Annotated in this window: 99 protein-coding genes and 1 tRNA gene (2 of these 100 cut by a window edge); 45 read left to right on the forward strand and 55 right to left on the reverse strand. The window is 66.3% G+C overall.

All coding sequences use genetic code 11. The features are described 5' to 3' along the window. The 3 genes in view from ACSQ8Y_RS06145 to ACSQ8Y_RS06155 are tightly spaced (at most 13 nt apart) and all read right to left on the reverse strand, a layout consistent with a single transcriptional unit that may run on beyond the window. On the reverse strand, nt 1-177 hold the start of the coding sequence (locus ACSQ8Y_RS06145; protein ID WP_436265570.1) for a LytR/AlgR family response regulator transcription factor. The gene continues 561 nt to the left of window position 1, outside the view; 177 of the gene's 738 nt are visible here — the first part of the coding sequence; it begins with the start codon at nt 175-177; its stop codon lies off the left edge, out of view. After that, the gene (locus ACSQ8Y_RS06150) at nt 165-1,316 is read right to left on the reverse strand and encodes a sensor histidine kinase (protein ID WP_436265571.1); all 1,152 of its coding nucleotides are present in this window, start codon (nt 1,314-1,316) and stop codon (nt 165-167) included. The genes ACSQ8Y_RS06145 and ACSQ8Y_RS06150 overlap by 13 nt, the downstream gene beginning before the upstream one ends. 13 nt (nt 1,317-1,329) lie before the next feature. Beyond that, a complete protein-coding gene (locus ACSQ8Y_RS06155) occupies nt 1,330-2,961 on the reverse strand; it encodes a Na+/H+ antiporter (RefSeq protein ID WP_436265572.1) in 1,632 nt (543 codons plus the stop codon). A 112-nt stretch (nt 2,962-3,073) separates the two neighbouring features. On the opposite strand from ACSQ8Y_RS06155, the gene ACSQ8Y_RS06160 reads away from it, so the two are divergent. The 3 genes from ACSQ8Y_RS06160 to ACSQ8Y_RS06170 all read left to right on the forward strand — a co-directional run bounded on the left by ACSQ8Y_RS06160 (nt 3,074) and on the right by ACSQ8Y_RS06170 (nt 4,918). Continuing rightward, a tRNA-Gly gene (locus tag ACSQ8Y_RS06160) sits at nt 3,074-3,149 on the forward strand. Between the two features lie 160 nt (nt 3,150-3,309). Continuing rightward, nucleotides 3,310-4,266 carry a chemotaxis protein gene (locus ACSQ8Y_RS06165; RefSeq protein WP_436265573.1) on the forward strand — a complete coding sequence of 319 codons (957 nt, stop codon included), beginning with the start codon at nt 3,310-3,312 and terminating at the stop codon, nt 4,264-4,266. A 70-nt stretch (nt 4,267-4,336) separates the two neighbouring features. Beyond that, nucleotides 4,337-4,918, forward strand: coding sequence for a DJ-1/PfpI family protein (locus ACSQ8Y_RS06170; protein ID WP_436265574.1), 582 nt, complete (start codon nt 4,337-4,339; stop codon nt 4,916-4,918). Here the strand turns inward: ACSQ8Y_RS06170 and fghA are convergent. Beyond that, complete coding sequence (gene fghA, locus ACSQ8Y_RS06175) at nt 4,908-5,750, reverse strand: S-formylglutathione hydrolase (protein WP_436265575.1); 843 nt, start codon at nt 5,748-5,750, stop codon at nt 4,908-4,910. The genes ACSQ8Y_RS06170 and fghA overlap by 11 nt on opposite strands. 115 nt (nt 5,751-5,865) lie before the next feature. Here fghA and ACSQ8Y_RS06180 point away from each other — a divergent pair, with 115 nt between their 5' ends. Both ACSQ8Y_RS06180 and ACSQ8Y_RS06185 read left to right on the forward strand, forming a co-directional pair. Continuing rightward, complete coding sequence (locus ACSQ8Y_RS06180; protein WP_436265576.1) at nt 5,866-7,050, forward strand: cation:proton antiporter; 1,185 nt, start codon at nt 5,866-5,868, stop codon at nt 7,048-7,050. A 1-nt stretch (nt 7,051) separates the two neighbouring features. Continuing rightward, a complete protein-coding gene (locus tag ACSQ8Y_RS06185) occupies nt 7,052-8,188 on the forward strand; it encodes a YbdK family carboxylate-amine ligase (RefSeq protein WP_436265577.1) in 1,137 nt (378 codons plus the stop codon). Nucleotides 8,189-8,221: 33 nt separating this feature from the next. Here ACSQ8Y_RS06185 and ACSQ8Y_RS06190 read toward each other — a convergent pair whose 3' ends face one another. The 11 genes from ACSQ8Y_RS06190 to ACSQ8Y_RS06240 all read right to left on the reverse strand — a co-directional run bounded on the left by ACSQ8Y_RS06190 (nt 8,222) and on the right by ACSQ8Y_RS06240 (nt 18,690). Beyond that, complete coding sequence (locus ACSQ8Y_RS06190; protein ID WP_436265578.1) at nt 8,222-9,166, reverse strand: gamma-glutamyl-gamma-aminobutyrate hydrolase family protein; 945 nt, start codon at nt 9,164-9,166, stop codon at nt 8,222-8,224. Between the two features lie 220 nt (nt 9,167-9,386). Further along, nucleotides 9,387-10,088 carry an ABC transporter ATP-binding protein gene (locus ACSQ8Y_RS06195; RefSeq protein WP_436265579.1) on the reverse strand — a complete coding sequence of 234 codons (702 nt, stop codon included), beginning with the start codon at nt 10,086-10,088 and terminating at the stop codon, nt 9,387-9,389. After that, the gene (locus ACSQ8Y_RS06200; RefSeq protein ID WP_436265580.1) at nt 10,081-10,794 is read right to left on the reverse strand and encodes an ABC transporter ATP-binding protein; all 714 of its coding nucleotides are present in this window, start codon (nt 10,792-10,794) and stop codon (nt 10,081-10,083) included. Before ACSQ8Y_RS06200 ends, ACSQ8Y_RS06195 begins: the two co-directional genes overlap by 8 nt. Further along, the gene (locus tag ACSQ8Y_RS06205) at nt 10,787-11,737 is read right to left on the reverse strand and encodes a branched-chain amino acid ABC transporter permease (RefSeq protein ID WP_436265581.1); all 951 of its coding nucleotides are present in this window, start codon (nt 11,735-11,737) and stop codon (nt 10,787-10,789) included. The genes ACSQ8Y_RS06200 and ACSQ8Y_RS06205 overlap by 8 nt, the downstream gene beginning before the upstream one ends. After that, nucleotides 11,734-12,606 (reverse strand): branched-chain amino acid ABC transporter permease, encoded by an 873-nt coding sequence (locus ACSQ8Y_RS06210; RefSeq protein ID WP_436265582.1) that lies wholly within the window; start codon nt 12,604-12,606, stop codon nt 11,734-11,736. The genes ACSQ8Y_RS06205 and ACSQ8Y_RS06210 overlap by 4 nt, the downstream gene beginning before the upstream one ends. An 83-nt stretch (nt 12,607-12,689) precedes the next feature. Further along, nucleotides 12,690-13,853, reverse strand: a complete 1,164-nt coding sequence (locus ACSQ8Y_RS06215; protein ID WP_436265583.1) for an ABC transporter substrate-binding protein — start codon at nt 13,851-13,853, stop codon at nt 12,690-12,692. Further along, nucleotides 13,850-15,598: a class I adenylate-forming enzyme family protein gene (locus ACSQ8Y_RS06220; RefSeq protein ID WP_436265584.1), complete on the reverse strand. Its 1,749-nt coding sequence runs from the start codon at nt 15,596-15,598 to the stop codon at nt 13,850-13,852. The genes ACSQ8Y_RS06215 and ACSQ8Y_RS06220 overlap by 4 nt, the downstream gene beginning before the upstream one ends. Beyond that, complete coding sequence (locus tag ACSQ8Y_RS06225; protein ID WP_436265585.1) at nt 15,598-16,752, reverse strand: acyl-CoA dehydrogenase family protein; 1,155 nt, start codon at nt 16,750-16,752, stop codon at nt 15,598-15,600. Before ACSQ8Y_RS06225 ends, ACSQ8Y_RS06220 begins: the two co-directional genes overlap by 1 nt. 18 nt (nt 16,753-16,770) lie before the next feature. Then, nucleotides 16,771-17,571, reverse strand: a complete 801-nt coding sequence (locus ACSQ8Y_RS06230; protein ID WP_436265586.1) for an IclR family transcriptional regulator — start codon at nt 17,569-17,571, stop codon at nt 16,771-16,773. Between the two features lie 64 nt (nt 17,572-17,635). Next, nucleotides 17,636-18,307 carry a phosphoribosyltransferase gene (locus tag ACSQ8Y_RS06235; RefSeq protein WP_436265587.1) on the reverse strand — a complete coding sequence of 224 codons (672 nt, stop codon included), beginning with the start codon at nt 18,305-18,307 and terminating at the stop codon, nt 17,636-17,638. Between the two features lie 56 nt (nt 18,308-18,363). After that, nucleotides 18,364-18,690, reverse strand: a complete 327-nt coding sequence (locus ACSQ8Y_RS06240) for a flagellar basal body protein (RefSeq protein ID WP_436265588.1) — start codon at nt 18,688-18,690, stop codon at nt 18,364-18,366. 255 nt (nt 18,691-18,945) lie between these two features. Here ACSQ8Y_RS06240 and ACSQ8Y_RS06245 point away from each other — a divergent pair, with 255 nt between their 5' ends. From ACSQ8Y_RS06245 to ACSQ8Y_RS06260, 4 genes are all read left to right on the forward strand, one after another. Further along, nucleotides 18,946-20,034: a dienelactone hydrolase family protein gene (locus ACSQ8Y_RS06245; protein WP_436265589.1), complete on the forward strand. Its 1,089-nt coding sequence runs from the start codon at nt 18,946-18,948 to the stop codon at nt 20,032-20,034. 128 nt (nt 20,035-20,162) lie between these two features. Then, entirely contained in the window at nt 20,163-21,173 is a 1,011-nt protein-coding gene (locus ACSQ8Y_RS06250) for an alpha/beta fold hydrolase (protein ID WP_436265590.1), read from the forward strand. 23 nt (nt 21,174-21,196) lie between these two features. Beyond that, nucleotides 21,197-21,868, forward strand: a complete 672-nt coding sequence (locus tag ACSQ8Y_RS06255; protein ID WP_436265591.1) for an SOS response-associated peptidase — start codon at nt 21,197-21,199, stop codon at nt 21,866-21,868. An 18-nt stretch (nt 21,869-21,886) separates the two neighbouring features. Continuing rightward, nucleotides 21,887-22,243 carry a translation initiation factor Sui1 gene (locus ACSQ8Y_RS06260; RefSeq protein WP_436269765.1) on the forward strand — a complete coding sequence of 119 codons (357 nt, stop codon included), beginning with the start codon at nt 21,887-21,889 and terminating at the stop codon, nt 22,241-22,243. 28 nt (nt 22,244-22,271) lie between these two features. Here the strand turns inward: ACSQ8Y_RS06260 and ACSQ8Y_RS06265 are convergent, their stop codons facing one another. Further along, nucleotides 22,272-22,613 carry a zinc ribbon domain-containing protein YjdM gene (locus ACSQ8Y_RS06265; RefSeq protein WP_436265592.1) on the reverse strand — a complete coding sequence of 114 codons (342 nt, stop codon included), beginning with the start codon at nt 22,611-22,613 and terminating at the stop codon, nt 22,272-22,274. A 307-nt stretch (nt 22,614-22,920) separates the two neighbouring features. On the opposite strand from ACSQ8Y_RS06265, the gene ACSQ8Y_RS06270 reads away from it, so the two are divergent. The 3 genes from ACSQ8Y_RS06270 to trxC all read left to right on the forward strand — a co-directional run bounded on the left by ACSQ8Y_RS06270 (nt 22,921) and on the right by trxC (nt 24,363). Further along, nucleotides 22,921-23,496 carry a phasin family protein gene (locus ACSQ8Y_RS06270; protein ID WP_436265593.1) on the forward strand — a complete coding sequence of 192 codons (576 nt, stop codon included), beginning with the start codon at nt 22,921-22,923 and terminating at the stop codon, nt 23,494-23,496. Nucleotides 23,497-23,576: 80 nt separating this feature from the next. Next, nucleotides 23,577-23,825, forward strand: coding sequence for a hypothetical protein (locus ACSQ8Y_RS06275; RefSeq protein ID WP_436265594.1), 249 nt, complete (start codon nt 23,577-23,579; stop codon nt 23,823-23,825). An 85-nt stretch (nt 23,826-23,910) separates the two neighbouring features. Further along, entirely contained in the window at nt 23,911-24,363 is a 453-nt protein-coding gene (trxC, locus tag ACSQ8Y_RS06280; protein WP_436265595.1) for a thioredoxin TrxC, read from the forward strand. A 5-nt stretch (nt 24,364-24,368) separates the two neighbouring features. Here trxC and ACSQ8Y_RS06285 read toward each other — a convergent pair whose 3' ends face one another. From ACSQ8Y_RS06285 to ACSQ8Y_RS06330, 10 genes are all read right to left on the reverse strand, one after another. Next, a complete protein-coding gene (locus ACSQ8Y_RS06285) occupies nt 24,369-25,361 on the reverse strand; it encodes an ACP S-malonyltransferase (RefSeq protein WP_436265596.1) in 993 nt (330 codons plus the stop codon). Continuing rightward, nucleotides 25,358-26,290, reverse strand: a complete 933-nt coding sequence (locus tag ACSQ8Y_RS06290; protein ID WP_436265597.1) for a triphosphoribosyl-dephospho-CoA synthase — start codon at nt 26,288-26,290, stop codon at nt 25,358-25,360. The genes ACSQ8Y_RS06285 and ACSQ8Y_RS06290 overlap by 4 nt, the downstream gene beginning before the upstream one ends. After that, on the reverse strand, nt 26,287-26,940 hold the full coding sequence (gene mdcG / locus ACSQ8Y_RS06295; RefSeq protein ID WP_436265598.1) for a malonate decarboxylase holo-[acyl-carrier-protein] synthase: 654 nt from the start codon (nt 26,938-26,940) through the stop codon (nt 26,287-26,289). The genes ACSQ8Y_RS06290 and mdcG overlap by 4 nt, the downstream gene beginning before the upstream one ends. Beyond that, a complete protein-coding gene (mdcE, locus tag ACSQ8Y_RS06300) occupies nt 26,924-27,700 on the reverse strand; it encodes a biotin-independent malonate decarboxylase subunit gamma (RefSeq protein ID WP_436269766.1) in 777 nt (258 codons plus the stop codon). Before mdcE ends, mdcG begins: the two co-directional genes overlap by 17 nt. Then, a complete protein-coding gene (locus tag ACSQ8Y_RS06305; protein WP_436265599.1) occupies nt 27,700-28,593 on the reverse strand; it encodes a biotin-independent malonate decarboxylase subunit beta in 894 nt (297 codons plus the stop codon). The genes mdcE and ACSQ8Y_RS06305 overlap by 1 nt, the downstream gene beginning before the upstream one ends. Further along, nucleotides 28,590-28,904 (reverse strand): malonate decarboxylase acyl carrier protein, encoded by a 315-nt coding sequence (mdcC, locus tag ACSQ8Y_RS06310; RefSeq protein WP_436265600.1) that lies wholly within the window; start codon nt 28,902-28,904, stop codon nt 28,590-28,592. Before mdcC ends, ACSQ8Y_RS06305 begins: the two co-directional genes overlap by 4 nt. Before the next feature lie 114 nt (nt 28,905-29,018). Continuing rightward, on the reverse strand, nt 29,019-30,686 hold the full coding sequence (gene mdcA / locus ACSQ8Y_RS06315) for a malonate decarboxylase subunit alpha (RefSeq protein WP_436265601.1): 1,668 nt from the start codon (nt 30,684-30,686) through the stop codon (nt 29,019-29,021). After that, nucleotides 30,683-32,032: a TRAP transporter large permease gene (locus ACSQ8Y_RS06320; RefSeq protein ID WP_436265602.1), complete on the reverse strand. Its 1,350-nt coding sequence runs from the start codon at nt 32,030-32,032 to the stop codon at nt 30,683-30,685. Before ACSQ8Y_RS06320 ends, mdcA begins: the two co-directional genes overlap by 4 nt. After that, nucleotides 32,029-32,595 carry a TRAP transporter small permease gene (locus ACSQ8Y_RS06325; protein ID WP_436265603.1) on the reverse strand — a complete coding sequence of 189 codons (567 nt, stop codon included), beginning with the start codon at nt 32,593-32,595 and terminating at the stop codon, nt 32,029-32,031. Before ACSQ8Y_RS06325 ends, ACSQ8Y_RS06320 begins: the two co-directional genes overlap by 4 nt. After that, nucleotides 32,592-33,608: a TRAP transporter substrate-binding protein gene (locus ACSQ8Y_RS06330; protein WP_436265604.1), complete on the reverse strand. Its 1,017-nt coding sequence runs from the start codon at nt 33,606-33,608 to the stop codon at nt 32,592-32,594. The genes ACSQ8Y_RS06325 and ACSQ8Y_RS06330 overlap by 4 nt, the downstream gene beginning before the upstream one ends. Nucleotides 33,609-33,740: 132 nt before the next feature. Here ACSQ8Y_RS06330 and ACSQ8Y_RS06335 point away from each other — a divergent pair, with 132 nt between their 5' ends. The 7 genes from ACSQ8Y_RS06335 (at nt 33,741) to ACSQ8Y_RS06365 (ending at nt 41,180) form a co-directional block, all read left to right on the forward strand. After that, nucleotides 33,741-34,400 (forward strand): GntR family transcriptional regulator, encoded by a 660-nt coding sequence (locus tag ACSQ8Y_RS06335; RefSeq protein ID WP_436265605.1) that lies wholly within the window; start codon nt 33,741-33,743, stop codon nt 34,398-34,400. A 108-nt stretch (nt 34,401-34,508) separates the two neighbouring features. Further along, on the forward strand, nt 34,509-36,560 hold the full coding sequence (locus ACSQ8Y_RS06340; protein ID WP_436265606.1) for a TonB-dependent receptor plug domain-containing protein: 2,052 nt from the start codon (nt 34,509-34,511) through the stop codon (nt 36,558-36,560). Nucleotides 36,561-36,562: 2 nt separating this feature from the next. Continuing rightward, nucleotides 36,563-37,066: a YfiR family protein gene (locus ACSQ8Y_RS06345; protein ID WP_436265607.1), complete on the forward strand. Its 504-nt coding sequence runs from the start codon at nt 36,563-36,565 to the stop codon at nt 37,064-37,066. Then, nucleotides 37,060-38,931 carry a putative bifunctional diguanylate cyclase/phosphodiesterase gene (locus ACSQ8Y_RS06350; protein WP_436265608.1) on the forward strand — a complete coding sequence of 624 codons (1,872 nt, stop codon included), beginning with the start codon at nt 37,060-37,062 and terminating at the stop codon, nt 38,929-38,931. Before ACSQ8Y_RS06345 ends, ACSQ8Y_RS06350 begins: the two co-directional genes overlap by 7 nt. A gap of 82 nt (nt 38,932-39,013) precedes the next feature. Further along, nucleotides 39,014-40,216: an MFS transporter gene (locus ACSQ8Y_RS06355; protein ID WP_436265609.1), complete on the forward strand. Its 1,203-nt coding sequence runs from the start codon at nt 39,014-39,016 to the stop codon at nt 40,214-40,216. A gap of 32 nt (nt 40,217-40,248) precedes the next feature. Next, a complete protein-coding gene (locus tag ACSQ8Y_RS06360) occupies nt 40,249-40,872 on the forward strand; it encodes a helix-turn-helix transcriptional regulator (RefSeq protein WP_436265610.1) in 624 nt (207 codons plus the stop codon). Nucleotides 40,873-40,928: 56 nt separating this feature from the next. Further along, a complete protein-coding gene (locus tag ACSQ8Y_RS06365) occupies nt 40,929-41,180 on the forward strand; it encodes a hypothetical protein (RefSeq protein WP_436265611.1) in 252 nt (83 codons plus the stop codon). A gap of 7 nt (nt 41,181-41,187) precedes the next feature. Here the strand turns inward: ACSQ8Y_RS06365 and ACSQ8Y_RS06370 are convergent, their stop codons facing one another. Continuing rightward, nucleotides 41,188-42,375, reverse strand: coding sequence for a multidrug effflux MFS transporter (locus ACSQ8Y_RS06370; protein ID WP_436265612.1), 1,188 nt, complete (start codon nt 42,373-42,375; stop codon nt 41,188-41,190). A 158-nt stretch (nt 42,376-42,533) separates the two neighbouring features. On the opposite strand from ACSQ8Y_RS06370, the gene epsC reads away from it, so the two are divergent. Beyond that, entirely contained in the window at nt 42,534-43,463 is a 930-nt protein-coding gene (gene epsC / locus ACSQ8Y_RS06375) for a serine O-acetyltransferase EpsC (RefSeq protein ID WP_436265613.1), read from the forward strand. Between the two features lie 76 nt (nt 43,464-43,539). On the opposite strand, the gene ACSQ8Y_RS06380 is transcribed toward epsC, so the two are convergent. Further along, on the reverse strand, nt 43,540-43,926 hold the full coding sequence (locus ACSQ8Y_RS06380; protein WP_436265614.1) for a hypothetical protein: 387 nt from the start codon (nt 43,924-43,926) through the stop codon (nt 43,540-43,542). Nucleotides 43,927-44,079: 153 nt separating this feature from the next. On the opposite strand from ACSQ8Y_RS06380, the gene ssuE reads away from it, so the two are divergent. The 8 genes from ssuE (at nt 44,080) to ACSQ8Y_RS06420 (ending at nt 51,754) form a co-directional block, all read left to right on the forward strand. Continuing rightward, nucleotides 44,080-44,706 carry an NADPH-dependent FMN reductase gene (gene ssuE, locus ACSQ8Y_RS06385; RefSeq protein WP_436265615.1) on the forward strand — a complete coding sequence of 209 codons (627 nt, stop codon included), beginning with the start codon at nt 44,080-44,082 and terminating at the stop codon, nt 44,704-44,706. Nucleotides 44,707-44,713: 7 nt separating this feature from the next. Further along, nucleotides 44,714-45,694 (forward strand): sulfonate ABC transporter substrate-binding protein, encoded by a 981-nt coding sequence (locus ACSQ8Y_RS06390; protein WP_436265617.1) that lies wholly within the window; start codon nt 44,714-44,716, stop codon nt 45,692-45,694. Nucleotides 45,695-45,705: 11 nt separating this feature from the next. Next, nucleotides 45,706-46,854, forward strand: coding sequence for an FMNH2-dependent alkanesulfonate monooxygenase (gene ssuD, locus ACSQ8Y_RS06395; RefSeq protein WP_436265618.1), 1,149 nt, complete (start codon nt 45,706-45,708; stop codon nt 46,852-46,854). Nucleotide 46,855: 1 nt separating this feature from the next. Then, a complete protein-coding gene (gene ssuC, locus ACSQ8Y_RS06400; RefSeq protein WP_436265619.1) occupies nt 46,856-47,665 on the forward strand; it encodes an aliphatic sulfonate ABC transporter permease SsuC in 810 nt (269 codons plus the stop codon). A 10-nt stretch (nt 47,666-47,675) separates the two neighbouring features. Further along, entirely contained in the window at nt 47,676-48,497 is an 822-nt protein-coding gene (locus ACSQ8Y_RS06405; RefSeq protein WP_436265620.1) for an ATP-binding cassette domain-containing protein, read from the forward strand. A gap of 420 nt (nt 48,498-48,917) precedes the next feature. Next, nucleotides 48,918-49,484 carry a YceI family protein gene (locus ACSQ8Y_RS06410; protein WP_436265621.1) on the forward strand — a complete coding sequence of 189 codons (567 nt, stop codon included), beginning with the start codon at nt 48,918-48,920 and terminating at the stop codon, nt 49,482-49,484. Nucleotides 49,485-49,568: 84 nt separating this feature from the next. Beyond that, the gene (locus tag ACSQ8Y_RS06415) at nt 49,569-51,353 is read left to right on the forward strand and encodes an amidohydrolase (protein WP_436265622.1); all 1,785 of its coding nucleotides are present in this window, start codon (nt 49,569-49,571) and stop codon (nt 51,351-51,353) included. 2 nt (nt 51,354-51,355) lie between these two features. Next, complete coding sequence (locus ACSQ8Y_RS06420) at nt 51,356-51,754, forward strand: DoxX family protein (RefSeq protein ID WP_436265624.1); 399 nt, start codon at nt 51,356-51,358, stop codon at nt 51,752-51,754. Nucleotides 51,755-51,810: 56 nt separating this feature from the next. On the opposite strand, the gene ACSQ8Y_RS06425 is transcribed toward ACSQ8Y_RS06420, so the two are convergent. From ACSQ8Y_RS06425 to ACSQ8Y_RS06450, 6 genes are all read right to left on the reverse strand, one after another. Beyond that, a complete protein-coding gene (locus tag ACSQ8Y_RS06425) occupies nt 51,811-52,395 on the reverse strand; it encodes a chromate transporter (RefSeq protein ID WP_436265625.1) in 585 nt (194 codons plus the stop codon). Next, nucleotides 52,392-53,033 carry a chromate transporter gene (locus ACSQ8Y_RS06430; RefSeq protein WP_436265626.1) on the reverse strand — a complete coding sequence of 214 codons (642 nt, stop codon included), beginning with the start codon at nt 53,031-53,033 and terminating at the stop codon, nt 52,392-52,394. Before ACSQ8Y_RS06430 ends, ACSQ8Y_RS06425 begins: the two co-directional genes overlap by 4 nt. Before the next feature lie 7 nt (nt 53,034-53,040). Next, nucleotides 53,041-53,442: a hypothetical protein gene (locus ACSQ8Y_RS06435; protein ID WP_436265627.1), complete on the reverse strand. Its 402-nt coding sequence runs from the start codon at nt 53,440-53,442 to the stop codon at nt 53,041-53,043. A 178-nt stretch (nt 53,443-53,620) separates the two neighbouring features. Further along, complete coding sequence (locus ACSQ8Y_RS06440; protein WP_436265628.1) at nt 53,621-54,289, reverse strand: PAS domain-containing protein; 669 nt, start codon at nt 54,287-54,289, stop codon at nt 53,621-53,623. An 86-nt stretch (nt 54,290-54,375) separates the two neighbouring features. Further along, nucleotides 54,376-54,594, reverse strand: a complete 219-nt coding sequence (locus tag ACSQ8Y_RS06445) for a hypothetical protein (RefSeq protein WP_436265629.1) — start codon at nt 54,592-54,594, stop codon at nt 54,376-54,378. 108 nt (nt 54,595-54,702) lie between these two features. Continuing rightward, the gene (locus ACSQ8Y_RS06450; protein WP_436265630.1) at nt 54,703-55,338 is read right to left on the reverse strand and encodes a phosphohydrolase; all 636 of its coding nucleotides are present in this window, start codon (nt 55,336-55,338) and stop codon (nt 54,703-54,705) included. A 153-nt stretch (nt 55,339-55,491) separates the two neighbouring features. Between ACSQ8Y_RS06450 and ACSQ8Y_RS06455 the strand changes: the two genes are divergently transcribed. Beyond that, on the forward strand, nt 55,492-58,608 hold the full coding sequence (locus ACSQ8Y_RS06455; protein ID WP_436265631.1) for an NAD(P)-binding protein: 3,117 nt from the start codon (nt 55,492-55,494) through the stop codon (nt 58,606-58,608). 210 nt (nt 58,609-58,818) lie between these two features. Here the strand turns inward: ACSQ8Y_RS06455 and ACSQ8Y_RS06460 are convergent, their stop codons facing one another. Together ACSQ8Y_RS06460 and ACSQ8Y_RS06465 are read right to left on the reverse strand one after the other, a co-directional pair. Next, the gene (locus tag ACSQ8Y_RS06460) at nt 58,819-59,814 is read right to left on the reverse strand and encodes an alpha/beta hydrolase family esterase (protein ID WP_436269767.1); all 996 of its coding nucleotides are present in this window, start codon (nt 59,812-59,814) and stop codon (nt 58,819-58,821) included. A gap of 2 nt (nt 59,815-59,816) precedes the next feature. Continuing rightward, complete coding sequence (locus ACSQ8Y_RS06465; RefSeq protein ID WP_436265632.1) at nt 59,817-63,098, reverse strand: 7TM diverse intracellular signaling domain-containing protein; 3,282 nt, start codon at nt 63,096-63,098, stop codon at nt 59,817-59,819. 130 nt (nt 63,099-63,228) lie between these two features. On the opposite strand from ACSQ8Y_RS06465, the gene ACSQ8Y_RS06470 reads away from it, so the two are divergent. Beyond that, a complete protein-coding gene (locus ACSQ8Y_RS06470; protein ID WP_436269768.1) occupies nt 63,229-63,813 on the forward strand; it encodes a LysE family translocator in 585 nt (194 codons plus the stop codon). On the opposite strand, the gene ACSQ8Y_RS06475 is transcribed toward ACSQ8Y_RS06470, so the two are convergent. Further along, nucleotides 63,797-64,699 (reverse strand): YceI family protein, encoded by a 903-nt coding sequence (locus ACSQ8Y_RS06475; protein WP_436265633.1) that lies wholly within the window; start codon nt 64,697-64,699, stop codon nt 63,797-63,799. The two genes, ACSQ8Y_RS06470 and ACSQ8Y_RS06475, sit on opposite strands and share 17 nt — an antisense overlap. A 489-nt stretch (nt 64,700-65,188) precedes the next feature. Here ACSQ8Y_RS06475 and ACSQ8Y_RS06480 point away from each other — a divergent pair, with 489 nt between their 5' ends. Beyond that, complete coding sequence (locus tag ACSQ8Y_RS06480) at nt 65,189-65,896, forward strand: glutathione S-transferase family protein (protein ID WP_436265634.1); 708 nt, start codon at nt 65,189-65,191, stop codon at nt 65,894-65,896. Beyond that, nucleotides 65,896-66,516, forward strand: a complete 621-nt coding sequence (locus ACSQ8Y_RS06485; RefSeq protein ID WP_436265635.1) for a glutathione S-transferase family protein — start codon at nt 65,896-65,898, stop codon at nt 66,514-66,516. Before ACSQ8Y_RS06480 ends, ACSQ8Y_RS06485 begins: the two co-directional genes overlap by 1 nt. Before the next feature lie 6 nt (nt 66,517-66,522). Here the strand turns inward: ACSQ8Y_RS06485 and ACSQ8Y_RS06490 are convergent, their stop codons facing one another. The 3 genes from ACSQ8Y_RS06490 to ACSQ8Y_RS06500 form a co-directional block, all read right to left on the reverse strand. Next, nucleotides 66,523-69,216: a M1 family metallopeptidase gene (locus ACSQ8Y_RS06490; protein WP_436265636.1), complete on the reverse strand. Its 2,694-nt coding sequence runs from the start codon at nt 69,214-69,216 to the stop codon at nt 66,523-66,525. Nucleotides 69,217-69,283: 67 nt separating this feature from the next. Next, on the reverse strand, nt 69,284-70,132 hold the full coding sequence (locus ACSQ8Y_RS06495) for a CheR family methyltransferase (protein ID WP_436265637.1): 849 nt from the start codon (nt 70,130-70,132) through the stop codon (nt 69,284-69,286). A gap of 49 nt (nt 70,133-70,181) precedes the next feature. Next, entirely contained in the window at nt 70,182-75,071 is a 4,890-nt protein-coding gene (locus ACSQ8Y_RS06500) for a HAMP domain-containing protein (RefSeq protein WP_436265638.1), read from the reverse strand. Nucleotides 75,072-75,547: 476 nt separating this feature from the next. Between ACSQ8Y_RS06500 and ACSQ8Y_RS06505 the strand changes: the two genes are divergently transcribed. Beyond that, a complete protein-coding gene (locus ACSQ8Y_RS06505; RefSeq protein ID WP_436265639.1) occupies nt 75,548-76,327 on the forward strand; it encodes a substrate-binding periplasmic protein in 780 nt (259 codons plus the stop codon). A gap of 26 nt (nt 76,328-76,353) precedes the next feature. Here ACSQ8Y_RS06505 and ACSQ8Y_RS06510 read toward each other — a convergent pair whose 3' ends face one another. The 4 genes from ACSQ8Y_RS06510 to ACSQ8Y_RS06525 all read right to left on the reverse strand — a co-directional run bounded on the left by ACSQ8Y_RS06510 (nt 76,354) and on the right by ACSQ8Y_RS06525 (nt 81,789). Then, nucleotides 76,354-78,411 (reverse strand): prolyl oligopeptidase family serine peptidase, encoded by a 2,058-nt coding sequence (locus ACSQ8Y_RS06510; protein WP_436265640.1) that lies wholly within the window; start codon nt 78,409-78,411, stop codon nt 76,354-76,356. Nucleotides 78,412-78,468: 57 nt separating this feature from the next. Next, nucleotides 78,469-79,143, reverse strand: a complete 675-nt coding sequence (locus ACSQ8Y_RS06515; protein ID WP_436265641.1) for a dienelactone hydrolase family protein — start codon at nt 79,141-79,143, stop codon at nt 78,469-78,471. After that, on the reverse strand, nt 79,124-79,861 hold the full coding sequence (locus ACSQ8Y_RS06520) for a phosphoribosyltransferase (RefSeq protein WP_436265642.1): 738 nt from the start codon (nt 79,859-79,861) through the stop codon (nt 79,124-79,126). Before ACSQ8Y_RS06520 ends, ACSQ8Y_RS06515 begins: the two co-directional genes overlap by 20 nt. Nucleotides 79,862-80,049: 188 nt before the next feature. After that, on the reverse strand, nt 80,050-81,789 hold the full coding sequence (locus tag ACSQ8Y_RS06525; protein WP_436265643.1) for a CehA/McbA family metallohydrolase: 1,740 nt from the start codon (nt 81,787-81,789) through the stop codon (nt 80,050-80,052). A gap of 156 nt (nt 81,790-81,945) precedes the next feature. Between ACSQ8Y_RS06525 and ACSQ8Y_RS06530 the strand changes: the two genes are divergently transcribed. The 4 genes from ACSQ8Y_RS06530 to recD all read left to right on the forward strand — a co-directional run bounded on the left by ACSQ8Y_RS06530 (nt 81,946) and on the right by recD (nt 94,588). Next, a complete protein-coding gene (locus ACSQ8Y_RS06530) occupies nt 81,946-85,071 on the forward strand; it encodes a CHASE domain-containing protein (RefSeq protein WP_436265644.1) in 3,126 nt (1,041 codons plus the stop codon). Between the two features lie 103 nt (nt 85,072-85,174). Beyond that, entirely contained in the window at nt 85,175-88,657 is a 3,483-nt protein-coding gene (recC, locus tag ACSQ8Y_RS06535) for an exodeoxyribonuclease V subunit gamma (protein ID WP_436265645.1), read from the forward strand. After that, nucleotides 88,654-92,559: an exodeoxyribonuclease V subunit beta gene (recB, locus tag ACSQ8Y_RS06540; RefSeq protein ID WP_436265646.1), complete on the forward strand. Its 3,906-nt coding sequence runs from the start codon at nt 88,654-88,656 to the stop codon at nt 92,557-92,559. The genes recC and recB overlap by 4 nt, the downstream gene beginning before the upstream one ends. Continuing rightward, nucleotides 92,552-94,588: an exodeoxyribonuclease V subunit alpha gene (gene recD / locus ACSQ8Y_RS06545; protein WP_436269769.1), complete on the forward strand. Its 2,037-nt coding sequence runs from the start codon at nt 92,552-92,554 to the stop codon at nt 94,586-94,588. Before recB ends, recD begins: the two co-directional genes overlap by 8 nt. A 45-nt stretch (nt 94,589-94,633) precedes the next feature. On the opposite strand, the gene ACSQ8Y_RS06550 is transcribed toward recD, so the two are convergent. Further along, entirely contained in the window at nt 94,634-95,509 is an 876-nt protein-coding gene (locus tag ACSQ8Y_RS06550) for a serine hydrolase (protein WP_436265648.1), read from the reverse strand. A 218-nt stretch (nt 95,510-95,727) separates the two neighbouring features. Continuing rightward, nucleotides 95,728-96,768, reverse strand: a complete 1,041-nt coding sequence (locus ACSQ8Y_RS06555) for a sulfate ABC transporter substrate-binding protein (protein WP_436265649.1) — start codon at nt 96,766-96,768, stop codon at nt 95,728-95,730. Nucleotides 96,769-96,955: 187 nt separating this feature from the next. Between ACSQ8Y_RS06555 and ACSQ8Y_RS06560 the strand changes: the two genes are divergently transcribed. The 8 genes from ACSQ8Y_RS06560 (at nt 96,956) to ACSQ8Y_RS06595 (ending at nt 104,462) form a co-directional block, all read left to right on the forward strand. Next, nucleotides 96,956-97,483, forward strand: a complete 528-nt coding sequence (locus tag ACSQ8Y_RS06560) for a GNAT family N-acetyltransferase (RefSeq protein WP_436265650.1) — start codon at nt 96,956-96,958, stop codon at nt 97,481-97,483. Continuing rightward, nucleotides 97,462-98,079 carry a putative 2OG-Fe(II) oxygenase gene (locus ACSQ8Y_RS06565; RefSeq protein ID WP_436265651.1) on the forward strand — a complete coding sequence of 206 codons (618 nt, stop codon included), beginning with the start codon at nt 97,462-97,464 and terminating at the stop codon, nt 98,077-98,079. Before ACSQ8Y_RS06560 ends, ACSQ8Y_RS06565 begins: the two co-directional genes overlap by 22 nt. Before the next feature lie 248 nt (nt 98,080-98,327). Continuing rightward, a complete protein-coding gene (locus ACSQ8Y_RS06570; RefSeq protein ID WP_436265652.1) occupies nt 98,328-99,227 on the forward strand; it encodes an EAL domain-containing protein in 900 nt (299 codons plus the stop codon). A gap of 93 nt (nt 99,228-99,320) precedes the next feature. Further along, nucleotides 99,321-100,061: a DUF882 domain-containing protein gene (locus ACSQ8Y_RS06575; protein WP_436265653.1), complete on the forward strand. Its 741-nt coding sequence runs from the start codon at nt 99,321-99,323 to the stop codon at nt 100,059-100,061. Nucleotides 100,062-100,119: 58 nt separating this feature from the next. Then, nucleotides 100,120-100,560, forward strand: coding sequence for a hypothetical protein (locus tag ACSQ8Y_RS06580; protein ID WP_436265654.1), 441 nt, complete (start codon nt 100,120-100,122; stop codon nt 100,558-100,560). A 13-nt stretch (nt 100,561-100,573) separates the two neighbouring features. Further along, entirely contained in the window at nt 100,574-101,374 is an 801-nt protein-coding gene (locus ACSQ8Y_RS06585) for a transporter substrate-binding domain-containing protein (RefSeq protein ID WP_436265655.1), read from the forward strand. A gap of 4 nt (nt 101,375-101,378) precedes the next feature. Continuing rightward, a complete protein-coding gene (locus ACSQ8Y_RS06590; RefSeq protein ID WP_436265656.1) occupies nt 101,379-102,038 on the forward strand; it encodes an amino acid ABC transporter permease in 660 nt (219 codons plus the stop codon). Between the two features lie 180 nt (nt 102,039-102,218). Further along, on the forward strand, nt 102,219-104,462 hold the full coding sequence (locus tag ACSQ8Y_RS06595) for a putative bifunctional diguanylate cyclase/phosphodiesterase (protein ID WP_436265657.1): 2,244 nt from the start codon (nt 102,219-102,221) through the stop codon (nt 104,460-104,462). A 43-nt stretch (nt 104,463-104,505) separates the two neighbouring features. On the opposite strand, the gene ACSQ8Y_RS06600 is transcribed toward ACSQ8Y_RS06595, so the two are convergent. From ACSQ8Y_RS06600 to ACSQ8Y_RS06640, 9 genes are all read right to left on the reverse strand, one after another. Beyond that, the gene (locus ACSQ8Y_RS06600; protein ID WP_436265658.1) at nt 104,506-105,534 is read right to left on the reverse strand and encodes a hypothetical protein; all 1,029 of its coding nucleotides are present in this window, start codon (nt 105,532-105,534) and stop codon (nt 104,506-104,508) included. Between the two features lie 7 nt (nt 105,535-105,541). Then, nucleotides 105,542-106,456 carry a flagellar hook-associated protein FlgL gene (gene flgL, locus ACSQ8Y_RS06605; protein WP_436265659.1) on the reverse strand — a complete coding sequence of 305 codons (915 nt, stop codon included), beginning with the start codon at nt 106,454-106,456 and terminating at the stop codon, nt 105,542-105,544. Nucleotides 106,457-106,466: 10 nt separating this feature from the next. After that, nucleotides 106,467-107,837, reverse strand: a complete 1,371-nt coding sequence (flgK, locus tag ACSQ8Y_RS06610; RefSeq protein WP_436265660.1) for a flagellar hook-associated protein FlgK — start codon at nt 107,835-107,837, stop codon at nt 106,467-106,469. Between the two features lie 97 nt (nt 107,838-107,934). Beyond that, nucleotides 107,935-108,363 carry a rod-binding protein gene (locus tag ACSQ8Y_RS06615; protein ID WP_436265661.1) on the reverse strand — a complete coding sequence of 143 codons (429 nt, stop codon included), beginning with the start codon at nt 108,361-108,363 and terminating at the stop codon, nt 107,935-107,937. A 29-nt stretch (nt 108,364-108,392) separates the two neighbouring features. Beyond that, nucleotides 108,393-109,514 (reverse strand): flagellar basal body P-ring protein FlgI, encoded by a 1,122-nt coding sequence (locus tag ACSQ8Y_RS06620; RefSeq protein WP_436265662.1) that lies wholly within the window; start codon nt 109,512-109,514, stop codon nt 108,393-108,395. Nucleotides 109,515-109,536: 22 nt separating this feature from the next. Continuing rightward, nucleotides 109,537-110,196 carry a flagellar basal body L-ring protein FlgH gene (gene flgH, locus ACSQ8Y_RS06625; protein ID WP_436265663.1) on the reverse strand — a complete coding sequence of 220 codons (660 nt, stop codon included), beginning with the start codon at nt 110,194-110,196 and terminating at the stop codon, nt 109,537-109,539. Beyond that, entirely contained in the window at nt 110,196-110,987 is a 792-nt protein-coding gene (gene flgG, locus ACSQ8Y_RS06630) for a flagellar basal-body rod protein FlgG (protein WP_436265664.1), read from the reverse strand. The genes flgH and flgG overlap by 1 nt, the downstream gene beginning before the upstream one ends. 22 nt (nt 110,988-111,009) lie before the next feature. Beyond that, nucleotides 111,010-111,735, reverse strand: a complete 726-nt coding sequence (locus ACSQ8Y_RS06635; protein WP_436265665.1) for a flagellar basal body rod protein FlgF — start codon at nt 111,733-111,735, stop codon at nt 111,010-111,012. 16 nt (nt 111,736-111,751) lie between these two features. Beyond that, nucleotides 111,752-112,145, reverse strand: the 3' portion of a protein-coding gene (locus ACSQ8Y_RS06640) for a flagellar hook protein FlgE (RefSeq protein ID WP_436265666.1). 851 nt of this gene lie beyond the right edge of the window; only the last 394 of its 1,245 coding nucleotides appear in the window; its start codon lies off the right edge, out of view; its stop codon occupies nt 111,752-111,754.

Below are 112,145 nucleotides of genomic sequence, written 5' to 3' on the forward strand. Positions count from 1 at the left end.
GACCTCGGGCATCTGGATATCGAGGAAGATGGCGTCCGGCGCGAAGGCTGCCGCGCGCTCGAGCGCTTCGACTCCGTCGCGTGCTTCTTCGATGGCGGCGATGTCTGTTTCCTGCGCCAGCAGGCGGCGCAGTTTGTCGCGCGCCGGGCGTTCGTCGTCGACGATCAGCACGCGCATGGCAGCCTCACTTCCGCGCGCACGCCAGCTGGTTCGAGCTGCTCCAGCCGTAGCGACGCCGATCCGCCGTGCAGCACGGCCAGCCGCTCGCGCAGATTGCGCAGACCGATGCCGCCGCCACCGTCGCCACCGCTGCCGTTCCCGTTGTCGCCGCCGCCGCAGCCGCCCCTGCCGTTCCCGCCGCCAATGCTGTTACCGCTGTCTTGGCCGTCGTGCCTTGCCGCCGGCAGCCGTCCACCGTCGTCATCAACGCGCATCACAAGCTGGGCGCCGTCGCGATAGGCACGGATGTCGATGCCTGTTGGCTGGCGGCGCTGTTCCACCGTGTGCTTGAACACGTTCTCAAGCAGCGGCTGCATGCTCATCAATGGCACCAGGCATCCCAGCAGCGACTCGTCGATGTGCCACGCGATGCTCACCCGGTCCACATATCGCTCGCTCATCAGCTGCGCATAGCCGCGCAACAGGCGCAGTTCGGTGGCGAGCGGCGCCTGCTGTTGGCCGCTGTGTTCCAGCGTTGCGCGCAGCACGTCGGCCAACTGCATCAGCGTCGCATCGGCCCGTTCGACATCGGTATGCATCAGCGATGAAATGGTGTTCAGCGCATTGAACAGGAAATGCGGTTGCATCTGCTGGGTGAGCTGTTGCAATTGTGCCTGGCGCAGCAGCGCATTGGCCTGCTCTGCGCGCAGGCGCTCGTCCATCAGCGCGCGGTAGGAGAGCAGGCCAAACTGGATCAGCACGAAGAGGCCGAAGAACACGGAGATCTTCACGTCCTCGTAAAGGAAGACCTGCGGCCAGGCCTCGTGCCCGTACCTGGCACCCATCAGTGCGTAGACGCCGTGGCGGATGCCGAACGTCAGCGGCACGAAGGCGATCCAGTACACCGGCGCCCACCGCAGCTGCATGCCGAACCAGCGCAGCGGCGACGCCAGCAGATGGTCATGCCGCCGCGTGCGCAGGCGCTGCGCGAGCATCAGCAAGGTGGCGATCAACGCCGACGACAACTCCCACAGCATCGGCTTCCACACTGCCTGCTCGCCGTCGCGCAGCGCGTCCTGCACCGCTGTGACGACCATCAGGGTCCAGAACAGCAGCCATGCTGCGGACAGGGCGTAGGCGGCGCGGCGGCTTTTCACGGCGTTCTCGAGATTAACGGAAGCGTGCTTCGCTCAGGTCGATCTCGCGTACCAGTTTGCGCGAGATGTCGTCCGAGATGTGGCCGTGCCGCGCCAGGTTGAAGATGGCTTTGCGCTCGGCCTGCAGCGCGGACATGCGCAGCGCCTTCTCGGCCATGTCCATCTTGCGGAACTGGCGCCCTTCGTCCATTTCGGTGTGCTCCACCAGCCTGTGCTTGTACAAGGCGATGACGCGGCTGGCCGCCTGCGGATAGAGGTCGGCGTCCATGCTGGTGGACATCAGCTCGATCTGCGCTTTCTCGATGCCGGCGATGGCGGCGTTGGCCGCCACTTCGCGTGCGCGGTCTTCCTCCTGGCTTTCGCTGGACTCCTCCGGGAAGTCGACCCCGGACAGCACGCGCGGCAGGCCGATGCTGGCGGCCAGCAGCGAGATCAGGATCACGGAGCTGGCCAGGAAGATGGTGAGATCGCGCGCCGGGAAGTCCTTGCCGTCGGCCATGACGAGCGGCAGCGTCATCACGCCGGCCAGCGTAATGGCGCCGCGCGCACCGGCCAGCGAGGTGGCCAGCAGCAGGCGCCAATGCGGCGGTGCGGCGCGTTCGCCCATTTTGCTTTTCTTGTACAAGGTGAGCCTGAGCGTGGTCCATACCCAGATGAAGCGCAGCACCATCAAACCCAGGCTGATGCCGAAGGCGTATAACACCAGCCACCACGGGTTGACGTGGCCAACGTCTTCCAGCGAGGCGCGCGCGCCTTTCAGGATCTTGGGCAGCTGCTCGCCCAGCAGGACGAACATCACGCCGTTGAGGGAGAACTGCACCGTGTCCCATACGGCGGAACGCTGGATGCGGGTCGCCGCCAGCGCGTGGCCGCCCAGTTCCACATAGCTCATGGTGACGCCGGCCGCCACCGCCGCCAGGATGCCCGACGCGTGCAGGTGCTCGGCCGCGAGGTAGGCGCCGAAGGGCATCAGCAGGTTGACCAGGATGGGCGAACCGGCCGGCTCGCCGAAGTGGCGCGTGAGCCAGCGCTGCACCCAGGTGATGAGCAGCGTGACGCCGACACCCATGACGATGCCGCCGGCCACCAGCCACGCGAAGGTGAGGGTGGCGGAGGTGAGCGAGAAAGTGCCGGTCAGCGCGGCGGCCACGGCGAAGCGGAAGCACACCAGGCCGCTGGCGTCGTTCAGCAGCGATTCGCCTTCGAGTATGTGCATCAGCCGTTTCGGGATGGGGGTGCGCGAGGTGATGGCGGAGACAGCCACGGGATCGGTGGGCGAGATGATGGCGGCCAGCGCGAACGCCACCGGCAGTGGCATGGCCGGTATCATCCAATGGATCAGCATGCCCATGCCCAGCACGGTGAACACCACCAGGCCGAGCGCCAGTTCGAGGATGACGGCGCGGTCGCGCAGCAGGCCGCTTTTCGGAATGCGCCATCCGTCCAGGAACAGCAGCGGCGGCAGGAACAGCAGGAAGAACAGCTCGGGATCGAGCGCGATGCCGTGCCGCGAGAAGGCTGCAATCAGAAAGCCCAGCCCGATCTGCATCAGCGGCAGCGGCACGACCACCGGCAGCAGCCGCACGAAATAGGCACTGCCGACCACGGCCAACAACATTGCCAACACTGTTTCAATTGCATCCATGCATGTCCTTCAATCAACGTTGGTGCGATTATATAGGTGGGTGGCCGAAACATAGCCGGGCGGCAAGCGGCTCTGGTCAAGATGCCTCCTTTCTGTCATAATCTTGCCTTCTGCGGGAGTAGCTCAGTTGGTAGAGCGCAACCTTGCCAAGGTTGAGGTCGAGAGTTCGAGACTCTTCTCCCGCTCCAGAATATTAAAAGAGGAAACCCCTGGGTTTCCTCTTTTTGCTTTTACGTTTGCGTTTGCCAAGGTCTACCGCACGCACGCAACATCGTCGGCAGAAATGTTTCGTCCCGTAGGGCAATATCGTTATACTTGACGACTGGCCTTGCGACGGAGACTTGCCCCATGAATTCGGTTCAACAAGAAATTGACGAACGCAGTAACTTAACCAATTCCAATAAATTCGAGCTGCTGTTGTTCCGCCTCGGCGCCGACGCCAATGGCGAGCACTCCGAACTGTACGGCATCAATGTGTTCAAGATCCGCGAAATCGTGGCCATGCCTGAAGTGACGGCGGTGGCCGGTTCCGCGCCGAATATGCTGGGCGTGGTCAATCTGCGCGGCCAGATCATCTCGGTGCTGGACTTGCCCGGCATCGTGGGCGTGACGCCGAAGACCGGCCTGAACATCATGCTGGTGACCGAATTCGCGCGCACCACCCAGGCGTTCGCCGTGGAGTCTGTGGACGAAATCGTGCGCCTGGACTGGGGCCAGGTGCTGTCCGCCGAAGGCAGCACGGCAGGCGGCATGGTCACCAGCATCGCCCGGCTCGATGGCGATGTCAACAACACCCGCCTGGCGCAGGTGCTGGACGTGGAAACCATCTTGCGCAAGATGGTGCCGACTGAGGGCAAGGACGTCGATCCTGAAACGATAGGAGCGAAACTGCTGCTCAAGCCGGGCACCATCATCCTCGCGGCGGACGACTCGGTGGTGGCGCGCAGCCTGATCGAACAGGGCCTGACCGCCATGGGTGCGCCATTCGTGATGACCAAGTCCGGCAAGGAAGCCTGGGACCGCTTTCTGCACATCGCCGACGGCTGCAAGGCCGAGGGCATCCCGGTCGAGGACCGCGTTTCGCTCATCCTGACCGACCTGGAAATGCCGGAAATGGACGGCTTCACGCTGACCCGCCTGGTCAAGCAGGATGCGCGCTTCAGCAAGATTCCTGTGGTGATCCATTCTTCGCTGTCCGGCAAGACCAACGAGGACCACGTGAAGGGTGTGGGCGCGGACGCCTATGTCGCCAAGTTCGTGGCGGAAGACCTGGCGGAAACAATCCGCAAGGTGTTGGCGAAGTAATTGAAAAGGCAGCATTGTCCTTCAAATAACGCTATCATGGTCCGGTCCCAACCTGAAACAGGAGATGACCGTGGCTGCCAAGAAGATATTGTTATTGACGGGTGATTTTGCCGAGGATTACGAGACGATGGTGCCGTTCCAGGCACTGCAAATGGTCGGCCACACCGTGCACGCGGTGTGTCCCGGCAAGCAAAGCGGCGACAAGATCAAAACCGCTATCCACGACTTCGAGGGCGACCAGACCTATACGGAAAAGCCCGGTCACCAGTTCGCCCTGAACGCCAGTTTCGACGATGTGCATGTGTCCGCCTACGACGCGCTCGTGATCGCTGGCGGCCGGGCGCCGGAATACCTGCGGCTGAATCCGCGTGTGATCGAGATCATCCAGCAGTTCGCCCAGGCGTCCAAGCCGATCGCGGCGGTATGCCATGGCGCGCAGCTGCTGGCGGCGGCCGATGTGATCAAGGGCAAGAAGATTTCCGCCTATCCGGCCTGCGCGCCGGAAGTGAAGCTGGCTGGCGCCGAGTTTGCCGACATCCCGGTCGACAGCGCCGTCACGGACGGCATCTTCGTCACCGCTCCCGCCTGGCCGGCCCATCCGCAATGGCTGGGCCAGTTCCTTGCGCGCCTGGGCACCGAAATCAGGCTGTGAGATTGCCTGCGTGGAAACGCAGGTGGTCTTCGATGAAGCTTGAGATGAAGTAGTAGCCGTGGTCGTAGCCCGCGTGCCGCCGCAGCTGCAGCGGCTGCGCGGCCTTGCGGCAGGCTTCCTCGAACGCTTCCGGATAGAGCTGCGCGGCCAGGAACTTGTCCCCCAAACCCTGGTCTATCAATATGCCGCGGGGGAAGGGCGTGCTTGCCGCAGCCATGAGTTCGCTTGCGTCATGCTGACGCCATTGCTCTTCATCCGTTCCCAGGTAGCCGCTAAACGCCTTCTTCCCCCATGGGCAGCGCGCCGGCGCGGCGATGGGCGCGAACGCCGAGACGGAACGGAACAGGTCCGGACGGCGCAGCGCCAGCGTCAGCGCGCCATGTCCGCCCATCGAATGGCCAAATATGCCCAAACGGGCGGCATCGACGGGCAACTCCCGTGCCGCCAGTTCGCGCAGCTCGTGGATGTAGCTGTACATGCGGTAGTGTTTGCTCCACGGCGCCTCGGTGGCATCCACGTAGAAGCCGGCGCCGGCGCCGAAATCCCATGCGTCCGTTTCGCCCGGCACGTTGGCGCCGCGCGGGCTGGTGTCGGGCGCGATCAGGATCAGGCCCAGTTCGGCGGCGGTGCGCTGGGCGCCGGCCTTGATGGGGAAGGTTTCCTCGTTACAGGTCAGGCCCGCCAGGTAGATCAGGGCGGGAAGCCGGGCGCCTTCGGCGTGCGCCGGCAGGAAGGCCGAAAAACGCATCGGCAAGCCGATCTCAGCGCTATCGTGCCGGTAAAAGCGCTGAACGCCGCCGAAGCAAGCGTGTTCACTGATCAGTTCAAGCATGGGCATACCCTCTCGTGCAGTGTGTGTCAGGCCGCGATTCTACTCCCATGGGTGCGACACGGTTTGGTCTCATGCAATAAAGTGACAACTGATTTTGCATTGGAGGAAACATTTTATGCCAGATTTACTGGTTATGACGGCCGAGCTGGCCTGGCCTTTCGCGATCACGCTGGCCTGGCTTGCCGGGGAAATCATGCACCGCTGGTCGGGCGTGCCGCGCATCAGCGTCTACGGCCTGGTGGGCTTTGCCGTGGCGCAGGCATTTCCGGAGCTGTACACGAGCGACAGCTCCAGCCCGGTCACGATACTGGCCAACGTCGCCTTCGGCCTGATCCTGTTTGAATTCGGCTACCGCATCAACCTCAACTGGCTACGCCTGAACCCCTGGATCGCCGTCAGCGGGCTGGCGGAATCGTTCGCCACCTTCGGCGTTGTCTATTTGATCGGCAACATTTCCGGCATGCCGCCGCTGACCTCCTTGCTGCTCGCTTCGCTGGCCATGTCCACCTCGCCGGCTGGCGTGTTGCGCGTGATCAACGAGCAGCAGAGCGCGGGGCAGGTGACGGAGCGGGTGCTGCACCTGGTCGCCATCAACTGCGTGCTGGCGGTGTTCGTCTTCAAAGTGGTGGTGGGTGTGTGGGTGTTCCAGACCTCGGGCAGCCTGCCGCAGGCGATTTCGCACAGCGCCGTCGAACTGCTGGCTTCGGCCGTGCTGGGCGCCGTGTTCGGCGTGGTGGTGCCGGCTCTGCTGCGCCAGCTCGGCCAGGTCACGCGCGACGGCACGGTGGCCTTCGCGCTGGCCGTGGTGCTCCTGGTGGCGATTACGCATGCGGCCGACCTGTCGCCGGTGCTGGCCACCTTGACCTTCGGCCTGATGGCGCGCCACCGGCGCATCGCCTTCAGCCGCACCGAGCGCAATTTCGGCGCCATCGGCGAGCTGCTGACGGTGCTGCTGTTCGTGTTCGCCGTCACTACGCTGGACCTGGACCGCGTGGTGGCAGGCGCGGGGCTGGCCATCGTGCTGCTGGTGGCGCGCTTCGTCGTCAAGATCGTCGCGGTGGCGGTGTTCGCCCACGCGGGCGGGGTGACCTGGCGCAAGGGAGCGCTGACCGGCGTGGCGCTGGCGCCGATGTCGGTGTTCGTCATCCTGCTGCTGGAGCAGACCAAGAATATGGGCATCGTGCTGGTCGACGAGCTGGCGGCGCTGGCCGCGATGACGCTGTTAATGGAAGTACTCGGCCCCATCTTCACGCAGTACGCGCTGTTGTGGGCCAATGAAACGCCGAAAGAGGAGGACTGACATGGCGCTCGAACCGTTCAAGAATTCCCAGCCGCTGACCATGGGCGTGGAGCTGGAGCTGCAACTGATCAGCCACGCCGACTACGATCTCACCGCGTCCAGCCCGGACCTGCTGCATCTGCTGAACCGCAAGCCCTTCCCGGGCAATGTGACGCCCGAGATCACCGAGAGCATGATCGAGATCAACACCGACGTGCACACCAACCACGCCGAGATGGTGGCGCAGCTGCAGCTGATCCGCGACACGCTGGTGCAGGCCTGCGAGAAGCTCAACATCGGCATCTGCGGCGGCGGCACGCACCCGTTCCAGAAATGGTCCGAGCGGCGCATCTTCTCCAAGCCGCGCTTCAAGGAAGTGTCGGCGCTGTATGGCTACCTGGCCAAGCAGTTCACCATCTTCGGGCAGCACGTCCACATCGGCTGCGCCAGCGGCGACGACGCCTTGTTCCTGCTGCATTCCCTGAGCCGCTACGTGCCGCACTTCATCGCGCTGTCCGCCTCGTCGCCTTTTGTGCAAGGCGGCGACACGCTGTTCAACTCCGCGCGCCTGAACTCCGTGTTCGCTTTCCCGATGAGCGGCCGCGCGCCGTTCACCCTGAGCTGGCACGACTTCGAGCACGGCTACTTCGCCAAGATGGAGCACACCGGCGTGATCAAGAGCATGAAGGACTTCTACTGGGACATCCGGCCGAAGCCAGAATTCGGCACCATCGAGCTGCGCGTGTGCGACACGCCGCTGACGGTGGAGCGGGCGGCGGCGCTGGCCGTCTATCTGCAGGCGCTGTGCCGCTATCTGCTGGAGCGGCACGAAGCCGCGCCGGAGGAGGACGACTACCTGGTCTACAACTACAACCGCTTCCAGGCCTGCCGCTTTGGGCTGGACGGCACCATCGTGCATCCGAAGACGTACGAAAGCCTGTCGCTGCGCGAGGACATCATGACCACGCTGCGCAAGATGGAGCCGCACGCAGAGGCGCTGGGCGGGTCGGCCGGCCTGGCGCACCTGATGCAGGTGACGCACACCGGCAGCGACGCGCAGTATCTGCGCGACGAGTTCACGGAAAGCGGCAGCGTGGAAGGCGTGGTGGACGCGGCGGTGAGGCGGTTCCGGGGCGAGCGGCGTGTTAATAGAGCTTAGAGCTTGACATGAGGGCTTGGAATACAGCTTGAGTCAGAACCGCGTCTCGCGCGCCACGCGCAGGAAGTTGTCCAGGATGGGCGTGCAGTCCAGCAGTTCCACGCCGCCGGCGCGGTGGAATTCGGGGTGCCACTGCAGGCCCATGACGAAGGGAGCCTTGTTGTAGCGGATGGCCTCCACCATATTGTCCGGATAGGAACGGGCTTCGACGGTCATGTCGCGGCCCAGGTCCTTGACGGCCTGGTGGTGGATGGAGTTCACCAAAGCCTGGCCCGTGCGCATCTTGAGCATGCGCGCCAGCGATGAACCCTCGGGGAAGGCGATCTGGTGGCGGTGGCGGTCATAATCGTCGTGCACGTGGGCCATCGCGTCCGGCACATCGTGCGCGATATCCTGGAACAGCGAGCCGCCGAAGGCCACGTTGATGAGCTGGCAGCCGCGGCAAATGCCCAGTACCGGCTTGCCCGCCTCGACGAATTCGTGCAGCAGTTCCAGCTCATACATGTCGCGCGCGCGGTCGCCGCTCCACTCGGGGCGGGTCGGGGTTTCGGCGTAGCTCTGCGGGGACACGTCGGCGCCGCCCTGCAGGACCAGGCCGTCCAGGTGGCGCGCATAGTCGCGCAAGCGGATATTGGACGGATGCAGCAAGCCTTCCGTGTTCACGGTCGGTATCATGAACACCAGCACATCGCGCGACATCACCCACTGCGCGATGGACTCCTCGAGGTACTGCAGGTTCTTGCTGCGCAAGCCGGTGGAGCCGGCCTCCGGATGGAAAATGCGGGCCGAGATCCCGATGTGCAGCGGGCGCTGGATGATGTGCCGCGTCGCCGCCGCCGCGATACGCCGGTAGCGCGCCATGATGATGCGGCCCCAGAGGCTAAAGACCGTATCGCCCGGATCGAGGTAGCGCGGCGTCCCGACTTTGTCGCCGTGCCGGCGGTCGTGCTTGCGCTGATCATGATCTCCCGTACTCATGCCCACTCCCAATACGCATATAGCCCTGTTTTACCATACCCAGCCAATCCCGGTCGCCCGCCTCACCTGGGGCCAGCACCTGGGGTCAGGCCTGCAAACGTGTAATTTTTGCGCGAAGCTTGGTCCCATCCGTACCGGGACTGCACGAATGCAGGCCTGACCCCAGGGGTGGGGTCAGGCCTGCATTCGTGCATTGCGTTCGGGTATGTAATGATGCTACTTAGTGGTTGAAGTAGAGGTCGTGGAGCCGGGCGAGGGTGACGCTGGCGGCGGCCTCGGACAGGACGACTTTGCCGCCTTGTAGCAGGTAGACGTGGTCGGCGATCGCCAGCGCGCGCTCGGTGTTTTGCTCGACCAGGATGATGGTGCGGCCCTCCGCCTTCAGCTTCGCCAGGATCTCGAACAGCTCGTTGACCACCAGCGGGGCAAGACCCAGCGATGGCTCGTCTATGATCAGCAGCTTGGGGTCGGACATCAGCCCGCGCGCCATCGCCAGCATCTGCGCCTCGCCGCCGGACAGGGAACCCGCCAGCTGCGCGCGCCGTTCGCGCAGGCGCGGGAACATGTCGTAGGACGCCTCCAGCCGCGTCTTGACGTGCGCGCGCTGCGCCTTGTTGAAGCCGCCGATGATGAGGTTTTCTTCCACGCTCATGTCGCGGAAAATCATGCGCCCCTCGGGTATCATCGCCACGCCGGCGTCGGCCATGTCCCAGGTGGGCTTGCCGTTCAGGCGCTCGCCGCGCAGCTTGATGTCGCCCTGGCTGAGCGGAACCAGTCCCATGATGGCGCGCAGCAGCGTGGTCTTGCCCGCGCCGTTGGGGCCGATGATGGTGGTCAGCCGGCCCTGCTCCATCGCCATCGACACGTCCCACAGCACGTTGATGGCGCCATAGCCGGCGCGTACATTGTTCAGCTCAAGCATGGCCGGCCCCCGTATAGCTCTTGATGACGGCCGGATCGCGGAACACCTCGTCCGGCGTGCCGTCGGCGATCAGCTCCCCGAAGTTGAGCACCGCCACGCGCGGACACAGGCTGCTGATGGTCTCGATGTCGTGCTCGATGATGACGATGCCGACGCCGAAGCGCTGGTGCATCTCCTTGAGCATGCCCATGAAGCGCCGCTTGCCGCTGGTCTCCAGCCCGGCCAGCACTTCGTCGAGCAAGAGCAGCTTGGGATTGGTGGCCAGCGCCTTGGCCACCTCCAGCGCCTTCAGTTCGGTCAGCGCCAGGGACGTGGCGGCGTCGCGCTTTGCCTTGCCCGCCAGGCTGGTGAAGTCGAGGATTTCGTCGATGCGCGCGTGGTCGACCTTGCCGGTGCCGAAGCGCTGCGCCACCACCAGGTTCTCGCGCACCGTCAGTTCGTGCATGGGCTGCGGGATCTGGAAGGTGCGGCCGATGCCGAGCCGCGCGCGCTGGTACATCGGGGCGCGCATCACGTCGTGGCCGTCGAAACGGATCTTGCCTGCGGTCGGTTTGACCAGGCCGGAGATGGCGTTGAACAGCGTGGTCTTGCCGGCGCCGTTGGGACCGACCAGGCCCACCACGTCGCTGCTGCCGATGTTCAGCGTGACCGCGTTGACGGCGGTGAGGCCGCCGAAGCGTACTGAGAGCTGGTCCATTTCAAGCATTTTTACGCTTCCTTCCGAAGCTTTGCAGCAGCGGCATCAAGCCGTTGGGGCTCAGCACGATCATCGTCACCAGCAGCACGCCGAGCACCAGCTGGTGGCCGGTGGGCAGCAGTTCCTTGAACAGCAGCTGGTCGGCCAGGGACACGAACACGGCACCGGCGACCGGCCCGGCAATGGTGCGGTAGCCGCCGAAGATGGCGGCCACGATGGGCAGCGTCACCCACAGGCCGTGGAAGGCGTAGTCCGGTTCGAGGAAGTTGATGTAGTGCGAGTTGAACGCGCCCACCATGCCGGCCATGAAGGCCGACACCACCAGCATGGCGGCCTTCAGCAATGTACTGTTGACGCCCACCACGCGCGTCGCGTCCTCGCTGTCGTGCATGGCACGCAGCGCCAGGCCGTAGTGGCTGGCCCGTATCGCGGCGTAGATGCAGGCGAAGGCCGCCACCACCGTCAGGATGACGAGGTAGGCGCCGGTCTTGCCGCTGAAGTCATAGCCGAGCAAAGTCGGCAGCACCGGGATGTTGGCCAGCCCGCCGGCGCCGCGCGTGACCGAGGTCCACTCGGTGGCGATGATGCGGAAGATGTGGGCGTAGGCGAGGATGGCGAGGGCGAAGTAGGGGCCGCGCAGGCGCAGCACCGGCAGCATGGCGACCGAGGCGACCGCCGCGCCCACGCCGCCCAGCAGCATGGCCGGCAGCACCGGCACGCCGAGGCGCATGCTGCACAGCGCCGACACATAGGCGCCGACGCCGAAGAAGGCGGAGTGGCCGAAACTGACCATGCCGCCCAGGTTGCCGAGCAGGGCCCAGGACAGCGCGACGCCGCCTATGACCAGCGCGGAGACGATGGTGCTCATGACGTAGCTGTTGCCGCCCAGCGTGAGCGGCACCACGAGGTAGGCCAGGATCAGCGCCGACAGGACGCCGCTGTTGATCTTCATCCCCGCCTCCTTGCCGCGCCGAACAGGCCGTTGGGCATCACGAACAGCACCAGCAGGAACAAGGACATGCCGGCCAGTTCCTGCAGCGCGGAGCTGGCCAGCGTGACGGTGAGCGCCTCGCACACGCCGAGCAGCACGGCCCCCAGCAACACGCCGGGAATCGAACCTATGCCGGCCAGCACGGTGATGATGAAGGCCTTGACGGTGAGCGCGCTGCCGTAAGCGGGCTGGATGACGCCATAGCTGAACAGCGCCACGCCCGCGAAGGCGGCCAGCACGCCGGCCACGAGGAAGGACGCCAGTTCCACCTTGCCGGGGTTGATGCCCATCAGTTTCGCCGCGTCGCGGTTGCTGGAGACGGCGCGCAGCGCGCGGCCGTACCAGCTGCGCGAAAGCCACCACCACAGCCCCACCATCAGCAGCAGGCTGACGCCGAAAAAGATCAATTCGCTGCGCATGCTGTACAACGGGCCGACCACGAAGGCTTCCTGCAGCCAGCTGGAATTGGTGGTGCGGATGTCCGCCTTCCAGATCAGCAAAATGGCGTTGGTGAGGATGACGCCTATGCCGTAGGTGAGGATCAGCGAATTGATCTCGCGGTCCTTCTTGATGCGGTTGACGATCCAGTACACGCAAACCGAGGCGAGGCAGACCAGCACCAGCGCCACCGGGATGGCGAACACGGGGCCCAGGCCGGCTTTCGATTCGACCGTGTAGGCGATGTAGGCGGCCAGCAGCACCAGCTCGCCGTGCGCGAGGTTGATGACCTTCATGGTGCCGAAGACCAGCGCCAGGCCGAGCGCGATGAGGGCGTAGGAGCCGCCCTGGAGCAGGCCGGAGTACAGGGCTTGCAGGATCAGTTCAGTCATGCGGAATATCCTGGCTGGGCTGTGCATGGATCCCCGCGTCCGCGAGGATGACCGTGTCCATACTGCGCTGGCATGCCATGGTCTTACCAGGGCACGGCGGGATAGGCGATCTTGCCGGTGGCGCTGGCTTTCGGCCACACGATCACGATCTTCTTGTCCTGGTGCTGGCCCATGCGGTGCACGAAGTTGGGGTTGTCGCCGTTGGCGCCGAACTGCACCTGGCCGATCAGCGTTTCGCGGTCGGTCTTGCGCATTTCCTCGGCGATGCCGCCTTTCTTCACGGTGCCCTTGTCGGCCGCGCGCGCGATGGCTTCGAACAGCAGCATCGATTGCACATAGCCGAACTGCCCCAGGTAATCCGGCTCCTTCTTGTACAGCTGCTTGTAGGTGTCGGCGAAGGCCTTGCCGTCCGCCGTTTCGAACGTGGCCGGGAACGGCAGCAGCGCGGTGCCGAACACATTGGGCATCAGGTCGGGGAATTCCGCGGCCATCTTGGGCGTGGCCAGCGACCACACGCCGACCATGGCCTTGACATTGGGCTTGAGCACGCGCGCGGCGCGCAGGATGCCGACGTAGTCGTTCTCGTAGCCGGACATCAGCACCAGTTCCGATTTGTCCTGCAGCTTGACCTTGTTGATGATGGGCTTGAAGTCGGTGATGGCCGGGTCGAAGGAATGCGCTTCGGCCTTGATGCCTTTCGAGACCAGCACTTTCTGGATAGCCAGCGCCAAATCGGACGTCGCTTCCTTGGTCGAGTAGATGATGGAGACCGATTTCGCGCCGACGTCGGCGATCAGCCCCAGTACGGCTTTCTCGTAGCCCGCGGTGTTATTGATGCGGAAAAAATTCTTGCGCCCGCTCGACACCAGGCTGTCGTCCACGCCGCCGGAGGTGATGTAGACGAGGTTGAGTTTGTTGGCCGCGTCGGACGCGGGAGCGATGTTGTTTGAACCGTAGCCGCCGGTGATGGCGACCACGCCCTGGCTGGCCAGCTTTTCGACGGCGGCCAGCGCCTTGGCGGGCGCGGATTCGTCGTCCACGGTGATGATCTTGATTTTGTGTTTGCCGTTGGTCTTGTTGAACACTTCGGCGGCCACCATCACGCCTTCCTGCATGCCGGCGCCGACGCGGGCCAGGGAGCCGGTGAGTGGCAGCTCGGCGCCGACCAGGAATTCCTCGGCCAGTGCCGAACCGAATGCTGCCGACATCATGGCCGCGAGGGCGATTTTCTTGTACAGGCTATTCATTTTTTGGTCTCCGTGTTTTGCGCCAGTTGCCGCAACTGGCCTTTCAGTATCTTACCGGTGGCGGCTGCCGGCAAGGATTGCATGGGGATGATCTCGGTGGGGCATTTGTAGGGGGACAGCGCCGCAGCCAGGTGGGCGTGCAGTTCGGCCAGCAACTCGTCGAGCCGGACGGCCTGCGTTCCGGTGTGGCGCGGATCGAGTTCGACGTAGGCGATCACTTCTTCGTTGCCGCCGGCGGTGGCGCGGCCGACGACGGCCGATTGCGTCACCGCCGGGTGCGCGTTCAGCACGGTTTCCACTTCGAGCGGGTAGACGTTGAAGCCGGAGCGGATGATCAGTTCCTTGGTGCGGCCAACGATGAACAATGCGCCGTCCGGATCCTGGCGGGCGACGTCGCCGGTATTCAGCCAGCCGTCCTCATCGATGGCGGCGGCGGTCAGCCCGGCTTCCTTGTAGTAGCCGAGCATGACGTTGGGGCCGCGCACCCATAGTTCGCCGGTGGCGCTGGCGGGTGTTCGGCTGGCGCCGTTGCCGTCGTTGCGCGCGCTACTTCCGCTGCCGTTTGCTGCATCCGTGGCTGCAGCGACGATGCGCGTCTCCACGCCGGGGATCGGGTAGCCGACCGACGTGTCCCCGCGCGGCGCCTCGAGGCGGGTCTGGCTGACAGTCGGCGAACTCTCGGTCATGCCGTAGCCGTTGTGCAGCGGCTGGCCCAGCAGGGCTTCGACCTGGCGCTTCAGTTCCGGATCAAGCGGCGATCCGCCCGCGTAAATGAAGCGCAGGCTGGCGCCCAGCGGGCGCGCATCGGCCGCTATGTTCGCGGCCGCGACCGGGCGGCGAACTGCGCTGGTTCCGGGGGGCGCGCCACCGTCGGCGTTGGCATGCGCGTCCGTACCCGTGCTGCCCGCATCGGCCGCCGCACGCTGGCCGACCGCTTCGAGCAGCCGCGCGTACATTGCCGGCACGCCTTGCAGGATGGTCAACTGATCGGTGCGCAGCGCGTCCAGCAGGGCGCCGACCGCGAAGCGCGGCTGCAGGTGCAGGCAGGCGCCGGCGTACAAGGTGCCGAGCATGACGGAAGCGAGTCCGTAGACGTGCGAGATCGGCAGCACGCCGTACGCACGGTCGCCTGGCGCGAGGCCGCGCAGGGTGCTCGATACGGCGGCGATGAACAGCAGGTTGCGGTGCGAGAGCATCACGCCCTTGGACTGGCCGGTGGTGCCCGTCGTGTAGATGATCGCCGCCGGCTGCTCTGCGCCTGAGGCGGCTACAGCTTCTGGCGCGGCGGACGGCGTGCCGTTCAGCGGGCCTATCATCCAGCCGCCGGACAGGCCGGAGTCCTCCGGCTGGGCGCCATGGCGCTCGCCGTGCGCCGCCGCCTCCCGCGACACCGCGCTGCAGTAGATGACGCGGCGCGCGCCGGAATGCTCGCGGAACAGGTCGATCTCGCGCGCGGACAGGCGGCTGTTGACGTTGACGATCCAGGCGTCGATGCTGGCGGCGGCGAAGGTCAGCGCGACCTGCGCCACGCAATTCTCGCTTACCACCATGAGCCGGTCGCCGGGGCCCACGCCCAGCCCGCGCAGCCGCGCGGCAGTGGCATCGATGGCCGCAGCCAACTCGCCGTAGGACCAGACGCGCGCTCCCTCCTTCAGTGCGGGCGCGTGCGGCGCGAGCGCGGCCCGGCGGCGCGGTATGTCGCTGATGCGCGCGGGCAGGCTGGCGAGGAGGGCGGCCGTATCCATCAGCGTTGCGCCGCCTTGATCATATTGCGCGCGATGACGATCTGCTGGATCTGCGAGGTGCCTTCATAGATGCGGAACAGCCGGACGTCGCGGTAGAAGCGTTCGGCCGCGTATTCGGCGATGTAGCCCGCGCCGCCATGGATCTGCACCGAGCGGTCCGCCACGCGCCCGCACATTTCCGAGGCGAACAGCTTGCAGCACGACGCTTCGGTGGAGACGTCCTCCTTGTTGTCGCGGCGGCGCGCGGCGTCGAGCACCATGCTCCTGGCGGCGTAGATTTCGGCCTTGCTGTCGGCCAGCATGGCCTGGATCAGCTGGAAGTCGGCGATGGCGTGGCCGAACTGCTCGCGCTCCATGGCGTAGCGCAGGGCGTCCTCCAGCATGCGCTCGGCCGCGCCGACGCAGACGGCGGCGATGTGCAGCCGCCCCTTGTCGAGCACCTTCATGGCCGTCTTGAACCCCACGCCTTCCTTGCCGCCGATGAGGTTCGCGGCCGGCACGCGGCAGTTCTCGAAGATCACGTCGCAGGTGTGCGCGCCGCGCTGGCCCATTTTCTTGTCGACCTTGCCCAGCGTGAGGCCCGGCGTGTCCTTCTCGACGATAAAGGCCGAGATGGCGCCTGCGCCCTTGCGCGCCGGGTCGGTGCGCGCCATCACGGTATAGATGCTCGCCTCCGGCGCATTGGTGATGTAGCGCTTGGTGCCGTTGATGATGTAGTGCTCGCCGTCGCGCACGGCGCTGGTGCGCAGCGAGGCCGCGTCCGATCCCGCGCCTGGCTCGGTCAGCGCGAAGGAGCCGATGATGTCGCCCGCCGCCAGCTTGGGCAGGTAGTGCTTCTTCTGCGCTTCGGTGCCGTCGATGACGATGCCCTGCGAACCGATGCCGTTGTTGGTGCCGATCAGCGAGCGGAAAGCCGGCGAGGTGTAGGCGATCTCGAAGGCGACGCGCACTTCCTCTTCCATGGTCAGCTGCAAGCCGCCGTAGGCCTCCGGGATCGACAGCCCGAACAGCCCCAGTTCGCGCATCTGCGCCACCACGGCCGGGGGGATTTCGTCGCTCTCGGACACTTCGTGCTCGTGCGGCACCAGCACTTCGCGCACGAAGCGGCGCACGCTGTCGAGCAGCAGATTCAGGGTTTCCTCGTCGCGTATCATTGCATCCTCATGGTTAGTTCAACCTCGTCCGAGGTCGGTGTCGATGCGGCGCACCAGCTGCACCAGCCTAGGCCCCAAATCCTCCTCCAGCCGCTCGCGCGACAGCAGGAAAGCGGGGCCGCCGCAGTTGAAGGCCATCACCTGCTCGCCGTCCACGCCCAGCACCGGCACGCCGACCGCGTGCACGTCGCCCTGCCATTCGCCGGCGGACACGCAGAAACCCCGGTCCTGGTAGTCCTTGAAGCCTTGCTCGACGCCGGCTTTGACCAGCGGCCAATTCCGTTCGTCGCGCTGGCGCACGTGGTCCAGCAGATAGTTGCGTTCGGCCTCGGGCAACACGCACAGCAGCGCCTTGCCCATGGCGGTGGTGGCCAGCGGTATGCGCGCGCCGACGTCGAGGCGCAAGGTGACGTTGGCGCTGCTGCGGCAGGTTTCCACGTAGACCATGCTGAGGCGGTCGCGCGCGCCCAGCGAGACGGAGGCCTGCGCATGCTCGGCCAGCTCCTCCATCATCGGCCGCGCCATTTTGCGCAGGTCCAGCGTGGACAGCATGCGGTAGCCGAGCGCCAGCACGCCCGCGCCCAGCTGGTACTTGGCCAGCGATTCGGAGTAATTGAGGTAACCGAGCTTGGTGAGCGTGTGCGTCAGGCGCGACACGGTGGGCTTGGGCAGCGAGCTGCGCTTCGCCAGTTCGGCGTTGGTGAGCCAGGCTTCGCCGGGGCCGAAGCAGCGCAGCAGCTCCAGGCCGCGCGCCAGCGCATTGACGAATTGCCTGTCCTTGCTGTCGTCGTCGCTGAACACTTCGATCTCGTCGTGCATGCCTGGCCTCGCAAAGCGCCCGTCATGAGCGATGAGGCAAGTTTGCCGATACGGCCGCGCGATGTCAACCGTTTTGTGGAACGACGGTTTGCACAGCGAAACAGTGGTGCAGCAATTTGACGACTTCCTCCTCCTCCACCTGGGGAAAGCGCTTGTAGTATTGGCCGACGGCGGCGAAGCCGGGCGGGGCATGCAGGCAGACCACGCGGTCGGCCAGCGGGGCGATCAGCTTCAATGACGATGGCGCGGCCACCGGGACGGCGACGATCAGCTCGAGCGGCAGTTCGATGCGCACCGCGCGCAGCGCGGCAGCCATGGTGGCGCCGGTGGCGAGGCCGTCGTCGACGATGACGACGTGGCGCCCGCAGGGATCGGCCGGGGGGCGGCCGCCGCCATAATCCGCGCGGCGCTGGCGCAGCTTGGCCAGTTGCTCGGCGGCTTCCATTTCCAGCCAGACGCGGCTGGCATCGGTCAGCTCGAACGTGGTGGAGAGCAGGCGGTTGCCGCGTTCGTCGATGGCGCCGATGGCGTATTCACGGTCGAACGGGGAGGCCAGCTTGCGCACCAGTACCACGTCCAGCTCGCCTTGCAGCTGATCGGCAATGATGGCGCCTATGGGCACGGCGCCGCGCGGAATGGCCAGCACCAGCGGGTGGTGCAGGCGCAAGGGGAGCAGGCGCTGGGCCAGCTGGCGCGCGGCATCCTTGCGGTCTTTGAACAGGTAGGTGGAAGGCATGCGGCCCCGCTATGCGTTGTCCCTTTAAGACAGCATAGCGCGGCGAAAGTGCGGTGTCAGGCTTTGATGTTGATCAGTGTGCCGATGCGTTCGTCTGCCGCCTGGATGACTTTGGCGTTCAGCTCGAAGCTGGTTTTGTAGACCAGGGAATTGGTAATGTCGCCCGCCAGTGCGGAACCGGACAAGCCTTCGGACGCGGCCAGGCCCCGGCCCTGCGCCGACAGCGTCACCCCGGAGCCCGCCGGGCCCGCTTCGCTGAACGTGGCCTGCCGGGCCTGATAGCCCTGGGTGTTCGCGTTGGCAATGTTGTTGGCCGCGACACCGAGCGCCTGCTGGTTCGCGTTGAGGCCGGATTGTCCGGCGCTGAGGGCGGATACACTCATGGTCTTTCCCTTCGGCAAGAGAAACCAGTGTACACAGTTCGCCACTGTGGCGCAATCGCGCGCTGCTGTGATGTTGCGCACCGTTGCCACAAAAAAAGGCAGCGGTTTTATTCTTCTGGTATTGCCTTCGAAAAACTTGGCCTGCAGAATCGGGTTATTGCCCAGTTCGACCTTCGGAGTCTTATCATCAAAACAGCGATCTTCCTGGCCCTGTGTTTCACGCTGGCGCCGTCGTACAGCGCCGTGCGGGCGCAGATGCCAACGCCACTGCCGGTTTCGCAACTGAATGAACAGGTCGTGATGGTGCCGGCCGGTCCCGGCCAGTCCGTATCGCTGGAAACCACGGTGTTCAAACCGGACGGCGACGGTCCGTTCCCGCTGCTGGTGATCAACCACGGCAAGGCGCCGGGCGATCCCAAGCTGCAGCCGCGCGACCGCTTCATCCACATGGCCAGCGCCTTCGTGCGGCGCGGCTACGCCGTGATGGTGCCGATGCGCACCGGCTTCGCGCATTCGACCGGGCGCTATATCGACCACGGCTGCAATATGGCCGCCAACGGCTACACCCAGGCCAGCGACGTGCGCGACGTGATCGGCTACGCGCGCGGCCTGCGTTGGGTGGACGGGGAACACATCGTCGTCGCGGGCCAGTCCTACGGCGGCCTGGCGACGATGGCGCTGGCCACGCAGGAGATTCCCGGCGTGCGCGGCGTGATGAATTTTGCCGGCGGCCTGCGCGTGCACGGCGGCCCGTGCGACTGGCAAGGTGCGCTGGTGCGCGCTTTCGGCGACTACGGCAAGCGCAGCAAGGTGGACAGCCTGTGGATGTACGGCGCCAACGATTCCTACTTCGGCCCCGAGCTGGTGGGCCGCATGCATCAAGCCTATGTGAAGGCGGGCGGCAACGCGCAGCTGGTGGCTTTCGGCGACTTCAAGCGCGACGCGCACACCATGCTGGCCAGCCGCGACGGCGAAACAATCTGGCTGCCGGAGGCCGAGCGCTTCCTGCGGCGCATCGGCATGCCGAGCCGGGAAAAGTACGCGGTGGCTGGTGACGCGTCGGCGCCGGTGAAAAACGACTACGCGGCGGTGGATGACGTGTCCGCGATTCCCTATCTCGCCGGCCATGGCCGCGAGGAATACCGCGCCTTCCTGCAACGCCAGTTGCCGCGCGCCTTCGCCGTGTCGCCCACGGGCGCCTGGGGCTGGGCCGAGGAGGGCGAAGACCCGCGCCGCAGTGCCTTGGCCGCCTGCCAGACCAAAAGCCAGCAGCCTTGCCAGTTGTATTCGGTGGACGACTATGTGGTTTGGCCGGGCACTTCCGCTGCAGGCGGAACGAACTAGGGATTGTATTCGTTTGTATCCGGCGCGCATGGGCTACATTGCAATACAAGAAGCAGGGCGCTTGTACACATGGCCGATACATTGCGGCATCAATATCGATCCTGTACCCCACCAGCCAGGAGATATCGATGCCAGAACAAACCAACCAGCAGCGCCGTCGTGTTTTGGGCGCCGGCGCCTTCGCTCTGGCTGCCGCCCAGTTCGGCATGATGGGCTCGGCGCGCGCGCAGTCCGGGCCCGCATCGTTTGGCAAGCTGAAACAGATCGACGCCGGCCTGCTCAACGTCGGTTACGCCGAAGCCGGGCCGGCCGACGGCAAGCCTGTCATCCTGCTGCACGGCTGGCCCTACGACATCCACGCCTTCGCCGACGCCGCGCCCATCCTTGCCGCAGCTGGTTACCGTGTGATCATTCCCCATCTGCGCGGCCACGGCAGCACCCGCTTTCTCTCCGCGGCGACCTTCCGCAACGCCCAGCAATCAGCGGTTGCGCTCGACATTATCGCCTTGATGGACGCGCTCAAGATCCCGCAAGCCATCGTTGCCGGTTTCGACTGGGGCGCGCGCACCGCCTGCATCATCGCCGCGCTGTGGCCGGAGCGCTGCAAGGCGCTGGTGTCGGTGAGCGGCTACCTGATGACCAATGTTGAAACGAGCAAGCTGCCCCTGCCGCCGAAGGCCGAGCACGACTGGTGGTATCAGTTCTACTTTGCCACCGAGCGCGGCGTGGCGGGCTACACCAGGCACACCCGCGACTTCGCCAAATTCATCTGGGAGACCGCATCGCCGCAATGGAAGTTCGATGCCGCCACGCTGGACCGCAGCGCCGCTTCCTTCGATAATCCCGACCACGTGGCCATCGTGGTCCATAACTACCGCTGGCGCCAGGGCATCGCACCCGGCGAAGCGCAGTACGACGCGCTGGAAAAGCGGCTCTCCGCCGCGCCCGTGATTGCGGTGCCGACCATCACGCTGGAGGGCGACGCCAACGGCGCGCCGTTCCCGCCGCCGCCGGCTTACCGCAAGAAATTCTCGGGCAAGTATGAGCACCGCACCGTCAGCGGCGGCATCGGCCACAACCTGCCGCAGGAAGCGCCGCAGGCCTTCGCCCAGGCGGTGCTCGACGTGGACCGCTTCTGAGGCGGTGCTGGTATCATGCCCGCATGTGCGGACGATTCGATCAAAATGACACCATGCAGCGCTATCTCAGCGCTTTCGGCTGGGCCGATGCCGTTTATCGCGGCGAGGCCGGCTCCACCCACAACGCCGCGCCCGGGACTTACCGGCCCATCCTGCACATGCAGGACGGCACGCCGCAGGCAGACGATCTGTACTGGGGCTACCGCGCGGCGTGGGCGGCGCAGAAGCTGCCGGTGTCGGTCAATGCGCGGCTGGAAAAAATCACCAATAACTACTGGGCGCGCCTGCTCGAGACCGGCCGCGCGCTGGTGCCCGCCAACGGCTGGTACGAGTGGACCGGCGAGAAGGGCCAGCGCCAGCCCTGGCATATCCACCGCAAGGACCGCGAACCCATCTTCATGCTGGCGCTGGCCAACTTCGGGCCGTACAAGGAGCACAAGGCCGAGTCGGGCTTCGTGCTCATCACGGCCGACACGTCCGGCGGCATGGTCGACATCCACGACCGCCGACCGGTCTGCCTGAACGCGGCCGACGCCGCGACCTGGCTGGACCCGGCCTTGAGCACCGGGCAGGCGGAACTGCTGGCGCGTTCGATGGCGCTGGGGCCGGAAGAGTTCGAATGGTTCCGGGTCAGCCCCGACCTGAACCGCGCCGGCAACCAAGGCGACTACCTGATCGTGCCGCTGGCCGACTGAACCTGGAAAAAATCTATGATGAAAAGCAGTTCCAAAGGCGGTCTCGTGTACTCCACCGAGACCGGCCGCATGTGTCCCGACTGTGGGCGGCCGGTCGCCGCCTGCGCCTGCAAGGCGAACGCGAAGGCGGCGCCGGTGGGCGACGGCGTGGTGCGCGTGTCGCGCCAGACCAAGGGGCGGGGCGGCAAGTGCGTGACGGTGGTCAAGGGGTTGGCGCTGGACGGCGACGCGCTGGCCGCGCTCGGCAAGCGGCTGCGCACCGCCTGCGGCTCCGGCGGCACGGTCAAGGACGGCGTGATCGAAGTCCAAGGCGACCATTGCGAGCTGATCATGGAGGCGCTGAAGCAGCACGGGCACAGCCCCAAGCGCCAATAACGCACCGCCTTGCATCGCGTTTCAGGCATTACACCTTCTTCACAAACTCCGTCTTCAAGCTCATGTTGCCGAAGCCTTCGATTTTGCAGTCGATGTCGTGGTCGCTGTCGACCAGGCGGATGTTCTTGACCTTGGTGCCCATCTTGACCGTGCCGCCGCCACCCTTGAGCTTCAGATCCTTGATCACCGTGACGGTGTCGCCGTCTTGCAAGATGGTGCCGCTGGCGTCGCGGTAGACGCGCGGGCCGTCTTCGGCGTCGGCCACGGCCCCGGCCGTCCATTCATGGGCGCATTCGGGGCAGACGTACTGCGTGCCGTCCTCGTACGTCAGTTCGGAGCCGCATTGCGGGCAGGGTGGTAGTGCGCTCATCGTAGTCCTTGAAGTGTGCAGGCGCGGCCTGCAAAAGGACGCAGTATAACAGCGCGCGCCTCCGGCCAGCTAGCTGCGGGCTCTTGCCTGGTGCGCTTGCCATCTCTTCTCCGGCCGGCGCGATATTCAAGTTCAATAGGCGCACGTTTGATATAGATCATGGGGTGCGGCCGGGGCTCACGTAGCCTAGGGAATTCGCGCAACCGCAACTCCGGTGTCGCGACCCTAAACACAACCCCATTTTTTTTTCAGAGGTAACCCAATGTTTTCTTTCAATCAGTCTGTCACTCCCGCCGCTAAACACCATATGGAAGCTCAAATTTCCTATCTGAACGACATGTCGCGCTCCTTGTTCCGTACCGTTCAGCAGTACAGCGATCTGAACATCCAGCTGGCGCAGACCATCATCGAGGAAGCCACGCTGACCGGCCACGAACTGATCACCAGCGACAAGCCGACGGATGCGCTCAACGTCACCCTGTCGCACGCCCAGCCGACCGCAGACAAGCTGCGCGCCTACCAGCAGCACCTGTCGCGCATTGCCGCCAACACCCAAGTGGACCTGGCCAAGGTGGCCGAGGAGCACGTCACCGAAACCAGCCGCACGGCCAAGGAGCTGGCCGAGGAAGTGACGCGCCTGGCGACCGAGGAAACGGAGAAGACCGTCCGCAGCCAGCAGGACGCGATGCGCCGCATGGCTGCGACGTTTGACCAGTTCGCCGACGGCCAGCGCGGCCCGCAAGGCGAGATGGGCAGCCGCGCCGGCCAGAATGGCCATGGCGCGCAGGCGGGCGACGGTGACGGCAGCCGCGTCGCCGGCGCGCCGGTTCACCAGACCGCCGCTGGCAAGCAGCAACAGCAGCCGGGCCGCAAGGAAACCTGACGCGCCTTGGCCAGCGGCGCTCCGCGTCCCGGTGCTTCCGGCTAGACTCTGCCCTGCATGGTTCCAGGGAGGAGCGCAGCATGTCGGAGTGGCTGGAATTGCTGGAGTGGCCGGCCATGGCCGCGTCGTTGCTGGCGGCCTGGCTGGTTGCGTCGACGTCGGCGCGCCGCCGGCTGGCGGGTTTCTGGGTTTTCCTTGTCAGCAATGCGCTGTGGATAGCGTGGGGCTGGCAGGATAGCGCTTGGGCACTGATCGTGCTCAACGCCTGCCTGGCCGCAATGAATGTGCGCGGCATAGTCAAGAACGAAGGCGGGGACGGGGCCTCCTAAGCGGCGCTCGTCACCTGGCACCCGGCACCCACGATTTCGCCATTTCTGCTACATTGGCGCCATCCGTACGACAGGAAGGCATGCCATGAATACCGCTACCCAAACCGATACGCTGCACATCGTCTGTCCGCATTGCGACGCGGTCAACCGCGTCCCCGCCACGCGCCTGGGGCAGGAACCCACGTGCGGTAAATGCCAGAAAGCACTGTTCAGCGGCAAGCCGGTGGATTTGTCCAGTGCACGTTTCCTCAAACAAATCGAACGCAGCGAGTTGCCGGTGCTGGTGGATTTCTGGGCGCCGTGGTGCGGTCCCTGCCGTTCCATGGCGCCGGCCTACGAGCAAGCCGCGCGGCGGCTGGAGCCGGATTTCCGCGTGGTCAAGGTGAACACCGAGGAGGCGCAGGATATGGCTGCGCGCTACGCCATCCGCAGCATTCCTACGCTGGCGCTGTTCCGCAATGGACGTGAAGTGGCGCGCCAGCCGGGCGCCATGGACGCCAACAGCATCGTGGCGTGGGCGCAGCAGCATAACCGGTAAACGGTCTAGTCCGTCTGCCTGCGCAGCCAGGCGCGAATGCCGTCCAGGCTGCGGAAATCGGCCACCGAGCGGCAGGCGATGCCGGGATGGCGCGCTTGCAGCATGCGCGAGAGCGCCGCGCCGGGACCCAGTTCGAGGGCGGCCGTGATGCCTGCTTCCGCGCAGGCGTCCATGCACTCATCCCATACGATTTTTTCGCCGAGCTGGCGCGACAAGTGCTCGACGGCCTGGTCTGGTCTGTCCAGCCGGGCTGCGCTAATGCCGGATAGCACGGGGCTGACGGGCGGCTGCAGGCGCGCGGCCCTCAGCGCGCCTGCGAACGGGACGACGGCGTCGGCCATATAAGGGGTGTGGGAAGCGATTTCGACCGGTAGTCGCGTCACGCGCGCGCCCGCTGCGGTGAGCGCGGCTTCGATATCTCCGGTCCGCGCGGCAAGGCCGCCGAGGATGCAACTGTCCTCGCCGATGGCGATGGCGACGTGGAAGCCGGCGCGCGCTGCGTGCGCGGCCGACAGCGGCTGCGGCAGTCCCATCACGGCCAGTAGCGCTTGGCCGGGATGCCGCGCCAGGCATGCATCCATCAGGGTGGCGCGCGTGTTCGCCAGTTCAATGGCGTCGAGTGGCGCGATGGCGCCGGCGACGCTCCAGGCGGCCAGCTCGCCGATGCTGTACCCGGCCACCAGCGCGGGCGCGGGTGTGGCGTCGCGCAGTGCTTGCCACATGGCCAGCGTGGCCGCGACGATCAGTGGCTGGGCGCTGCGGTTCGCGAACAGGGCGGCGGGCGGCTCGGAAAAAGGCGGCTTATCCAATCTGGCCCGCGCTACGGCCGCCGGCCCGCCGGCGTCTCCTTCGCAAGCCGGATGCGCGCGCGCGACATGCGTGCCTGAGCCGCCATGCTCGAGTAGCGCGGCGGCCGCAGGATCGCTGCGCGCGAGGTCGAACATGCCCGCATGCTGGCCGCCCTGGCCGGGACAGAGCAGCAGGAGCCGGGCGCTCATGGCCACGCGTGCGTCGCGAAGGCGTGCACCAGGCAAGTGGCCGAGAGCAGATCCGCAGCGCCGCCTGGCGACAGTTTTTGCGTGACGAACAAGCGATGGCACTCCAGCGCATGTTCCCGCCACGCGGGATGGCGAGTGCCGCCCAATGCGACGAAGCGCTGGGCGTGCTCGCGCACCATCTGCGCGCCAGCCGCGCCGCCGCGATGCAGGACGTTGGTGTCGCTGACGTGGGCCATCAGCGCGAACAGGGCATCGATGCGGGCGTCGGCCATGCTGCCGCCGCGCGACAGCGTCCCCTGCAGCGCGGGCAGGCCGACATCGAATACCGATGGCAAGCCGAGCGCGCCTTCCTCACGCGCGCCGGTGGCGGCGTGCAGGGCTGCGGCGCGCCGGCCGTGCGAAGCACAGGCGCCGGCAGCTGCCGCGGCGGCACGCGCATGCGCCGCCAGCGCGCTGCCCCAGTTCTCGGTAAGCGCCTTGCGCAAGGACCGCGGATCGATCTTGGCCGGCAGATGGCCCGGCAACCCGCCCGCACCGGCGAACGACCTGATAGCCGGCATGGCGCCTCTGCGTGCGTACGCAGCACTGGCGCGCCCCGAGAAATGCCGTCCCAGGGCCGCGCACAACAGTCCCAAACTGAAGATTGCGCCACGATGGGTGTTGATGCCCTGGGTCGCTGCCATCATGCGGGCTTCGGCGGCGACGCCGAGCTGTTTCAGGCGCGCGAACGGCGCCTCCTCCAGGCCGGCCTTGCAGATGTCGGCAAAATAGTGCCGCAGCGAGAACAGGCTGCGCATGAAGGTGGCCGCGTCCATATCGTCGTGGCTGCCCGTGTCGACCAGCGAAACCAGGCCGGGCTTGGGGTAAAGCGTCAGCTCCGCGTACAGCGCGCGGACGGCCAGCTGCGCCGCTACCCGGCAGATGCTCATGCCGGCCTCAGCGTGGCAAGCAGCTTGTCGGTGGCGGCCAGGCGCACGCCTTCCATGTCCTTGACCAGCACGCGCGCACCCGCCGCCCCGGCTGACAACCATTCTTTCCAGGACACGGCCTGGCCGGACGGGAACATCACTTCGCCGTCCAGCGGGAGGCCGTGCCTGGCCTCGTCCAGCAGCGCCAGACCGGCATGCAGCTGCTGGCTGCTGACGGGGCGGAACAGGATATCGATGTCGGACGTGGCCGTGATGGCCGGCAGGCCGGTGACAGCTTGCCAGGCCAGCGAGCCGTAGACGCGCAGGTCCAGTCCTGTCGACAGTTCCTGCAGGCGTGTGTAGCCGCGACGCCAGTGTTCGGGCAGCGCCGCGCGGGCCGCTTTCAGCGTCAGCGGCGCGCTGCATTTTTCAACGTGTTCCAGCGGCACCCGCAAGGCGATGCGGCGCTTGACGCCCTCGGCATCCGGCGGCAGGGCGATGCCGACGCAAACCTCGTGCGCCGGATCGCTGTCCGTGTCGCCGCGCCGGACGACGGTGGGCCATTCCTCGCTGCGCCAGAAATTCAGCACGCTTTCGTGCTCGGGATGCGCTCCCAGCGCGGCTTGCCAGCCGTCGCGGGTGAGCCAGACCAGGTCATGGCGCTTGTACACGATGTCCACCAAGGATAGCTTGAATGACGGGATGGGCGAGCTTGCGGCCGCCGCGTTCGAGGCCAAGGGCGGCGCGCCGGTCCGGCAGCACCGCCGCGCCGGCGTCCGGGGACGCCTTCCGCATTGCCTCCGGTTCCTCGCCCGGGGCAGTGCCGGTGCGCAGCGCCTCGGCCAGCCGCGCGGCGAGGTCGCCGTCCCAGATCGCCTGCAGGCCGCCCATGCGCAGGTAGTTTTCCGGCCCGGGCGCAAACACGGGATTGCTGCGCGCCAGTTCGGCCAGCGTCTCCTCCGGTACTTTGGTGATGCGCGCCATGGCCGCCAGGCCCATCACGCGGATGGTGGCGGCGGGCAGGGCGTAGCAGGCGTCGGCCATCAGGCCGCTGGTGATGAAACCGCCCGACAAGGCCTGGTCGTATACCAGTGCCACGACCTTGTGCCCGCGGCGGCGCGCCAGGTCGATGCACTTTCCAAGGTGAGCCATATAGCTGTTAATGCCCAGCATTTCGTCGCGGTGGCGCAGGCGCTGGCCCTGGGTATCGACCAGCAGGACGATGGGGCGGCCAGGATGGTCGCGCACCGTCGCCAGCACGGACTGCGCTTGCGCCAGCGCGATCTCGATGCCGATGGGAGCGTGGTCCGTGGTGCCGATGACGGTCACCGTCCGGCCTTCCACCTGCGCTTCGCCGGCCAGGAACTGGTCCCGTTCGGCGATGCCGTGGCCTTGCGGGAAAAGGGCGTCTGCCAGTGTCTTGCTATCCATCATAACCCTCCTGCGCGGTGGCCTGCGGCGGCCGCGATGAACGGGCCGACATCCAGCATTGCTATATTGGCCGGGTCGGGCATGCCCAGTTCGCGCCAGATGTCGGCCGGGTCTTGCAGGGCGCCGTAGCGCGCGATACGGTCGGCCAGCATGGCTTGCTCCCGCTCCAGCGATTCCAGCGTCAGCTCCGCGCTGCCGGCTATTGCGGCGATGGCCTCGATGGCGGCCTCGCGGAAGGCGGCGATGGTGTCCGGCACGATCGCCTGGCAGTCGCCCATCAGGTAGCGGTGTTTGCCGCCGGTGGTGCGCCAGACCAGTGCCCGGTCGCGCGCATCGAATTCCTCCACGCCGTTGGCCGTCTCGATCACCTCCGGGCCGGACATGGACAGCCGCGCTTCCTCCGACATCACCACCGCGTTGGTGCAGCGGGCCACGATGCCCATGCCGCCAAAGGCCCCGTTCGAACCGCCCACCAGCGCGATGACCGGGATGCCGGCCGCGCGCACATCGAGCACGGCCCGCATCACTTCGGCCACGGCGATCAGGCCGGCGTTGGCTTCGTGCAGCCGCACGCCGCCGGATTCAATCAGCAGCACCACGGCGCGCGGGCGTTCGGCCAGTGCGCGGCGCAGCAGGCCGGTCAACTTCGCGCCGTGCACTTCGCCGACCGCGCCGCCCATGAAGCCGCCTTCCTGCGCCGCTGCGAACACCGGCATGCCGCCCAGCAGTGCGCGACCGGCCGCGACGCCGTCGTCGAAGGCCACCGGCGCGTTCAACTGGCCCAGGTGGGGGCTGACGACGCGCTCGGACGGGCCGATGAATTCTTCGAAGCTGTCCGCGTCCAATAGTTGTCGCAGGCGTTCGCGCGCGTTCGCTTCCAGGTAACTGCTCATCGGTTTTCTCCCAGCATGGATGCCACCGCCTGGTCCAGCCGCAGGCTGACCACGGCGGGCGTGGCGCCGACGTCGTTGATGGCGATGCGCACGTCGGCCAGCGGCCAGCGCTGGTGGAAGTCGCGCAGCACCGCCTCCCAGATCGGGCCGAAGCCGACGGCGGCGGTTTGCACTCCGATGGCGCAGGCGCCGTCCAGCGCGGCAGGCTCGATCAGCACTTCCAGGTTGCCGGAGCCGACCACGCCGACCAGTTGCGGGGTTGGCGGCAGGCGCCGCGTGCCGTTCTCAAAACGATACTGTAGAGTTTCCATCTGCATTCCCTGCATTGTCATTCCCGCGCAGGCGGGTATCCATAGACCGCCTGACGGGACACTCATTGTGGATTCCCGCTTCTGCGGCGGTCCGCCGATGCGGAATGACACGTTTTACCAGTTCCTGAAGCGCTGCGGCGGATTGTATAAGCCGCCGGAAGCCCGCACCAGGTCCTTCATGTTGCGCGCCGCCAGCAGGTCGCGCGTGGCGAGCCGTTTGTCGACGCCGATGTCCTCCGCGCGCTGGATCACGCCCCGGTCGCGCAGGTTCTCCACCATGCGCCGGTCCCGCCCCAGGCCAACCGCAGTGTAGCCCGCCACGCCCCGCACCGCCTGCTCGCGTTCCTCGTCGCTGCGGCACAGCAGCAGGTTGGCGATGCCTTCCTCGGTCAGGATATGGGTCACGTCGTCGCCGTAGATCATCACCGGCGGGATCGCCATCTTCGCCTGTTCGGCCAGCGCCCAGGCGTCCAGGCGCTCGACGAAGGCCGGCTGCATGTGCTCGCGGAAGGTCTCGACCATCTGCACCACCAGTTTCTGCCCGCGCGGGATCATGTTGCGGCCTTCGCGCGCCTGCTGTCCGGCCTTCAGCCACGCCGGGCTGGCATGCCGCCGTCCGCGCGCATCGGCGCCCATGTTCGGGGCGCCGCCGAAGCCGGAAATGCGCCCCAGCGTGGCGGTTGAGGAATTGCCCTGCAAGTCGATCTGCAGCGTGGAACCGATGAACATATCGCAAGCATAATGCCCCGCCGCCTGGCACAGCGCGCGGTTGCTGCGCATGGAACCGTCGGCGCCGACCGCGAACACGTCCGGCCGCGCGCGGATATAGTCCTCCATGCCCAGCTCCGAGCCGAAGGAGTGCACCGATTCGACGAAACCGGCCTCGATGGCCGGTATCAGGGCCGGGTGGGGATTCAGGGCCCAGTGGCGGCCTATCTTGCCCTTCAGGCCCAGCGAGGCGCCGTAGGTCGGCAGCAGCAGCTCGATGGCGGCGGTGTCGAAACCGATGCCGTGGTTCAGGCGCTGCACGCCGTATTCTGCATAGATGCCCTTGATGGCCATCATCGCCATCAGGACCTGGACTTCCGAGATCAGGGCCGGGTCGCGCGTAAACAGCGGCTCGATGTAGTAGGGCCGTGGCGACTGCACCACGAAGTCGACCCAGTCGCCCGGAATGTCCACGCGCGGCAGCTTGTCTACGATCCGGTTCACCTGCACAATGACGATGCCGTTCTTGAAAGCGGTGGCTTCCACGATGGGCGGCGTGTCCTCGGTGTTCGGTCCGGTGTACAGATTGCCGTGCCGGTCCGCCGCCTCCGCCGCCACCAGGCAGACGCGCGGCGGCAGGTCGACGAAATAGCGGCTGTAGAGCTCCAGGTAGGTGTGGATGGCGCCGATATTCAGTTTGCCGGCCGACACCAGCTTGGCCACCCGCCCGGCCTGCGGGCCGGAGAAGGAGAAGTCCAGGTGCGACGCCACGCCGCGCTCGAACACGTCCAGGTGTTCGGGCAGGGCCAGCACAGATTGCAGCATGTGCAAGTGGTTCACACGCGCCGGATCCAGTTTCGCCAGGGCCTGCGCCAGGAAGTCGGCCTGCTTCTGGTTGTTGCCCTCGATGCAGACCCGGTCGCCGCATTCCAGCACGGCGTGCAGCAACTCCGCGATGCGCCCTGACGGCAGCGCCTTGCCTTGCAGGTCCGCGCCGACGGCCGCGGCGGCGCGCTCCAGGCGCTGGGCGCGGTTGCGTTGCAAGGTATCCCAAACGCGCGGCGCGTTCATCATTTGGCTCCCATCATCATGTCAGGCAGGCCGGTGGCGATGCCGGGGAAGACGCACAGCAGGATCACGGCCACGAACATCAGCGCCACGAAAGGCATGACGCCCCAGATGACGTCCTTGAGCGGTATGTCGGGCGCGATGTTCTTGATGACAAAGATGTTCAGGCCCACCGGCGGATGGATCAGGCCCATTTCCATCACCACGGTCATGACCACGCCGAACCAGATCAGGTCGAAGCCGGCCGCCTTCAGCGGCGGCAGGATGATGGGCGCCGTCATCAGGATGATGGACACCGGCGGCAGGAAGAAGCCCAGCACGATCACCATCACCAGGATGACCGACAGCAGCAGCCACTTGGACAGATGCATGCCCACCACCCAGTTGGCGGCCGACTGGCTGATGTGCAGATAGCTCATCACATAGGAATAGAACAGCGACATGCCGATGATCAAGAGCAGCATGGTCGATTCCTTGATGGTGGAGGCGAGGATGGGCGCCACGTCCTTGGGCTTCCACACGCGGTAGATGACGGCGATCAGCACCATGGCCAGCAGCGCGCCCAGTCCCGCCGTCTCGGACGGCGTGGCGAAGCCGCCGTACAGCGCGACCATCACGCCGATCAGCAGCACCAGGAAGGGCAGCACGCGCGGCAGCATCTCCACTTTCTGCGACAGCGTGTAGTGTTCGTCGTTCAGGCTGGCCGCCTTTTCGCCGCCCTTCTGATAGATGTCCAGCGCAAGCTGGTATTCCTTGCGGGCGCGGTATACGGCGTAGCTGGCGAACAGCAGCACCAGCAGGACGCCGGGCCCTATGCCGGCCAGGAACAGCCGGCCCAGCGACTGCTCGGCCGCCACCGCGTACAGGATCATGGTGATCGAGGGCGGCAGCAAAATGCCCAGCGTGCCGCCGGCTGCGATGATGCCGGCCGCGAAGCCGGGCGAGTAGCCGCGCCGGCGCATTTCGGGTATGCCGGCCGAACCGATGGCGGAGCAGGTGGCGGGCGAGGAGCCGGCCATCGCCGCGAACAGCGCGCAGGCGAACACGTTGGCGATGCCCAGGCCGCCCGGCACCTTGTGCAGCCAGGCGTGGATGGCCGCGTACAGGTCGCGCCCGGCGGGCGATTTGCCGATGGCGGCGCCCTTCATGATGAACAGCGGGATGGACAGCAGCGTGATCGACGCCATCTCCTCGTACACGTTTTGCGTCACCGTGTCGAGCGAGGAGGGCGGCATGAAGAAGTACATGAAGCCGGTGGCCACCACGCCGAGCGCGAACGCGATCGGCATGCCGGAGAACATCACCACCAGGGTGACCGCGCCGTACAGGGCGCCGAGAGTGAGTTCGCTCATGTCGGTTTTCCTTGGCCGGCCGGCCGGTCGCTCAGGCGCGCCGCGGTTTGCAGCAGCAGTTGCAGGGTGAGCAGCGTCATCCCCAGGGCCATCATGCCGTAGGGGATCCACAGCGGCGGCGCGAAGGTGGAGGTGGTGGTCTGGCCGTCGACAAAGGCCTCGTGCCACAGCGTCCACGATTTCCACGAGAAGAAGGCGCAGAACAGCATGGACAGCAGATCGACGACGAACAGGCGAACCGCGTTGACGCGCGCCGGCAGCAGGCCCGCCAGCGCTTCGATGCCGATATGGCCGCGATAGGACTGCACATAGGCGGCGCACGAGAAGGTGACGCCGACCAGCATGAACACCGACGCTTCGTCCTGCCAGTCGGTGGGCGCGTTGAAGAAGTAGCGCGACACCACCGAGTAGGTGAGGATCAGCGCCGTGAGGATCAGCGCGCACATGGACACCGCCAGCAGCGCCTTGTTCAGCTTATTCAGCAGGCCGGACGCGCCGGCCAGCGCCGCGTTGTCCGGCACGGCCGGCCCGCTCGGCGCATTGAGTTCGAAGCCGTGGCTCATAGCGTCTTCTCGGCCAGCTTGAGCAGCTTGGCGCAGTTGTCGTTCTTCTCGCCGTAGTCCTTCCACGCGGTGGTGCGCGCGATGGCCTGCCAGCGCTTCACGGTGGCCGCGTTCAGGTCCACCACTTTTGCGCCGGCCTTCTGGTAGACGGACGCCACGTGCGCGTCGTCCGCCTGCGCGGCCTTCAGCGCGAAGGCCTCCATCTCGGCGCCGACCGTCATGATGGTGGCCTGGTGCTCCTTCGGCAGCTTGTCGAAGATGGCCTTGGACATCATCAGCGGTTCGAACATGAACCAGTAGGCGTTGCCGCGCCCCGTGGTCAGCGCCTTCGACACTTCCTCCAGGCGGAAGGAGATCAGCGAGGTGGAGGAGGTCAGGGCCGCGTCCATCGCGCCGGTCTGCATGGCGGCGTAGATTTCGTTCGAGGGCAGGGATACCACGGCGGCGCCGGCCGCTTTCAAGATCAGGTCCATCTCGCGCGAACCGCCGCGTATCTTCATGCCCTTGGCATCCTCCGGCTCCACCACCGGCTTGCTGCGCGAGGCCACGCCGCCGGCCTGCCAGATCCAGCTCACCACCACGATGCCTTTCTCGTACAGGATGCGTGCCAGCTCCTTGCCCACTTCGGCGTTCTTCCAGTTGTAGCCCTGTTCGTAGGACGTGACCAGGCCGGGCATCAGGCCGATATTCACCTCCGGCACCTCGCCGCCCGCGTACGACAGCGGCACCAGCGACAGGTCGAGCGCGCCCTTGCGCATGGCGGAGAACTGGGCGTTGGTCTTCATCAGCGACGAACCGGGGTAGATCTCGAACTTCAGCGCGCCCTTGCTGCGCTTTTCAACTTCCGCCGCGAACATGCGGGTCAGGCGGTCGCGGAAATCGCCCTCGGCCACGGTGCCGCCGGGGAACTGGTGCGAGATTTTCAGGGTGGTCGCTTGCGCGTATGCGCTGTGCATCCAGAACGGGCTGGTCGCGATCGCGGCCAGGATCGCCCTGCGGTCCATTACAGTCATACATCCTCCAAGGTGGTGAGTGAATTATGCAGATGCCGTTTTTGTGTATACAAGAATATATGGCTTGAATACATTGTCAAGATAAAAATGCCATCTATAATGAAGACTCACATACATGAAGCGCCCACAGCCATGCAAAACCGATCCGCCGAATTACGCGAAGCCATAGAGGAAATGATCGCCATGGGCACGCTCACGCCCGGCCAGCATCTCGACGAAACCGAATTGGCCGCGCGCTTCGACGTGTCGCGCACGCCGATCCGGGAGGCGCTGATCCAGCTCGGCTCCATGGGCGTGGTGGTGATACGGCCACGGCGCGGCGCCATCGTCGCCGACCTGGGGCCGCAGCAGCTGGTGGAAATGTTTGAAGTGATGTCCGAGCTGGAGGCAAGCTGCGGCCGTCTCGCCGCACGCCGCATGACGGCGGAAGAACAGGCCACGCTGCTGGCCGCGCACCAGGCCTGCAAGGAGGCGCTCGACGCGCACGAGCCGGACGACTACTACTACAAGAACGAAGCCTTCCACGAGGCCATCTACGCGGGCAGCCACAACCAGTTCCTGATCGAGCAGGCGCGCAGCCTGTACCGGCGCCTGCGCCCCTACCGGCGCCTGCAGCTGCGCGTGCGCAACCGCCTGTCCAACTCGTACGCCGAGCACGACGGCGTGGTGCAGGCCATCCTGGACGGCGACGGCGACCAGGCCGCCAACCTGTTGCGCGAGCACGTCATGATCCAGGGGCAGCGCTTCTCGGACCTGATGGCCTCGCTGCCGCAGCTGGGCCGGGCTGCCTGAGCGCTTTGTGCTGTAAAGCAACACTTAGTTGGCCTTGCCGGGCCGTAAGCGGTACTATTTGAGCTGTTTCGCGGCTGTCCGGCCTGAGTCACTTTATTAGAACAATTAATGATCGCGTCGATCTCCCCCGCGCTAGCCGCCCCTTGGCGTTTCGCTTTCCTTTTGGCCGTCGGTACGCTGCCCGCGTGGGCAGCGGGCATGGCCGCGCCCGTGTCCGCGCCCGAGCCAGGGCAAGCCACGCTCGATAGCAGCAGCGAAGAGCTGGCCTCCTTGCCGCTTGAACAGTTGATGGCATTGCAAGTGGTGACCTCCGCGTCGCGCTTCCAGCAGTCGATCGCCGAGGCGCCGTCGGCGGTGGTGGTGCTGACCGCGCAGGACATCCGCGACTTCGGCTGGCGCACGCTGGCCGACGCCCTGGCCTCGCTGCCCGGGCTGTACGTGACCAACGACCGCAACTATTCCTACCTCGGCGCGCGCGGCTTCCTGAGGCCAGGTGACTACGACAGCCGCTTCCTGCTGCTGGTGGACGGCGTGCGCAACAACGACAGCGTCTACGACCAGGCCAGCATCGGCAGCGAAGGGCTGCTGGACATGGACCTGGTGGAGCGCATCGAATACGTGCCCGGCCCCGGTTCGGCGGTGTACGGCTCGAATGCGCTGTTCGGCGTGATCAATGTCATCACCAAGGCCGGCAGCGCCATGGCGGGCGCGCAGGCGGCGGCGACGGCGGGCAGCTACGGCGAGCGGGGCGCGCGCTTCAGCTACGGCTGGCACAGCCAGGATGGCACCGACTGGCTGCTCGCTGCCAGCAGCCAGCGGCGCGACGGGCAGGATTTATACTACGCCGAATACGAGCAGCCGGGCGTGCACGACGGTGTTGCGCGCGGCCTCGATGACGACCGCGTGAAGCGTGTGTTCGCCAAGGCCGCACGCGGCGGCTGGTCGCTGTCGGCGGCCTACGCGGACCGCGTCAAAGGCGTGCCGACCGGCTCTTTCGGCGCGCAGTTCAACGCCCCCAACTACACACGCGACGCCCAGGCCATCGCCAAGGCGGCTTATGCCGGCCAGCTGTACGACGGCGTGGAACTGGCCGCCATGGCCTATTGGGGCCGGGCCGACTACCTGGGCGTCGGCAGCTATCCTGACGCGGCGGACATCATGCGCATCAATGTCGATGGCGACCATGCGATGTGGTACGGCCTCAGCGCGCACCTGACGCTGACGCGCTTCCAGGACCACAAGATCGTGGCCGGCGGGGAAGTGCAGCGCAATGCGCGCCGCGACCAGTTCAATTTCAACCTCGGCCCCTACGAACAGTTGCTGGAAGACCGCCGCAAGGGCGACCGCAGCGGCGTATTCCTGGAAGACGAGTGGCGGCTGTCGCCGGGCCTGCTGCTCAATGCCGGCTTGCGCTACGACTCGGACAGCAATGTCGGCGGGCAGTTCAGTCCGCGCGTGGCGCTGATGGCCCAGGTCGACCCGGCCGACACCGTCAAGCTCATTTACGGCACGGCCTATCGGGTGCCCAACGCGTACGAGCAGTACTACGCGGTGGCGGGCGTGCAGCAAGCCAGTCCCGGGCTGTCGGCGGAGAAAATCAGCACGCGCGAACTGATATTCGAGCGGCGCCTGGACGCGTCCAGCATGGCGCGCCTGTCCCTGTTCCGCTACCGCATGCGCGGCCTGATTACGCAGGAACTGGAAGCCGGCAGCGGCGTGCTGGTGTTCGCCAACGTCGATCACGCCACCGCCATGGGGGCGGAGGCGGCATACGAGCGCCAGTTCGAGCGCGGCCTGCGCCTGCGCGCCAGCTTGGCCGTGCAGCATTCGGACGACGGCGGCAAGGTACAGCCGGTCAACTCCCCGCGCCGCCTGGCCAAGTTCAACGCGGCGGTGCCGGTGCCGGCGCTGCGGGCGCGCGTGGCGGCCGAGCTGCAATGCGTGTCGGCACGGCGCACCGAACACGCCTACACGGGAGGCCACTGCGTGAGCAACCTGACCGCGAGCAGCACCCGGCTGCTGCCGCGCACCGAAGTGTCGCTGGCGCTGTACAACGCTTTCGACGCGCGCTACGCCGACCCCGCCGGCCCGGCGTTCGTGCAGGAGGCGCTGGAGCGCCAGAGCCGCACGCTGGCGGTCAAACTGGTGTTCGGATTCTGACCATGCTGCCCGTCCGCCTCCCGTGTTTTCTCCTGGCCTTGCTGCTGGCGCCCCTGTGCCATGCGCAAGTGCAGGTGAACGCGCTGAAGGCGGCTTATATCTACAATATCGCGATGTTCACCACGTGGCCGGCCGTGCCGGCCGGCGTGGCGGCCGAGCGCAGCCTGACCGTGTGCGCGCGGCCCACGCTGCCGTTCTGGGAAAGCCTGCGCCAGCTTGAAGGCAAAGCCGTCAACGGCCGGACCTGGACCCTGTTCGAGCCGGGCGCAGCGCCACGCGCCTGCGACATCGTCATCTTCGCCGGCGAATTACCGCTGCCGCGGCCCATGGACGGCGCCGGCGTGCTCTACGTGGCCGACGGCGGCAAGGCCGGGAAATCCGCTGCCGCCGTCACGCTGGTCGACGAGGACCAGCATGTGCGCTTCGACATCGATACGCGCGAGGCGGCCCGCCTTGGCCTGAAATTCAGTTCGCGGCTGCTGCGCCTGGCGAGGAATGTATGGTGAAAACGCGCGCGCCCAAGCAATCCAGGCGTCCCGGCGGCCTGACTGCGCTGCTCGGCGCCGGCCAGCTGGCGGCCGTGGTGTCGGCGCTGATCGTGGCCGGGGTCATCCTGCTGGTGTACCAGGTGCTGTCCTTGCACCAGGCGCTGCAGCACGAGGCGAAAGTGCAGGCCGCCATCGTGGCCGACAACCTGGCCGCGCCGCTGATGTTCGGCGACCGCGAAGCTGCGGGCGACACCTTGCGCTCCCTGCGCTCTGCGCCGTTTTTCCGCTGGGTGGCCGTCTATGACCAGCACGGCGTGCTGTTCGCCCAGTACAGCACGGACGGCTGGACACCTGCCGCCGCCCCGACATCCTACAGCTGGTATAGCGAGGTGCGCGTGCAAGCGCCCGTCGCCTACCGCGCGGCCAAGCTGGGCAAGGTGGTGCTGGTGCATGGCACCGACGGCGTGCGCAATGCCATGGTGCGCTACGTCGGCCTGCTGGTGCTGGCCTCGCTGGGCGCGCTGCTGCTGGCGCAATTGCTGGTGCGGCGCACCAGCGCGCGGGTGGAGGCGGCCGAACGCGAGCTCGATTACCTGGCCTATACCGATCCGGTGACGGCGCTGCCGAACCGGCGCGCCAGCTACCGCATGCTGGAGCAGGCGCTGGCCGACCGGCGCGGCAGCGGCGGCCAGCTCGCGCTGCTGCTGATCGACCTGGATAATTTCAAGATGGTCAACGACACGGCCGGCCACGCGGCGGGCGACGAGTTGCTGCGCCAGGTGGCTTGCGTGGTGCGTTCCGCTGTGCGTAGCGAGGACGTGGTCAGCCGCATCGGCGGCGACGAATTCGCCATCATCGCCTCGCCGGTGGAAGGGCGCGATCAGGCGCGCGCCATCGCGCAGCATGTCACGGAGGCGCTGCGCGCACCGTTCCAGATCGGCGGCAGCGAAGTGTTCGCCACCGCCAGCGTGGGCTTGTGCCTGTTCCCGGACGATGCCGTCGAAATCGGCGAGCTCGTGACCAGTGCCGATACTGCGCTGTACCATGCCAAGCAGACCGGCCGCAACCGCATGGCCGAGTTCATCCCCGAGATGACGATGCAGACGCAACGCCGCGCCCAGCTGGAGCGCGACCTGCGCGCCGCCATGGCCAGCAGCGAGCTGCAGGTGCACTACCAGCCGCAATTCGACTGCGCCAGCGAGCGCATGGTGGGCGCCGAGGCGCTGCTGCGCTGGCGCCACCCGGTCCATGGTTTCATCTCCCCGGCCGAGTTTATCCCGGTGGCGGAAGACAGCGGCCTGATCGTCGCGCTGGGGCGCTGGGTGCTGGAACGCGCTTGCGCCGATGCCGCGACCTGGCAGCGGACGGGCGAGGGCGAGAACGGCGCACCGCTCAGCGTGGCCGTCAACGTGTCGGCCCGCCAGCTGCGCGAAAAAGACTTCCTGGACGACGTGCTGCGCGCGCTGGAGCGCAGCGGCTTGCCGCCCGCGCTGCTGGAACTGGAATTGACCGAGAGCGTGCTGATGGAAGATGTCGACGCGGCGGTGCAATTCATGCGCGCCGCCCGCACGCTGGGCGTGCGCCTGTCGATCGACGATTTCGGCACCGGCTATTCGTCGCTTGCATATTTGCAGTCCTTCCCCATCAACCAGCTTAAGATCGACCGCAGCTTCCTGCAGTCGCTGCCGGGCGAAGGCAGCACCATCGTCAGCGCCGTGATCTCGCTGGCACAGGACTTCCACCTGACCGTGGTGGCCGAAGGCGTGGAGAACCGCGAGCAGCTGGAATGGCTGCAGCGCGCCGGCTGCACCTATGCGCAAGGCTATCTGCTGGGCCGGCCGATGCCGGCGGCCGCGCTGATGGAGATTGTGGGCGCGAGCTGATCCGGGGTTAAGTAAACAATTAAGTTTACTTATTTATGGGCCGTCGGTATATTGAAGCCACATCGATACTGATACGACGACCATGAAAAATGCGATCCTGATTGCGTCCGCCTGCATGCTGGCCTTGCTGTCCACGGTGGGCGCTTCGCTGGCCTATCCCATCCTGCCGCCGCTGTTCGCGTCCGGTGCCGAGTCCGGGCTGAACCAGTTCCTCGGCTTGCCTCCCAAGCTCTTGTTCAGCGTGGCCTTGCTGGTCAATCCGCTCGGCTTGCTGATCGGCTCTGCCGTGCTGGGCGCGCTGTCCGACCGCTACGGCCGCCGCCCGGTGCTGCTCGCCAGCGCCGCCGGCGCCGCCGTCGGTCATGCGCTCACTGCCGGCGCGATGATGGCCGAGTCCTATCCGCTGTTCCTGGCCGCGCGCTTCGTCACCGGCCTGCTGGAAGGGAACGGCGCGGTGGCGCGCGCCATGCTGGCCGAGCGCCTCGATGGCGATTTGCGCGCCCGCGCGCTTGGCTGGCTGAACGGCGCCTTCCATTTCGGCTGGCTGGCCGGGCCGCTGCTGGGCGGCCTGACGGTGGGCTTCGGCCTGACGGTGCCGTTCTGGATCGCCGCCGCCGCGCTGCTGCTGGTGGCCTTGCTGGTGGCGCTGGCGATGCCGCGCGAAGCGCCATCCACGCTGACCACGTCCTGGTGGCACGTGGCGCGCGACCGCCATTCCCTCAACCTGCTCAAGCACGGGGAGTTGCGCACGCTGTTCAGGATACAGCTGGCCTTCACCTGCGGCGTGACGGCGTTCTACGAGTTCTATCCATTGTGGCTGGTGGAAGTGGGGCGTTACGATGCGCAAGGCATTGCCGCCATCAATGTCGCCCTGTGCGGCTTGATGACGCTGTCGTCGCTGTTCTCGGGCCGCCCCAGTGCCGTTGAGCCGCTGCAGCGCGCCGCCTGGCATGCCTTCGGTCTGGCGGCCGCGGTGGCGCTGGTCGCGCTGGGCAATCTGTGGGTGGGCATGGTGGGGATCGTGCTGTTCGGCGTGCCCAATTCCTTCTACAACGCCGTGGTGCAGAATTGGGCGGCAGGGCGCTTCGGCGCGCATGGCCAAGGCGCCGTCATGGGCCTGCTGTCGACGACTTTCTGCCTGGCGAATATACTGATGGCGCTGGCCGGCTCGGTGCTGACGCTGATCGACACGCGTTGGGTCCTGCTGCTGGGTGCCGTGTTGAGTGCCTGGGCTGGCTGGAATCTGCAGGCCTGGCGTCTGCGCCTGCCCATGACCGCACCATGACCGCACCGTAAGCGCCCCGTGAAAGACAAAGAATGAACACCGCCGACAAGGTACTTTTTCTGCTCAAGACGCGCGGTCCGCAAACCGCGCAGAAGCTGGCTGAACTGCTGGAGCTGACCTCGATGGGGGCCCGGCGCCAGCTCGAATCCGCGCAGGAGAAGGGGCTGGCCGGTTTCGAGGATGTGGCCGACAAGGTGGGCCGCCCGTCGCGCCGCTGGCATCTGACAGAGGCGGGCCACGCCCGCTTCCCGGACCGCCATGCCGACCTCACGCTGCAGATGATCAGCCAGGTGCGCGCACTGTTCGGCGAAGTGGGGCTGGACAAGCTGATCGCCGCGCGCGAGAAGGAAAGCGAGGCGGCCTACGCGGACGCGCTGGCGGCGGCCGATGCGCTGGCTGGACGCGTGCGCGCCCTGGCGCAGGCGCGCGACGCCGAAGGCTATATGGCTGAAAGCGAAGAGCAGCCCGACGGCAGCCATCTGCTGATCGAGAACCATTGTCCCATCTGCGCCGCCGCCACCAGCTGCCAGGGCTTTTGCCGCTCCGAGCTGCAGGTGTTCCAGCGCGTGCTGGGCGAGGGCTGCGAAGTCGAGCGCGCCGAGCATCTGCTGTCCGGCGCCCGCCGCTGCGTCTACGTGATCCGTCCGGTGCGCTAGCGGCGCGCGGGCTGGCGTACACTGGCTGGCAACGATCATCTGACGGGAGAGCGGCAATGCTGGACGAACAGGCGAGGCGCCAATTCATTGACGAGGTATGGCGGCGCTATGAGGAAGTGCAGCAATGGGCCATCGCGAACTGGCCGGACAAGGAGCACCCGCTGTCCACGTCCGACTTCGTCGAGGGCCGCAAGGAAATCCTCGGGCTGGGGCTGGCGCGCGAGGCCCGTCTGTCCGCGCCTGCCGAGGCCGAGCCGGAGCAGGGTGGCGCGCAGTACATCGAAGTCACGCCTGCGCCCTGGCCCTGAGCGCGGGCTAGGCTTGCGCCGGAATCTGTTCGCCGTGCTGGGCCACGACCCAGGCGGCGAAGCTGATCACCAGGCCGGCCATCACACCGCACGCCAGCTTGAAGGCGCTGTCGAACAGCAGCGGCGCGACCACGCCTGAAGTCAGCGCGAACAAAATCATCTGGATGAAGGACTGCATCGACGAAGCCAGCCCGCTGTTGTTGGGGAAGTGGTTCAGCGCGGTCAGCGTCATCGGCGGCATGGCGACCGCCAGCGCGAACGAATACACGAACAAGGGCAGCACGGCCCATGGCACTTCGGCCGCGAACACATAGTTATAGGCCATGTTGGCGGCACCCGCCGCGCCCATGATGGCGTAGCTGGCCCAGATCTGCGCGCTCTGCGAGTAGCGCTTGGCAAGTTTGCCCGACAGCGCCGAACCGACCACCGAACCGCTGATCAGCGGGAAGAACAGCCAGGCGAAAGCGGTCTCCGGCAAGTGCAGGATATTCATCACGAAGTAGGCTGCCGAGCCGATATACAGCGCGAAGCCGCCGAAAGCCATGCCCACGCTGACCGACAGCAGCAGGAACTGGCGGTGGCACAGCACCTTCCAGTAATTGGCCGCGATCACGCCGGCGTGGAAGGGGTGGCGGTCCTTCTGCGGCAGGCTTTCCGGCAGCGCGCGCAGCACCGCGACATACATCAGGATGCCGAATCCGGTCAGGAACCAGAAGATGGAGCGCCAGCCGAAGGACACTTGCAGCCAGCCGCCGAGGATGGGGGCGAGGGCCGGCGCCAGACCGAACACCATCATCACGTGCGACATGATTTTCTGCGCCTCGGCGCCGGCGTAGCGGTCCTGCACGATGGCGCGGCCGACCACCATGCCGGCGCCCGAGGACAATCCCTGCAGCACGCGGCAGGCCAGCAGCACGCCGAAGGACGGCGCGAGCGCGGCGCCCACCGAGGCGGCCACGTAGATCACCAGCGACACCAGGATGACGGGGCGGCGGCCGAAGGAATCGGACATGGTGCCGTAGAACAGCATCATGAAGGCAAAGCAGAACAGGAACAGGCTGAGGGTTTGCTGGATGGCGATGGGGCTTGCGTCGAAAGCTACGGCGATCGCCGGGAAGGACGGGAGGTAGGTGTCGATGGCGAGCGGGCCGACCATGGTCAGGCCGGCCAGGAGCAGTGTCAGCAGAATATTCATAGATCGGTTAATGTTACCTGGAGCGCCATTCTACGCCACGCGCGCCGATATATCGATATGCGGATTCCGCATATCAATCGGCGAAATAATTCCTTCGTTTTACGGGGAGGGCTGAGTAAGCTCGACCTCCACGCGAAAACAATGTTATTCGAGATGCCATGACTATCGACACTTACGACGCCGCCGGCGTGCGCCCTGCGCACTGGAACCTGGGACCGGTGATCGAGCAGCTGCGCATATCGCGCGAAGCGACGCACAACATCCGCCACCAGGGGCGGGTACGCGAGCTGCCGTCGCGCGAGGCGCTGACCACCATCGTCAACGGCCTGTCCGCCGTGCTGTTCCCGACCCATTATGGCCGGCCGAACCTGACCGACGAGAGCATCGACTACTTTGTCGGCGACACACTGAACACGACGCTGAACCGGCTCACCGAGCAGGTGCGGCGCGGGCTGCTGTTCTCCGAGCTGTCGAAGGACAGCAGCGAGGAAGCGCTGACCGAGCAGGCGCGCCACATCACGCGCGAGTTCGCGGCGGGGCTGCCGGCCATCCGCGCCTTGCTGGTATCGGACGTGCAGGCCGCGTTCGCGGGTGATCCGGCGGCGACGTCGGTGGCCGAAATCATGCTGTGCTACCCGGGCACGATCGCCATTTTGCACTACCGGCTGGCGCACTCGCTGCACAGGCTGGGAGCGCCCTTCATTGCGCGCCTGATCTGCGACATTGCGCATTCCAAGACCGGCGTGGACATCCACCCGGCCGCGCAGATCGGCGCCAGCTTCTTCGTTGACCATGGCACCGGCGTGGTGATCGGCGAGACCGCGATCCTGGGTCAGCGCGTGCGGCTGTACCAGCACGTCACGCTGGGCGCCAAGCGTTTCCCGGCCGACGCCAGCGGCGCGCTGATCAAAGGCACGCCGCGCCATCCCATCGTGGAAGACGACGTGGTGATCTACGCCGGCGCGACGATCCTGGGCCGCATCACGATAGGCGCCGGCTCGACCATAGGCGGCAACGTCTGGCTGACGCAAAGCGTCCCGCCGGAGAGCAACGTCTCCCAAGCCCAGATGCGCAACGACTGCCGCTAGAACACCTGGGGCACCTGGGGTCGGGCACCTGGGGTCGGGCCTGCATTCATGTGATTTTGGCCTCTGGATTGACACCTTACGGCATGCATATGCATGAATGCAGGCCCGACCCCGGCGATCGGAACGAGGCTGGACGCTGAACGCGTTCTGATGAGGTTGCTTGTACCTGCACGAATGCAGGCTCGACCCCAGGGGTGGGGTCGAGCCTGCATTCGTGCAGTTTTTTTTGGGAGCGCGCTTCGCGCAGTTCACGCTTGTTCAACACCGCCAGCTTGTGGTCGTCCACGGTGACGCTGCCGCTGTCGGGCCGCTCCAGCAACAGACGCGGCAGGGTGGACTTGCCTGCGCCGATCTTGCCGATCTGGCGGGAAATTCTCCTTCGCGTCGTCCAACGACACCTTTTGACGGCGTGGAACAGGCCGCCCTTGGGAGGCGTAAGCCTTGCCGGCGTCCAGTATTGCATCGGCTCTCCCTCCTCGTACACGAACGATTGCGTTTTTGCATATGCGGAAACGTCATGCGTGGAAATTCGCATATCGATGCGTGAAACGATTCGTTCTGCTTTCAGGCGGACGGTCGTAGTCTGGATAAAACCATCCAACGCGGAGAGATCAATATGAGCATCCTGCTTCTAGGCGGCAGTCCTTCGGTCCCATCCAGTTCCAGCAGGCTGCTGCTGCACATCGGCGAAAAGCTGGCCGCGCAAGGCCACCGCTACCAGCGCGTCCATGTCAGGGACCTGCCGCCGCGGGCCCTGCTGCTCGGCGATGGCGCGGACGCCGCCATCAGGCGGGCCATCGGCGCGGTGGCGGCGGCGCACGCCATCGTGATCGCCACGCCCATCTACAAGGCCTCGTACTCCGGCCTGCTGAAAACCTTCCTCGATTTGCTGCCGCAAGATGGCCTGGCGGGCAAGGTGATCCTGCCGATCGCGACGGGCGGCAGCCAGTCCCACATGCTGGCGCTGGACTATGCGCTGCGGCCGGTGCTGCACGCGCTGGCCGCCAGGCAGGTGTTGACCGGCATTTATGCGACGACGCAGCAGCTGGAGTGGCACGACGAGGAAGGGCTGTCGCTGGCAGCGCCGATCGCCGCGCGCGTTGCGGCCGGCGTCGATGAACTGGCGGCTGCGCTGGCGCCGCCGCAGCAGGCGCGGCTGGTGGCAACGGCGGCGGCCGCGCAGGCCGCGCCGGTGCGTTCGCTGCAGGATCATCCTTACACCCCATCCATCCAAGCCGCATAAGGAAAATATGAGCCAATTCGCAGACAAGCGCAACGCGCGCCGCCGCACCATCGGCCTGTTGTTCGCCGGTGCCACTGGCATCGCTGCGGCCGGCCTGCCCGCCCTGGGGCGGGCGCAGGCCAGGCCGGTGCTACGCATCGGCTACCAGAAATACGGCACGCTGACGCTATTGAAAGGGCGTGGTACGCTGGAGAAGCGCCTCGCCTCGAAAGGTGTGGACGTGAAATGGACGGAGTTCCCTGCCGGCCCGGTGCTGCTCGAAGGCCTGAATGTGGGCAGCATCGACTTCGGCACGGTTGGCGAAGCGCCGCCCATCTTCGCGCAGGCTGCGGGCGCCAATCTGGTCTATGTCGGCAACGAGCCGCCGTCGCCATCGAGCGAGGCCATCGTCGTGCGCAAGGATTCCCGGGCGCGCAGCCTGGCGGATCTGAAGGGAAAGAAGATCGTGCTCAACAAGGGCTCCAACGTGCACTATCTGCTGGTGAAGGCCTTGGAGAAGGCGGGCCTGGCCTACAAGGACGTGGACGTGGTGTTCCTGCCGCCGGCCGATGCACGCGCCGCGTTCGAGCGCGGCAGCGTGGACGCCTGGGTCATCTGGGATCCCTTCCTGGCTGCCGCCGAGAAGCAGCTCGGCGCACGCGTGCTGCTGGACGGCACCGGGCTGGTCGCCAACCACCAGTTTTACCTGGCTGCCAGGCCGTATGCGGAGAAGCATCCGGAAATAGTCCGCATCGTCATCGAGGAGCTGGCCGCCGTCGATGAGTGGGGGCTGAAGAACCAGAAGGAAGTGGCCGCCATCCTGTCCGTGCAGACCGGCCTCGATAGCGGCGTGGTGGAACTGGCTGCGTCGCGCTATGCCTACGGGGTGAGAGCCGTGACGCCGGAAGTGATCGCCGCGCAGCAGAAGGTGGCGGACGCCTTTGCAGCCCTGAAGCTGATCCCGAGGCCGATAGCGGTCAAGGATGCGCTGCTGCCTTACAAACTCTGAAAGGAATGGATATGCCGTTGAATATTTTCTGGTTTATTCCGACCCACGGCGACAGCCGCTATCTCGGCACCTCGAACGGCGGGCGGGCCGTCGATGCCGAATATCTGCAGCAGGTGGCCGTGGCGGCCGACACCCTGGGCTACGACGGCGTGCTGCTGCCGACCGGGCGCTCCTGCGAGGATGCGTGGGTGGTGGCGTCGTCGCTGATCAACGCGACCAGGAAGCTGAAGTTCCTGGTGGCGGTGCGGCCGGGCTTGTCCACACCGGGGCTGGCGGTGCGCATGGCGTCCACGTTCGACCGACTGTCCAATGGCCGCCTGCTGATCAACGTCGTCACCGGCGGCGACCAGGCGGAGCTGGAGGCGGACGGCTTGTTCGCCGACCACGCCAAGCGCTACGAGATTTCGGATGAATTCATCCGCGTGTGGCGCGCATCGCTGTCCGGGGAGGGCGGCGACGCGGGCTACGATTTCGAGGGCAAGCATATCCAGGTGAAGGGGGCGCGCACGCTGTATCCGCCGGTGCAGAAGCCCTATCCTCCGCTGTACTTCGGTGGTTCGTCCGAACCGGCGCACGAGCTGGCGGCGGAGCAGATGGATGTCTACCTGACGTGGGGCGAGCCGCCGGCGGCGGTGGCGGAAAAGATCGCCGACATCCGCGCGCGCGCCGCCAGGCATGGCCGCACGGTGCGTTTCGGCATCCGGCTGCATGTGATCGTGCGGGAGACAAACGAGGCGGCATGGCGCGCGGCCGAGGAATTGATCAGCCACCTGGACGACGACGTGATCGCCAAAGCGCAGGCTGCCTTCGGCAAGATGGATTCGGTGGGGCAGCGCCGCATGGCCGAGCTGCACGGTGGCCGGCGCGACAAGCTGGAGGTGTCGCCCAACCTGTGGGCGGGCGTGGGCCTGGTGCGCGGCGGCGCGGGCACGGCGCTGGTGGGGGACGCTGAGACGGTGCATGCGCGCATTCAGGAGTATGCGGAGCTCGGCATTGACACCTTCATCTTCTCCGGCTATCCGCACCTGGAGGAATCGTACCGCTTCGCCGAGCTGCTGTTCCCGCTGCTGGGCAAGGGCAAGGCAGCCAGTGTACAGTCGCTGAGCGGCCCGTTCGGCGAAGTCATGGCCAGCGATATCCTGCCTAAGAAGGCGGCCTGATATGGCGCGCGGCGAGGCGCCAAGCGTTTCTTCAGCTACGTCCTCGGCGCAGGCGGCAGCCTTGCCGCCGCTGGCGCCCTGGTTGCTGCCGACGGCGCTGCTGCTGCTGTGGGAACTGTCGGCGCGCATGGGCTTGCTGTCGAGCCGCGTGCTGCCGGAACCGTGGTCGGTGGCGCGCGCCTTCTGGACGCTGGCAGAGTCCGGCGAGCTGTGGACGCACCTGAGAACCAGCCTGTGGCGCGCAGGTAGCGGTTTCGCCATCGGAGCGGGAGCGGGACTGGCTCTGGGTTTATTCACAGGCAGCTTCCGCCGCGCCGAGACGCTGCTCGACACCACGTTGCAGATGATACGCAACATCCCCGCGCTGGCGCTGATCCCGCTGGTCATCCTGTGGTTCGGCATCGATGAAACAGCCAAGTTGTTCCTGCTGGCGGTGGGCGTGTTCTTTCCGGTGTACCTGAACACCTTCCACGGTATCCGGTCGACCGATCCGCAATTGGTGGAAATGGCGCGCAGCTACGGCCTGACCGGCTGGCCGCTGTACCGCGACGTGGTGCTGCCGGCGGCGTTGCCCTCGATACTGGTCGGCGTGCGTTTTTCCCTGGGGCTGGTGTGGGTGCTGCTGATCGTGGCCGAAACCATTTCGGCGCAGGCGGGCATCGGCTATATGACGATGAATGCGCGCGAGTTTCTGCAGACCGACGTGGTGCTGGTCGGCATATTGCTGTACGCCTCGCTCGGCAAACTGGCCGACCTGGCATCGCGCGCGATGGAGAAGCATTTCCTGCGCTGGAATCCTGCTTATTACTGAAAGGAAGGCCATGCTGCTCGCGACGACTCAGGCGGAATCCGAATTATTTGCCCACACGCCGAAGGCGAGGGAGGCGCAGCGCCCGCATGCGCGCGGCGTGCCGGGACGCCACGGCGTGCCGGTCACCATAGCGGACCTGGACAAGGCCTACGGTGCGCGGCAGGTACTGCGCGGCGTCAGCCTGCATTTGAAGGCGGGTGAATTCGTCGCCGTGGTGGGACGCAGCGGCTGTGGCAAGAGCACTTTGCTGCGCGCGCTGGCGGGGCTGGAGCTTCCCGATGGCGGCGCGATTACGCTGGGCGATGGCGGCGAGGTCGACTTGCGCATCATGTTCCAGGAATCGCGGCTGCTGCCGTGGAAGACGGTGCTGGAGAACGTCGCCCTCGGTTTGCAGCATGCCTTGAATGCGGGCGCGGCGGCCTTGTCCACGGTCGGCCTGGGTGAGCGCGCCGACGACTGGCCGTCCGCGCTGTCCGGCGGCCAGAAGCAGCGGGTGGCGCTGGCGCGCGCGCTGGTGCACCAGCCGCAAGTACTGCTCCTCGACGAGCCCCTGGGCGCGCTCGACGCGCTGACGCGGATCGAAATGCAGCAGTTGATCGAATCGTTGTGGCTGGCGCGCGGCTTCACGGCAGTATTGGTGACGCACGACGTCGCCGAAGCGGTGGCTTTGGCCGACCGCGTCCTGCTGATCGAAGAGGGAACCGTGGCGCTCGATGTCGCGATCGAGCTCCCGCGCCCTCGCGCCAAAGCGCGCGCCACCCCCGCCTTCGCCGCCCTGGAACAGCGCATCCTCTCCCGATTGTTGCGTGATAATGCACGATTGCAGGCCTGACCCCAGGGTTGGGGCCAGGCCTGCAATCGTGCCATTCGAAGCGACCTCGTCAGGCGGCGGCCGGCGTGCAGCCTCATTTGAGCTGCTGGGGTCAGGCCTGCAATCATGCACATGCAAGCCTCGCAGTGCCAAGCTGGAGATGAGAAATGCAGGAATGCAGGCCCGACCCCAGGGCTCGGCGCGCCCGCCTGACCTCAGCCCTTTCGACCCCAGCCCTTTGGCAGATGGGCGGCGCGGGATACTGACGGTACACTTCGTCTCAATGATCTTTCAGTTGCGCGGCATGATCGATTTTTTCGATAGTAAACCGGTATATTTTCCGTTTTACAATCGAATTGTCCCGGCGCATAATCGGCTCCATTCACAAAGAGTCCGGGCGTCTTGCCCGTCCTGATAAATCGTTTTGACTGGAGAATTACTATGAAAAAAATCGTTGCTCTGCTGATCGCCGCTGGCATGTCCATGGCCGCCACCGCTGCGCCGGAAACCTATGTGATCGATGGCGCGCACACTTTCCCGCGCTTCGAGTACTCGCACTTCGGTTATTCGACCCAACTGAGCCGCTTCGACAAGACCACCGGCACCATCGTGATCGACAAGGCAGCGAAATCGGGTTCCGTGGACGTGACCATCGATGCGAAATCGGTCGATACCGGCTTCCCGCTGTTTAATACCCACATCCAGGGCGAGGACTTCTTCGATACGGCCAAGTTCCCCACTATCACCTACAAGTCGACCAAGGTGAACTTCGCCGGCGACAAGCTGGCTTCGGTGGAAGGCAATCTGACCATCAAGGGCGTGACCAAGCCGGTGACCCTGACCGTGACGTCCTTCCAGTGCATGCCGCACCCGATGCTGAAGAAGGATGCCTGCGGCGCCAACGCTGTCGCCAAGGTGCTGCGTTCGGACTTCAACGCCGGCAAATACGCTCCCTACGTCGGCGATGAAGTCACGCTGACCTTCGCTGTCGAAGCCGTCAAAGAGTAATTGCAGTAAATTAGTCGTAAAGAGTAGCAAGCAGTGCCGGCCGGCCGCCATTTTTGATGTGCCCTATAACGCAAGGACTACAACATGAATCCGGTATTCACCAGGCTGGTGCTGCCCGCCGCATTGTCGGCCGCCTTTTTCGCGGCGGGCCCGGCCTCGGCCCACGCGGCCGACCTCATCATCACCAACGGCAAGGTCGCCACCATGGTCAAGCCGGGCAGTTTTGCCCAGGCGGTGGCCATGAAAGACGGCAAGATTGAAGCCGTCGGCAGCAATGCCCAGATCCTCAAACTGAAATCGGCCAACACGCAAGTGATCGACGCCGGCGGCCGCACCGTCATCCCCGGCCTGAACGATTCGCACCTGCACGTCATCCGCGAGGGCTTGAACTATAACGCCGAGCTGCGCTGGGACGGCGTGACGTCGCTGAAGAAGGCGCTGGAGATGCTCAAGGAGCAGGCCGCGCGCACGCCCGAGGGCGCCTGGATCAAGGTGGTCGGCGGCTGGAACGAGTTTCAGTTCGAGGAGAAGCGCCTGCCGACGCTGGAAGAGATCAACGCGGCAGTGCCGGACAAGCCGGTCTTCCTGCTGTATCTGTACGGCCTGGGCTTCCTGAACCAGAAGGGCATACAGACCCTGGGCTATGACAAGGACACCAAGTTCAAGGACGGCGTGGTGGAGCTGGACGCGGCCGGCAAGCCGACCGGCAAGCTGATCGCCAAACCGAACGCGCTGATCCTGTACACCACGCTGGGCAAGACCAATGTGCTGCCGCGCGAGCAGCAGCTCAATTCCACCATCCATTACTACCGCGAGCTGAACCGCCTGGGCGTGACCAGCGCCATCGACGCGGGCGGCGGCGGCCAGAACTTCCCGGACGACTACGCTGTCAGCGTGGAGCTGGCCAAGGACGGCAAGCTGACCGTGCGCACGTCCTACTACCTGTTTGCGCAAAAGCCGGGCAAGGAGCTGGAGGACTACCAGCGCTGGCTGACGCTCGCCAAGCCCGACAGCAACCAGCACATGTTTTATGCGAACGGCTACACCACCGAAGGGGCGGGCGAAAACCTGGTGTGGAGCGCGGCCGACTTCGAGAATTTCCTGGAGCCGCGCCCGGATATGCCGGCGCACATGGAAGGCGAACTGGAAGCGGTGCTGCGCCTGCTGGTCAAGAACCGCTGGCCCTTCCGCATCCACGCCACCTACGGCGAATCGATCGACCGCGACTTGGCCGTGATCGAAAAGGTCAACAAGGAAATGCCGCTGCAGGGCTTGCGCTGGTTCTTCGACCACGCCGAGACCATCAGCGATGCCCAGCTTGCGCGCGTGAAGGCGCTGGGCGGCGGCATCGCCGTGCAGGACAGGATGTATTTCCAGGGTGAACTGTATTGGAAACAATACGGAGCGCAGACGCGCCAGATGCCGCCTATCCGCAAAATGCTGGAGATGAAGGTCCCGGTCGGCCTGGGCACGGACGGCACGCGCGTCAGCAGCTACGGCCCGTGGCCGTCGGTCTACTGGGCGGTGACGGGCAAGACAGCCGGCGGCCTGAGCCTGTGGCAGCCCAAGGACATCCTCAGCCGCTACGAGGCGCTCAAGCTGATGACCGTCGGCAGTGCCTGGATGAGCGGCGAGGAAAAACTGAAAGGTACCCTCGCCAAGGGCCAGTACGCGGACCTGGTGATCCTGCCGCAGGATTACTTCAGCATGCCGGCCGAGCAGATCAAGAACCTGGAAAGCGCGCTGACCGTGGTCAACGGCAAGGTGGTGTATGCGGGCAAGGACTTCGCGCAGTACGCGCAGCCGGCGCCTGACGTCGCGCCCGACTGGAGCCCGGTGAAGCACTACGGCGGGTATCAGAACAAATGACGATGCTGCGCAGACTTATCGGTCCAAGCACGCCGGACGCCGGACTGCTGTTCGCCCGCGTGGCCGGGGCGGCGCTGCTGCTGCACGTGCACGGCATACCGAAACTGGTTCATTACCAGCAGGAACTGGCGCACATCGACGATCCGCTCGGCATGGGGCGTGCACTGACCTTGTGGTGCGCGCTGTTTGCCGAGGTGCTGTGCCCGCTGCTCATCGCGCTGGGGCTGTTCACCCGGCTGGCGGCGCTGCCGGTGGTGTTCCTGCTGGCCGTGTCCATGGTGCTGGTGCACCCGGACTGGAGCATTGCGGAAGGGCAGTTCGGCTGGTTGCTGATCATCGTGTTCGGCACCATCGCGCTGTCGGGCGCCGGGCGCTATTCGGTGGACGCGAAGCTGCGCTAGCGTTTGCGCTTGGCGGCTTACGAGCGTCGTGTAACAGGCGTTGGCGCCAACCCGCGCTACACGATCTGGAACCAGCCCAGCACCGCGCCCGCAGCCAGCAGCCACAGCAGGTGGATGCGGGTGCGCCAGATCAGCAGGCCGGCGGCGGCCGACAGGGCCCACAGCGGCCAGTCCTTGGCGGTGTGGGCGTTGGCCGTCGCCAGGATGATGCCGGTCGACACCAGCAGGCTGACCACCACCGGCGCCATGCCTTGCTTGAAAGCCCGCACCGCGCGCCGTTCGCGGTTGCGGTGCATCCATTGCGTGGCCAGGTAGGTCAGCGTGGTGCTGGGCAGCATGATGCCGAACATCGTCACCGCCACGCCGAGCACGGCGGCAGTCCAGCTGCCCGCGTTGAGGCCCACATTCCATCCCATCAGCGCCACGAACAGCACGTTGGGCCCCGGCGCGGCCTGGGCGATGGCGATGGAATCGTTGAACTGCGCGGGCGTGAGCCAGTGGTTCTGTTCGACCAGGTAGCGGTGCATCTCGGCCGTGGTGGAGATGGCGCCGCCGATCGACATCAGCGACAGCAGCATATAGTGGCCGAATAGGCTGAACCAGTCGCCCACGCTCAGGACGATGTGGATGGGCGGGGTCATGGCTTGAGCCTGCGGTAGGTGAGGATGCAGCACAGGCTGCCCAGGCCCAGCAGCACGTAGCCCAGCGGCAGGCGCAGATAGGCCACCAGGGCAACGCCGAGCGCGGCGGCGGTCAAGCTCCAGGCCAGGGGCAGCGGGTGCTTGCGCAGCGCCGTGGCGAGCTTGAGGCCGACTGCGGAGATCAAGCCGGCCGACACCGCAGCCATGCCGCGCAGCGCGCCCTGCAGGCCCGGATGGGCGGCGAACTGGGCATGCATCAGGGCCAGCATGAGCACCACCAGCATGGGCAGGGCCAGCATGCCGCCCAGCGCCGCCATGGCGCCGCGCAGGCCGAAATAACGGGCGCCGATGATCAGCGACAGGTTGACCACATTGGGGCCGGGCATGAGCTGGGCGACAGCCCATTCTTCCAGGAATTCTTCTTGCGTCAGCCAGCGCTTGCGTTCGACCAGTTCACGCTGCACCACGGCCAGCACGCCGCCGAAGCCTTGCAGGGCGAGCAAAGTGAAGGAGACGAAGAGGTCGGTAAGCGACTTGGGGCGAGGGCGCTCGTCGCCAGGGGCGGGGCCGGTGCCGGAGCCGGAGCCGGAGCCGGGAAGGGGACCGGAATCGGGAGTGGATACATTGCTCGATATCATCCCGCCATTATCCTTGACTTTGGGATTTATTGTTCGATACTCCTTTCACCGGGCTTTTCTCAGCCCGCCCGACCCGTGAAGGATGACGATGGATGCCTTGACCCTTCCCAGCCGGCCCGCAGGGCTGGCGCCACCTCAACAGCGGCAAGACCTGCGCTGCAGCGAGATCGTCGACAAGGGCATAGCGGTGCAAAACTGCTTCAGCACCTTGTGCGCGATAGAGTATCTCAAGTCCAACAATGTCCGGCCCGATGTCATCGAACGCGTACTCCTGCACCCCGATCTGCGCCGAAAATTCTCCCATTAATCCCCCATTCCCTGTGTTTCGAACCGGCGCTGCCATTTGGCGGCGCCGCGCCCACTTATGCACAAAGATTAACGATAGGAAACTGCGGAAAAAAATTTTCACGCCGCTTTCCTTGACGATCTAAGTGATTGATTTTAAAAGGGATAAAATCTGCCTTTTGAATGGGCAGTTTGTAGAAAATGGCGTAGCTAAGGGCTGTCTGGGCTGTCAAGTGGCTGTTATCCACAAAGATATCCACATGAGCTGTGGATATCGGAAAAAGCGCTTCAGAATCCGCGACTTAGCGCGTGACAGTCGCGTTGAGCCTGGTACCCAGCAACTCTTCGCGGGGCGCGCCCAGCAGTCTTGCGGCCAGGTCGTTGAGGTCCAGGATGCGCTGCTGTTCGTCCAGCGTGAAGGCGGCGCTGTTGTCCAGCTGGGCTTGCACGGCGGCCAGGCGCTGCTCGCCCTCCACCAGGTTGGCGTAGCCGCGCAGGGAAGAGATGACGGTGGTAAACAGCTTGCGGGTGGTCAGGTCGCTCTTGCACCAGAAATCGTTGATGTCATAGTCCAGGATGATGCTGTGCTCCAGCGCCTGGCCGGGCTGGCCGGTGCGCAGCACGATGCGGACCAGCTTGTTATTCAGTTCGTCACGGATCTGGCGCGCCACTTTCAGGCCCGCCTCGCTGGTCTCCATGATGACGTCCAGCAGGACCAGGGCCACGTCGGGCGTGGTGCGCAGGATATGCATGGCCTCGTCGCCGCTGTAGGCGTGCAGGAAGCTCAGGCGGCGGCCCTGGAAGCAGGCATTGCTGAGGGAAAATTTGGTGACCACGTGGACATCCACGTCGTCATCGACGATCAGGACGCGCCAGGGCGCAAGGACGGGGGCGGCGTTGGCTGGTTCCGCGCTGCCAGGCAAATCTTCTTCTATCATCCAGTCAGCACTGCTATCTTCTTTCACGTCCATGCACATTCCCGTGGCTAGTCGTCTATGGAACCGCGCCCGTTTTGGCGCGGCTGCCTTGCGTGCATCTGCTTGCGTCAACACTATTCCTAGCCTGCATTTTTGTCAAAGGATTCTATCGGCCGCCCTTCGGTGGCTTCCATGGCCCTGGTCGGATGGCTGGAAAAATATTTTTTCAATCGGCAAAAAGCCGCCGCATTCGCGCCCAGATGCTGCTGTAAGTCATTGATTCTATTGTGTCTAAAAATTGCCTGCGAAACTGGCATTTTATTGAAAGCCGCACCGTTACTGGCTTTGCGGGCTGTCAAGTGGCACTTTTCCACATCGTTATCCACAGTTGGTGTGGATAAGATGAAAAAGGGCTTTAAAAACGGCTCTTTACAGGACTTTCATCAGGTAAAGGCGAGCTGTGGTTTTTACAGCCTTGCTTTCAAGTTCTCCAGTGCCGCCATGAAGCGCTCGCACGCCAGTCCCGGCGGCCACGGCTCCCATGGCGCGTCGCCGTAGATGGCGTGCAGCGGGTCCTTCTCCAGCGGTTCGGCGCGGATTTTCAGCGTGCTGCGCACTTCCTCGCGTGACCAGCCGACCACGTGTACCGCCTCGCTGGCGGCCGCCAGGCGGTCGGCGCGCTTGTGGACGCGGTGCTCGGCCGGCGTCCAGGCCGGCACGCCATAACGCAGGAAGACAGCGCCTTCCAGCCGCAGGCTCAGTTCGCGGAAACTGTCGCCCAGAAAGGGCTTCAGCACCGAGATGCAGTCGAAGCCGAGCAAGCCTTCCTCGGCGTCGTGCAGCAGTTCGCGCAGTTCGCGCACCGGATCGAGCCGCTTGCCTTCGGCGCCGGCCCAGTCGCGCCGCAGCTGCATCACCGTGAGCGAATGCTGTGCCACCGACAAGGGCAGCGGCCAGGCCGAGTGCCCGCCCCAGCGGTAGGTGCGCGCCAGGCCCAGGGCCAGGTCGGCGTCCTCCCAATCGAAGGGCGTCGGGTCCAGCAAATCGAGCCGCCGGCCCGACGGCATGCGCACCCAGGCGCGTGTGTGATCCCCGCCGCTCATCCGGTCGTCCTTGTTGTCTTTCGCTTCACGGCCGCATTGTAATCGGACTGCGGCCAATATGGAAATTCGTATTCTTATGGGCAATAATGTGCTTTTCTGCAATACACTGGCGTACATCTCGCTTGTTCACCCTTAATTCTAGTTGGAGATTCCATGGCGGCACGTCCTTCCTACCTGTATCCCGGCGGCTCGGTGATGATGCATGCACCGCTCCAGCTCAAGCAATCGGAGATGTATGGCTTCTTCGTCAAGGGCGACCTGGCCAAGCTGCAGCGCACGCTGGACGGCAGCCTGAACGCCGTCGCCAACGGCCGCATGCGCTTCAAGGCCTTGTCGCCGTATGTGATGCTGACCTTCACCCGCGTCAATCACGCGGACTCGGCGGTAGCGGTGGACCAGGCCAAGGGCTGGATCTCTGAAGTCGACATCGTCACCTGGGTGATGACGGGCGCCATGGACGCGCAAGGCAAGCTGGACCATATCTATTGGTATCCCTGCCACATTTTCGTCGACGACGCGATGGCGCTGATCAACGGGCGCGAGCTGTTCGGCTATCCGAAATACCTGTGCGACTACGAGATACCCGAGGCGGGTACGGCGCCGCTGCGCTGTTCGGTGTCGGCCAAGGGCTTCCACCCGTTCTCGCCGGCCACGCGCATCGCCATGCACCCGCTGCTGGAGGTGAACGCCATCGAGAAGATGGGGCTGGACAAGCCTGTCGCCGGCGTCGCCGACCTGATCGAGGAGGCCATCGCCCTGTTCCTGTCGATCCCCGACTTCTTCAATATGGATGAGGACGGCTGGGAGGACATCCTGTCCTTGCTGCGCAATCCACGCATCGACCAGATTTTCCTCAAGCAATTCCCGGACAGCGCAGGCATCAAGGCCGTGTACCAGGCCATCGTGGCGGCGCCGGCCGAGATCGAAACCGTGCACAGCGGCCGCGTGCTGGGATACGCATACGAATGCGTGCTGCACGCCTTCGACAGCTTCCCCCTGCACGAGACGCTGGGCCTGCAGCTGGGGCCGCAGCCCGCCATCCTGCCGTTCAATATGAACTTCGACTTCACCGCCATGCCGGGCGAAGAGCTGGTGGACAATTCCAGCGTCGCGCCGGAGAAGATCGCCGTGCTGGGCGGCGGCGTCGGTTCGATGACGGCGGCCTACTACCTGACTGACCGGCCGGGATGGCAGAACAACTACGACATCACCGTCTACCAGCAAGGCTGGCGCCTGGGCGGCAAGGGCGCCAGCGGCCGCAACGCGGCGCTGGGCCAGCGCATCGAGGAGCACGGCCTGCACATCTGGTTCGGCTTCTACGCCAACGCCTTCGCCATGATCAAGCAGGTCTACGCCAGCCCTGACCGCCCGGCGGGCTCGCCGCTGGCCACCTGGCAAGACGCGTTCAAGCAGCAGGATTACGTGGCCCTGTCCGAGCAGGTGGGCAAGGAATGGCGCAACTGGTCCATCGTCTTCCCCACGCTGCCGGGCGAGCCGGGCGAGGACGGCGAAGACATCACGCTGTGGCAGATGGCAGTGGCCATGGTGGGCTGGATCGAGCAGTGGCTCAAGCATATCCGTTCCATCACCGCCGACATCGAGCACAAGAAGGAGGCGCCGGGCGGCAGCGGCGGCGGTATCGGCGGCTGGCTCGACCGGCTGGCCGACGCCGTGCGCACCGACGCGCTGGAACTGGCGGACGACGTGGTGGTGTCGGCCAGCGCGCTGATGGCGCTGGTGAGCAATCTGTCGCCGGACTCGAGCACGCACGACGGTGCGCAGCACAGGCTGCTGGCCGGTACCCTGGACGGCATACGCGGCTGGCTGCACGCGCGCTACCGCGAGCTGATCGACGGCAACGACGAGCTGCGCCGCATCTACATCTGCCTGGACCTGGGCATCACCGTGATGAAAGGCATGTTCGAGGACGGCGTGTTCCTGGAAGGCTTCGACGTCATCAACGACATCGATTTCCGCGACTGGCTGCGCAAGCACGGTGGCGACGAGCAATACTGCGTCAACTCGGCGCCGGTGCGCGGCTTCTACGACCTGGTGTTCGCCTACGAGAACGGCGAGTTCGCCAAGCCGAACGTGGAGGCGGGCACGATCTTGCGTTCGATGGCGCGCATCGGCCTGGCGTACAAGGGCGGCATCATGTTCAAGATGCAGGCCGGCATGGGCGACACCATCTTCACCCCGCTGTACGAGGTGCTCAAGGCGCGCGGCGTGAAGTTCGAATTCTTCCACAAAGTCGAAGAACTGGTGCCGGACGGCGACACCGTCGGCAGCATCCGCATGACGCGGCAGGTGAAGCTGGCCGGGCCGTCGTACGACCCGCTGGTGACGGTGAAGGAGCTGGGCTGCTGGCCGTCGGCGCCGAACTACAGCCAGATCGACCCGGAGCAGGCGGAGTTGCTGCAAGTGCGGGACGTCAATCTGGAATCGCACTGGAGCGACTGGCCGCGGCTGTACCAGGAACAGTTCGGCCAGCCGCTGCCGCAGCGCGTGTTGCAGCGCGGCGTGGACTTCGACAAGATCGTGTTCGGCATTTCGGTCGGCTCGCTGCCGCACGTGTGTCCGCAGTTGCTCGAAGCGAGCCCCGGGCTGCGCACGGCGTCCGAACGGGTCCAGACCGTGGCCACGCAGGCCTACCAGGTATGGCTGGACAAGGATCTGGCGCAGATGGGCTGGAGCCAGCGGCCCGGCGGCCAGCAGCCGGTGCTGAGCGGCTTCACCGAGCCCTACGACACCTGGGCGCCGATGGACCAGTTGCTGTGCCGCGAGGAATGGCCGGCCGGGTGCGATCCGAAGAATGTGTCCTACTTCTGCAGCGCCTTGCCGGTGGCATCTTACCCGCCGGCCGGCGACCACGGCTTCCCGGCGCGCATGGCAGCGGTGGCCAAGGAGGGCGCGCTGAACCAGATCGGCAAAGAAATCTGCGCACTGTGGTCGGCGGCCGGGCCGTCGGGCGCGTTCCCGTGGCAGTGGCTGGTCGACCCGGCCGGCGGCACCGGTGCGGCGCGATTCGACAGCCAATACTGGCGCGCCAACGTCGACCCATCCGAACGCTACGTGCTGTCCGTGGTCGACAGTACCCGGCACCGCCTGGCCACCGACGAATCCGGCTTCAGCAACCTGTTCCTGACCGGAGACTGGATCAAGACCGGCCTGAACGCCGGCTGCGTCGAAGCGGCCGTCATGGCCGGCATGCAAACCTCCCGCGCCATGACCGGCCACCCGGCCGTCATCCAAGGCGAAAAGGACTTCTAAGAAGCTAAAAAGGGGCCAGGGTCAAATCGTAAAAGGGGTCAGGGATATTTTTCGCCGGGCGAGAGCGGCCATTGCCGGGTGGGGGCAACCGGGTTGGGGGCGCCAGCCAGGGAGTAATTAACCCTGACCCCTTTTACGATTTGACCCTGGCCCCTTTTCTGCATTTCTGGGGTGCTTGGGGCAGGGTGTCTGCGGCCGGCTTGCCGTCCCTTAGCGTACGTTCGCCGGGGTGTCGCGGCGTTTGTCTTTGAAGAAGTTCCATGCCTCGTCGGCGAATTCGATGTCGCCGTTTTGCTCGCCCAGCAGCTTGACCACCAGCCAGGACAGGCGCCGGGAGATGCTGGGCGGCACGTGGCCGCCCTGGTCTATCTTGAGGAGTTCGAACTGCATGCGGGCGGGATCGGCGCCCCAGGTGTAGCGGGTGACCGAGGTGGGGTCGGACTTGTCGAGGTGGGGCACTTTGTCGATGCGCGGTGCGTCGGCCAGTCCGGCCAGCTCGCGCCACAGTTTCACGGACTCCTCGGCGCCCAGTCCGGAGCCGCGCCCTTTCATCAGCCAATGCCCGACTTGGCCGCCGGCGTAGGGAGCGATCTTGTCGCCGGTGCCGTGGATGGCCATCACCGGCAGCGCCGCCTGGGGCGCCGCGCAGGCGCTTTGCCTCGGCATCAGCGCACTCAGCACGGCGACCGCGGCAATGCGCGGACGCAGTTCGATGGCGGCGCGGTAGGCCATGCCGCCGCCGTTGGACGAACCGGTCACATAGACCCGCTCGGGGTCGGCGTTGAAGTCGGCGACGGCCTTGTCGATCAGGGCTTCGAGCAAGCCGGTGTCGTCGGTCTTCGGGTTGGTAGGCGCGTCGGCGCGGCAGTCGTTCCAGCCCTGCTTGCCGTCGCTGCCTTTCCAGCCGTCGGGCGCGATGACCAGCAGGTTTTCGCGGTCGGCCACGTCCAGCCAGGCGGCGGCGGGGTCGTTGATCTTGCCCCTGCCAAAACTCATCTGCGCCGAGGCGCCGTGGCCGTGCAGCAAAATCACCAGCGCCGGCTTGCCCCCTTTGCCGGCCTTGTCTGACTGCGCCAGCAGGTATTGCCGCGGCCCTTCCGGCCGCGCCAGCGTGCCGGCCGTGATGCTGGCGGCGCCGGCGGGAAAGACGGTGCCGGCGAGGGTTGCCAGGGCCAGCGCGCGTTTCAGCAGGGCGGTGATGGCCATGTTCAACTGGCGCTCATGCTGGATTCAATGTGCGGGGATGCGTGGCTGCGCAGGTCGGCGCACGCTAGTTCGAGGGCGGCCGCGACTTCGGGCAGGGAGTCGATCACCAGCTGCAACTCGCCGGCGGCGGACAGCTTTTCCAGGTCGTGGCACAGCGTGTGCAGTTCGGTGTCGCTGAGGTAGCCTGCGCTGCCTTTCAAGGCGTGAAAGGCGGCCGAGGCGGCGTGGCTTTTGCCGCTGAGTGCGGCGTTGCGCGCCACTTCGAGGCGGCGCGGCGCTTCTTCCAGGAAGGCTTGCGTAATGCGCAGCATGTGCTTGGGCGACAAGCCCGCCAGCGGCAGGATACGGATCTTTCCTGCGTCCGAGGCGCCGCCCAATCCTGGCGGCGGCGCCACGCCGAATTGATCGGCCAGTTCGGCTTCGCTGGGCGTGCCGGTGCAGCGGGGCGCGCCGGGGTTTGCGTACGGATTTGCGCCGGAACTTGTGCCGCTATTTGTGCAAGTGCTGTTGCTAGTACTTGTGCCGGTACTTGTACCAGTACTGGCACCAGTACTGCCACCAGTACTGGCACCAGTACTTGCGCAGCTGCCGGCTCCGCCGTCGGCCGCGTGCTGGTCCGGCGGTGTCGTGCCCGCCAGGCCGCCATGCGCGTGCAGCGGCGCGCTGGCGCCGCCGCCGGCCGCGGGGCGCCCGCTTGCCCCAGGCGCGCCGGGCGCTTCCAGCGTGAAGGCCGGCCACACTTCGTCGTCCTCGGCTGCGGGCGGCATCAGCGGCAGGTTGCGGCCGCGGCTGAGCAACTGGGCGATGGTTTTTTCAATCTGGTCGTACAGCATGCGCTCGTCGACCGGCTTGCTGAGGAAGCCGTCCATGCCCACCGCCAGGTAGCGTGCGCGGTCGTGGTCGCTGGCGTTGGCGGTCAGGGCGATGACGGGCACGCAGGTGTCGCGCACCCGGTAGTCCTCGCTGCCGCCGCGCCGGATCAGGCGCGCCGCCTGTTCGCCGTCCATCGACGGCATGCGGCCGTCCATCAGCACCAGGTCGTAGTCGCTGCTGCTGAGCGCCTCCAGGGATTCGATGCCGTTTTCGACCAGCACCACTTCATGTCCCATGGCTTCGAGCAGCGTGCTGATGATGATCTGGTTGGTGCGCACGTCCTCGGCGCACAGGATGCGCAGGCGGTAGGCATGGCGTTGTTCGCGCGGCGCCGGCGCCAGCTCGGCCTCGGGCGGCACGCCCAAGGCCAGCGGCAGCGAGAAGTGGAAGCACGAGCCCACGCCCGGCTCGCTGGCCACGCCGATCTCGCCGCCCATCAGTTCGACCAGCTCCTTGCAGATGGCCAGGCCCAGGCCGGTGCCGCCGTAACGCCGCGTGGTGGACATGTCGGCTTGCTCGAATTTCTGGAACAGGCGGTCCAGCGTGGCGCCGTTGATGCCGGGGCCGGTGTCGCTGATGCTGAAATTGATGATGGTCATGCCGCTCTGGCCGGGCCGGCCCGCCGCCTCGAGCCGCACTTCGCCGCGGTCGGTGAATTTGATGGCGTTGCCCAGCAGGTTGAGCAGGATCTGGCGCAGCCGGGTCGGATCGCCCAGCACGTAGCGCGGCAGGTCCAGCGCCAGTTCGGAGCGCAGCAGCAGGCTCTTGGCGTCGGCCTGGCCCTGCAGGATGCCGATCGCTTCGCTGATCAGGGTGCGCAGGTCGACGTTGATGATTTCAATCGACAGTTTGCCGGCGTCGATCTTGGAGAAGTCGAGGATGTCGTTGAGGATGGCCAGCAGCGCTTCGCTGTTCTGCAGGCCGATGCGCAGGTATTCCTCGGTGCGGCCCTGCACCGTCTGGTCGCGCAGCGCGAACTTGAGCATGCCGATCACGCCCGCCAGCGGGGTGCGGATGTCGTGGCTCATGGCGGACAGGAAGTCGATGCGGTGGCGGCTGACGATCTCGGCGTGCTCCTTGGCCTCGGTCAGCTCGGCGGTGCGCTCCTGCACGCGCTGCTCCAGGTGGTTGCGCAGCAAACGGATCTGGTCGGCCAGCGCGAAGGCCAGCAGCAGGCCGTCCAGCGTGCCGCCCAGCAGCGTAAACAGCTGGGCGTTTTCGACGGCGGCCGGGATCAGGCCGACGTTGGCCGGCAGGATCAGCAGGCCGGGCAGCATCAGCGCGACGAAGCCGAGCACGAAGAAGCGCGCCGGCTGGTAGCCGTTGCGCCAGACGATGATGCCGCTCACCAGCGCCATGGTCATCCAGATCATGATGGCGACGGTGGCCAGCGTGTGCGCATAGCTGAGGGCGAAGAAGCAGCTCGGCAGCAGCACCAGCGGCAGCACGATGTTGACCGTGCTGAGCTTGTACAGCGTGGGCGAGGTCTCGCGCAGCTGCAAAAAGGTCCGGTAGAACAGCGTGCTCAGCACCGGGAGCAGGAAGAAGGGGACGTAGTGCAGCTCGAGCATGTGCCAGCCGAACAGGTCGGCCGGCAGGTGGAAGGTCACGCCCCAGGCGACGGCGTAGCACAGCACGTACAGCGAGTAGTACAGCGGCGAGCGCTCGCGCGTATAGGTGTAGATGAAGAAGTTGAACACGGCCAGCGCCAGCAGCGCGCCGATGGAGCCGATGATGAGGAAGTTTTCGCGCGCCACCAGGCGCCGGTAGTTTTCCAGCTGGGTGACGGCGAACACCGGCTTGCGCGCGTAGTAGGGACTGGAGAAGCGGATCAGCACTTCGTAGGTCTCGCCAGGCTGCAGTTCGATGTCCTTGCCGTAATGGAGCAGGTATTCGTGCGAGGCGCGGTAGCCGGACAGCAATTGGCGCACCGAGCCGTCCGGGCCGTAGACGCGGGTTTCGATGGCGTCGATCAGCGTGTCGTTGGGATCGATGACCCAGGCGGTGTGGCGGGTGTCGTTGCGCAGGCGGGCGTGCAGCCAGTAGCCGCCGCCCAGCAAGGCGACTTCCCGGGCCGGTTTCAGCGTGGCCAGGAAGGCTGGCAGGCTGGCCGCGTCGGCGGGAAAGGCGGTGGAAGTGGCTTGGTACAGCCGGGCGTGGCGCATCAGGTCCAGCGACCCGGCGCCGGTCAGCACCGCCTGGCCGAGCCGGGTGTCGGCCAGCGGCGCGCGCGCCACCGGAGCGTCCGCCGCGCGCACGGCGGGCGCGGCCAGTATGGCAAGCGAAGTGGCAAGGGGGACGGCAAGGGATGCGGAAAACAGCAGGCGACGTAAAGCGGGGCGCGCAAAGCAGGCGGTCAGGACGATGAACAGGGCGGTGAGGCGTAAGAACATCGTGCTGGCTGTACTCATGTTGTTTGCCAAAGGCATCACGCTGAAATAGTAGAATAACGGAAACTTGCCTCATTCTAATCGACTATAAGTGGAATCCCCTATTTTGCTGATCTCTGCCGAACAAATCTTTGCCTTCCTGAGCGCCGCCATGCTGATCACCGTGTCGCCGGGGCCGGACAACTTAATGGTGCTCGGCGTGGGCATGTCGCGCGGGCGCGCCAAGGGCATGGTGTTCGGCCTGGGCTGCGCGCTGGGCTGCTTGACCCATACCGTGCTGGCGACGCTGGGCGTCAGTGCGCTGATCGCCGCGTCGCCGCTGGCGTTCACGGCACTCAAGGTGCTGGGCGGGCTGTATCTGATCTGGCTGGGCTGGGGCGCGCTGCGCAGCAAGGGCGGGGCGCGGGTGGAAGGCGCCGGCTTGCCGGACGAGTCGCTGCTGCGGCTGTTCGGCAAGGGCTTGTTCGCCAACAGCATCAATCCCAAGGTAGTGCTGTTCTTCCTGTCCTTCCTGCCGCAGTTCGTGGTGGCGGGCAATGGCCCGGTCAGCTGGCAGACCGCCCAGCTCGGACTGCTGTTCACTTTGCAGGCTTGCGTGCTGTTCGGTCTGCTGGGCTATTTCTCCGGCGCCATAGGCAAGTGGATCAACCGCAACCCGCGCGCGGGGCTGTGGATGGACCGCGCGGCAGGCACCATCTTCGTCGGGCTGGGCATCCGGCTCATCGCGGCGCGTTGATTGTTCCGTTGGTTACTCCATTGATTGTTCCATTCAGCGTTGCGACGATGTCGAAACGCAGCTCCAGCTGGTCCTGCACGGCGATGGCGCCCCCGAAGACGGCGAAGGGCGTGATGCCGAAGTCGCTCTGCTTGATGGTCAGCGCGCCGCTGGCGCTCAGGCCGGCACCCGTCGCCGTCAATTTGGCGGGAATGGCGTAGCGGCGCGTGACGCCTTGCAAGGTGATGTCGGCCTGCAAGGGGCCGTCCAGCGATGCGCTGGTGGCGCTCAGCTGCACATAGGGAAACTTTTCCGCATTGAGCGCCTTGGTCAGCATATTGCTGCGGGTGCCGGCAATCGCGTCGGCCGAAGGCGGGCTGTTCAGCCCGGCGTGCGCGCGCAGGGCGCTGTCGTCCACGATCATTTCATCGAGCCGGAAGCGGAAGTCGGTGCGGCCCGGCTGGCCGTTGGCCGGCGCCACCGCCTGGCCCTCGATGGCGCGGCTGGCCACCACGTGGTCGTGGCCGAAGCGGGCCAGCGCGCCGCCGCGCCGTACGGTGACGGCGATCAGGGAATTCCTGGCATCGATACGCAACACCTGGCGGCCTGCGGCGCGGGCCTGGTCGTAATAGTTGGCGGGCGCGGCCGGCGGCTTGGCGCCAGCCGGTGGCGCGGCGGCCGGCGGCTGGCCTGCGGGCGCCGCCGGGGCTGAGGGCCTGGCCGGCGCGGCAGGCCTGGCGCCGGGTTTGCCGGTCGAAGACGGTGAGGAGGGCGCCGCAGGGACGGCTGGCGGCGTCAGCGCGGCGGGGGCGCAAGCGCACAGCAGCAGGCACAGCAGCGCGGCCGGCAGCGCGCGCGACCGCGTTGTGGTGGCAATTGTGGAAAGCGGCCGCGGATTTTTCGCCATTGTGACTTTTCGAGAGAATTGAGGGCATTTCTTTGTATTAATCTATGCCTGACAGCACGGATTTCTGAGCAACCATACCACCGAATGACTGGCGATTGTCATTACCCGGTCATACGTTGGTGCGATCATGGTTTCACTCTCTCAAATCTCTCCCGATTTGAATCCCTTGGCCCGCAATCTAAACCATTGCGGGTTTTTTTTGCCTGAAATAATTTGTTACATGGATAAGGCCTTTATTTAATGAAGTCCTAAGCCTGCGAATGATGATCACTGGCAAAGTAACACCTGTAGCGCGCGGTCTCCCCCGTGCGCCAGGTTGCCACATCCCTTAGATGCGGCACGATATCCCCGCGCTCTGATAAAGCGTTTTGGCCGGCGCCCTCCAAAGATCGCCGGCCTTTTTTTGCCTGTCGCCTTGCCTCGTCCACCGCCGGACAAATATTTCGCTTTCGCCTACACTGTGCGATCTCCTGGAGAAAGGCAAAACCGATGATAGACCTGTACACCGCCGCCACCCCGAACGGCCACAAGATTTCCATCGCGCTCGAAGAATTGGAACTGCCCTACGAATTGCACGAACTCGACCTCGCTTCCAATGTGCAGAAAGAGGCTTGGTTCCTGGCCATCAATCCGAACGGCCGCATTCCGGCCATAGTCGACCGGGCGGCGGACAACTTCGCCGTGTTCGAGTCCGGCGCCATCCTGATCTACCTGGCCGAGAAGACCGGGCGGCTGATGCCGTCCGATCCGAGGCAGCGCTCGCAGGTGCTGCAATGGCTGATGTTCCAGATGGGCGGCATCGGTCCGATGATGGGACAGGCCAATGTCTTCCACCGCTATTTCCCGGAAAAGATCCAGGCAGCCATCGACCGCTACCAGGGCGAGAGCAAGCGCCTGTTCCGCGTGCTGGACGGCCATCTGGCGCAGCATGAGTACCTGGCGGGCGAGTACTCGATCGCCGATATCGCCAACTGGGCCTGGGTGCGCACGCACAACTGGTCCGGCGTGGACGTGGACGGCTTGCCGCACCTGCAGCGCTGGCTGGCGCTGGTGGGCGGCCGGCCCGCCGTGCAGCGCGGCATCCATCTGCCGCCGTCGAAACTGGACCGGGCCTCCAGCCCGGAAAAAGCCGAGCAGTTCGCGGCCGAAGCGCGCAAAATGCTGGAAACCGGACAATCCCGCGAGAAAGGTGTTTGATGAAACTGTATACGAGCGCACGTGCGCCGAATCCACGCCGCGTGGCCATGTTCATGGCCGAAAAAGGCATCACGCTGGACACGAAGCTGATCGACCTGGGCGCGCTGGAAAACCGCAGCCCGGCTTTCCTGGTCAAGAACCCCTTCGGCCGCGTGCCGGCGCTGGAACTGGACGACGGCCGGGTGCTGAGCGAAACGCGCGCCATTTGCTCCTACCTGGAGGGCCTGCATCCGGCCCCGAACCTGATGGGCGAGGGTTTCGAGGAGCACGCCTTCATCGAGATGGCGGACCGGCGCGTCGAGCTGCACCTGTTCGCAGGGATCGCCAACTGCGTGCGCCACACGCATCCGGGCCTGGCCGCGCTCGAGCAGCCGCAGTTCCCCGAATACGGCGCTTCGCAGGGCGAGAAGATGCGGGAGTGGACACGCTGGCTGGACCAGACCCTCGCGACGCAGCCTTACGTGGCCGGGCAGCGTTTCACCATCGCCGACATCACCGCGTTTTGCGCGATGGAATTCGCGCGCGGGCTGATGAAGTTCCGCCCCGGCGCCGAGGGGATGACGCATCTGCAAGCGTGGCGCGACCGCATCGCCGAACGCCCCAGCGCCGCGGCGGGCTGAGTCGCCTTATAGCGGCTGGCGCGCCAGCCAGGCGTCGACTTCGGGCATGCGCTCGCGCAGCACGACGCTGCGGTACTGCATGCGCGAGACGGCGGTGCTGGTGTGGCTGCGCGCGGCTGCGGCGAGGTTGGCGTCGGCCCAGGCTTTCAGCTTGTCCACCATGGCAGGGTTCAGCGAACCGCTGGCCAGGCGCGGGAAAAAGGCCGCGCGCGAGTCGGCGTCCACCAGCGCGTTGACACGCGCCAGGTTCGCCATGGCGAAGTCGAACGCCATCTCGTTGCGCTCCTCGGCCACCGAGGAGATGATGCCGGGGGCAACGGTGGCGTCGGGCTCGCCGCCGATGGCCAGCTCCAGCGCGCGCTGCGCCAGCGCCGGGTCGGACGCCTGTCCCAGCAGGCCATAGAGTTCGGCCTTTACCATGGACGACTGCTCGGCCTTGGCGGCCGCGTGCAGCTGGTCCCAGGTGGCGGCGTCCGCGTTGCGCGCCACCACGCCGAGCAGCGTGCGCCGCAGCGCGGCCGGCAAGGCGGCCTGGTCGCCGGCCAGCGATGCGGCATAGCGGCGGCGGGCTTCGGCGATCACGGTCTTGTCGCCCAGCGCACCGAGCGAGTCGATCAGCTCTTCGCGCAGGATGGCCACCGGCGCCGGTTCGCCCGCGCGGGCTTCCCAGCCGGTGCGCGCCAGTACCGGCGACAGGCGCGCGCTGGCGAAGGCGGCGAACCTGGCGCTGCGTTCCTTGTCGCCCCGGCTCAGGTAGCGCACCTCGTTGAACATGCGGGCTATCCTGCCCCACACCTGCGGCGCCGCGTCCACCGGCGTGGCCAGCGACAGGCTGAGCGCGTCCGACATCGGCTGGCGTCCCGCCATGCCGAGGGCCCAGCTGTCGGCCATCAGCCCGAGCTGGTCGATGGTCGCCAGTTTGCCGAAGTCGTTTGCCAGCGCGGCGTAGGCCTTGGGCGCGTACAAGGTGCGGTAGTAGCCGGCCTGGCCTGCGTTCACCAGGACCGGGCCGCAGCCGGGCAGCGCCAGCGTGGCTCTGCCGCCGGAGACCAGCACCCGGCTGGCGTCCTTGGCGCCCACGGTCTTGGCCAGCACCGGCACGCGCCAGGACAGGGGCCGCCTGTCCGGATGGTCCTTGCTGTATTCCCCCTGCGTCAGCGTGACGCTGGTCTTGCCGCCTTTGCAGGCGTAGTCGGACACCTGGATCTGCGGCACGCCCGGCTGCAGCGTGAAGTCGTGCGCGATGGCGCTGACCGGTTTTTTGGCGGCGCGCTCGATATGCATCCACAGCTGGTCGGTCACCGCGCTGCCGTAGGCGTTGGCCTTGATATAGCTGCGTACGCCGTCGCGCCAGGCGTCCTCCCCAACATAGTTCTCCAGCATGGTGATGACGGCGCTGCCCTTGGAATAGGTGATTTCGTCGAACGCGGCGGTGGCTTGCTCCACGGTCTGCACACGCTGCACCACCGGGTGGGTGGTGGCCAGCGCGTCGCGCTCGATGGCGCTGTTGCGGCCGGCCACCTTGCCCAAGTGCTTTTCCCACTCGGGGTGCAGGCGTTGCGTGGTACGGCCCGCCATCCAGGTGGCGAAACCTTCGTTGAGCCACAGGTCGTCCCACCAGCGCATGGTCACCAGGTCGCCGAACCACTGGTGCGCCGTTTCGTGGGCGGCGATGCCGAAAGCGCTCTGTTTGTCGGCCTCGGTGGAAATGGCCGGGTCGAGCAGCATCGCCGCTTCGAAACTCATGATGGCGCCCCAGTTCTCCATCGCGCCGAAGAACTGGCTGCGGCCGGGCGCGGCCAGGTTGTCCAGTTTGGGCAGCGGGTAAGGCTGGCCGAAGTAGCTGTTGTACTCGCGCAGCACGGCAGCCGAGGAATCGAGCACGAAGCGCGCCTGCGGCAGGCGGCCGCGCACGGTGATCACGCCCAGTTCCGTGCCGCCCTCCATGACGGTGGCGCGCTCGAAATCGCCCAGGCCGAAGAACAGCAGATAGGTGGACATGCTCGGCGAGGTGGCGAAGCGCACCAGCTTGCGCCCGCCTTCCAGTTCCTTGCTGCTGGCGACGGGCATATTGGACACGGCCATCTGGTCGGCCGGCACGGTCGCCTCGAGCGCGAAGGTGGCGCGGAAGGCCGGTTCGTCCCACGAAGGCAGCATGCGGCGCGCGTCGGCAGCCTCGAACTGGGTGTAGAGCGCACGTTTCTTGCCGCTCGGGCTGTCGTAGTTGAGCGCGAACAGGCCGGCGGCCTGGCTGCCGATCTTGCCGCTGTAATCGATGGCGAGCTGGTAGCGGCCCTTGGCCAGCGGCTGGGCGAAGCTCAGCGTGGCCGTTTGCAGTGCGGTGTCGAGCGTGATGCCGGTGGCAGCTTGCACCGGCTGGCCGGGACCGGCGGCGATGCTGGCGCCGGCGAACGCGAGGTCGCGCGCGTGCAGGGTGACGGCGGCGGTGGGCTCGAGCACTTCGATGGCGATCACCACGCGCGCGCTGAAGGTGGACGCTTGCGCGTCCGGCGTCAGCGACAGGGCGTAGTGGCTGGGGCGCACGTTGCGCGGCAGTTGGGTGGTGGCGGAACTTTCTTGGGTGCCGGCCGCTTGTGGCGGCGTGGTCTTCGTGGCCTTGGCCGCGTTGGCGGAGGGGGCGGCTACGGTGGCGAGGGCAGTGAGGGACAGGATCGCTGCGGAAATCAGGCTGCGCTGCATGTAAAGCTCCAGGACGGTTGTCGAAGGAGCAATTTATAGGGTTTGGGTGGCGCGGTCAACGTATGGATCAGGCGATGCGTCTATACCATGGCTGCAGCGGCAGCATGGGCTGGTAGAAGGCCGCCAGTTTCTCGTCTTCGTCCAGCTGGCGGTCCAGTCCCAGCGCGCCGAACGGCGCCAGGCTGGCGTGGAACAGCTGCAGCACGCGCTGGCGCAGCAGCGGGCCGAAGTCGGGCAGGGCGCGGCGGCAGACGACCAGGTTGAATTCGTTGAAGGACGCATCCGTCACCAGGTTGTACTGCGCCCAGCTGATGCGGCTGCGCAGTTGCGGCAGCAGTGTCGCGCGCCGGCCCTCGGTCTGGAAGAAGCTGGCCAGTTGCCCGGCGCCGCCGCCGCGCTGGTAGCCGGCCTGGAGCCCGGCCAGGGATTCGATCGGCAAGGAGGCGTCCAGCGCCTCGGCCAGCAGCTCGTCGCTCGGTACGGTGCAGTGGATTTCGGTGTGCGCCAGCAGGCCTTCCTCGGCCAGGATGACCGCCAGCGTCCAGGCTTGCTCGGCGCCGGCACAGTCGGCCAGCCATACTTTGGGCAGCGCCGCGCCGCGCAGGCAGGCGCCCGCCAGCTGGCGCAACTGGCGCGCTTCGTCGACGTCGTCGAACATGGCCGCCGCCTGCACGTGCAGCGCGCGCAGCACGGCGCTGGCGGCAGCGGGGTCGTGCAGCGCCTGGCCCTGCAGGGCGGACAGCGTGCGCACGCTGCGCTGCTGCATGACGGCGCGCAGCTTGCGCTTGAGCGCCGCCCGCTGGTGGCCACGGAAGTCGTAGCCGTAGCGCTGGAACAGCGCCTCCAGCAGCAGCTCCAGTTCCAGTTCCTCCACTTCGGGCAGCGCCTCGCGCCGCATGGGCGTGACATTGTTCATCTCGTTGCAGCCCTTAATGTAGGCACCTGCGCAGCCATCAGTGCAGCCATCAGTGCAGCCAAACACGCATCAGCGACAGCAGCTGCGCCACATCGACCGGCTTGGTGATGTAGTCGGAGGCGCCGGCGGCGATGCACTTGTCGCGGTCGCCTTTCATGGCTTTCGCGGTCAGCGTGATGATGGGCAGCGACTTGAACTTCGGTATGCGCCGGATCGCGCGCATGGTGTCGTAGCCGTCCATCTCCGGCATCATGATGTCCATCAGGACGATCTCGATCGACGAATCGCGCTCCAGCACCTCGATGCCGTCGCGGCCGTTCTCGGCGAAGGAGACCTGCATCTGCTGCCGCTCCAGCAGCGAGGACAGCGCGAAGATGTTGCGCAGGTCATCGTCGACGATGAGCACTTTGCGCCCGGCCAGGCCGCTGTCGGCCGCGTGGATCTCCTCCAGCATGCGGCGCTGCAGCTCCGGCAGGCTGGCCTGCGAGCGGTGCAGGAAGAGCGCGGTTTCGTCCAGCAGGCGTTCCGGCGAGCGGGCGTCCTTGATGACGATGGTCTTGGCGTAGCGCTTCAGCTTGGCCACCTCCTTGCGGTTCAGCTCTTTCGCCGTGTTGATGACGATGGGCAGGTCGCGCAGCGAAGAGTCCTTGCCGATGATGTCGAGCAGGTCGAAGCCGCTGATGTCGGGCAGCGTCAGGTCCAGCACCATGCAGTCGAAGTGCGCGTCGCGCAGCGCCTGCAGGGCCTTCTCTCCGGTGTCCACCGCCACGATGCGCAGGTCGGCGTCGCCGATCAGGTTGACGATGGCGTCGCGCTGGTGCTGCTCGTCGTCCACCACCAGCAGGCTGCGTTTGCCGCCCAGCAGGAACTTCTGGATGCGGGTGAATTCCTCGGCCAGCACATCCTTGCTGACCGGTTTGTTCAGGTAGGAGATCGCACCCTGGCGCAGCGCGCGCTCGCGCTCGCGCAGGCTGGACATCACGTGCACGGGGATGTGGCGGGTGCTCGGGTCGCGCTTCAGGCGGTCCAGCACCGTGAAGCCGTCGATGTCCGGCAAATCGATGTCGAGCAGGATGGCCGAGGGCAGGTAGTCGCGCGCCAGCGACAGCGCCGAGTCGCCCTGGTGCGTGACGATGCCCTTGAAGTTCTTCTCGCGGGCGAAGTCCAGCACCACTTTGGCGAAGCGTTCGTCGTCTTCGATGATGAGCACCGACGGATCGCCCGGCGCCACCAGGCTGCGGTCGTCTATGGTGGAGCCGTAGATGGCCAGGTCGGCTTCCTGCTCGGAGATGGACTCCACCTCCTGCACTTCCTGCACCGGCGGCATGTACACCACCTTCGGCGGCTGCGCAGGCGCGCGTGTCGGCGGCTGGCGGCTCAAGTCGTAGTTGACGAAGCCTGCCCGGTTGTAAGGGAGGAACAGGGTGAAGGTGGAGCCGCTGCCGACGACGGATTCAACGCGGATCTCCCCGCCCAGCAGGCGCGCCAGTTCGCGCGAGATCGACAGGCCCAGGCCGGTGCCGCCGTACTTGCGGGCGGTGGAACCGTCGGCCTGCTGGAACGCCTCGAAAATCAGCTGCAGCTTGTCGGACGCGATGCCGACGCCGGTATCGCTGACGGCGAAGGCCAGCACCGCGTCGGCGTGCACCAGGTTGGGGTGGTCGCTGGTCCAGCCGCTGGTCACCAGGCCTATCATCAGCGACACCTGGCCGTGGTTGGTGAACTTGAACGCGTTCGACAGCAGGTTTTTCAGCACCTGCTGCAAACGCGTGGTGTCGGTCATCACGGCCGTCGGCAGGTTCTCCGACAGTTCCACCGAGAAGCCGAGGTGCTTGGCCTCGGCCATGTGGCGGAAGGTGCGGTCGACGTAGTTGCGCAGGTTGGCGAAGCGGTATTCGGACACGTCCAGCGTCACCGTGCCGGACTCGATCTTCGACAGGTCGAGAATGTCGTTAATCAAGGTCAGCAAGTCCGAACCGGAGCCGTGGATGGTTTTCGCGAACTCCACCTGTTTGCCGGACAGATTGCCTTCCGGGTTGTCGCCCAGCTGCTGCGCCAGGATCAGCAGGGAGTTCAAGGGCGTGCGCAGCTCGTGCGACATATTGGCCAGGAACTCGGACTTGTACTTGGACGACAGCGCCAGCTGCGTGGCTTTCTCCTCCAGCGCCAGCTTGGCTTGCTCCACCTCGCGGTTTTTGCGTTCCACCTCGATGTTCTGCTCGGACAGCAGGCGCGCCTTTTCGGCCAGTTCCTGGTTGGTCTGCTGCAGTTCCTGCGCCAGCGACTGCGACTGCGTCAGCAGCGACTCGGTGCGGCTGTTCGCCTCGATGGTGTTGAGCACCACGCCGATCGATTCCATCAGCTGGTCGAGGAAGGACAAGTGGGTTTCGGTGAAACGGTCCAGCGAGGCGATCTCGATCACCGCCTTCACCTGCTGCTCGAACAGGATGGGCAGCACCACGATGTTGGTCGGCGGCGCCGCGCCCAGGCCGGACGAGACGACGATGTAGTCGCGCGGCACGTCGGTCAGCCAGATGCGGTTTTTCTCCAGCGCGCACTGGCCCACCAGGCCTTCGCCCGGCAGGAAGGAGGTCGGCAGCTTGCGGCTGGAACGGTAGCCGTAGCTGGCGATCATGCGCAGGCGGGCGTCGATTTCCTGCGAGTCCATCATGTAGAACACGCCGTGGTGGGCCGACACCAGCGGCGCCAGCTCGGACAGGATCAGCTTGGTCACGGCCTGCAAGTCGCGCTGGCCCTGCAGCAGGCGCGTGAAGCGCGCCAGGTTGGTCTTCAGCCAGTCCTGCTGCGCGTTCTTCTGCGTGGTTTCCTTCAGGTTGCGTATCATCTCGTTGATGTTGTCCTTCAGGTAGGACACCTCGCCGCGCGCCTCCACCTGGATAGAACGGGACAAGTCGCCGCGCGTCACGGCGGTCGCCACCTCGGCGATCGCCCGCACCTGGTTGGTCAGGTTGGCCGCCAGCTGGTTGACGTTCTCGGTCAAGTCCTTCCACGTGCCGGCCACGCCGGACACGTTGGCCTGGCCGCCCAGCTTGCCTTCCGTACCCACTTCGCGCGCTACCCGCGTCACTTCCGAGGCGAAGGAGGACAACTGGTCCACCATCACGTTGATGGTGTCTTTCAGTTCCAGGATCTCGCCCTTCACGTCCACCGTGATCTTCTTGGACAAGTCGCCGCGCGCCACGGCCGTGGTCACCGCCGCGATGTTGCGCACCTGGCCCGTCAGGTTGGACGCCATGAAGTTCACGTTGTCGGTCAAATCTTTCCAGGTGCCGCCGACGCCCGGCACGTAGGCCTGGCCACCCAGCTTGCCCTCGGTGCCCACTTCGCGCGCCACGCGGGTCACCTCGGACGCAAAGGAGGACAGCTGGTCCACCATCACGTTGATGGTGTTTTTCAGCTCAAGGATCTCGCCCTTCACGTCAACCGTGATCTTCTTCGACAAATCGCCGTTGGCCACGGCTGTGGTCACTTCCGCGATGTTGCGCACCTGGCCGGTCAGGTTGCCGGCCATCGAATTCACACCATCGGTCAAATCCTTCCAGGTGCCGGCCACGCCGGGCACGTTGGCCTGACCGCCCAGCCGGCCCTCGGTGCCCACCTCGCGCGCCACCCGCGTCACCTCGGAGGCGAAGGAGTTCAATTGGTCCACCATCACGTTGATGGTGTTTTTCAGCTCGAGAATTTCACCTTTCACGTCCACCGTGATCTTCTTCGACAAGTCGCCATTGGCCACGGCGGTGGTCACGTCCGCGATGTTGCGTACCTGGCCCGTCAGGTTCCCCGCCATCGAGTTCACCGAGTCGGTCAAGTCCTTCCATGTGCCGGCCACGCCTTTCACCTGCGCCTGGCCGCCCAGCTTGCCCTCGGTACCGACCTCGCGCGCCACCCGCGTCACTTCGGACGCGAAGGAGGACAACTGGTCCACCATCACGTTGATGGTGTTCTTCAATTCCAGGATCTCGCCCTTCACGTCCACCGTGATCTTCTTCGACAAGTCGCCGTTCGCCACGGCGGTGGTCACCGCCGCGATGTTGCGCACCTGGCCCGTCAGGTTCGAGGCCATGAAGTTCACATTGTCGGTCAAGTCCTTCCAGGTGCCGCCGACGCCCGGCACGTAAGCCTGGCCGCCCAATTTCCCCTCGGTGCCCACTTCGCGCGCCACGCGCGTCACTTCGGAGGCGAAGGAGCGCAGCTGGTCCACCATCACGTTGATGGTGTCTTTCAATTGCAAGATCTCGCCGCGCACGTCCACCGTGATCTTTTTCGACAAGTCGCCGTTGGCCACGGCGGTGGTCACTTCGGCGATGTTGCGCACCTGGGAAGTCAGGTTGCCGGCCATCGAGTTCACCGAGTCGGTCAAGTCCTTCCACGTGCCGGCCACGCCCTTCACCTGCGCCTGGCCGCCCAGTTTGCCCTCGGTGCCGACCTCGCGCGCCACGCGCGTCACTTCGGAAGAGAACGAGGACAGCTGCTCGACCATGGTGTTGGCGGTGGTTGCCGCGCGCAGGTACTGGCCCTTCAGCGGGTGGCCGTCGACCTCCAGCGCCATGGTCTGCGACAGGTCGCCCTTGGCCACGGCGCCGATCACGCGCGCCATTTCGGTGGTCGGGCGCACCAGATCGTCGATCAGGGTATTGACCGAGCTGATGATGGTCTGCCAGCCGCCCACCACGTTGGGCACCGAGGCGCGCTGCGTCAGCCGGCCCTCGCGGCCCACCACGCGGCTCACGTCGGTGACCGCGCGCACCATCTTGTCCTTGGTTTCGATGATTTCGTTCAGGGTGTCGGCGATCTTGCCGGCCATGCCGGTCCAGTCGGATGGCATGCGCGCTGTGAAGTCTCCCTTTTTCAGCGCCATCAAGGTCTGCAGCAGCAGCTTGACGTCCAGTTCCTCGGCAAAGTCGGTCATGTTGTTCATTGGAGAAATATCCTCGACAGGGGTGATGGACTCGGAACGTAAAAGATTACTCTGCTACGGCACCGAGTCAAGCAAATGTTATTGAAAGCAACACGCTGTAAATGTGTCTAGTTTAGCAATTGGGCAATGTCATGGGCAACTATTTGCCGAAGATAAGACTTTTCGACTTTCCGCCGCGCACGATTCACTGTGGCAACGGCCGCAGCCCTGGAGGCTGATGTGGCGTTGGGAGATTTTTTCCGGCAGGCAATCCAGTATTCTCGTGTTGCCAGCCGCCCAGACACGGCGGGCGCCTGCGCGCTCATGTGGACCGCGGCAGTAACTGGCGGAGTGGAAACAGCCCTTCCATGTCATCGCTTCCGTGACTAAAATTCACAGTGGAGCACAGGGCATGGCGCGGTGATACGCAGCTTGATCTCGCAGGGAACGGCAGAGACACCATCTTCAGCTTGTTATTCGATGACCGGAAAGCCACGATGTTCTTGTATCCAAGGAAAAGCAGCATAAAGAAGTGGGCGACCTGGCTGCTTGCCATCGTCCTTGGGCTCTGTACTATTCCCGGCAATGCGCAGCAAGTTGTGAAAGTCGGCGGCTATGATTTCCCACCATTCGTCGATAAGACGGGTGGCACCAGCCTGACCTTCGATCTTATTGCTGCCCTGAATGCATTTCAGAAAAAGTATATTTTTGAATTTGTCGAGACCTCATCCAAGCGCCGATTTATCAACTTCGACGAGAAAAAATATGACCTGATTTTTTTCGAAGCCTTGGACTGGGGTTGGCAGGGCCGGGAGATCGAGGCGTCCGATGTGATCATGCAGGGAGGCGCGGTCTACATTACGCGGGCGGAAAAATACAAAGACCAGCGTTATTTTGATGACTTCAAAGGAAAAACCATCTGGGGGATACTCGGCTATCACTACGGATTCGCGAACTTTAACGCGGACCTTGACTATCTGAAGAAGACCTTCAACGCGCACATGACAACATCGCAGGAGGGCCTTGTCGAGGCGGCAGTCACCGGACGCGCAGATATTTCAGTCGTGGTGAATGAGTACTTGCAGGTTTACCTGGCCAAGCATCCGGAGGTGCAAAAGAAAATTCTCGTCTCGAAAAAATTCGATGCCGTAAATTCGTACACCATCCTTGTCCGAAAAGGCATCAACCCCGATGTCGCCGAAATCAACAAGCTCCTGTCGGAGATGGAAAATGCCGGTGTACTTAAAAGACTCTGGGGGAAATACAAGCTGAAATGAGCGGCTTGCTGTACCCACGATCAAGCTTAGCTCAGCTGTTTCAGCAGGAAAGAGTAGGTCAGCGACCACATCATCGCTTGCTGATCGTTGTTGGCCGCGCCGGCGTGGCCGCCTTCGGTGTTTTCCCAGTACAGCACGTCGTGCCCCTGTTCCTGCATCAGCGCCGCCATCTTGCGGGCGTGGCCGGGATGGACGCGGTCGTCGCGGGTGGACGTGGTGAACAGGATGCGCGGATAGCGCTTGGCGGCGCTGACGTTCTGGTAAGGCGAATAGCGGCTGATATAGCCCCACTGGGCCGGGTCGTCCGGATCGCCGTATTCGCCCATCCACGAGGCGCCGGCCAGCAACTGGTGGTAGCGCTTCATGTCCAGCAGCGGCACCTGGCACACGACGGCGTTGAACAACTCCGGCCGCTGCGCCATGACGGCGCCCACCAGCAGGCCGCCGTTGCTGCCGCCCATGATGCCGAGGTGGCGCGGGCTGCTCAGGCCGCGCGCGCCCAAGTCTTCGGCGACGGCGATGAAGTCGTCGAAGGCGCGCTGGCGGTGCTCCTTGAGCGCCGCCTGGTGCCAGCGCGGGCCGAATTCGCCGCCGCCACGGATGTTGGCCAGCACGTAGATCCCGCCTCGCTCCAGCCAGGCCGAGCCGGTCACCGCGCTGTAGAAGGGCTTCAGCGACACTTCGAAACCGCCATAGCCGTACAGCAGCGCGGGACGCGGCGCGCCCGCGCCGGCATCTTTGCCGGTGACGACGAAATAGGGCACGGCGGTGCCGTCGCTGGAGGTCGCCTGGAATTGCTGCACGGTGCAGGGCGCGGCGTCGAAAAAGGCGGGCAGGGACTTCAGCTGCGCGCGCTGGTCGCTGCCTGCCTCGGCCAGGTAAAGCGTGGTCGGCGTCAGGAAGTCGGTGACGGAGAGGAAGTATTGATCGCTGTCGATGCTGTCGAGCGCGCTCACGTCCAGCGTGCCGAAGGCGGGCGCGTCCACTGTGCGGCGCTGCCAGGCACCGTCCACGTGGCGCAACTCGGTGATGCGGTTCTTTACGTTGTCCAGTTCGTTCAGCAGCAGCGCCGAGCGCGTGGCGCTGACGCCGTCCAGCGAGCTGGTGGGCGTCGGTGCGAACAGCACGGCCAGTTCGCGCCCGCCCTGCATGAAGCGGCGGAAGTCGGCCGCCAGCAGCGCGCCTTGCGGATAGCTGCGGCCATCCACCGTCCATTCCGACCGCAGTTCGATGATGAGCTGGTCGCGCACCGTGTAGGCGGTGGCGTCGTCCGGCTTGTCGACCTTGGTCAACTGCACGCCTTCGCGCAGATACAGCTCGTTGCTGTAAAAGCTCATCGAGCGCCAGATCAGCTGGAATTCATGGCCGGGCGTGAAGTCTTTGGCTGCGCCCACGGCCAGGTCGTCCGCATCTCCCTCGAACACGGTGGCCGCCAGGTCCAGCGGCGTGCCGCGTTTCCATTCCTTGACGATGCGCGGATAGCCCGAGCTGGTCATCGATCCGGGACCGAAATCGGTGGCGACGAAGAGGGTGTCGCGGTCTATCCACGCGCTGCGGGCTTTCGCTTCGGGCAGGATGAAGCCGTCCGCCACGAAGCTGCGCGTGGCGACGTCGTATTCGCGCAGCACATGGGCGTCGCCGCCGCCGCGCGAGAGCGACAGCAGGCAGCGTTCCTCGTGGTGCAGGAAGCTGGCGCCGGCCCAGACCCAGTTCTCGCCCTCGTCGGCGGCCAGGCGGTCGACGTCGACGATGGTGTCCCAGCGCGGTTCGGCCAGCAGGAACTGTTCGGGTGTGGTGCGGCGCCAGATGCCGCGCACATGCGTGGCGTCGCGCCAGAAATTGTAATAGTAGCCACAGTGCAGGCTGACGTAGGGAATGCGGTCCTGCGAATTGAGGATGGTTTTCAGACGCGCATGCAGCGCCGGAAACTGCGGCAGTGTCTCCAGTTCGGCGCTGGCGGCCGCGTTCTGCCGCCGCACCCAGTCCAGCGGCGCGTCGCCGGCCACGTCCTCCAGCCAGAGGTGGGGGTCGCCGGGATCGGCAACGTCAGCGGCGGCAAGGTCAACATTCAGGTCGGCGGGCATGCAAGTCTCCAGGGCGGACAGTGGGTTGATCCGCCTATTGTGACATGCCGGCCCGGATTATTGTTGCGTCACCCGTACCGGCGCGAGTCCGGCGAAGTGCAGCGCGAACCAGTTTGTGGCGAGCCCGGCAACGACTTCCAGCGTGCCCGTTTCTTCGAAGAGGTGGCTTGCGCCGGGAACGATGTCGAGCCGCTTCTCGCAGCGCAGGGCGGCGCAGGCCGACTGGTTCAGCTCGATCACGCCGCCGTCCAGGCCGCCGACGATCAACAGCGTCGGCGCGAGCACCTTGGCCAGCGCCTGCTCGCCGGCCAGGTCTGGCCGGCCGCCGCGCGACACCAGGGCGGCGATGCCGGGCCCGCGCATGGCAGCCAGCTGGAGCGCCGCCGCCGCGCCCGTGCTGGCACCGAACAGGCCGAGCGGCAGCGCCGCGCTGGCGGCGTGCTGCCCCAGCCATTCGGCTGCGATATCGAGCCGCTCGGTCAGCAGGGCGATATTGAACCGGGTCTGGTATTGCTGGTCTTCCTGCTGCGTGAGCAAATCGAGCAGCAAGGTGCCCATGCCGGCCTTGCGCAGTTCGCCGGCCACGTAGTTGTTGCGGGGACTTAAGCGGCTGCTGCCGCTGCCGTGCGCGAACAGGACCACGCCGACCGGATCGTCCGGCAGGTCGAGCATGCCTTCCATGCGGGCGGGGCCGGCATCGATGCCGATCAACTCACTGCGCGCCAATGTCATGCCTGCCTCCGTGGCTTGCCGGGGCGGCGGCTGCGGCGGGCCGGGACAGCCGCGCACGCCGCTGCTGCGCGTAGCGGGCCTGTTCGAGCAGATCGCCCACTTCGGCGTCGCTGGTCTGGTCGAAATCCTTGTACCACAGGCCCACCGCATAAAACGGGTCGGGCGTGCGCACGCATAGCATCTCGTCGACTTCTGCGGCGAGTTCGCGGCAGGCATCGGGCGCGGCGACAGGCGCGGCCGCCACCATGCGCGCCGGTTGCGCCAGGCGCAGCACGTGCACGGCAGCCAGCATGGTGGAGCCGGTAGCCAGGCCATCGTCGACCAGGATGGCGACCCGGCCCCGCAACTGCGGCGGCGCAAGGCCGGCGCGGTACAGCTTTTCGCGCCGTTCAATCTCCTTGAGTTCGCGTTGCACGATCAGTTCGACCACCGGCGGTGCAATCTCGAGCGTGTCGACCACGTCCTTTTGCACCACATACAGGCCGCCGCTGGCCACCGCGCCGAAGGCGTACTCCTCGTGCCCCGGCACGCCGAGCTTGCGCACCAGCAGGATGTCGAGCGGCACCTGCAGCGCGCGCGCGACGGCGAAGCCGACCGGAACGCCGCCGCGCGGCAAGGCCAGCACGGTAACGTCGGTGCGCCCGGCGTAGTGGCTCAAACGCTGCGCCAGTTGTACGCCAGCGTCCAGCCGATTCTCAAAACGTTCCAGTTTAGCCATGTCAGCATCCTCCGGCCCCGGCCCCGGCCCGCCTATGCCAACAGGGCTGGCGGGCGAGTGCTCATGTAGGCCACGCAGGTGAAATCATCGCTTTGAATTTTAGGCTAACATGGATTTTCCCGTCGTTCCGGAGGTGGATATGGCAATGGCGCGCGGGAATGACATGAATTGGAATTTTTCCAGATTCGCTATTGTTGCGTCACCCACACGGGAGCGGACCACAGCAGCGTGCCGTCGTCCTGGGTGATGCGCGCGTAATAGAAATGCTCGCCCGGCGCCGGCGTGATGGTGGTGCTGGCAGCGGCGCCGGGCAGGGCGGCGGCGGAACCGGCCCTGCCCGGCACGCCTTCCATGATGGCCAGCGCCGCCACCTGCTTGCCCGCCGCGTTGGCGTGGCGTACTTCCAGCGTCAGCGGGCCGCTGTTGCTGAAGCGTTCGCCCATCAGGTGGCCGTTGGCGGTGAACACGATCTGGGCCTGCTTGTCCATGGTGGCGAACACGCGGCGGGCGCGGATGGCGTCGAGGAAACTGGCGGACGACAGTGCCGCGCTGTCCGGTATCAGCACCGCCGTGCGGTTGGTGTAGGACATGCCCCAGTTGGCGCAGTGGTTGTCCTGGTTGCTGGCGAAGGCGAGGTGATAGCCGGCCTCCAGCATGCGCTTGCACGTTTCCTCGTAATTGCTGCGGCGTCCTTCCGTCTCCGTGGTGTTGATGGAAAAGGCGTTGCTGTTCATGACTTCGCACAAGGCCATGGCGGCGTCGCCGTCTTCCGTGTAGCCCAGCGGCTTGCCGGCCGCGCGGAACTGGCCGGCTTTCGGATGGTTGAACTGGCCGATCCAGCCGCGCCCGCGCATCAGCGTGTACAAGGCGCCGTAGTCGCCCTTGGCGGTGGCCGTGTCGGCCAGCAGCGCGCCGCCGGTATTGCGTTCCCATCCCAGCAGCTCGCCGCTGTTCAGGATGTTCAGGTGGCCGCCGTTGCTGATCACGCCCCATTCCATGCCGTAGAGCGCGAGGAAATCCGGGTGCGCGGCCGTGTAGGCGGCCGCCGCCGACAGCCCGCCGTGGTACAGCGCCTTGGCCTGCGCCGGATCGGCGGCCGCGTTCGTGCCTTCGGAGCCGTCGTACATGTGGTTGTGCTCGGACGTCATCAGGAAATCCAGGCCATGGCGGCGGGCATAGTCGAATGCGTCCTCGGGGCCGAAGGGCGCGCTTTGCGGCTCCTGCGCGCCATGGCAATCGTTGAGCGCGCCGCCGCCGTCGCTATGGCTGCTTTGACTGTGCAGGTTGCCGTAGTAGACGGTGTAGGGCAGCCCGTCCGTGGCCTCCGCAAGCGGGGCGCGGGGCACGGCGCCCGGTTCCGGCGTGGCGGCCGCGCGGCGCAGCGTGGCCAGCGGCCGGAACTGCGGCAAGGCCAGCGCGGGCGGCGTGCCGACGGGCACGTCCCAGGTTTGTAAAATGACATCGTGCGCGCGGCCCGTGCCTGCTTCGGCGCGTAGCCGCAACTGGTAGACGCCACTGGTCAACGGCGCCGCCATGCGCCCGGGCCGCTGCGGCGCGCAGCAGGTCACGCTGGCGCTGGCTACCCCGGAGGCGCCGGCGGATGCATTTGCGGCAACGTCCGGCGCCAGCCGCGTGGTGGCTGCGCCACGCCAGCGCCGCACGGTCAGCCCTGCCGGATTGCGCAGCTCCAGGCGCCAGGCGACCCGGTTTCCCATGTCGCGCGGCAGCGTGAAGTGCAGCTTGATAGTCTCGGCGGCCATGGCGGCGCCGGCGTCCGCGCCCGGGCTGGCGCGGCCGCCGGCCAGGCTGGCTGGCGGCTCCAGCACCGCCTCGAACTCGGCGTGTTCGCGCTGGGCGGCCGCACACGGGCCTATCCACACGAGCCCGCCAACGAGTACCATCACGGATGGTCCAGAATAGATGTGCATGATCTCCTCCTGCTCAGTGCTTAGACAGTCGGAATGCGTGTTGGTTCAATCGCCGTGCAAGCGTGCCCGCGGCGTATTAATTCTGGTTTGGGTGGCGTGTTTAAAGTATGCTGCTGTAATGCAAAACTTCTTCTTTCCTGGCCTGAAGTGACCGTAATGCGCAAACTGGCTGCCTTTCTAAAAAGCCTGATCAATATACGGACCTTGCTGTGGGGCATAGGGCTGTCATTGGCATTGTCGGTCGGCATGGTGCTGTACTCCAACGCGGCGCGCGCGGTGGAGGACGACGACCGCCAGCGCTTCGACAACCTGGCCCGCAGCACGCAGTACAGCATCTCGGCCCGCGTGAAGTCGTATTCGGACGTGGTGCGCGGGCTGGTGGCGCTGTTCCAGACCAGCGACGCGCTGAACCGCCAGCAGTTCCACCAGTACGTGTCCGCCCTGAACCTGCCGCAGCATTTCCCGGCCATCGAGGCGCTGAACTACGCCGTGCCCGTGGCCGACGCCCAGCGCGACGCCTTCGTGGCCGCCGTGCGCGCCGACCGCAGCCTGCAGCCGCAGGGCTATCCCGGTTTTGACATCAAGCCGCCCGGCCGGCGCGACCAGTACACCGTGCTGCTCTACATGGAGCCGGAAAAGATCATGGAGCGCTTCGGCGTGGACATCGGCGTCAATCCCGCCATCGCCCGTGCCATGGACCTGTCGCGGGACACCGGCCAGATCAGCGCCTCGGGCCAGCCGGTGGTGGTGAAGAAGCCGGTGCCGCACATTGGCCTGGGCATGCGCCTGCCGGTCTACAAGCGCGGCATGCCCATCCACGACGTCGCCAGCCGCCGCGCGGCCTATATCGGCTCGGTCGGCATCGGCTTCTCGGTGTCCAAGCTGGTGCAGGGCGCGATCGACGAGATGGCGATCCGCCAAGTGCACATGCTGCTGTACGCGGACAGTTCGACGGACGTGGAAAAGCGCCGCCTGAGCATCGAAAAGACCGACCGCCTGCTGTACAACGACAACGGCTCGATCGAAGCGGTGCCGGCCACGCCGGCCTATCCCGACGAGTACATGGAGACGGTGCTGCCGATCGACTTCAACGGCACGCTGTGGAAGGCGCTGTTCCGCGTCAAGCGCTCCGACATGCACACCGGACTGGACGCCTACTTCCCGTGGATCGCGCTGGCCACCGGCTTCTTCGTCACCATGCTGATCTACGGCTACCTGCTGACGCTGTATTTCTCGCGCCGCAACGCGGTGGAGCAGCGCTTGCTGCTCGACAGTGTGCTCAACAACGTGGACGCGCGCGTCTTCATGAAAGACCAGCAGCGCCGCTACATCTATGTCAACGCCAAGACGGCCGAGGTGATGGGGCTGCCGATCGAGGACATCATCGGCAAGAGCGACCGCGAGCTGATGCCGGCCGCCGATGCCGACGCCGCCTGGGCCGAGGAGCGCCAAGTGTTCCTGGACGGCGTCAAGCGCGCCGGCGAGGAGAGGTTCGTCGACCGCGACGGCGGCGTGCACCACCTGTGGACCGTCAAGGCGCCGGTGCGCATCGACGGCGACGTGGCCGCCGTGATCGCCCTGGCCACCGACATCACCGAGCTGCACAACCTGAAGGAACAGGCGCAGGCCGCCAACCAGGCCAAGAGCGACTTCCTGTCCAATATGAGCCACGAGATCCGCACGCCGATGAACAGCATCATCGGCATGGCGCACCTGGCGCTCAAATCCGTCACCCACCCCAAGCAGCGCGACTACCTGCAAAAGATCTACCACTCCGGGCAGCACCTGCTCGGCATCATCAACGACATCCTCGATTTCTCCAAGATCGAGGCGGGCAAGCTGGACCTGGAAGTGCTGGACTTCGCGCTCGAGACGCTGCTCAGCAATGTCGCCAACCAGCTGGGCGAAAGCGCGGCGCGCAAGGAACTGGAGCTGGTGTTCGAGATCTGGCCCGGCCTGTCGCACCAGTTGCGCGGCGATCCGCTGCGGCTGGAGCAGGTGCTGCTCAATTTCACCAGCAACGCCATCAAGTTCTCCGAGAGCGGCAAGATCTACATCCGCGCGCGGCCGGTCGAAGACCGCGACACGCACACCATGGTGCGCTTCGAGGTGCAGGACAGCGGCATCGGCATGAGCCAGGAGCAGGTGGACAATCTGTTCCAGTCCTTCCACCAGGCCGACACCTCGACCACGCGCCGCTACGGCGGCACCGGGCTGGGGCTGGTCATCAGCAAGCAGCTCGCGGAACTGATGGGCGGCAGCGTCGGCGTCGAAAGCCAGCAGCGGCACGGCAGCACGTTCTGGTTCACCGCGCGCCTGGCCAAAGGCACCAACTTCCTCGAACAAAGCCATGGCAAGGTGCTGCAGGCGGACGTGATGGCCACCATCAAGGGCGCCAGCATCTTGCTGGTGGAGGACAATATCTTCAGCCAGCAGGTCGGGCAGGAGTTGCTGGAGGACGCGGGCGCCACCGTCTGCATCGCCAACAACGGCAAGGAGGCCATCGATCTGCTGCTCAAGGAGCGCTTCGACTGCGTGCTGATGGATGTCCAGATGCCGGTGATGGACGGCTACGAGGCCACACGCCTGATCCGTGCCCATCCCAAGCTGACCGGCACGCTGGTGATCGCCATGACCGCCAACGCGGGGCGCGACGACCAGGCCCGCTGCATCGCCGCCGGAATGGACGAATTCGTCACCAAGCCGATCGCGCCCAATCTGCTGTTTACCGTGCTGTCGCGCTGGATGACGCAGCGCGCCGGCGAAAGCGGCCGGCCGGCGGCGATGGAAGGCCGGCCCCGGGTGTCGGCCGCGGCCGGGACCGAGACCCCGCCGCCGGCCGGACCGGTGCCGACCGCGCGTGAAGCCGGCGCCGCCGCTGCCGCCGCCGAGGCCATGGCGGGAACCGGCGCGCCGCCAGCGGCGTCCGGCGCAGCCTTGTTCGACATCAACGCGCTGGCGCAAACCTTTGGCAACAAGCAGGAGAAAATGCGCAAATACGCGCTGATGTTCCTCGACTCGGCGCGCGACGGCATGGTGGAAGTGAACCAGGCCCTGTCCGAAAGCGACTTCGCGCGCCTGTCCGAACTGGGCCACCGCATCAAGTCCTCGGCCCGCGCGGTGGGCGCCATGAGCTTCGCCGAACTGTGCCTCGCGCTCGAGCACCTGCCGGGCGATGCCACCCCCGCCGAGGCCCAGCGCATCGTCGCCCAGATGCTGCCGCTGCTGGAGACGCTCAAGGACCATATTGCCCAGGAATTGTCGGCCCAGGCGGCGGGATAGCGGGTTTACTGTCGCGCAGCGCACGCCGCTGGCGGTGGCGCCCGGTCTGGGGTGATAATACGGATCCCAGCGGCGCTCCCTGCGCGGCGTTCAGAAATTGACTATGGCATCCAGCATCACTCCCGGATTACTGATCTTGCACGGCAATCAGATGGAACTGCTGCGCGCGGCCGTGTTCCAGTGGCTGCGCAGCCATCCGCTGGAGCCGCTGGAGTCGGACATCTTCCTGGTGCAGTCGAACGGCGTGGCCGAGTGGCTCAAGATCGCGCTGGCCGAGGAGATGGGGGTGTGCGCCGCCAACCGCGTGGCCTTGCCCGCGCGCTTTCTGTGGGAGACCTATCGCGGCATGCTGGGCCGCGACCGCGTGCCGCGCATCTCCGCCTTCGACAAGGCGCCGCTGACGTGGCGCCTGATGCGCCTCCTGCCCACCTTGCTGGCGGACGAGGTGTTCGCGCCGCTGCGCCACTTCCTCGGCGACGGCGACCCGGAACGCCGCCTGCAGCTGGCCGAGCGCCTGGCCGACTTGTTCGACCAGTACCAGGTCTACCGCGCCGACTGGCTCGCCGACTGGTCCGAGGGCCGCGACATGCTGCGCACCGCGCGCGGCGAGCACGTGCCGCTGGCGCCCGACCAGCAGTGGCAGGGGGCCCTGTGGCGCGCGGTGATCGCCAGCGTGCCGGAACAGGAGCGGGGCCTGGGCCGCGCCACCGTCCACACCGAATTCGTGCAGGCCGCGGAGCGCGGCGCCGAACCGCAGGGCAAGCTGCCGCGCCGCATCGTGCTGTTCGGCGTGTCGGCGCTGCCTTACCAGACCTTGCAGGCGCTCGCCTCGCTGGCGCGCTATACGCAGGTGGTGCTGGCGGTGCCGAATCCCTGCCAGTTCTACTGGGGCGACATCATCGAAGGGCGCGAGCTGCTGCGCTCGTCGCACCGCCGCCAGCAACTGCGCAAGGGCGTGGACCTGGGCCGGATTCCGCTGGAGGAACTGCATGCCCACAGCCACCCGCTGCTGGCGAGCTGGGGCAGGCAGGGACGCGACTTCGTCCGCATGCTCGACGAGTTCGATACGGCGGCCAGCGATGCCGCGCAGGCGGCCCGGGGGCCGGACGGCGACGGCGACGGCGCCGTCGTTCCGCTGCGCGTCGACCTGTTCAGCGACGGCGAAGGCGACAGCTTGCTGGCGCAGATGCAGGCCGCCGTGCGCGACCTGCTGCCGCTGTCGGAGCACCCGCACACCCGGCCTGCCGCCGACGACCGTTCGGTCGAACTGCACGTGACCCACAGCGTGCAGCGCGAGGTGGAGGTGCTGCACGACCAGCTGCTGTCCATGTTCGCCGCCGCCGGGAAGAGCGGGCGTCCGCTGCGCCCGCGCGACGTGGTGGTGATGGTGCCGGACATCGACGTCTTCAGCGCCGCCATCCACGCCGTGTTCGCGCAGCACAAACGCAGCGATCCGCGCTACATCCCCTTCGAAATCGGCGACGTCAACGACCGCAGCGTCAATCCGCTGCTGGTGGCGCTGGAGTGGCTGCTGCGCCTGCCGCAGCAGCGCTGCCGCCAGAGCGAGGTGCGCGACCTGCTCGACGTCCCGGCGCTGGCCGCGCGCTTCGGCCTGGACGAGGACGATTTGCCGACGCTGGGCCTGTGGATAGAGGGCGCCGGCGTGCGCTGGGGGCTGGACCAGGAGCATCGCTCGGGCCTGGGCCTGGCGCCTGCCGGCGAGCAGAACGCCTGGATCTTCGGCGTGCGCCGCATGCTGCTGGGCTACGCCAGCGGCAAGGACACGGCGTTCAGCGGCATCGAATCCTACGGCGAGGTGGGCGGCCTGGACGCGGCGCTGGCCGGCTCGCTGGCGCAGCTGGTGGAAACCTTGCTGCACTGGCGCGCCTTGCTGGCGCAGCCGCGCTCCCCGGCCGCATGGGGCGTGCAGGCGCGCGCGCTGCTGGCGGCCTTCTTCAACGCGCGCGAGGAGGGCGACCGCCTGACGCTGGCGTTGCTGGACGACACGCTGAACCGCTGGCTGGAAACCTGCGAGGGCGCCGGCTTCGACGAGGCGGTGCCGCTGGCGGTGCTGCGCGAGTCCTGGCTGGGCGCGCTGGACGAGCCGACGCTGGACCACCAGTTCGTGTCCGGCGGCGTCACTTTCTGCACCTTGATGCCGATGCGCGCGGTGCCGTTCCGCGTGGTCTGCCTGCTAGGCATGAACGACGGCGACTTCCCGCGCCGCGCGCGCAAGGCCGACTTCGACCTGCTGGCGCTGCCCGGCATGGCCAGGCCGGGCGACCGCTCGCGCCGCGACGACGACCGCTACCTGATGCTGGAGGCGGTGCTGGCCGCGCGCGACAAGCTGTATATCAGCTGGGTCGGACGCAATGTGCGCGACAACAGCGAGCAGCCGCCGTCGGTGCTGGTGTCGCAGCTGTGCGACTACCTGAAGGCGGGCTGGGACGCGGAGCTGAACAGGACCGAACACGCGCTGCAGCCTTTCAGCCGCCGTTATTTCGAGGCCGGCGGACTGCTGACCTACGCCGGCGAATGGCGGGCCGCCCATGCGGACGCCGACGCCGATGCCGACGCCGATGCCGACGGCGCCGGCCCGGTCACGGCCGGGCTGCCGCCGTTCGAGCTGGACGAGAATTTCCGCCTGCGCCTGAACGCGTTGGCCAGCTTCATGCGCCAGCCGGTGCGCTACTTCTTCCGCCAGCGCCTGGGCGTGCTGTTCGCCGAGGCGGCGGTGGTGGGCGAGGACGAGGAACCGTTCGCGCTGAACGGGCTGCAGCGCTACCAGCTGGAGGACATGATGCTGGACGACAGCGGCGAGGCCGAAGCAATGGCCGACGTGCGCGCCAATCTGGCCGGGCGCGCCGAACAGCTGGGCCGTGTGGGTTTGCTGCCGATAGGCTTGATCGGCAAGCAGGAGCAGGCCAGGCTGGTCGACGCGCTGGTGCCGGTGCGCACCGCGTGGCTGAACCTGTGCGCCCGCTACCCGCTGCCCGCGCCCAAGCTGCCGGTCAGCCTGGCGTTCGGCGCGGGTGGGGACCGCATCGCGCTGGAGGACTGGGTGGACCAGCTGCGCAGCAACGGCAGCGAGAAGGTGTGGCTGGCGCAGATGTCGTCCAAGGCCGCCAGCAAGGCCAAGGACGAATACAAGGGCCGGGGCGACAAGCTGATCGCCATGTGGCTGCGCCAGCTGGCCGCCGCCGCGCAGGGCGAAACCGTCACCGGCTACCTGGTGGCGCGCGATGTGATCGTGAAGATGGCCCCGCTGGAACCGCAGGCCGCGCACGACACGCTGGAACGGCTGGTGGCGGTCTGGCGCGACGGCATGAACCGGCCGCTGCCCACCGCCTGCAAAACCAGCCTGGCGCTGGTGCAGGGCGGCGACCCGCGCGCCACCTACGACGGCGGCTTCGAAGTCAGCGGCGAGAACGAGGACCTGTGCCTGGCGCGCTTGTGGCCGGACTTCGCCGCGCTGGCGGGTGAGGCGGAATGGTCCGACGTGGCCAGGGAACTGTATGGGCCGCTGGCCGACTGGCTGGAGCAGCAGATAACGATAACGCCCATAGCAGGCGAGGATGAACAATGAGTTTGCTGGCACCACTGACTTTTCCCCTGCACGGCTCGCGCCTGATCGAAGCGAGCGCCGGCACCGGTAAAACCTGGACCATCGCGGCGCTGTACGTGCGCCTGGTGCTGGGCCACGGCGGCGGGCAGGCTTACGCGCGGCCGCTGCTGCCCGCCGACATCCTGGTGATGACCTTCACCCGCGCCGCCACGCGCGAACTGTCCAACCGCGTGCGCGAACGGCTGATCGAGGCGGCGGCGTATTTCCGCGGCCAGTCCGACAAGGTGGACGGCTATCTGGACGCGCTGCTGGAAGCCTATCCCTCGCACGAAGAACGCCAGCAGGCGGCGCACCGCCTGATGCTGGCCGCCGAGACCATGGATGAAGCTGCCATCTTCACCATCGACGCCTGGTGCCAGCGCATGCTGCGCGAGCACGCCTTCGACAGCGGCAGCCTGTTCGACGAGGAACTGGTGAGCGACGAGGGGGCCTTGTTCGAAGACGCGGCGCACGACTACTGGCGCCAGCACGTCTACCCGCTCAAGGAAAACACGCTGGAGCAACTGCTGCGCTGCTGGCCGGACGTGGAGGCGCTCAAACGCAGCGTGAAGGAGCTGTCCAGGCGCAGCGAATTCCTGGCCGACACCGGCGCAGCCGGTGCAGCCGCTAGTGCTGCCGCGCCGGCCGAGGCGCTGGACGCGCTGATCCTGCGCGTGCTGCGCGTGCAGCGTGCCCAGTTGCTGGAGCTCAAGGACGGCTGGGGCGAGCGCGCCAACCGCATGGAGCTATGGATCGCCCAGCAGCGCGAGGGCGCGCCCAAGTGCTTCAACGGCGTGAAGATGAAGCCGGAAAACCTGGCCAGATGGTTCGACGGCCTGCGCGCCTGGGCGCAGGACGATTACCTGGTGCTGCCGGAGATTTCCGACACGGCCTGGCGCCGGCTGACGCCGGACGGCATCGCCGACGCCTGCTCGAAAGGCTACAGTCCCGCCATCCCGGACGATTTCGACGCCATCGCGCTGCTGGCCGAAGGCTTGAAGGCGATCGAGCCGATGGCCCATCCGCTGTACCGCCACGCCGCCACCGCCATCGCGCGCCGCATGGCCGAACTCAAGCGGCGCACGCGCCAGTTCGGCTTCGCCGACATGCTGGAGCGCCTGCGCGCCGCGCTGCTGGGCAAAAACGGCGCCGCGCTGCGCAAGCGCATCACCGAGCAGTATCCTATCGCCATGGTCGACGAATTCCAGGACACCGCACCTATCCAGTACCAGATTTTCGACCTGCTGTACCGGGTGGCGGCCAACGATGCGGAAACGGGACTGTTCCTGATCGGCGATCCCAAGCAATCCATCTACGGCTTCCGCGGCGCGGACATCCACAGCTACCTGTCGGCGCGGCTTGCCACCGAAGGGCGCCACTACCAGCTCGGCACCAACTTCCGCTCGACGGCGGCCCTGGTGCAGGCGGTGAACCAGGTGTTTCTGCACGCCGAGGGCAGCGGCCAGCGCGAGGGACTGGCGCGCGGCGCGTTCCGCTTCCGCAAGCTCGATGGCAGCAATCCGCTGCCCTTCGACGCGGTGGGTGCCAACGGGCGCAAGGAAACGCTGGTCGGCGCGCAGGGGCAGGTCGAGGCGCTGATGGTGTCGTGCAGCCTGGCCGACGACATGAAGGCGGACGGCTACCGTGAATTCTTCGCCTGGCACTGCGCGGAACACATCACGGCCATGCTGAACGACCCGCAGGCGGGCTTCGACGGGCCGGACGGTTTACAGCGGCTGCAGCCGGCCGATATCGCGGTGCTGGTGCGCGACGGCAAGGAGGCATCGGCGATCCGGCGCGCGCTGCAGCGCCGCAAGGTGAGCAGCGTCTACCTGTCGGACAAGGACTCGGTGCTGGAAAGCGAGGAGGCGGCGGACGTGCTGCGCTGGCTGTCGGCGCTGGCCAATCCACTGGACGGCACGCTGGCGCGGGCCGCGTTCGCCACCCGCACGGCGGGCCTGGCACTGGGCGAACTGGCACGATTGTCGGCCGACGAGCTGGCGTGGGAGGCGCGCGTCGAGCAACTGAAGGCGCTGCACGTCGTGTGGCAGCGCCAGGGCGTGCTGGCCATGCTGCGCCGCTTCATCCACGAGCTGAACCTGCCTGCCGCCCTGCTGCAGGAGGCCGGCGGCGAGCGGCGCCTGACCAATCTGCTGCACCTGGCCGAACTGCTGCAGTCGGCCAGCCGCCACCTGGACGGCGAGCAGGCGCTGATACGCTGGCTGGCCGAGCAGGTCGAAGGCGGCGGCGAGGGCGGCGACGAGCGCGTGCTGCGGCTGGAGAGCGACGCGGAGCTGGTGCAGGTGGTCACCGTGCACAAGTCCAAGGGCCTGGAGTATCCGCTGGTGTACCTGCCGTTCGCGACCACGGCGCGCAAGGTGGACCGGCGCAACCGCAGCTTCTTCGAGTACACCGGCGAAGACGGCCAGCGCCGCATCGACATGTCGCTGTCGGACGAGGCGCTGGCCGCCGCCGAGGCGGCGCGGCTGGAGGAGGACTTGCGCCTGCTGTACGTGGCGCTGACGCGGCCGCGCCATTTCCTGTGGCTGGGCGTGGCGGCACGCGGCGCCAGCGCGCTGCACGATTCGGCGCTGGGCTATCTGCTGACCGGCGGCGAGCCCTTGCCCGGCGCCGAGCTGCTGGTGCGCTGGGAGCAGGTGCGCGGCGACTGCGCGGCGATCTCGGTGCGCGGGCTGGAAGCGGCCGGCGCGTTGACCGTGCTGAACCGCGTCGAACAGCGCCCGCAACTGGTCGACGCGCAGCGTTTCGAGGGAGACTTCGAACGCGACTGGTCGGTGGGCAGCTTCACGTCGCTGGCGCGGCGCGGCAACGCGCCCGGTGCGGCCGGCTATGCGGGCAATGCCGGCGGGGCCGGAAACGCGTCCCATGCGGCGGCGGCACCGGCACCAGGCCACGCCACCGCGCACCCTGCGCCCGGCAACGCGGCTGCGCGACACGCTTCCCAAGCGACTCAGGCGTCCCAAGCGCCCCACGTGTCCACTGCGGGCGCGCCGTCCTTGCCGGGATCTTCCGCCTCGTGGGCCGGGCCGGGCGCGCCCTCGGGGCCGAGCTACGTGCCGCGCAGCTCGGCCGAGGAAAAACTGCTCGAAGGGCTGGACGCGCCGGCCGCCACGCGCACCGAGGACGCGCCGTGGCACCGTTTCCCGCGCGGCTCCGTGCCGGGCAATTTCCTGCACGAGCAGCTGGAATGGATGGGACAGGAAGGCTTCGGCGAAGTGCACGACGCGAACTTCGACGCCCGGCTGCTGCGCCGCATCGAGCGCGCGGGCTGGGCCAACCGGCAGGAAGACACGGTGGCCTGGCTGCGCGCCATCGCCACCACCGACGTGCCGCAACTGGGTGCGGCCCTGTGCGAGTTGACGGCCGTACTGCCGGAGATGGAGTTCTGGTTCCCCAGCGAGCGCCTGAGCACGGGCGCGCTGGACCGCCTGTGCCGGCGCCACTTGCTGCACGGCGTGGCGCGGCCGGCGCTGCCGGAGCGCCAGCTGCACGGCATGCTGAAAGGCTTTGCCGACCTGGTGTTCGAGCACCAGGGCCGCTACTGGGTGCTGGACTACAAATCGAACGCGCTGGGTGCGGGCGACGCCGCCTACCACACGCAGGCGCTGGCGGCCGGCATGGCCGAACACCGCTACGATATCCAGGGCGCGATCTATATGCAGGCGCTGCACCGGCTGCTGAGGAACCGCATGGGCGAGGCCTACGATCCGGCGCAGCATCTGGGCGGCGCCATCTTCTTCTTCCTGCGCGGCATAGGCCATGCGCCAACGCGCGGCTGCTATCTGCTGGAACCGGAGCCGGACCTGCTCAACGGGCTGGATGAATTACTGAACGAGGCGCCACAGCTTGAACAAGATCATTAAACCCGGCCCTGCCGCCGCTGCAGCCGCACAGGACCAGGCTGCCATATTGCTGGCGCAGATAGACGCGCTGACCGAAACCGGCCAACTGCGTCGCCTGAGCGGCGCCTTCGCGCGCTTCGTGGCGTCGCTGGGCCACAGTTCGCCGCCGCTGATGCTGGCCTGCGTGCTGCTGTCCGAGCTGGAAGGGCGCGGCCATAGCTGTTTGCTGCTGTCCGAACTGGCATCCGACCCGCGCGCCCTGCTGGGCTGGAGCGAGGAGGACTGGAGCGGCCTGCGCGCTGCCGCCGGCCCGCTGCCCAAATCGGCCAAGGCCTGGAGCGCGCTGCTTCATACTTGCGACCAGGTGTGGCCGGTAAACGACCTGGACTTCCAGCAGCCGCTGGTGCTCGACGGTGAGCGGCTGTACCTGCGCCGCTACTGGCGCGACGAGACCACGGTGGCGAAGGCGGTGCGCGCGCGCGCCGCCGCACCGCGCTTGGTGGACGTGGGCCGCGTGCGCCACTGGCTCGACATCCTGTTCGACCACGCGCCGCGCGAGGGCGGCCCGGACTGGCAGAAAATCGCCTGCGCGGTGGCTTTGCGCGGCAACCTGGCCATCATCACCGGCGGACCCGGCACGGGCAAGACCTACACCGTGGCGCGCTTGCTTGCGCTGCTGTTCGCCACGGCCGGCGGAACAAGGGTGGACGTGACGAACGCGGCCGCCGTGCCGGCTGCGGGCGGCTTGCGCATCGCGCTGGCCGCGCCGACCGGCAAGGCGGCCGCGCGCCTGAAGCAATCGATCGACAATGCGCTGGAAGACCTGGCGCTGCGCGTGCCGGACCTGCAGCTTCCGGAACTGGCGGCCCGCATGGGCGCAGCGCGCACCCTGCATAGCCTGCTGGGCGCGCGGCCGGACACGCGCAGCTTCGCCCACCACAAGGGCAATCCGCTCGACGTCGATGTGCTGATCGTCGACGAGGCGTCGATGGTGCACCTGGAGATGATGGCGGTGCTGCTGGACGCGCTGCCGGACCACGCGCGCCTGATCCTGCTCGGCGACAAGGACCAGCTGGCGTCGGTGGAGGCGGGCGCCGTGCTGGGCGACTTGTGCCACGACGCGCAGGCCGGCAACTACGACGCGGCCACCGTCGGCTACGTGCTGGAGGCGACCGGGCAGGACATCCCGGCCGGTTTCCAGGGCGCGTCCGGTGCGCTGGCGCAGCAAACCGTGATGCTGCGCGAGAGCCGGCGCTTCGGCGGCCCGATCGGGCAGCTGGCGCTGGCCGTCAACGCCGGCGACGCGGCCAGGGCGCGCGCGGTGCTGGGCGCCGACAGCGGCGGCAAGCTGGCCTGGATCGATCCGGCGCAGCAGTCCGACGTGCTGCAGCTGGCGCTGTCGGGCCGGGCCGGCGCGGGCGGCGGCTATGAAGGCTATCTGCGCCTGATCAAGGCAGGGGGCGCCGACGGCGGCGAGCCAGGCGGCGGCGAGGCGCACGGCGCCTGGGTGCTGGCGGTGCTGCGCTGCTTCGAAGGCTTCCGCATCCTGTGCGCGGTGCGCGAGGGGGAGTGGGGCGTGACGGGGTTGAACGAGGCGATCGAGCAGCGCCTGGAAGCGGCCGGCCTGCTGCGCCGGCGCGGCGAATGGTATGTGGGGCGGCCGGTGATGGTCACGCGCAACGACTACGGCACGGGCGTGTTCAACGGCGATATCGGGCTGACCTTGCCCGATCCGGCGCGTCCCGGTTCCTTGCGGGTGTACTTCAGCGAGGGGGCAAGCGTGCGCAGCGTGCTGGCGACGCGGCTGCGCCAGGTCGAAACGGCGTTCGCGATGACGGTGCACAAGTCGCAGGGGTCGGAATTCAGCCACACGGTGGTGGTGCTGCCGCGCGAGGGCGGCGCGGTGCTGGCGCGGGAGCTGGTCTACACCGGCATCACGCGCGCCAGGGAATTCTTCACGCTATGCACGCCGGCGGCCGCGGTGCTGGATCTGGCGATCGCGCAGCGCACCCAGCGCGCCAGCGGCTTGCGGGGGCTGATCGGCGTGTAGTTGCGGCGCTTGGCGGGTTACGCGGGCGAAGCCCGCTAACCCGCCCTACGAGGCGCGGCGGCGGCGCGGCTGCTTGGCGGCCGGGGCCTTCTTGCGGCTGGAGGCGCGCATCACGCGCGGTTTCGGCTCTTCTTCGGCGCCGGAAATGAAGCGGCGGATGTTGAAGGCGTCCATCAGGCGTGCGGAACTGGCGTTGGCGTTCAGCAGCACCAGCGTGGCGTTCTTGCCGGCCGATTTGATGCGCATGATCAGGCAACGGCCCGCTTCCTCGGTGTAGCCGGTCTTGGACATGCCGATGTCCCAGCCCTTGGCGCCCACCAGGCGGTTGGTGTTGTGGTATTCGACCTGGCGGCCCTTGATGTTGATGATGTCCTTGGTGTCCGTCGTCATGCGCCGGATCTCTTCGTACTTGCCGGCGGCGGCCGCCATCTTCACCAGTTCGGCCGCCGTGGACTTGTTGTTCGGCGACAGGCCGGTCGGCTCCTCGATCACGGTCTGGGTCAGGCCCAGCGCGCGGATCTTGGCGTTGACGGCAGCCTTGAAGGCCGGCATGCCGCCCGGGTAGGTGCGGCCCAGCGACGCGGCGGCGCGGTTGTCCGAGGACATCAGCGCCAGTTGCAGCACGTCGCCGCGCGGGATGGACGCGCCCACCGGCACGCGCGACGTGCTGTGCTTGATCATGTCGACGTCGACCTTGTCGATTTCAATCAGCTCGTCCATGCTCTGCCTGGCGTCGAGCACCACCATGGCGGTCATCAGCTTGGTCAGCGAGGCGATGGAGACCACGGCGTTGGCGTTCTTTTCCACCAGGATTTTGCCGGTGTCGTCCTCGACGACCAGCACCGATTGCGAGCCGAGCGGCATCGCCATAGCGGCGGCGCTCAAGGACATCAGCAGGGCAGCTACTGTTTTCTTGATCATTTTTTGTCTTCGGATAGGGTATGGAGGGCGAAAACGGCGGGACAGAAGATTACTATCTGTGCGGCAACGTTCCCCTAGAGTCGACAATACAGGAAATCGGGTAACTCGTCTATTGAATGTCAGCTGCCTGCATCAGTTGGAACGAAAAAAGCCCCGCAGTGTGGCCTGCGGGGCTTTGCTATCGGGGAAACTGCTTACGTAGTGCCTGCTTGTAGCGCCTATTTCGTCGCGTAGATCTTGTCGAACTCGCCGCCGTCGTCGAAGTGCTTCTTCTGCGCCGCGCGCCAGCCGCCGAACACCTTGTCCACGCTGAGCAGCGTGATCGGCTTGAAGGTGGCCGCGTACTTCTTGGCCACTGCCTCCGAGGTCGGGCGCAGGTAGTGCTTGGCCAGGATTTCCTGGCCGGCATCCGAGTACAGGAAGTTCAGGTAGGCGGTCGCTTCCTTGCGCAGGCCGCGCTTGTCGACCACCTTGTCGACCACGGCCACCGGCGATTCGGCCAGGATGGAGACGGCGGGGTAGACCACTTCGAAATTGTCGCCGAACTCGGTGCGCACCAGCTGCACTTCGTTTTCAAACGTCACCAGCACGTCGCCGATCTGGCGCTGGGTGAAGGTGGTGGTGGCGGCGCGGCCGCCGGTGTCCATCACCGGCACGTTCTTGAAGATCTTGCCGACCAGTTCGCGCGCCTGCGCTTCATTGCCGCCCTTGTGCAGCACCGAGCCCCATGCGGCCAGGTAGGTGTAACGGCCGTTGCCGGAGGTCTTGGGGTTGGGGATCACCACTTTCACGTCCGGCTTGGCCAGGTCGGCCCAGTCCTTGATCTGTTTCGGGTTGCCCTTGCGAACCAGATAGACGACGGTGGAGTAGAACGGGGCGGCATCGTGCGGGAACCTGGCTTTCCAGTCGGCCGCCACCAGGCCGCGATCGGCCAGCAGGTCGACGTCGTTGGCCTGGTTCATGGTCACCACCGACGCTTCCAGGCCGTCGGCCACCGAGCGCGCCTGCTTGGACGAGCCGCCGTGCGACTGGTTCACCGTGACGGTCACGCCGGTCTTCTTCTTGTAATCGGCGACGAAGGCCGGGTTGATGTCCTTGAACACTTCGCGCATCACATCGTAGGAGACGTTCAGCAGCACCGGCTCGGCGGCGTACGCGGTGCCGGCCAGCGGCAAGGCGGCCGCAGCCGACAGCGCTGCGGCGAGGAAGAGGCGGCGCGGGAAATTACCTGGGGCTAATACGGATATCTTCTTAGACATTGTTGGCTCTCGTAAAAAACGTATATGCATGGTCTATAATTTGCGCCGCAAAAGATACGAATTTTTTGTAATATGCTTAGACGGCCGCAGGCTTGCATAGGGCGGCGCGGCGCATCCCACGAGTTTTTTCGTGCTGGTGTATAGTCGGGCTGTGCGCCGGGCGGCGGGAAACATTTTTTGAAAACACATGAGTCTTGAAATCCGTATCGCAGCACCCGACGACGCTTTTGCGGCGTGCAACGTGCTGCGCCGCTCCATCACCGAGTGCTGCGAGCTCGACCATAAGGATGACCCGGCCATCCTGGGCGCGTGGCTGGGCAACAAGACCCCGCAGACCGTGGCGAGCTGGTTCGAGTCGCCCACCAATTACTGCCTGGTGGCGCTGCGGGACGGGGAAGTGATGGGCGTGTCGCTGCTGACCGGGGCCGGCAAACTGGCGTTGTGCTATCTGCTGCCCGAGGCGCGCGGCCAGGGCATCGGCAAGGCCATGCTGGCCAAGGTGGAGGAAACCGCCTGCAACTGGGGTGTGAAAGCGGTGCAGCTGCACAGCACGGCCAGCGGCGAGGCCTTCTTCGCCAGCCAGGGCTACATCCGTTCAGGCCACGTGCGTTCGCCGTACGGCGTGGACACCATCTTTTTCTGGAAACAACTCGACCGCAGCGCCGAGCCGGACGCCAGCCAGCGCAAGCGTTTTTGCAACTGCAACTCCGCCTGATCCCCATGCCCGAAATCACAGTCGCCCGCCAGGACATCTTCCCGACCACGCTGTGGTCCTTCGACCTCGCCTTTCTGCAGGACCATTTCCCGTCCTGGCTGAACGCGGTGCGCCAGTGGCGCGCAGCGCAGCCTCAGCCGGCCGGGCGCGGCGTCCGCCAGCGCTGGAACAGCGCCGCCACCTTGTTCGACGAGCCGGTGTTCGCGCCGCTGCAGGAGGCGGCGCAAGCGTGCTTCGGCCAGGCGCTGCAGGAGATGCAGCTGCCGGGGGCGATACGGTTCCGCATGGAGGCGTGGATAGACCTGCATGAGCAGGGCGGCTTCACGATGCCGCACGTGCAGCCGAACCGGCTGCTGAGCGGCTGCTTCTATTTGCAGTTGCCGCCGGAGTCCGGGCCGCTGCTGTTCCGCGATCCGCGTCCGGGCGTGCTGCTGGGGCAGGTCGCCGGGCGCGGCGCCAACGGCGGCGGCCTGACGGCGGCGCAGCCGGGCGCGGGCCAGCTGCTGGTGTTTCCAAACTGGCTGGAACAGCAGATCGAGCCGCATCCCGCAGCGGCGCCCCGCATCGTGATCGGCATCAACGCGCTGGCAGCCTAGTCAGCACGTGGCGCAAGCCGGGCTGGCCGCCGCGTATGCGGCGCGGCCGCCGTGCGCTCGCAGCGCGGGGCCGTCCAGCAGCCTGCCGTCCACGAACATCTTCAGCTCGCCAGGCAATATATGCGCATGCGCGGCCCGTTTCGGGTTCGTTATCCGAAAAACGCATAAGAAACGGTGAAACGATTCCTTCTTGCTGTGCCCTCGCTCGGATAATCTGCCGATATACACAGCAGCCTGGAGCAACCAGCATGAGTTTTCCCGTACTGAACCACTATCTCGCCCGCCTGTCCGACCAGGACGGCGCCACCACCAGCATCTGGCTGGACCAGCAGGGCCGCGCGCAGGGGCGCTTCTTCAATTGCACCATGACCAGCGCTTTCCAGCCGGTGCGCGAGTTGGACGACGGACGCGTGGTCGCTTACGAGGGCTTGGCGCGCAGCGTGTCGGCCGCCGACCAGGGGCTGTCGCTGTGGCGCTTGCTGGACCACGCCGCCAGCGACGATGAATCGATCGAACTGGACCGCCTGTGCCGCATGCTGCATGCGATTAACTTCTTCCGCCAGGAGGGGGCAGAGGAGTCCGCCGGCAGTCCCGACCTGTACCTGAACGTGCATGACCGGCTGCTGAGCGCGGTCAGCAGCAACCACGGCTATGCCTTCCAGCGCATCCTGGACGCGCTGGGCTTGCCGATCGCCCGCGTCGTGCTGTTGCTGCCGCCGGTGACGGCGCAGCAGGGCTGGCTGCTCAATTATGTGGCGGACAATTACCGCCGCAACGGTTTCCGCTTCGCCGTCAGCGCGGCCAGCGCGCGGGAGGGGCTGCAATTGCTGCAGCGGGTAAGGCCGGATGTGATCCGGATCGATGCGCGCGCATTGGGCCAGCCGGCCAACCCGGGCGGTTCGGGCGGCGCGGGTGGTTTAAGCGGCCTGGATGGCGCGGACGGGATACTGGCCCTGCTGGAGCAAGCCCGCCAGGCGCAGGTCAGCGTGGTGTTCAAGCGGCTGGAGACGCCGCAGTCGCTGGCGCTGCTGCAGCGCATCGGCACGGCGGCCGGGCAGCCGTTGCTGGCGCAAGGCTTCCTGCTGGATGCGCCGCGCGCCGCGCTGCTGGGCGAGCCCGCGGCCGCCGTGCGAGCTGCCGCCGCTTAAGGTTTTCTTAAACCTGCGCCACACTCTTAAAGAGGTTTCTCAACTTCCCCTGCTATGCGCTATAGTAATCATCATCGTTATACTGGAATTGCTATGGCTACACGCAGGGATTTTTTACAGACTGGACTCGGCCTGACGGCTGCCGGTTTTATCGGTGTTCCACTGGTCGGTTGCGCCGCGAAGGCCGAGACGGTGCGCCACGCCAAGGCGCCCGTCAAGCCGGCCGCCGGCCCCGCCAGGATCGCCAAGGCGCCGGCTTCGGCGCCCGCGCCGGCCGCGGAAGCGGCGGCCGCGCCCGAGACCGGGATGGAACCGCCGCCGGACATTTTCGATGCCCAGCTGCTGGACCTGGAGTTCTGGCTCAAGCCGCGCACCCTCACCATCACGCGTCCGGCCAGCGGCGAGAAGGCCAGCCTGCTGTACTGGAAGGACGGCGAGATGATAGACGCGGCCTACCAGGAGCTGTGCCACCTGCTGCGCGACGTGAACGGCAAGGAAACCGCGGCGATCGACCCCAAGCTGCTCGAAACGCTGTGGGGCACGCAGGCTTTCGTGGCGCGCTATGGCATAGAAAGCCCGGTCGAAATCCTGTCGGGCTACCGCACGCCGGCTTCGAACAAGCGCCTGATCGAGCAGGGCGTGCCGGCCGCGCGCCAGTCGCTGCACATGCTGGGCCGCGCGGCCGACGTGCGCATCCCCAACCTGAACGCCGAGGTGCTGGGCGGGCTGGTGCGCAGCTTCCGCCAAGGGGGCGTCGGCTATTACTACCGCAACACGGCGCAGGGCGGCTGGATCCACGCCGACACCGGCTTGAAACGGACCTGGAAAGGCTGACGTATTCGTGACGCCGGGTTACACTGCCGGATTGTTTAGCTATACCGACAGGACACCCATGCAGGACGCAGCAAGCGACACTAGCAACCCCGCAGCAAACAACAGCGAGGCCAAGCCGCGTTTCCGCCCCGTGCCCTGGACCGGGCTGGAGAGCCCGGGCGACGTCGAGCTGTGGATCGAAGACCACAACCTGGCGCTGAAGGAGCACATCGGCCCCAACGAGACAGGCTACGGCGTGTGCTTCAACCTGGCCGCCGGCGGCACCATCCATCTGCAGACCAGCGCCGACGGCGCCATCATCCTCGACGTCGACGCCGACGCCGAATGGGTTGCGCCCCTGCTCGCGGCCATCGCCCAGGCCGAGCCGCCGCAGGGCGCGATGTGGGTACTGCCGGATGACAAACTGATCCAGCTCATCATGGGGCTGAGCAGCCTGATCGCCAGCTCCATCCTGGTGGTGGGCCACAATTTCGGGCGCGGCCAGCGCCGCCGTTACTAACGCAAGGATAAGCATGTACACATTTCGACCGTCTTTGAGAACGGCTGCGGCGCTGCTGCTGGCCGTATCCGTGCTGCAGGCCTCCGCGGCCTCGGCGGCGGACTTGCTGGCCACCGTCAAGGCGCGCGGCAGCGTCAAGGTGGCGCTGGAGGGCACTTATCCGCCCTTCAACTACAAGGACCAGAAAACGGGCGAACTGGCCGGTTTCGACGTCGACGTGGCCAAGATGCTGGCCGCCAAGCTGGGCGTGAAGACCGAATTCGTGACTTCGGAATGGGCCAGCATCCTGGCCGGCCTGGCCGCCGGCAAATACGATGTGATCGTGTCCCAGGTGACGGTCAATCCCAAGCGCGAGCAGGCATTCGACTTCTCGCTGCCGTATGAGTATTCGATGCCGCAGCTGGTGGTGCGCAAGGACGAGAAGGCGCAGTACAACACGCTGGACGACTTGAAGGGCAAGCGGCTCGGCGTCGGCCAGGGCAGCGTGTACGAGATGCAGGCCAAGGCGGTGCCCGGCATCGAGGTGCGCAGCTATCCGGCGGCGCCGGAAAACCTGCGCGACCTGGCCGTGGGCCGGGTCGACGCGGCGCTCAACGACAGCCTGATGACGGCCTATCTGCTGAAGACCTCGGCGCTGCCGATCAAGGCCGGCGCCAAGGTCGGCAAGGTGGAGCGCGTGGCGGCCGCCTTCAAGAAGGGCAACCCCCAGTTCAAGGCCGCCATCGACAAGGTGCTGGCCGAGGCCGCCGCCGACGGCAGCCTGAAGGCCATTTCGGTGAAATGGTTCGGCGTGGACGTGACCAGGGCGCCGTAGAGCGATGGCGTTGTTTGAACTGCTGAAGGAGGCCGCCCCGCTGATGCTGACCGGCGCCGGCTACACGCTGGTGTTTGCGCTCGCCTCGATGGCGGGCGGGCTGCTGCTGGGCTTTCCGGCCGCCGTGGCGCGCATCCTGCCGTGGAAGGTGCTGGCCTGGCCGGCCGCGCTGTATGTCAGCGTCATGCGTGGCACGCCGCTGCTGGTGCAGATGTTCGTCATCTATTACGGACTGCCCAGCGTCGGCATCGAATTCACACCGGTAACGGCGGGCATCCTGGCGCTGAGCCTGAACGCCGGCGCCTACCTGTCCGAGAGCCTGCGCGGCGCCATCCTGAGCGTGGCGCAGGGCCAGTGGTGGGCCAGCTACAGCCTGGGCCTGGGTTACTGGCGCACCTTGTACCACGTGGTGCTGCCGCAGGCGCTGCGGGTGGCCGTGCCGTCGATGAGCAATACCCTGATCAGCCTGATCAAGGATACCTCGCTGGTGTCGGTCATCACCATGACCGAGCTGATGCTGACCACCAAGGAAGTGATCGCCACCACCTTCCAGCCGCTGCCGCTGTACTTGGCCGCCGCCGCCATCTACTGGGCCATGAGCCTGGCCTTTGAAACCCTGCAGCGCCGCGCCGAGCGCCATCTGAACCGGGCGCACGCGCGCTGAGACCCAGGCCCGGCGCGCGGCCGTTTCGCGGCGCTGGAAGGCGGCCCGCGCTTCGGCGCGCAAGGGCGTCGTCGAGCCCGGGCTCGATGCAACACATCGCCGGCGCGGGGTGTGGCGCGCTCGACATTGTCATAAGGGCATGCTAGGCTAGACTGGCGACCGATAGCGACCAAGGGTGACATGGATAAGGATCTGCAAGCTCCGGCCGCCGAGGCCGACGAGGCCGCGCCGGCGATCGGCCCCGTGCTGGGCGGGCTGGCCGGCTTGCGCGCCCGGCACGCGCTGGTGGCCACGACGGGCGGCCTGGCCGGACCGGACAGTGCCGACGACGGCGGCGGCGACGGCCAGCCGCTGACGCCCGCGCGCCTGCGCTACGAGCAGGAGCAAGCCTATTTCAACGACATCTACCTGCTGGCGCCGGTCGGCTACTTCGTGCTGGCCTTCGACACCACCTTGCTGCAGTTGAACCTGGTGGGCGCGGACTTGCTGGGCCTGCCGCGCGCCAATCCGGCGCGCGCCAAGCTGCGCGACTACGTTGCGCCGCGTTTCCAGGCCGATTTCGACGCCTTCGTGCGCATGTCGCTGAACACCGCCGAGCCGCAGCGCTGCGACCTGCAGATGACGCGCGGCCGCCCCGGCGACCCGGGCTTCGCCGCCACGCTGCGCGCCAGCGCCGACGGCAGCGGCCAGGCCTGCCGCGTGGTGATGGAGCTGGCCGAAGGCAAGCTGGCCGCGCTCGAGCGCAGCGAGGAGCGCTTCCGCCGCATCGTCCACAGCGCCGAGGAGGGCATCTGGGAGATCGACGCGCAGTCGCGCACCTCCTTCGTCAACCCCAAGATGGCGCGCATGCTGGGCTACGCGATCGAGGACATCATGGACCAGCCGCTGACGGCCTTCATGGACGAGGAGGGACGCGCCATCCTCGAGCGCAACATCGCGCGCCGCCAGCAAGGCATCGCCGAGCGCCACGAGTTCAAGTTCATCCGCAAGGACGGCGCGGCCTTGTGGGCCACGCTGGCCACCAATCCCATTTTCGACGCCGAGGGCGCCTACCTGGGCGCGCTGGCGCTGGTGAGCGACATCACCGACAGCAAGGAGTCGGCCGACCTGGTCTGGCACCAGGCCAATTTCGACACGCTGACGGCGCTGCCGAACCGCCACATGTTCCAGGACAGGCTGGGCCAGGAAATCAAGAAGGCCAGGCGCGAGGACACGCTGCTGGCGCTGCTGTTCATCGACCTCGACAAGTTCAAGCAAGTCAACGACACCATGGGCCACGACCAGGGCGACGCGCTGCTGGTGGAGGCGGCCGTGCGCATTGCCGCCTGCGTGCGCGCCTCGGACACGCTGGCGCGGCTGGGCGGCGACGAGTTCACCGTAATCCTGTCCGGCCTGGACCAGGTCGCCAGCGCCGAGCGCGTGGCGCAGGACATCATCCGCACCCTGGCCGAGCCGTTCGCGCTGAGCGCCGGCAGCGCCCTGGTGTCGGCCAGCGTCGGCATCGCCTTCTTCCCGTCCGACGCGGACCAGCCGGATGAACTGCTGCGCCACGCCGACCAGGCCATGTACGCGGCCAAGAGCGCCGGGCGCAGCCGCTACAACTATTTCACGCCCGACCTGCAGCTGGCCGCGCAGCAGCGCCAGCGCCTGGCGGCCGACCTGCGCAACGCGCTGGGCGCCGGGCAGTTCGAGCTGCTGTACCAGCCCATCGTCAACCTGGCCAGCGGCGCGGTCGAGCGGGCCGAGGCGCTGCTGCGCTGGCGCCACCCGGAGCGCGGCCTGCTGCGCCCGCAGGACTTCGTGCCGCACGCCGAGAGCAGCGGCCTCATCGTCGAGATCGGCGACTGGGTGTTCCGCCGCGCGGCCGACCAGGCCAAGGCCTGGCAAGGCGAACTGGGGCGCGCTTTCCAGATCAGCGTGAACCAGTCGCCGGTGCAGTTCCGGGGCGACCCGGCCTGGTGCCAGGGCTGGCTGGAATACGTGGCCCAGCTGCGCCTGCCGCCGCGCAGCATCGTCATCGACGTGCCCGAGGGTGTGCTGCTGGACGGCGCGGCCGAGGTGCTGCAGCGCTTGCGCAGCTACCGCGAAATGGGCTTGCAGGTGGCGCTCGACGATTTCGGCACCGGCTACGCCTCACTGACCCATTTGAAAAAATTCGACATCGATTTCCTCAAGCTGGACCGGGTTTTCGTGCAGGACATGGCGGGCGACTCGGGCGATCTGGCGCTGTGCGAAGCCATCATCGTGATGGCGCACAAGCTGGGCCTGAAGGTGGTGGCGGAAGGCGTGGAGACGGCGGCGCAGCAGGCGCTGCTGGCGCAGGCCGGTTGCGACTATGCGCAGGGTTATGCGTTTTCGGAGCCGCTGCGGCCCGAGGAATTCGCCGCCATGGCGCGCCGGGGCGTGCCATTGCTGGCCGGCTGAAGCCGGGCGGCAGGGTCGTCGGGGGATGAAGCCGGGGCCGTGATCAGCGCAGGCCCAGCAGGGCCATCACGCGTTCGCGGTTGATGCCGGTCAGCGCCGAGGTCAGGCTCAGCAGCGACGCGTAGCTCGGCTCGTTGGCGGCCGTCACGAAGTTCTGGGCCGCCTGGTCCATGCCGGCCGCGCTCACCTGCGGCATGGCCGACACGGCGCGCGCGCTGGCGTCGCTCAGGGCCAGGTTGACCTTGGCCAGCGCAGCTTCCACGTGGTTCAGCGCCTGGATCACCTGGCTCAAGGTCTGGCGGATTGCTTCGGCGTCGCTGGTGCTCCAGGTTTCAGGCGCGATGGCGGGCGGTTCCGGCTCGGTGCGCACGCGGTGCAGCTGGCCGGTGGGGAAGCGGATGCCGCCGCCCTGGATCGCCATGGTGTCGCGCACATTGGCCCAGGCCGATTCCGGCACGGCGAATTCGAGGTCGCCATTGTCGCCCAGGCCGACACTGATATTGACCGGGGTCAGCGCCTGATTGAAGCGCTGCAGGATTTCCTCGTCCGACAGGCCGGGGCCGAGCGCCACAGAGCGCAGGCCGGCTGCGCCGCCGCCCACCGCAATGGCCAGCGTTTCGCGCGCGCCGCTGCGCAGGTTGGCCATGTTCAGGCCGCGCACCTTGAAGCGCTGCATGGATTGCTGCGGGTTATAGCCGAGCTGGCTGTCCAGGGTGCCGCCCGAGGCGTCCTGGCGGCTGCGCCAGGTGTCGCTGAACTGGCGCACGCGCGCTTCGACCTGGCCGTCGCGGCCGGCGCGGCTGGCCAGTTTGGCGCTCAGTTCGGCTTTCAGCATGCGCAGCTGGGCCGCGCTCTGCTCGAGGAAATCGACCGCCTGCTGGGCGCCCGAGATGTCGCTTTGCAGCCCGCCGTCCAGGTTGCTCACGCCGCGCCGCGGCGCCGGCGCGGCGCCGGTGGCGGCGGGTGCGGGCGTGCCGACCGGCGCCGCCAGGGTGGTCTCGTCGACCTTCCCTGCGGTGCTGGCATTGCCTGCGGCAAGACCGGATGAACTGGGGCGCGGAGCGATTAACATGCGTTTTTTACAGAACGTTGAACAGGGACAGGTTGCTTACCTTGGCGTAGGCTTTATAAGTCGATTGTAATGCGATATTGTAACCGTTGAGCTCGGTGGCCGCGACACCGTAGTCCAGCTTGCCGATATCGGACAGCGCCATCTGGTTCGACAGGCTGACATTGCTGTGGTTGTCCTTCAGCGTGGCCAGCACGTTTTGCGCGCCGCCGAAGGCGGCGATCTTGCCGGCCACCAGGGTCAGCGCGTCGTCGGCGCCCCCCAGGTTGGCCGTCAGCAGCGCGCGCATGGTCGGGTCGTTGGGCGACACGCCGGCCACCTTCAGGCCGTCGAGCGTGGCGTCGATCTGGTTCAGGAAGGTTTCCACGCCCTGCACGTCGACGTTGGCGGTCTGGGCGATGCCGTTGCCGACCACCACTTCCTGGCGCCCGTTGTTGCCGGTGTAGGCGTAGCGCGAGCCGATCGCGGCGGTGGCGTCAAAGGTCAGCGCCTGGGTCGCGGTCTCGGTGCCGGAGAAGATGAACTTGCCTTCCTGGTCCCTGACGTTGGCGCTGTAGAGGATGCTGTCGCGCAGCGATTCGAGCGATGTGACCATGGACTGCAAGTCGTCCGGCGTGGTGCTGCCGCCGTCCAGCGCCCACACCATCATGTCGCGCACCTGGGTGGTGTCGCGCACCACACTGCTCAGATAGGTTTCGTTCTTGGCCAGACGGATCTGGACCGCGTCGATATTGGTGCGGTACTGGCCGACGATGGCTTCCTCGCGGTTCAGGCGGGAGATGCGCACGTTCGAGACCGGGTCGTCGGACGGCACCTGGATGCGGGCGCCGGACGCCATCTGCGCGTTCAGGCGCGCCAGCATGTCCTGGTTCATCTGCAGCGAGCGGTTCATGGTGGCTTGTGCCTGGGAAGTAGCGATGCGCATGGCGGCCTCGTTAGTTGAACATCGCCAGCGTGGCGTCGAACAGGTTGTTGGCCACGGCGATCACTTTCATGTTCGCCTGGTACATATTCTGGAATTCCACCAGGTTGATCGCTTCCTCGTCCTGGTTCACGCCGCTGGTCGACTTCCAGTCGTCCTCGGACTGCTGGCGGATGGTGGTGGCGGTCTTGAGCAGGGCCTGGTTCTGCTGGCTGTCGATGCCCAGCTTGCCCACCAGCTGGGTGTCGGCGTCGCCCAGCAGCACGCTGCCGATGGAGGTCAAGGTGATGGGCTGGTTCTTGATGTCGATCAGCGCCTGCAGATTGGCGCTGTCGCCCGGCGTGCCGTCGGACGAGAAGGCCAGGTCGTTGGCCTGGAAGGCCGGGTCGATCTGCAGCATGCCGGTGGTGCTGGCCGAATTGAAGTTGAACAGCGGGATGCCGGGATCGCCGGCCGGGTCGGTGCCGGCCATCAGCTGGGTGTTGATCTTGTCGGCCATCTGCTCGGCCATGTCTGCGATGGACTGCTGCAGCGGCACCAGGGTGTTCTTGTCGTAGTCGGCCAGGCCGCCCAGCTGGCCTCCGACCTTGGTGTCGTCCAGGGCAAAGCTGGACTGGCCGAAGGTCAGCGTCAGCACCGGGTCACCGGCCGTGTTGGCAATGCTCATCTTGCCCGACAGGTTGCCCACCACTAAAGGCTGGCCGCTGCGCAGGGACACGCTGCGCGAGCCGTCCGGCTGGTCGATCACTTCGATGGACACTATGGACGCGAGCTGGTCGATCGCCATGTCGCGTTCGTCGACCAGGGCCGAGGTATTGGTGCCCACCGCGCCCGCGCCGGCGATACCCTGGTTCAGGCGGGCAATATTGGCCACGGTCTGGTTCAGCGCCGGCAGCAGGGCGTCGCGCTGCTGGCGTACCGACAGGCGCTGGTTGCTGGTGACGTTGTAGATGCTGTTGAAGTGCTGCGACATCGAATTGGCCGCCGTCACCACCTGCTGGCGCAGCGGCGTCGAGACCGGGTCCACGCCGGCCGCATTCAGGGCCTTGAAGAACTCGTCGATACCGTGGCTCAGGCTGGACTGGTCGTCGCCCATGACGCGTTCCATCTGCGATAGATAGGGCTGGGTCTGGCTGTGCGCGCCCAGTTCGGATGCGGCGCGCCACATCTGCTGGCTCTTGTAGGAATCGGAAAAGCGCAGCAGGCCGCCGATCTCCACGCCCATGCCGGCAGTCTTGCTGCCGAGGCCGGGCGCGACCGCGTTGAGCTGCACACCCTGACGCGTGTAACCTTTGGTTTGCAGGTTGGCAATATTCTGGCTGGTGGCGTTCAATGCCGCTTGGGCGGCGTTCGAACCGGACAGCGCGTTGCTGAGTATGCTCATTGTTGCTGGTCTTTCCAGGTGATGGCTTGGACCAGTTGCTATAAAGCATTCTTCACTGGTCCGTTAACTGATACAGGCGACCACTTTCGACGTGGGATTAAATGGATTTGCTAATATTTGTGGCGGGTGCTTGTAAAGGCATGGGCGCGCCCTGCGGATGCGGCGCCACCGGGGCGGCGGAAGGCAGCAGCTGGCGCAGGATGGCGTCGGCCACGCCGAAGGCGCGCTGGCCGGCCATCTGGTCGGCCACCAGGTTGTCGGCCATGTCCAGCATGTCGCTGTTGATGCTGTCCTTGCGCTCGTCGTCCGCCTTGAGCGCGTTGACCGAGCTGCGCATGCGGTGCAGCATATCGCCGATGAAGAAGGATTCGAACTTGACGGCGGCCTCGGTGGCCTTGGCGCGGTAGTGCGCGTCGGCCGGGTCGAGCGGTTCGGCCTGGTTGGCCGCCACCGGGGCCAGCCCGCCGGCCTTGGGGTCGGGCGCGATGTCGAGCTGGCGCGGCAGGATGGGGGCGAAACGGTCCATGGCGGCTTCCTAAATTTGTTAATTTCGTATTAAATGACGACCAGTTCGCCTTCGATGGCGCCGGCCTGGTCCAGGGCCTGCAGGATAGCCATGATGTCGTCCGGCGAGGCGCCCAGCGCATTGATGGTGTCGATGATGGTTTGCAGCTTGGCGCCGGCCGGCCATTTGAACATCTGGCCCGAGCCCTGGTCCACGCTGACGTTCGATTGCGGCGTGACCTGGGTGGTGCCCTGGGCGAAGGCGTTCGGCTGGCTCACCTTGGAGTTCTCCGAGATCACCACCTTGAGCGAGCCGTGCGTGACGGCGGCGGCGCGCACGCGCAGGCCGTCGGCGATCACCACGGTGCCGGTGCGCGAATTGAACACCACTTTCGGGTTCTCTTCGCCCACCTCGATGGCCAGGGTTTCCAGCTTGGCCATGAAGGCCACGCGCTGGGTAGGATTTTCCGGTGCCGCCACGTCCACGCTGGTGCCGTCGGTGGTGGTGGCGATGTCGCCGAACTTCTTGTTGATCGATTCGACGATGTTGGTGGCGGTCTGGAAGTGCGGGTGGCGCAGCGACAGGCGGATGCTGGGCTTGGTGGAGAAATCGGTGGCGATTTCGCGCTCGATGGTGGCGCCGTTGGGAATCCGGCCCGAGGTCGGCGTGTTGACCGTCACCGAGGAGCCGCTCTTGCCGGCGGCGGCCAGGCCGCCCACCACCACGTTGCCCTGGGCCAGCGCGTACACCTCGTTGTCGGCCGCGCGCAGCGGGGTCAGCAGCAGGGCGCCGCCGCGCAGGCTCTTGGCGTCGCCCAGCGAGGAGACGGTGATGTCGATCGCCTGGCCGCGCCGGTAGCCGGGCGGGAACACCGCGCTGACCATGACGGTGGCCACGTTCTTGCTTTTCGCGTCGGTGCCGTCCGGCACCTTGACGCCGAACTGCTTGAGCATATTGATCACGGACTGGCTGGAAAACTTGACCTGGGTCGAGTCGCCGCTGCCGTTCAGGCCGACCACCAGGCCGTAGCCGACCAGCGGGTTGTCGCGCACGCCTTCGATGCTGACCAGGTTGCGCAGCGTTTGCGCGGCCTGGGCCGGCGCGGCTGGCAGCAGGGCGGCGGCGGCCAGCGCCAGGGCGGCGGCGGGGAGCTGTATCCAGCGGAACGTCATGATGGGGACCTAACTTGTAACTTTAAAACGGCATGTAGGGGCTGGCGAAGAAGCGCGTCAGCCAGCCGGGGCTGTTCGCATCGGCCAGCGTGCCCTGGCCCGAATAGGCGATGCGGGCGTTGGCGATGCGCAGCGAGGAGACGCGGTTGTCGGCGTCGATGTCGGCCGCGCGCACATAGCCGCGCAGGCGCACGAATTCCTCGCCCTGGTTCAGCGTCAGCATTTTTTCACCGGCCAGGCGCAGCAGGCCGTTGGGCATCACTTCCTGCACGATGACGGTGATGGCGCCGCTCAGCGCATTCTGTTGCGTGCTGGTGGCGTCGCCGGCGAAGGTGCGGCCGGCGCTCAGGTCGATGCCGGCCTTGGGCCGCAGCTTGCCCAGCAGGTTGGGCGCGGCCACCGAGACGCCGCTGTCCTTCTTGAAGGAGGTGCCGGCGCTCTTCGAGGCCTGGGTGGTTTCCTCCAGCAGCACGGTGACCACGTCGCCGACGCGGAAGGCGCGGCTGTCCGAGGTCAGCTGCAGGCCGGCGTCGACCGCGTAGACGCCGCCGGACGTGCCGCGCGGCTGGGATGAACGGGCCATGACGGGCGCCTCGTCGAACGGCGCCGGACGCACCGCCGGCGGCGCGATGGCGGCGCAGCCGCTCAGCAGCAGCGCCAGGACGGGCAGGGCGGCTTTCATCAGCGCGCAGCCTGCGACAGGTATTGCAGCATGTTGTCGGCCGCCGTCAGCACCTTGGTGTTCATCTCGTAGGTGCGCTGGGCGGCGATCATGTCGACCATCTCCTCGACCACCTGCACGTTGGAGCCTTCCAGCGCGCCCTGCTTGAGCTTGCCGAACTGGTCGGTGCCGGGGTTGCCTTCGGTCGGCGCGCCGCTGGCGGCGGTTTCGGCGAACAGGTTCTCGCCCAGCGCCTGCAGGCCGGTCGGGTTGATGAAGGAGGTCAGGGTCAGCTGGCCCAGCACGGCCGGGGTGGCGCTGCCGGCCACGACCGCCGAGACCACGCCGTTCTCGGCGATGGTGACGGCGGTGGCGTTGGCCGGCACGGTGATCTGCGGCACCAGCGGCAAGCCGCTGCTGTTGACCAGGATGCCGTTTTCATTGAGCTGCAGCTGGCCGGCGCGGGTGTAGGCCGCTTCGCCGTCGGGGCGGCGCACCTGCAGGAAACCGTTGCCGTTGATGGCCACGTCGAGCGCGTTGGTGGTGTTCTGGATATTGCCGTTGGTGAAAATCTTCTGCGTGCCCACCAGTTGCACGCCGTTGCCCAGCTGCACGCCGGACGGCGCCAGCGTGTTGTTGCCGGCGCGCTGGGCGCCCGGCTGCTGCTCGATCGAGTAGAACAAGTCCTGGAAGGCGACGCGGTCGCGCTTGAAGCCGACCGTGTTGGCGTTGGCAAGGTTGTTGGCGATGGTTTGCAGCTTGGCGTCCTGCGCCTGTACACCGGTCTTGCTGATCCACATTGCTGGATTCATGGTAACTCCTCTAAGGTTGGGCTCAGCCGCCGATCAGGCGGTTGCCGGCTTCAGCCATGCTGTCGCTGGCTTTGAACAGCTTCATCTGCATTTCAAAGGTGCGGTTCAAGCTCATGGTGGCGACCATTTCCTCCACCGCCGAGACATTGCTGCCTTCCAGGTGGCCGGACTTGACCTGCACGGTGGCGTCGCCGGCCAGCGGCTGGCCGTCGCGCGCCACCAGCAGGCCCGCTTCGTTCTTGGTCAGTTCGGACGCTTCCGCCTTCACCAGCTTGAGCTTGTCGACCACCTGCATGATGGTGGTGCCGGGCGACTGGATCGACACCGTGCCGTCGCTGCCGATCTGCACCTTGCTGTGCAGGGGCAGGGTGATCGGGCCGCCTTCGCCGAGGATGGGCATGCCGCCCACCGTCATGGCGCCGTCGGCGTCCAGCGTGATGGCGCCGGCGCGGCTGTAGCCTTCGCCGGTCGGGCCCTGCAGCGTGAGGAAACCGTCGCCGGCGATCGCCACGTCCAGCTCGCGCCCGGTCGACTTCACCGTGCCGGGGCGGGTGGTCACCGCGTTGGCCTGCATGTCGGCCATGTGGCGGTCGTCGTAGCCGTAGCCGGACAGCTGGCGCGCGGTCGACAGTTCCAGGTTGGCCCGGAAGCCGGTGGTGTCCATGTTCGCCAGGTTGTTGGCGTGGACCTGTTGCCCGCGCAGCGCCCGTTCGGCGCCGCTCATGGCGGTGTAGATCAGTGCGTCCATGTGTCAGCCGGCTTTCTTACAGGGCTTGCATCAGCGACTGCAGCATGGTGCTCTCGGTCTGGATCACCTTGGAGTTGGCCTGGTAGTTGCGCTGCGAGGTCATCAGGCCGACCAGTTCCGAGGTGATGTCGACGTTCGATTGCTCCAGCGCACCGGTGCTCAATGCGCCGGCCATGCCGTTGCCCGGGGTGCCGTACAGCGGCGTGCCGGAGGTGTTCGAAGCCAGCCAGCTGGTGTCGCTGATGGACGTCAGCGCGCCTTCATCGGGGAAGGTGGCGACAGTCAGCTTGCCGACCGACTGGCGCTGGTCGTTGCTGTACTTGGCCACCAGCGAGCCGTCCTTGGCCAGCTCGACGCCGATGAAGGTACCCGAGGCGTAGCCGTCGGCCTTGTTGGTCGAGGTGGTCGCC

Source organism: Pseudoduganella sp. LjRoot289 (assembly GCF_964252925.1).
Classification (GTDB): Bacteria; Pseudomonadota; Gammaproteobacteria; order Burkholderiales; family Burkholderiaceae_D; genus Rugamonas.

Bases quoted from the DNA above. Each gene is read 5' to 3' on its own strand.
- ACSQ8Y_RS06155 (WP_436265572.1), bottom strand. From the start codon at position 2,961: ATGGATGCAATTGAAACAGTGTTGGCAATGTTGTTGGCCGTGGTCGGC.
- ACSQ8Y_RS06165 (WP_436265573.1), top strand. From the start codon at position 3,310: ATGAATTCGGTTCAACAAGAAATTGACGAACGCAGTAACTTAACCAAT.
- fghA (WP_436265575.1), bottom strand. From the start codon at position 5,750: ATGCTTGAACTGATCAGTGAACACGCTTGCTTCGGCGGCGTTCAGCGC.
- ACSQ8Y_RS06180 (WP_436265576.1), top strand. From the start codon at position 5,866: ATGCCAGATTTACTGGTTATGACGGCCGAGCTGGCCTGGCCTTTCGCG.
- ACSQ8Y_RS06185 (WP_436265577.1), top strand. From the start codon at position 7,052: ATGGCGCTCGAACCGTTCAAGAATTCCCAGCCGCTGACCATGGGCGTG.
- ACSQ8Y_RS06190 (WP_436265578.1), bottom strand. From the start codon at position 9,166: ATGAGTACGGGAGATCATGATCAGCGCAAGCACGACCGCCGGCACGGC.
- ACSQ8Y_RS06195 (WP_436265579.1), bottom strand. From the start codon at position 10,088: ATGCTTGAGCTGAACAATGTACGCGCCGGCTATGGCGCCATCAACGTG.
- ACSQ8Y_RS06200 (WP_436265580.1), bottom strand. From the start codon at position 10,794: ATGCTTGAAATGGACCAGCTCTCAGTACGCTTCGGCGGCCTCACCGCC.
- ACSQ8Y_RS06205 (WP_436265581.1), bottom strand. From the start codon at position 11,737: ATGAAGATCAACAGCGGCGTCCTGTCGGCGCTGATCCTGGCCTACCTC.
- ACSQ8Y_RS06210 (WP_436265582.1), bottom strand. From the start codon at position 12,606: ATGACTGAACTGATCCTGCAAGCCCTGTACTCCGGCCTGCTCCAGGGC.
- ACSQ8Y_RS06215 (WP_436265583.1), bottom strand. From the start codon at position 13,853: ATGAATAGCCTGTACAAGAAAATCGCCCTCGCGGCCATGATGTCGGCA.
- ACSQ8Y_RS06220 (WP_436265584.1), bottom strand. From the start codon at position 15,598: ATGGATACGGCCGCCCTCCTCGCCAGCCTGCCCGCGCGCATCAGCGAC.
- ACSQ8Y_RS06225 (WP_436265585.1), bottom strand. From the start codon at position 16,752: ATGATACGCGACGAGGAAACCCTGAATCTGCTGCTCGACAGCGTGCGC.
- ACSQ8Y_RS06230 (WP_436265586.1), bottom strand. From the start codon at position 17,571: ATGCACGACGAGATCGAAGTGTTCAGCGACGACGACAGCAAGGACAGG.
- ACSQ8Y_RS06235 (WP_436265587.1), bottom strand. From the start codon at position 18,307: ATGCCTTCCACCTACCTGTTCAAAGACCGCAAGGATGCCGCGCGCCAG.
- ACSQ8Y_RS06240 (WP_436265588.1), bottom strand. From the start codon at position 18,690: ATGAGTGTATCCGCCCTCAGCGCCGGACAATCCGGCCTCAACGCGAAC.
- ACSQ8Y_RS06245 (WP_436265589.1), top strand. From the start codon at position 18,946: ATGCCAACGCCACTGCCGGTTTCGCAACTGAATGAACAGGTCGTGATG.
- ACSQ8Y_RS06250 (WP_436265590.1), top strand. From the start codon at position 20,163: ATGCCAGAACAAACCAACCAGCAGCGCCGTCGTGTTTTGGGCGCCGGC.
- ACSQ8Y_RS06255 (WP_436265591.1), top strand. From the start codon at position 21,197: ATGTGCGGACGATTCGATCAAAATGACACCATGCAGCGCTATCTCAGC.
- ACSQ8Y_RS06260 (WP_436269765.1), top strand. From the start codon at position 21,887: ATGAAAAGCAGTTCCAAAGGCGGTCTCGTGTACTCCACCGAGACCGGC.
- ACSQ8Y_RS06265 (WP_436265592.1), bottom strand. From the start codon at position 22,613: ATGAGCGCACTACCACCCTGCCCGCAATGCGGCTCCGAACTGACGTAC.
- ACSQ8Y_RS06270 (WP_436265593.1), top strand. From the start codon at position 22,921: ATGGAAGCTCAAATTTCCTATCTGAACGACATGTCGCGCTCCTTGTTC.
- ACSQ8Y_RS06275 (WP_436265594.1), top strand. From the start codon at position 23,577: ATGTCGGAGTGGCTGGAATTGCTGGAGTGGCCGGCCATGGCCGCGTCG.
- trxC (WP_436265595.1), top strand. From the start codon at position 23,911: ATGAATACCGCTACCCAAACCGATACGCTGCACATCGTCTGTCCGCAT.
- ACSQ8Y_RS06285 (WP_436265596.1), bottom strand. From the start codon at position 25,361: ATGAGCGCCCGGCTCCTGCTGCTCTGTCCCGGCCAGGGCGGCCAGCAT.
- ACSQ8Y_RS06290 (WP_436265597.1), bottom strand. From the start codon at position 26,290: ATGAGCATCTGCCGGGTAGCGGCGCAGCTGGCCGTCCGCGCGCTGTAC.
- mdcE (WP_436269766.1), bottom strand. From the start codon at position 27,700: ATGGATAGCAAGACACTGGCAGACGCCCTTTTCCCGCAAGGCCACGGC.
- ACSQ8Y_RS06305 (WP_436265599.1), bottom strand. From the start codon at position 28,593: ATGAGCAGTTACCTGGAAGCGAACGCGCGCGAACGCCTGCGACAACTA.
- mdcC (WP_436265600.1), bottom strand. From the start codon at position 28,904: ATGGAAACTCTACAGTATCGTTTTGAGAACGGCACGCGGCGCCTGCCG.
- mdcA (WP_436265601.1), bottom strand. From the start codon at position 30,686: ATGATGAACGCGCCGCGCGTTTGGGATACCTTGCAACGCAACCGCGCC.
- ACSQ8Y_RS06320 (WP_436265602.1), bottom strand. From the start codon at position 32,032: ATGAGCGAACTCACTCTCGGCGCCCTGTACGGCGCGGTCACCCTGGTG.
- ACSQ8Y_RS06325 (WP_436265603.1), bottom strand. From the start codon at position 32,595: ATGAGCCACGGCTTCGAACTCAATGCGCCGAGCGGGCCGGCCGTGCCG.
- ACSQ8Y_RS06330 (WP_436265604.1), bottom strand. From the start codon at position 33,608: ATGACTGTAATGGACCGCAGGGCGATCCTGGCCGCGATCGCGACCAGC.
- ACSQ8Y_RS06335 (WP_436265605.1), top strand. From the start codon at position 33,741: ATGCAAAACCGATCCGCCGAATTACGCGAAGCCATAGAGGAAATGATC.
- ACSQ8Y_RS06340 (WP_436265606.1), top strand. From the start codon at position 34,509: ATGATCGCGTCGATCTCCCCCGCGCTAGCCGCCCCTTGGCGTTTCGCT.
- ACSQ8Y_RS06345 (WP_436265607.1), top strand. From the start codon at position 36,563: ATGCTGCCCGTCCGCCTCCCGTGTTTTCTCCTGGCCTTGCTGCTGGCG.
- ACSQ8Y_RS06350 (WP_436265608.1), top strand. From the start codon at position 37,060: ATGGTGAAAACGCGCGCGCCCAAGCAATCCAGGCGTCCCGGCGGCCTG.
- ACSQ8Y_RS06355 (WP_436265609.1), top strand. From the start codon at position 39,014: ATGAAAAATGCGATCCTGATTGCGTCCGCCTGCATGCTGGCCTTGCTG.
- ACSQ8Y_RS06360 (WP_436265610.1), top strand. From the start codon at position 40,249: ATGAACACCGCCGACAAGGTACTTTTTCTGCTCAAGACGCGCGGTCCG.
- ACSQ8Y_RS06365 (WP_436265611.1), top strand. From the start codon at position 40,929: ATGCTGGACGAACAGGCGAGGCGCCAATTCATTGACGAGGTATGGCGG.
- ACSQ8Y_RS06370 (WP_436265612.1), bottom strand. From the start codon at position 42,375: ATGAATATTCTGCTGACACTGCTCCTGGCCGGCCTGACCATGGTCGGC.
- epsC (WP_436265613.1), top strand. From the start codon at position 42,534: ATGACTATCGACACTTACGACGCCGCCGGCGTGCGCCCTGCGCACTGG.
- ACSQ8Y_RS06380 (WP_436265614.1), bottom strand. From the start codon at position 43,926: ATGCAATACTGGACGCCGGCAAGGCTTACGCCTCCCAAGGGCGGCCTG.
- ssuE (WP_436265615.1), top strand. From the start codon at position 44,080: ATGAGCATCCTGCTTCTAGGCGGCAGTCCTTCGGTCCCATCCAGTTCC.
- ACSQ8Y_RS06390 (WP_436265617.1), top strand. From the start codon at position 44,714: ATGAGCCAATTCGCAGACAAGCGCAACGCGCGCCGCCGCACCATCGGC.
- ssuD (WP_436265618.1), top strand. From the start codon at position 45,706: ATGCCGTTGAATATTTTCTGGTTTATTCCGACCCACGGCGACAGCCGC.
- ssuC (WP_436265619.1), top strand. From the start codon at position 46,856: ATGGCGCGCGGCGAGGCGCCAAGCGTTTCTTCAGCTACGTCCTCGGCG.
- ACSQ8Y_RS06405 (WP_436265620.1), top strand. From the start codon at position 47,676: ATGCTGCTCGCGACGACTCAGGCGGAATCCGAATTATTTGCCCACACG.
- ACSQ8Y_RS06410 (WP_436265621.1), top strand. From the start codon at position 48,918: ATGAAAAAAATCGTTGCTCTGCTGATCGCCGCTGGCATGTCCATGGCC.
- ACSQ8Y_RS06415 (WP_436265622.1), top strand. From the start codon at position 49,569: ATGAATCCGGTATTCACCAGGCTGGTGCTGCCCGCCGCATTGTCGGCC.
- ACSQ8Y_RS06420 (WP_436265624.1), top strand. From the start codon at position 51,356: ATGCTGCGCAGACTTATCGGTCCAAGCACGCCGGACGCCGGACTGCTG.
- ACSQ8Y_RS06425 (WP_436265625.1), bottom strand. From the start codon at position 52,395: ATGACCCCGCCCATCCACATCGTCCTGAGCGTGGGCGACTGGTTCAGC.
- ACSQ8Y_RS06430 (WP_436265626.1), bottom strand. From the start codon at position 53,033: ATGATATCGAGCAATGTATCCACTCCCGATTCCGGTCCCCTTCCCGGC.
- ACSQ8Y_RS06440 (WP_436265628.1), bottom strand. From the start codon at position 54,289: ATGGACGTGAAAGAAGATAGCAGTGCTGACTGGATGATAGAAGAAGAT.
- ACSQ8Y_RS06450 (WP_436265630.1), bottom strand. From the start codon at position 55,338: ATGAGCGGCGGGGATCACACACGCGCCTGGGTGCGCATGCCGTCGGGC.
- ACSQ8Y_RS06455 (WP_436265631.1), top strand. From the start codon at position 55,492: ATGGCGGCACGTCCTTCCTACCTGTATCCCGGCGGCTCGGTGATGATG.
- ACSQ8Y_RS06460 (WP_436269767.1), bottom strand. From the start codon at position 59,814: ATGGCCATCACCGCCCTGCTGAAACGCGCGCTGGCCCTGGCAACCCTC.
- ACSQ8Y_RS06465 (WP_436265632.1), bottom strand. From the start codon at position 63,098: ATGAGTACAGCCAGCACGATGTTCTTACGCCTCACCGCCCTGTTCATC.
- ACSQ8Y_RS06470 (WP_436269768.1), top strand. From the start codon at position 63,229: ATGCTGATCACCGTGTCGCCGGGGCCGGACAACTTAATGGTGCTCGGC.
- ACSQ8Y_RS06475 (WP_436265633.1), bottom strand. From the start codon at position 64,699: ATGGCGAAAAATCCGCGGCCGCTTTCCACAATTGCCACCACAACGCGG.
- ACSQ8Y_RS06480 (WP_436265634.1), top strand. From the start codon at position 65,189: ATGATAGACCTGTACACCGCCGCCACCCCGAACGGCCACAAGATTTCC.
- ACSQ8Y_RS06485 (WP_436265635.1), top strand. From the start codon at position 65,896: ATGAAACTGTATACGAGCGCACGTGCGCCGAATCCACGCCGCGTGGCC.
- ACSQ8Y_RS06490 (WP_436265636.1), bottom strand. From the start codon at position 69,216: ATGCAGCGCAGCCTGATTTCCGCAGCGATCCTGTCCCTCACTGCCCTC.
- ACSQ8Y_RS06495 (WP_436265637.1), bottom strand. From the start codon at position 70,132: ATGAACAATGTCACGCCCATGCGGCGCGAGGCGCTGCCCGAAGTGGAG.
- ACSQ8Y_RS06500 (WP_436265638.1), bottom strand. From the start codon at position 75,071: ATGAACAACATGACCGACTTTGCCGAGGAACTGGACGTCAAGCTGCTG.
- ACSQ8Y_RS06505 (WP_436265639.1), top strand. From the start codon at position 75,548: ATGTTCTTGTATCCAAGGAAAAGCAGCATAAAGAAGTGGGCGACCTGG.
- ACSQ8Y_RS06510 (WP_436265640.1), bottom strand. From the start codon at position 78,411: ATGCCCGCCGACCTGAATGTTGACCTTGCCGCCGCTGACGTTGCCGAT.
- ACSQ8Y_RS06515 (WP_436265641.1), bottom strand. From the start codon at position 79,143: ATGACATTGGCGCGCAGTGAGTTGATCGGCATCGATGCCGGCCCCGCC.
- ACSQ8Y_RS06520 (WP_436265642.1), bottom strand. From the start codon at position 79,861: ATGGCTAAACTGGAACGTTTTGAGAATCGGCTGGACGCTGGCGTACAA.
- ACSQ8Y_RS06525 (WP_436265643.1), bottom strand. From the start codon at position 81,789: ATGCACATCTATTCTGGACCATCCGTGATGGTACTCGTTGGCGGGCTC.
- ACSQ8Y_RS06530 (WP_436265644.1), top strand. From the start codon at position 81,946: ATGCGCAAACTGGCTGCCTTTCTAAAAAGCCTGATCAATATACGGACC.
- recC (WP_436265645.1), top strand. From the start codon at position 85,175: ATGGCATCCAGCATCACTCCCGGATTACTGATCTTGCACGGCAATCAG.
- recB (WP_436265646.1), top strand. From the start codon at position 88,654: ATGAGTTTGCTGGCACCACTGACTTTTCCCCTGCACGGCTCGCGCCTG.
- ACSQ8Y_RS06550 (WP_436265648.1), bottom strand. From the start codon at position 95,509: ATGATCAAGAAAACAGTAGCTGCCCTGCTGATGTCCTTGAGCGCCGCC.
- ACSQ8Y_RS06555 (WP_436265649.1), bottom strand. From the start codon at position 96,768: ATGTCTAAGAAGATATCCGTATTAGCCCCAGGTAATTTCCCGCGCCGC.
- ACSQ8Y_RS06560 (WP_436265650.1), top strand. From the start codon at position 96,956: ATGAGTCTTGAAATCCGTATCGCAGCACCCGACGACGCTTTTGCGGCG.
- ACSQ8Y_RS06570 (WP_436265652.1), top strand. From the start codon at position 98,328: ATGAGTTTTCCCGTACTGAACCACTATCTCGCCCGCCTGTCCGACCAG.
- ACSQ8Y_RS06575 (WP_436265653.1), top strand. From the start codon at position 99,321: ATGGCTACACGCAGGGATTTTTTACAGACTGGACTCGGCCTGACGGCT.
- ACSQ8Y_RS06580 (WP_436265654.1), top strand. From the start codon at position 100,120: ATGCAGGACGCAGCAAGCGACACTAGCAACCCCGCAGCAAACAACAGC.
- ACSQ8Y_RS06585 (WP_436265655.1), top strand. From the start codon at position 100,574: ATGTACACATTTCGACCGTCTTTGAGAACGGCTGCGGCGCTGCTGCTG.
- ACSQ8Y_RS06590 (WP_436265656.1), top strand. From the start codon at position 101,379: ATGGCGTTGTTTGAACTGCTGAAGGAGGCCGCCCCGCTGATGCTGACC.
- ACSQ8Y_RS06595 (WP_436265657.1), top strand. From the start codon at position 102,219: ATGGATAAGGATCTGCAAGCTCCGGCCGCCGAGGCCGACGAGGCCGCG.
- ACSQ8Y_RS06600 (WP_436265658.1), bottom strand. From the start codon at position 105,534: ATGTTAATCGCTCCGCGCCCCAGTTCATCCGGTCTTGCCGCAGGCAAT.
- flgL (WP_436265659.1), bottom strand. From the start codon at position 106,456: ATGCGCATCGCTACTTCCCAGGCACAAGCCACCATGAACCGCTCGCTG.
- flgK (WP_436265660.1), bottom strand. From the start codon at position 107,837: ATGAGCATACTCAGCAACGCGCTGTCCGGTTCGAACGCCGCCCAAGCG.
- ACSQ8Y_RS06615 (WP_436265661.1), bottom strand. From the start codon at position 108,363: ATGGACCGTTTCGCCCCCATCCTGCCGCGCCAGCTCGACATCGCGCCC.
- ACSQ8Y_RS06620 (WP_436265662.1), bottom strand. From the start codon at position 109,514: ATGACGTTCCGCTGGATACAGCTCCCCGCCGCCGCCCTGGCGCTGGCC.
- flgH (WP_436265663.1), bottom strand. From the start codon at position 110,196: ATGAAAGCCGCCCTGCCCGTCCTGGCGCTGCTGCTGAGCGGCTGCGCC.
- flgG (WP_436265664.1), bottom strand. From the start codon at position 110,987: ATGAATCCAGCAATGTGGATCAGCAAGACCGGTGTACAGGCGCAGGAC.
- ACSQ8Y_RS06635 (WP_436265665.1), bottom strand. From the start codon at position 111,735: ATGGACGCACTGATCTACACCGCCATGAGCGGCGCCGAACGGGCGCTG.